The 113,392-nt window shown below is 67.7% G+C and carries 104 protein-coding genes, 3 tRNA genes and 2 pseudogenes (2 of these 109 only partly in view); 61 read left to right on the top strand and 48 right to left on the bottom strand.

Annotation, left to right across the window (positions count from 1 at the left end; translation table 11 throughout):
* The 6 genes from ACO0E1_RS01060 to ACO0E1_RS01035 form a co-directional block, all read left to right on the top strand.
* Positions 1-350, top strand: the 3' portion of a protein-coding gene (locus tag ACO0E1_RS01060) for a TOBE domain-containing protein (RefSeq protein ID WP_422872465.1). The gene continues 58 nt to the left of window position 1, outside the view; 350 of the gene's 408 nt are visible here — the last part of the coding sequence; its start codon lies off the left edge, out of view; it ends in the stop codon at positions 348-350.
* Positions 337-1,374, top strand: coding sequence for a ThiF family adenylyltransferase (locus tag ACO0E1_RS01055; protein WP_422872464.1), 1,038 nt, complete (start codon positions 337-339; stop codon positions 1,372-1,374). Before ACO0E1_RS01060 ends, ACO0E1_RS01055 begins: the two co-directional genes overlap by 14 nt.
* 63 nt (positions 1,375-1,437) lie before the next feature.
* Entirely contained in the window at positions 1,438-2,250 is an 813-nt protein-coding gene (gene modA / locus ACO0E1_RS01050; protein ID WP_422872463.1) for a molybdate ABC transporter substrate-binding protein, read from the top strand.
* Entirely contained in the window at positions 2,247-3,047 is an 801-nt protein-coding gene (locus ACO0E1_RS01045; protein WP_422872462.1) for an ABC transporter permease, read from the top strand. Before modA ends, ACO0E1_RS01045 begins: the two co-directional genes overlap by 4 nt.
* Positions 3,044-4,069 (top strand): ABC transporter ATP-binding protein, encoded by a 1,026-nt coding sequence (locus tag ACO0E1_RS01040; protein ID WP_422872461.1) that lies wholly within the window; start codon positions 3,044-3,046, stop codon positions 4,067-4,069. Before ACO0E1_RS01045 ends, ACO0E1_RS01040 begins: the two co-directional genes overlap by 4 nt.
* 12 nt (positions 4,070-4,081) lie before the next feature.
* Positions 4,082-5,179: a calcium:cation antiporter gene (locus ACO0E1_RS01035; protein ID WP_422872460.1), complete on the top strand. Its 1,098-nt coding sequence runs from the start codon at positions 4,082-4,084 to the stop codon at positions 5,177-5,179.
* Between the two features lie 149 nt (positions 5,180-5,328).
* Here the strand turns inward: ACO0E1_RS01035 and ACO0E1_RS01030 are convergent, their stop codons facing one another.
* From ACO0E1_RS01030 to ACO0E1_RS01020, 3 genes are read right to left on the bottom strand one after another with little or no spacing between them, the layout of a single operon-like run.
* On the bottom strand, positions 5,329-5,568 hold the full coding sequence (locus ACO0E1_RS01030) for a MoaD/ThiS family protein (RefSeq protein ID WP_422872459.1): 240 nt from the start codon (positions 5,566-5,568) through the stop codon (positions 5,329-5,331).
* 1 nt (position 5,569) lies between these two features.
* Complete coding sequence (gene moaA, locus ACO0E1_RS01025) at positions 5,570-6,649, bottom strand: GTP 3',8-cyclase MoaA (RefSeq protein ID WP_422872458.1); 1,080 nt, start codon at positions 6,647-6,649, stop codon at positions 5,570-5,572.
* The gene (locus ACO0E1_RS01020) at positions 6,646-8,091 is read right to left on the bottom strand and encodes a glycosyltransferase 87 family protein (protein WP_422872457.1); all 1,446 of its coding nucleotides are present in this window, start codon (positions 8,089-8,091) and stop codon (positions 6,646-6,648) included. Before ACO0E1_RS01020 ends, moaA begins: the two co-directional genes overlap by 4 nt.
* A 57-nt stretch (positions 8,092-8,148) precedes the next feature.
* Here ACO0E1_RS01020 and ACO0E1_RS01015 point away from each other — a divergent pair, with 57 nt between their 5' ends.
* The 4 genes from ACO0E1_RS01015 to pheA all read left to right on the top strand — a co-directional run bounded on the left by ACO0E1_RS01015 (position 8,149) and on the right by pheA (position 11,507).
* Positions 8,149-9,438: a molybdopterin-dependent oxidoreductase gene (locus tag ACO0E1_RS01015; protein WP_422872456.1), complete on the top strand. Its 1,290-nt coding sequence runs from the start codon at positions 8,149-8,151 to the stop codon at positions 9,436-9,438.
* On the top strand, positions 9,435-9,887 hold the full coding sequence (locus ACO0E1_RS01010; protein ID WP_422872455.1) for a hypothetical protein: 453 nt from the start codon (positions 9,435-9,437) through the stop codon (positions 9,885-9,887). The genes ACO0E1_RS01015 and ACO0E1_RS01010 overlap by 4 nt, the downstream gene beginning before the upstream one ends.
* Before the next feature lie 9 nt (positions 9,888-9,896).
* On the top strand, positions 9,897-10,442 hold the full coding sequence (locus ACO0E1_RS01005) for a MarR family winged helix-turn-helix transcriptional regulator (RefSeq protein ID WP_422872454.1): 546 nt from the start codon (positions 9,897-9,899) through the stop codon (positions 10,440-10,442).
* A 108-nt stretch (positions 10,443-10,550) separates the two neighbouring features.
* The gene (gene pheA / locus ACO0E1_RS01000; RefSeq protein WP_422872453.1) at positions 10,551-11,507 is read left to right on the top strand and encodes a prephenate dehydratase; all 957 of its coding nucleotides are present in this window, start codon (positions 10,551-10,553) and stop codon (positions 11,505-11,507) included.
* 33 nt (positions 11,508-11,540) lie between these two features.
* On the opposite strand, the gene ACO0E1_RS00995 is transcribed toward pheA, so the two are convergent.
* Positions 11,541-12,614 (bottom strand): diacylglycerol/lipid kinase family protein, encoded by a 1,074-nt coding sequence (locus ACO0E1_RS00995; RefSeq protein ID WP_422872452.1) that lies wholly within the window; start codon positions 12,612-12,614, stop codon positions 11,541-11,543.
* Between the two features lie 140 nt (positions 12,615-12,754).
* Between ACO0E1_RS00995 and serS the strand changes: the two genes are divergently transcribed.
* The 3 genes from serS to ACO0E1_RS00980 all read left to right on the top strand — a co-directional run bounded on the left by serS (position 12,755) and on the right by ACO0E1_RS00980 (position 15,034).
* Complete coding sequence (gene serS, locus ACO0E1_RS00990; protein ID WP_422872451.1) at positions 12,755-14,026, top strand: serine--tRNA ligase; 1,272 nt, start codon at positions 12,755-12,757, stop codon at positions 14,024-14,026.
* Positions 14,023-14,886 (top strand): HAD family hydrolase, encoded by an 864-nt coding sequence (locus ACO0E1_RS00985; protein WP_422872450.1) that lies wholly within the window; start codon positions 14,023-14,025, stop codon positions 14,884-14,886. The genes serS and ACO0E1_RS00985 overlap by 4 nt, the downstream gene beginning before the upstream one ends.
* Before the next feature lie 63 nt (positions 14,887-14,949).
* Positions 14,950-15,034, top strand: a tRNA-Ser gene (locus ACO0E1_RS00980).
* A gap of 75 nt (positions 15,035-15,109) precedes the next feature.
* Here the strand turns inward: ACO0E1_RS00980 and ACO0E1_RS00975 are convergent.
* Positions 15,110-15,433: pseudogene (locus ACO0E1_RS00975) on the bottom strand (tyrosine-type recombinase/integrase); the annotation flags it as partial.
* Positions 15,434-15,450: 17 nt separating this feature from the next.
* On the opposite strand from ACO0E1_RS00975, the gene ACO0E1_RS00970 reads away from it, so the two are divergent.
* From ACO0E1_RS00970 to ACO0E1_RS00955, 4 genes are all read left to right on the top strand, one after another.
* Complete coding sequence (locus ACO0E1_RS00970; RefSeq protein WP_422872448.1) at positions 15,451-15,672, top strand: hypothetical protein; 222 nt, start codon at positions 15,451-15,453, stop codon at positions 15,670-15,672.
* A 238-nt stretch (positions 15,673-15,910) separates the two neighbouring features.
* Positions 15,911-16,084: a hypothetical protein gene (locus tag ACO0E1_RS00965; RefSeq protein WP_422872447.1), complete on the top strand. Its 174-nt coding sequence runs from the start codon at positions 15,911-15,913 to the stop codon at positions 16,082-16,084.
* A gap of 195 nt (positions 16,085-16,279) precedes the next feature.
* Positions 16,280-16,564: a hypothetical protein gene (locus ACO0E1_RS00960; protein ID WP_422872446.1), complete on the top strand. Its 285-nt coding sequence runs from the start codon at positions 16,280-16,282 to the stop codon at positions 16,562-16,564.
* A gap of 1,028 nt (positions 16,565-17,592) precedes the next feature.
* Positions 17,593-18,315, top strand: coding sequence for a hypothetical protein (locus ACO0E1_RS00955; RefSeq protein ID WP_422872445.1), 723 nt, complete (start codon positions 17,593-17,595; stop codon positions 18,313-18,315).
* A 39-nt stretch (positions 18,316-18,354) separates the two neighbouring features.
* On the opposite strand, the gene ACO0E1_RS00950 is transcribed toward ACO0E1_RS00955, so the two are convergent.
* Positions 18,355-18,768, bottom strand: coding sequence for a hypothetical protein (locus tag ACO0E1_RS00950; protein WP_422872444.1), 414 nt, complete (start codon positions 18,766-18,768; stop codon positions 18,355-18,357).
* Positions 18,769-18,837: 69 nt separating this feature from the next.
* Between ACO0E1_RS00950 and ACO0E1_RS00945 the strand changes: the two genes are divergently transcribed.
* A complete protein-coding gene (locus ACO0E1_RS00945; protein ID WP_422872443.1) occupies positions 18,838-19,548 on the top strand; it encodes a DUF3800 domain-containing protein in 711 nt (236 codons plus the stop codon).
* Positions 19,549-19,947: 399 nt separating this feature from the next.
* On the opposite strand, the gene ACO0E1_RS00940 is transcribed toward ACO0E1_RS00945, so the two are convergent.
* The 3 genes from ACO0E1_RS00940 to ACO0E1_RS00930 form a co-directional block, all read right to left on the bottom strand.
* A complete protein-coding gene (locus ACO0E1_RS00940) occupies positions 19,948-20,229 on the bottom strand; it encodes a hypothetical protein (protein ID WP_422872442.1) in 282 nt (93 codons plus the stop codon).
* Entirely contained in the window at positions 20,216-20,446 is a 231-nt protein-coding gene (locus ACO0E1_RS00935; RefSeq protein WP_412148733.1) for a helix-turn-helix domain-containing protein, read from the bottom strand. Before ACO0E1_RS00935 ends, ACO0E1_RS00940 begins: the two co-directional genes overlap by 14 nt.
* Before the next feature lie 246 nt (positions 20,447-20,692).
* Entirely contained in the window at positions 20,693-20,932 is a 240-nt protein-coding gene (locus ACO0E1_RS00930; RefSeq protein ID WP_422872441.1) for a hypothetical protein, read from the bottom strand.
* 67 nt (positions 20,933-20,999) lie between these two features.
* Here ACO0E1_RS00930 and ACO0E1_RS00925 point away from each other — a divergent pair, with 67 nt between their 5' ends.
* The gene (locus ACO0E1_RS00925; protein ID WP_422872440.1) at positions 21,000-21,650 is read left to right on the top strand and encodes an SDR family oxidoreductase; all 651 of its coding nucleotides are present in this window, start codon (positions 21,000-21,002) and stop codon (positions 21,648-21,650) included.
* Between the two features lie 38 nt (positions 21,651-21,688).
* On the top strand, positions 21,689-22,309 hold the full coding sequence (locus ACO0E1_RS00920) for a TetR family transcriptional regulator (RefSeq protein WP_422872439.1): 621 nt from the start codon (positions 21,689-21,691) through the stop codon (positions 22,307-22,309).
* 38 nt (positions 22,310-22,347) lie between these two features.
* Here the strand turns inward: ACO0E1_RS00920 and ACO0E1_RS00915 are convergent, their stop codons facing one another.
* Both ACO0E1_RS00915 and ACO0E1_RS00910 read right to left on the bottom strand, forming a co-directional pair.
* Positions 22,348-22,776: a BLUF domain-containing protein gene (locus tag ACO0E1_RS00915; protein WP_422872438.1), complete on the bottom strand. Its 429-nt coding sequence runs from the start codon at positions 22,774-22,776 to the stop codon at positions 22,348-22,350.
* 17 nt (positions 22,777-22,793) lie between these two features.
* Entirely contained in the window at positions 22,794-23,225 is a 432-nt protein-coding gene (locus ACO0E1_RS00910; protein WP_422872437.1) for a bleomycin resistance protein, read from the bottom strand.
* A 23-nt stretch (positions 23,226-23,248) separates the two neighbouring features.
* Here ACO0E1_RS00910 and ACO0E1_RS00905 point away from each other — a divergent pair, with 23 nt between their 5' ends.
* From ACO0E1_RS00905 to ACO0E1_RS00895, 3 genes are read left to right on the top strand one after another with little or no spacing between them, the layout of a single operon-like run.
* Complete coding sequence (locus ACO0E1_RS00905) at positions 23,249-23,956, top strand: histidine phosphatase family protein (RefSeq protein ID WP_422872436.1); 708 nt, start codon at positions 23,249-23,251, stop codon at positions 23,954-23,956.
* A 33-nt stretch (positions 23,957-23,989) separates the two neighbouring features.
* Entirely contained in the window at positions 23,990-24,517 is a 528-nt protein-coding gene (locus ACO0E1_RS00900) for a DUF3090 domain-containing protein (protein ID WP_422872435.1), read from the top strand.
* Positions 24,514-25,281, top strand: coding sequence for an SCO1664 family protein (locus ACO0E1_RS00895; RefSeq protein ID WP_422872434.1), 768 nt, complete (start codon positions 24,514-24,516; stop codon positions 25,279-25,281). Before ACO0E1_RS00900 ends, ACO0E1_RS00895 begins: the two co-directional genes overlap by 4 nt.
* 70 nt (positions 25,282-25,351) lie before the next feature.
* On the opposite strand, the gene ACO0E1_RS00890 is transcribed toward ACO0E1_RS00895, so the two are convergent.
* Complete coding sequence (locus ACO0E1_RS00890; protein WP_422872433.1) at positions 25,352-27,385, bottom strand: vWA domain-containing protein; 2,034 nt, start codon at positions 27,383-27,385, stop codon at positions 25,352-25,354.
* Complete coding sequence (locus ACO0E1_RS00885; protein ID WP_422872432.1) at positions 27,378-28,763, bottom strand: sigma 54-interacting transcriptional regulator; 1,386 nt, start codon at positions 28,761-28,763, stop codon at positions 27,378-27,380. The genes ACO0E1_RS00890 and ACO0E1_RS00885 overlap by 8 nt, the downstream gene beginning before the upstream one ends.
* A 226-nt stretch (positions 28,764-28,989) precedes the next feature.
* Here ACO0E1_RS00885 and ACO0E1_RS00880 point away from each other — a divergent pair, with 226 nt between their 5' ends.
* The 7 genes from ACO0E1_RS00880 (at position 28,990) to ACO0E1_RS00850 (ending at position 36,280) form a co-directional block, all read left to right on the top strand.
* Positions 28,990-30,450: an MFS transporter gene (locus ACO0E1_RS00880; protein WP_422872431.1), complete on the top strand. Its 1,461-nt coding sequence runs from the start codon at positions 28,990-28,992 to the stop codon at positions 30,448-30,450.
* Between the two features lie 212 nt (positions 30,451-30,662).
* On the top strand, positions 30,663-31,352 hold the full coding sequence (locus ACO0E1_RS00875; protein WP_422872430.1) for a GntR family transcriptional regulator: 690 nt from the start codon (positions 30,663-30,665) through the stop codon (positions 31,350-31,352).
* A gap of 156 nt (positions 31,353-31,508) precedes the next feature.
* On the top strand, positions 31,509-32,873 hold the full coding sequence (locus ACO0E1_RS00870) for an LCP family protein (protein ID WP_422872429.1): 1,365 nt from the start codon (positions 31,509-31,511) through the stop codon (positions 32,871-32,873).
* Between the two features lie 187 nt (positions 32,874-33,060).
* Positions 33,061-34,380, top strand: coding sequence for an LCP family protein (locus tag ACO0E1_RS00865; protein WP_422872428.1), 1,320 nt, complete (start codon positions 33,061-33,063; stop codon positions 34,378-34,380).
* 427 nt (positions 34,381-34,807) lie between these two features.
* A tRNA-Ser gene (locus ACO0E1_RS00860) sits at positions 34,808-34,897 on the top strand.
* A gap of 192 nt (positions 34,898-35,089) precedes the next feature.
* Complete coding sequence (locus ACO0E1_RS00855; protein ID WP_422872427.1) at positions 35,090-35,914, top strand: hypothetical protein; 825 nt, start codon at positions 35,090-35,092, stop codon at positions 35,912-35,914.
* 45 nt (positions 35,915-35,959) lie between these two features.
* Positions 35,960-36,280, top strand: coding sequence for a hypothetical protein (locus tag ACO0E1_RS00850; protein WP_422872426.1), 321 nt, complete (start codon positions 35,960-35,962; stop codon positions 36,278-36,280).
* Here the strand turns inward: ACO0E1_RS00850 and ACO0E1_RS00845 are convergent, their stop codons facing one another.
* Together ACO0E1_RS00845 and ACO0E1_RS00840 are read right to left on the bottom strand one after the other, a co-directional pair.
* Positions 36,281-36,751, bottom strand: coding sequence for a hypothetical protein (locus ACO0E1_RS00845; protein ID WP_422872425.1), 471 nt, complete (start codon positions 36,749-36,751; stop codon positions 36,281-36,283). It abuts the gene before it with no gap.
* The gene (locus ACO0E1_RS00840) at positions 36,751-37,113 is read right to left on the bottom strand and encodes a hypothetical protein (RefSeq protein ID WP_422872424.1); all 363 of its coding nucleotides are present in this window, start codon (positions 37,111-37,113) and stop codon (positions 36,751-36,753) included. Before ACO0E1_RS00840 ends, ACO0E1_RS00845 begins: the two co-directional genes overlap by 1 nt.
* A 451-nt stretch (positions 37,114-37,564) precedes the next feature.
* Here ACO0E1_RS00840 and ACO0E1_RS00835 point away from each other — a divergent pair, with 451 nt between their 5' ends.
* From ACO0E1_RS00835 to ACO0E1_RS00810, 6 genes are all read left to right on the top strand, one after another.
* Entirely contained in the window at positions 37,565-38,374 is an 810-nt protein-coding gene (locus ACO0E1_RS00835; RefSeq protein WP_422872423.1) for a hypothetical protein, read from the top strand.
* 360 nt (positions 38,375-38,734) lie between these two features.
* Positions 38,735-39,679, top strand: coding sequence for a hypothetical protein (locus tag ACO0E1_RS00830; RefSeq protein ID WP_422872422.1), 945 nt, complete (start codon positions 38,735-38,737; stop codon positions 39,677-39,679).
* A complete protein-coding gene (locus tag ACO0E1_RS00825; RefSeq protein ID WP_422872421.1) occupies positions 39,676-41,391 on the top strand; it encodes a hypothetical protein in 1,716 nt (571 codons plus the stop codon). The genes ACO0E1_RS00830 and ACO0E1_RS00825 overlap by 4 nt, the downstream gene beginning before the upstream one ends.
* Before the next feature lie 220 nt (positions 41,392-41,611).
* Positions 41,612-42,592, top strand: coding sequence for a hypothetical protein (locus ACO0E1_RS00820; protein ID WP_422872420.1), 981 nt, complete (start codon positions 41,612-41,614; stop codon positions 42,590-42,592).
* Between the two features lie 25 nt (positions 42,593-42,617).
* Positions 42,618-43,505 (top strand): metallophosphoesterase, encoded by an 888-nt coding sequence (locus ACO0E1_RS00815; RefSeq protein ID WP_422872419.1) that lies wholly within the window; start codon positions 42,618-42,620, stop codon positions 43,503-43,505.
* Positions 43,506-43,590: 85 nt separating this feature from the next.
* Positions 43,591-43,989, top strand: coding sequence for a hypothetical protein (locus ACO0E1_RS00810; protein ID WP_422872418.1), 399 nt, complete (start codon positions 43,591-43,593; stop codon positions 43,987-43,989).
* 309 nt (positions 43,990-44,298) lie between these two features.
* Here ACO0E1_RS00810 and ACO0E1_RS00805 read toward each other — a convergent pair whose 3' ends face one another.
* Positions 44,299-44,643 (bottom strand): histone-like nucleoid-structuring protein Lsr2, encoded by a 345-nt coding sequence (locus ACO0E1_RS00805; protein ID WP_422872417.1) that lies wholly within the window; start codon positions 44,641-44,643, stop codon positions 44,299-44,301.
* A gap of 1,163 nt (positions 44,644-45,806) precedes the next feature.
* Between ACO0E1_RS00805 and ACO0E1_RS00800 the strand changes: the two genes are divergently transcribed.
* Positions 45,807-47,384, top strand: coding sequence for a Rieske 2Fe-2S domain-containing protein (locus ACO0E1_RS00800; RefSeq protein ID WP_422872416.1), 1,578 nt, complete (start codon positions 45,807-45,809; stop codon positions 47,382-47,384).
* Position 47,385: 1 nt separating this feature from the next.
* Here the strand turns inward: ACO0E1_RS00800 and ACO0E1_RS00795 are convergent, their stop codons facing one another.
* Complete coding sequence (locus tag ACO0E1_RS00795; RefSeq protein WP_422872415.1) at positions 47,386-48,393, bottom strand: NAD-dependent epimerase/dehydratase family protein; 1,008 nt, start codon at positions 48,391-48,393, stop codon at positions 47,386-47,388.
* Between the two features lie 157 nt (positions 48,394-48,550).
* Here ACO0E1_RS00795 and glf point away from each other — a divergent pair, with 157 nt between their 5' ends.
* On the top strand, positions 48,551-49,693 hold the full coding sequence (gene glf, locus ACO0E1_RS00790) for a UDP-galactopyranose mutase (RefSeq protein WP_422872722.1): 1,143 nt from the start codon (positions 48,551-48,553) through the stop codon (positions 49,691-49,693).
* Here the strand turns inward: glf and ACO0E1_RS00785 are convergent.
* The 10 genes from ACO0E1_RS00785 to queD all read right to left on the bottom strand — a co-directional run bounded on the left by ACO0E1_RS00785 (position 49,675) and on the right by queD (position 60,559).
* On the bottom strand, positions 49,675-50,832 hold the full coding sequence (locus ACO0E1_RS00785) for a hypothetical protein (RefSeq protein ID WP_422872414.1): 1,158 nt from the start codon (positions 50,830-50,832) through the stop codon (positions 49,675-49,677). The genes glf and ACO0E1_RS00785 overlap by 19 nt on opposite strands.
* Positions 50,832-52,001, bottom strand: a complete 1,170-nt coding sequence (locus ACO0E1_RS00780; protein WP_422872413.1) for an MFS transporter — start codon at positions 51,999-52,001, stop codon at positions 50,832-50,834. The genes ACO0E1_RS00785 and ACO0E1_RS00780 overlap by 1 nt, the downstream gene beginning before the upstream one ends.
* Positions 52,002-52,039: 38 nt before the next feature.
* Positions 52,040-53,032, bottom strand: coding sequence for a nucleoside hydrolase (locus tag ACO0E1_RS00775; protein WP_422872412.1), 993 nt, complete (start codon positions 53,030-53,032; stop codon positions 52,040-52,042).
* Positions 53,025-53,609 (bottom strand): hypothetical protein, encoded by a 585-nt coding sequence (locus ACO0E1_RS00770; protein WP_422872411.1) that lies wholly within the window; start codon positions 53,607-53,609, stop codon positions 53,025-53,027. The genes ACO0E1_RS00775 and ACO0E1_RS00770 overlap by 8 nt, the downstream gene beginning before the upstream one ends.
* Before the next feature lie 13 nt (positions 53,610-53,622).
* Entirely contained in the window at positions 53,623-54,159 is a 537-nt protein-coding gene (locus tag ACO0E1_RS00765; RefSeq protein ID WP_422872410.1) for an NUDIX hydrolase, read from the bottom strand.
* A 1-nt stretch (position 54,160) separates the two neighbouring features.
* Positions 54,161-55,159: a glycosyltransferase family 2 protein gene (locus tag ACO0E1_RS00760; protein WP_422872409.1), complete on the bottom strand. Its 999-nt coding sequence runs from the start codon at positions 55,157-55,159 to the stop codon at positions 54,161-54,163.
* Positions 55,156-55,845, bottom strand: a complete 690-nt coding sequence (locus ACO0E1_RS00755) for an HAD family hydrolase (RefSeq protein ID WP_422872408.1) — start codon at positions 55,843-55,845, stop codon at positions 55,156-55,158. Before ACO0E1_RS00755 ends, ACO0E1_RS00760 begins: the two co-directional genes overlap by 4 nt.
* Before the next feature lie 1,084 nt (positions 55,846-56,929).
* Positions 56,930-58,903 carry a tetratricopeptide repeat protein gene (locus tag ACO0E1_RS00750; protein WP_422872407.1) on the bottom strand — a complete coding sequence of 658 codons (1,974 nt, stop codon included), beginning with the start codon at positions 58,901-58,903 and terminating at the stop codon, positions 56,930-56,932.
* A 604-nt stretch (positions 58,904-59,507) separates the two neighbouring features.
* Positions 59,508-60,215 (bottom strand): 7-carboxy-7-deazaguanine synthase QueE, encoded by a 708-nt coding sequence (locus ACO0E1_RS00745; RefSeq protein WP_422872406.1) that lies wholly within the window; start codon positions 60,213-60,215, stop codon positions 59,508-59,510.
* Positions 60,212-60,559 (bottom strand): 6-carboxytetrahydropterin synthase QueD, encoded by a 348-nt coding sequence (queD, locus tag ACO0E1_RS00740; RefSeq protein ID WP_422872405.1) that lies wholly within the window; start codon positions 60,557-60,559, stop codon positions 60,212-60,214. Before queD ends, ACO0E1_RS00745 begins: the two co-directional genes overlap by 4 nt.
* On the opposite strand from queD, the gene ACO0E1_RS00735 reads away from it, so the two are divergent.
* From ACO0E1_RS00735 to ACO0E1_RS00705, 7 genes are all read left to right on the top strand, one after another.
* Complete coding sequence (locus ACO0E1_RS00735) at positions 60,551-61,495, top strand: 8-oxoguanine DNA glycosylase (RefSeq protein ID WP_422872404.1); 945 nt, start codon at positions 60,551-60,553, stop codon at positions 61,493-61,495. The two genes, queD and ACO0E1_RS00735, sit on opposite strands and share 9 nt — an antisense overlap.
* A complete protein-coding gene (locus tag ACO0E1_RS00730; RefSeq protein WP_422872403.1) occupies positions 61,492-61,809 on the top strand; it encodes a hypothetical protein in 318 nt (105 codons plus the stop codon). Before ACO0E1_RS00735 ends, ACO0E1_RS00730 begins: the two co-directional genes overlap by 4 nt.
* A complete protein-coding gene (locus tag ACO0E1_RS00725) occupies positions 61,806-63,041 on the top strand; it encodes a PfkB family carbohydrate kinase (protein WP_422872402.1) in 1,236 nt (411 codons plus the stop codon). The genes ACO0E1_RS00730 and ACO0E1_RS00725 overlap by 4 nt, the downstream gene beginning before the upstream one ends.
* Positions 63,031-63,663, top strand: coding sequence for a 7-cyano-7-deazaguanine synthase (locus ACO0E1_RS00720; protein ID WP_422872401.1), 633 nt, complete (start codon positions 63,031-63,033; stop codon positions 63,661-63,663). The genes ACO0E1_RS00725 and ACO0E1_RS00720 overlap by 11 nt, the downstream gene beginning before the upstream one ends.
* Positions 63,664-63,851: 188 nt before the next feature.
* A complete protein-coding gene (locus ACO0E1_RS00715; RefSeq protein WP_422872400.1) occupies positions 63,852-65,021 on the top strand; it encodes a ComEC/Rec2 family competence protein in 1,170 nt (389 codons plus the stop codon).
* Between the two features lie 376 nt (positions 65,022-65,397).
* Entirely contained in the window at positions 65,398-65,532 is a 135-nt protein-coding gene (locus tag ACO0E1_RS00710) for a hypothetical protein (protein WP_422872399.1), read from the top strand.
* Between the two features lie 135 nt (positions 65,533-65,667).
* Positions 65,668-69,687: a helix-turn-helix domain-containing protein gene (locus tag ACO0E1_RS00705; RefSeq protein ID WP_422872398.1), complete on the top strand. Its 4,020-nt coding sequence runs from the start codon at positions 65,668-65,670 to the stop codon at positions 69,685-69,687.
* Between the two features lie 337 nt (positions 69,688-70,024).
* Here ACO0E1_RS00705 and ACO0E1_RS00700 read toward each other — a convergent pair whose 3' ends face one another.
* The 3 genes from ACO0E1_RS00700 to ACO0E1_RS00690 form a co-directional block, all read right to left on the bottom strand.
* A complete protein-coding gene (locus tag ACO0E1_RS00700; RefSeq protein ID WP_422872397.1) occupies positions 70,025-71,962 on the bottom strand; it encodes a UvrD-helicase domain-containing protein in 1,938 nt (645 codons plus the stop codon).
* The gene (locus ACO0E1_RS00695; protein ID WP_422872396.1) at positions 71,959-73,902 is read right to left on the bottom strand and encodes an ATP-dependent nuclease; all 1,944 of its coding nucleotides are present in this window, start codon (positions 73,900-73,902) and stop codon (positions 71,959-71,961) included. Before ACO0E1_RS00695 ends, ACO0E1_RS00700 begins: the two co-directional genes overlap by 4 nt.
* A 104-nt stretch (positions 73,903-74,006) precedes the next feature.
* Positions 74,007-74,552 carry a hypothetical protein gene (locus ACO0E1_RS00690; RefSeq protein WP_422872734.1) on the bottom strand — a complete coding sequence of 182 codons (546 nt, stop codon included), beginning with the start codon at positions 74,550-74,552 and terminating at the stop codon, positions 74,007-74,009.
* Here ACO0E1_RS00690 and ACO0E1_RS00685 point away from each other — a divergent pair.
* The gene (locus ACO0E1_RS00685; RefSeq protein WP_422872395.1) at positions 74,466-74,741 is read left to right on the top strand and encodes a DUF1016 N-terminal domain-containing protein; all 276 of its coding nucleotides are present in this window, start codon (positions 74,466-74,468) and stop codon (positions 74,739-74,741) included. The two genes, ACO0E1_RS00690 and ACO0E1_RS00685, sit on opposite strands and share 87 nt — an antisense overlap.
* 6 nt (positions 74,742-74,747) lie before the next feature.
* On the opposite strand, the pseudogene ACO0E1_RS00680 reads toward ACO0E1_RS00685, so the two are convergent.
* From ACO0E1_RS00680 to ACO0E1_RS00670, 3 genes and pseudogenes are all read right to left on the bottom strand, one after another.
* Positions 74,748-74,870: pseudogene (locus ACO0E1_RS00680) on the bottom strand (hypothetical protein); the annotation flags it as partial.
* Positions 74,871-75,570: 700 nt separating this feature from the next.
* The gene (locus tag ACO0E1_RS00675; protein ID WP_422872394.1) at positions 75,571-75,786 is read right to left on the bottom strand and encodes a hypothetical protein; all 216 of its coding nucleotides are present in this window, start codon (positions 75,784-75,786) and stop codon (positions 75,571-75,573) included.
* 235 nt (positions 75,787-76,021) lie between these two features.
* Entirely contained in the window at positions 76,022-77,212 is a 1,191-nt protein-coding gene (locus tag ACO0E1_RS00670; protein ID WP_422872393.1) for an MFS transporter, read from the bottom strand.
* A gap of 134 nt (positions 77,213-77,346) precedes the next feature.
* On the opposite strand from ACO0E1_RS00670, the gene ACO0E1_RS00665 reads away from it, so the two are divergent.
* Both ACO0E1_RS00665 and ACO0E1_RS00660 read left to right on the top strand, forming a co-directional pair.
* The gene (locus ACO0E1_RS00665) at positions 77,347-77,796 is read left to right on the top strand and encodes a MarR family winged helix-turn-helix transcriptional regulator (RefSeq protein ID WP_422872392.1); all 450 of its coding nucleotides are present in this window, start codon (positions 77,347-77,349) and stop codon (positions 77,794-77,796) included.
* Between the two features lie 17 nt (positions 77,797-77,813).
* Positions 77,814-78,794 (top strand): glycosyl hydrolase family 18 protein, encoded by a 981-nt coding sequence (locus tag ACO0E1_RS00660; protein ID WP_422872391.1) that lies wholly within the window; start codon positions 77,814-77,816, stop codon positions 78,792-78,794.
* 139 nt (positions 78,795-78,933) lie between these two features.
* Here ACO0E1_RS00660 and ACO0E1_RS00655 read toward each other — a convergent pair whose 3' ends face one another.
* Positions 78,934-79,935 (bottom strand): LacI family DNA-binding transcriptional regulator, encoded by a 1,002-nt coding sequence (locus ACO0E1_RS00655; protein WP_422872390.1) that lies wholly within the window; start codon positions 79,933-79,935, stop codon positions 78,934-78,936.
* 95 nt (positions 79,936-80,030) lie between these two features.
* On the opposite strand from ACO0E1_RS00655, the gene ACO0E1_RS00650 reads away from it, so the two are divergent.
* The 5 genes from ACO0E1_RS00650 (at position 80,031) to ACO0E1_RS00630 (ending at position 87,061) form a co-directional block, all read left to right on the top strand.
* Positions 80,031-81,236, top strand: coding sequence for a Gfo/Idh/MocA family protein (locus ACO0E1_RS00650; protein WP_422872389.1), 1,206 nt, complete (start codon positions 80,031-80,033; stop codon positions 81,234-81,236).
* Positions 81,233-82,240 (top strand): sugar phosphate isomerase/epimerase family protein, encoded by a 1,008-nt coding sequence (locus ACO0E1_RS00645; protein ID WP_422872388.1) that lies wholly within the window; start codon positions 81,233-81,235, stop codon positions 82,238-82,240. The genes ACO0E1_RS00650 and ACO0E1_RS00645 overlap by 4 nt, the downstream gene beginning before the upstream one ends.
* 125 nt (positions 82,241-82,365) lie before the next feature.
* Positions 82,366-83,397, top strand: coding sequence for an AAA family ATPase (locus tag ACO0E1_RS00640; protein ID WP_422872387.1), 1,032 nt, complete (start codon positions 82,366-82,368; stop codon positions 83,395-83,397).
* Positions 83,397-84,719, top strand: coding sequence for a DUF58 domain-containing protein (locus ACO0E1_RS00635; RefSeq protein WP_422872386.1), 1,323 nt, complete (start codon positions 83,397-83,399; stop codon positions 84,717-84,719). Before ACO0E1_RS00640 ends, ACO0E1_RS00635 begins: the two co-directional genes overlap by 1 nt.
* Entirely contained in the window at positions 84,716-87,061 is a 2,346-nt protein-coding gene (locus ACO0E1_RS00630) for a transglutaminase TgpA family protein (protein ID WP_422872385.1), read from the top strand. Before ACO0E1_RS00635 ends, ACO0E1_RS00630 begins: the two co-directional genes overlap by 4 nt.
* Positions 87,062-87,360: 299 nt before the next feature.
* On the opposite strand, the gene ACO0E1_RS00625 is transcribed toward ACO0E1_RS00630, so the two are convergent.
* Complete coding sequence (locus tag ACO0E1_RS00625) at positions 87,361-87,978, bottom strand: TetR/AcrR family transcriptional regulator (protein WP_422872384.1); 618 nt, start codon at positions 87,976-87,978, stop codon at positions 87,361-87,363.
* Between the two features lie 265 nt (positions 87,979-88,243).
* Positions 88,244-89,011, bottom strand: coding sequence for a trimeric intracellular cation channel family protein (locus ACO0E1_RS00620; protein ID WP_422872383.1), 768 nt, complete (start codon positions 89,009-89,011; stop codon positions 88,244-88,246).
* A 69-nt stretch (positions 89,012-89,080) separates the two neighbouring features.
* Here ACO0E1_RS00620 and efeU point away from each other — a divergent pair, with 69 nt between their 5' ends.
* The 3 genes from efeU to ACO0E1_RS00605 are packed head-to-tail and all read left to right on the top strand — an operon-like array spanning position 89,081 to position 93,286.
* Entirely contained in the window at positions 89,081-90,685 is a 1,605-nt protein-coding gene (gene efeU, locus ACO0E1_RS00615; RefSeq protein WP_422872382.1) for an iron uptake transporter permease EfeU, read from the top strand.
* Positions 90,672-91,898: an iron uptake system protein EfeO gene (gene efeO, locus ACO0E1_RS00610; protein WP_422872381.1), complete on the top strand. Its 1,227-nt coding sequence runs from the start codon at positions 90,672-90,674 to the stop codon at positions 91,896-91,898. Before efeU ends, efeO begins: the two co-directional genes overlap by 14 nt.
* Positions 91,895-93,286 carry a Dyp-type peroxidase gene (locus ACO0E1_RS00605; protein WP_422872380.1) on the top strand — a complete coding sequence of 464 codons (1,392 nt, stop codon included), beginning with the start codon at positions 91,895-91,897 and terminating at the stop codon, positions 93,284-93,286. The genes efeO and ACO0E1_RS00605 overlap by 4 nt, the downstream gene beginning before the upstream one ends.
* Positions 93,287-93,535: 249 nt before the next feature.
* On the opposite strand, the gene ACO0E1_RS00600 is transcribed toward ACO0E1_RS00605, so the two are convergent.
* The 3 genes from ACO0E1_RS00600 to ACO0E1_RS00590 form a co-directional block, all read right to left on the bottom strand.
* Complete coding sequence (locus ACO0E1_RS00600; protein ID WP_422872379.1) at positions 93,536-95,875, bottom strand: bifunctional metallophosphatase/5'-nucleotidase; 2,340 nt, start codon at positions 95,873-95,875, stop codon at positions 93,536-93,538.
* Between the two features lie 92 nt (positions 95,876-95,967).
* A complete protein-coding gene (locus ACO0E1_RS00595) occupies positions 95,968-96,894 on the bottom strand; it encodes a sugar phosphate isomerase/epimerase family protein (RefSeq protein ID WP_422872378.1) in 927 nt (308 codons plus the stop codon).
* On the bottom strand, positions 96,891-98,048 hold the full coding sequence (locus ACO0E1_RS00590; RefSeq protein WP_422872377.1) for a Gfo/Idh/MocA family protein: 1,158 nt from the start codon (positions 98,046-98,048) through the stop codon (positions 96,891-96,893). The genes ACO0E1_RS00595 and ACO0E1_RS00590 overlap by 4 nt, the downstream gene beginning before the upstream one ends.
* 79 nt (positions 98,049-98,127) lie before the next feature.
* On the opposite strand from ACO0E1_RS00590, the gene ACO0E1_RS00585 reads away from it, so the two are divergent.
* The 3 genes from ACO0E1_RS00585 (at position 98,128) to ACO0E1_RS00575 (ending at position 100,510) form a co-directional block, all read left to right on the top strand.
* On the top strand, positions 98,128-99,546 hold the full coding sequence (locus ACO0E1_RS00585; RefSeq protein WP_422872376.1) for a glucose-6-phosphate dehydrogenase: 1,419 nt from the start codon (positions 98,128-98,130) through the stop codon (positions 99,544-99,546).
* 11 nt (positions 99,547-99,557) lie between these two features.
* Entirely contained in the window at positions 99,558-100,343 is a 786-nt protein-coding gene (locus ACO0E1_RS00580) for a dienelactone hydrolase family protein (protein WP_422872375.1), read from the top strand.
* 94 nt (positions 100,344-100,437) lie between these two features.
* Positions 100,438-100,510 (top strand) — tRNA-Arg (locus ACO0E1_RS00575).
* Positions 100,511-100,622: 112 nt separating this feature from the next.
* On the opposite strand, the gene ACO0E1_RS00570 is transcribed toward ACO0E1_RS00575, so the two are convergent.
* The 4 genes from ACO0E1_RS00570 to ACO0E1_RS00555 are packed head-to-tail and all read right to left on the bottom strand — an operon-like array spanning position 100,623 to position 106,652.
* Positions 100,623-102,020, bottom strand: a complete 1,398-nt coding sequence (locus tag ACO0E1_RS00570; protein ID WP_422872374.1) for an amidohydrolase family protein — start codon at positions 102,018-102,020, stop codon at positions 100,623-100,625.
* A gap of 23 nt (positions 102,021-102,043) precedes the next feature.
* Complete coding sequence (locus ACO0E1_RS00565; RefSeq protein WP_422872373.1) at positions 102,044-103,054, bottom strand: XdhC family protein; 1,011 nt, start codon at positions 103,052-103,054, stop codon at positions 102,044-102,046.
* Positions 103,054-105,840 carry a molybdopterin-dependent oxidoreductase gene (locus ACO0E1_RS00560; protein WP_422872372.1) on the bottom strand — a complete coding sequence of 929 codons (2,787 nt, stop codon included), beginning with the start codon at positions 105,838-105,840 and terminating at the stop codon, positions 103,054-103,056. The genes ACO0E1_RS00565 and ACO0E1_RS00560 overlap by 1 nt, the downstream gene beginning before the upstream one ends.
* Positions 105,837-106,652: an FAD binding domain-containing protein gene (locus tag ACO0E1_RS00555; RefSeq protein ID WP_422872371.1), complete on the bottom strand. Its 816-nt coding sequence runs from the start codon at positions 106,650-106,652 to the stop codon at positions 105,837-105,839. The genes ACO0E1_RS00560 and ACO0E1_RS00555 overlap by 4 nt, the downstream gene beginning before the upstream one ends.
* A gap of 242 nt (positions 106,653-106,894) precedes the next feature.
* On the opposite strand from ACO0E1_RS00555, the gene ACO0E1_RS00550 reads away from it, so the two are divergent.
* On the top strand, positions 106,895-107,470 hold the full coding sequence (locus tag ACO0E1_RS00550; RefSeq protein ID WP_422872370.1) for a nucleotidyltransferase family protein: 576 nt from the start codon (positions 106,895-106,897) through the stop codon (positions 107,468-107,470).
* A 60-nt stretch (positions 107,471-107,530) separates the two neighbouring features.
* Here ACO0E1_RS00550 and ACO0E1_RS00545 read toward each other — a convergent pair whose 3' ends face one another.
* The 5 genes from ACO0E1_RS00545 to ACO0E1_RS00525 form a co-directional block, all read right to left on the bottom strand.
* A complete protein-coding gene (locus ACO0E1_RS00545; RefSeq protein WP_422872369.1) occupies positions 107,531-108,628 on the bottom strand; it encodes an alkene reductase in 1,098 nt (365 codons plus the stop codon).
* Positions 108,629-108,725: 97 nt separating this feature from the next.
* Entirely contained in the window at positions 108,726-108,938 is a 213-nt protein-coding gene (locus ACO0E1_RS00540) for a hypothetical protein (RefSeq protein WP_402730100.1), read from the bottom strand.
* A 50-nt stretch (positions 108,939-108,988) separates the two neighbouring features.
* Complete coding sequence (locus ACO0E1_RS00535) at positions 108,989-109,432, bottom strand: MarR family winged helix-turn-helix transcriptional regulator (RefSeq protein ID WP_422872368.1); 444 nt, start codon at positions 109,430-109,432, stop codon at positions 108,989-108,991.
* 129 nt (positions 109,433-109,561) lie between these two features.
* Positions 109,562-112,198 (bottom strand): MMPL family transporter, encoded by a 2,637-nt coding sequence (locus ACO0E1_RS00530; RefSeq protein ID WP_422872367.1) that lies wholly within the window; start codon positions 112,196-112,198, stop codon positions 109,562-109,564.
* Between the two features lie 74 nt (positions 112,199-112,272).
* Positions 112,273-112,911: a TetR/AcrR family transcriptional regulator gene (locus ACO0E1_RS00525; protein WP_422872366.1), complete on the bottom strand. Its 639-nt coding sequence runs from the start codon at positions 112,909-112,911 to the stop codon at positions 112,273-112,275.
* A 145-nt stretch (positions 112,912-113,056) separates the two neighbouring features.
* Here ACO0E1_RS00525 and ACO0E1_RS00520 point away from each other — a divergent pair, with 145 nt between their 5' ends.
* Positions 113,057-113,392: the start of a mannitol dehydrogenase family protein gene (locus ACO0E1_RS00520; RefSeq protein ID WP_422872365.1), read on the top strand. It continues 1,146 nt past the right edge of the window; 336 of the gene's 1,482 nt are visible here — the first part of the coding sequence; the start codon lies at positions 113,057-113,059; its stop codon lies off the right edge, out of view.

The following is a 113,392-nucleotide window of genomic DNA, read 5'->3' as shown; positions in this document are numbered from 1 at the left end:
TCCGGCGGCTCGTCGACAACGGGACCTTCTCACGACTCGTCGACGACGCCGGTCGCGCGGTGGTCGACGGGCGCGAGCTCGCCACGCACGCCAAGGCGCACGGGGCGACGCTGCCCGATCCAGCGGCACCGGTGCGGAGCTCGGCGCGCAACCGCTTCGTCGGCATCGTGACGGACCTCGTCGTCGACACCGTCATGGCCCAGGTCGAACTGCAGTGCGGTCCGCACCGGGTCGTCTCGCTGATGAGCGCAGAGGCGGTCCGCGACCTCGGGCTCGAGGTCGGGTCGGTCGCCGTCGCATCCGTGAAGGCGACGATGGTCACCGTGGAGACGCCGGATGCCGACGACTGACCGGCGCGGAGAACTGACCCCTGCACGCCGTCGCCTCGGGTCCCGCACCGCAGCGCTCGACGCCGGTGGTGATCCCGTCCTCGAACGGCTGGCCGCCGCACGTGTGCTCGTCGTCGGCGCCGGTGGCCTCGGTGCACCGGTCGTGGCGTACCTGGCCGGGAGCGGCATCGCCCGGCTGACGATCGTCGATCCCGACGTCGTCGACGCGTCGAACCTCGCCCGGCAGACGCTCTTCGGCACCGCGGACATCGGGGTGCCGAAGGCGGAGGTCGCCGCTGCTCGTGTCCGTGCGGTCGACCCCGAGTGCCGGGTCGACGCCGTCGTCGGCTCCTTCCACGCGGACCTCGTCGCCGGACACGACGTCGTGGTCGACGCCGCGGACTCGGTCGTCGTCACGCGAGCGGTCTCGGACGCGTGCGCACAGCACGGCGTCCCGTTCGTGTGGGGGACGGTGCTCGGCTACGACGGACAGGTCTCCGTGTTCGACGACCGCGTGGTGGACTTCCACGACCTGCACCCGGAGGTGCGACCGGACGAGGGCTCGTGCGCGCTCGACGGGGTCCTGCCGGCGCTCTGCGGTGCGGTGGGCTCGGTGATGGCCGCACAGGTGACCGCACTCGTCGCCGGACTCGGGGAGCCGCTGCTCGGTCGGGTGCTCAGCGTGGATGCCCGTCGGTGGCGGTGGACCGAGAGCCCGCTCCGACGAGGTCCGGGGTCGCGACGGCCGGACGCTCCCGATGTCGCACCCGGGGATCGCATCTCGCCGGCGGCCCTCGCGGCACGCATCGCGGACGGCACCGATCCCGTGGTGGTCGTCGACGTCCGGACCCCGGCCGAGCGCGCCGGTGGCGTCATCACCGGGGCGGTCCCACCGGAGGAACTCCCGGACGACGACAGCCCGGTGGTCGTCGTGTGCGCCCGGGGTCCGCGCGCCGTCGCCTGGGCGGCGACCGCCGATCGTCCGACGGCGATCCTCGACGGTGGGATGCAGGCGTGGGTCCGCGAGGGACTCCCCACTGTGTGAACGCATATGCGGATAGGCTGGCTCAGTCGATCCGCGGATGCGGTCAATGAGGTGGGAGACCGAATGCGTACGAAGACCATCGCCGCTGCCGTCACGGCCGCTGCCGTCGCCGTCGTCCTGGCCGGGTGCAGCACGGGTGGCGCCGGCACCGGCACCGGCACCGCGACGGACAGCAGCAGTGCGAGCGCCAGCGCGGGCCCGACCGGGACGATCACGGTGTTCGCGGCCGCGTCGCTCCAGAAGACGTTCACCGAGCTGGGATCGGACTACGAGCACGCGCACCCCGGGACGACCGTGACGTTCTCGTTCGCCGGCTCGAGCGACCTCGTCACGCAGATCCAGAACGGTGCGCCGGCCGACGTGTTCGCGAGCGCCGACGAGGCGAACATGACGAAGCTCACCAAGGCCGACCTGATCAGCGGCAGCACTCCGGCGTTCGCCACCAACGTGCTGCAGATCGCCGTCGCCCCGGGGAACCCGAAGAAGATCACGAGCCTCGACGACCTCACCGCATCCGGTCTGCAGGTCGTCACGTGCGCGGCCCCGGTGCCGTGCGGTGCCGCGACCGAGAAGGTCGAGCAGGCGGCCGGCGTCACCCTGCACCCGGTCAGCGAGGAACAGTCCGTCACGGACGTCCTCGGCAAGGTCGAGTCGGGACAGGCCGACGCCGGGCTCGTCTACGTCACGGACGTCAAGGGCGCGGGTGACAAGGTGGACGGAGTGTCCTTCGACGCCTCGAAGAGCGCGGTGAACACGTACCCGATCGGCGTCGTGCGGGGCTCGTCGAACGCCGCGCTCGCGAAGTCGTTCAGCGCGTACGTCCGCTCGGCCGAGGGTGAGAAGGTGCTCACGACGGCGGGCTTCGGCGCACCGTGACGAGCCGGTCGGGCACGGCGGCACCGTGGTGGTTGCCGGTCCCGGCCGTGCTCGGGGGACTGTTCGTCGTCGTCCCGGTGCTCGCGATGGTCGGCCGGGTGGACTGGACGTCCTTCGTCGCGCTCGTCACCGCACCCTCGTCCCTCACCGCCCTGGGGTTGAGCCTCGGCACCGCCGCGGCCGCGACCGGCATCGCGTTCGTCCTCGGACTCCCGCTCGCCGTCGTCTTCTCCCGTGTCCGCTCCCGCTGGGTCGGTGTCGCGCGCGCCGTCGTGCTCCTGCCCCTCGTCCTGCCACCCGTCGTCGGCGGCCTCGCGCTCCTCGCGGCGTTCGGCCGGATCGGGCCCGTCGGGGGCTTCCTCGCCGACCACGGCGTCCGCATCGCGTTCACCACGGCAGCGGTCGTGATGGCGCAGACGTTCGTCGCGATGCCGTTCCTCGTGTCGGCGATCGAGGGTTCGCTCCGGATCGGGGGCGACCGGCTGGAGCGCATCGCGTCCACGCTCGGTGCCAGGCCGACACGGGTGCTGTTCACCGTGACGATCCCGCGCGCCCTGCCCGGCATCGCGTCCGGCCTGGTGCTCTGCTTCGCGAGGGCGCTCGGCGAGTTCGGTGCGACGCTGACCTTCGCCGGCAGTCTGGAGGGCGTCACCCGCACCCTGCCGCTGGAGATCTACCTGCAGCGGGAGGTCGACCCGGACACGGCCGTCGCGCTGGCGCTCGTGCTCGTCGTGGTCGCCGTCGTCGTGATCGGACTGACCTCGATCCGCACCGGAGCCCGGGCGGCCTGGTCGTGAGCGGGCTCCGCGCGCACGTGGTCCTGCGGGACCGCGACGTCGACGTCACGCTCGAGGTGGGACCGGAGGAGTGCGTCGCGGTCATCGGGCCGAACGGCGCCGGCAAGTCGTCGATCGTCGAGGCCGTCGCCGGCCTGCTCGCACTCGACGCCGGATCGATCGACATCGCCGGCAGCACGGTCGACGGCGGCCGTCGCCCCGTGCCGCCGCACCGACGGCGGGTCGGTCTGGTCGCGCAGCGCTCCGACCTGTTCCCGAACCTGTCGGTGGCCGGCAACGTCGGCTACGGTCCGCGGTCCACCGGTCGGCGCGGACGGGAGGCACGGGTCGCCGCCGACAGGGCCCTGGCACTCGTCGACGCGGTCGCGTTGGCCGACCGCGATCCCGCGACCCTGTCCGGCGGGCAGGCGCAGCGCGTCGCGATCGCCCGGGCACTCGCCGCCGATCCCGCCGTGCTGCTGCTCGACGAGCCCACCTCCGCGCTCGACGTCGAGGCCCGGGGCAGCGTGCGCGCGGCCCTGGCGACCGCGATCGCCGGGCGTCCCAGCCTGCTCGTCACGCACGACCCGATCGAGGTCGTCACGCTCGCGACCCGGGTGCTCGTCGTCGACCGTGGCCGGGTCGTCGAGTCCGGCACGACCGCCGATGTCCTCGGGCGTCCGACGAGTGACTTCGGCGCCGCGTTCTCCGGACTGGTGCTGCTCGCCGGGACCGCCACCGCTGGTGGGATCGCGCTGGACGGCGGCGGTGAGCTGCCGGGGCGGACGCGGGTCGAGCCTCCCGGCCGTCGGTGTCTGGCGGCCTACCACCCGACGGCCGCGGTCGTCGGCCGGGACGGCGCCGGGCTGCTGCGGACCGTCACGGCGCTGGAGCCGCGGGACGGACTCGTGCGCATCCGTGCGCAGGAGCTCGTCGCGGACGTGACCGTGGCGGCCGCCAGCCGGCTCGGGCTCGCGGTCGGTGAGGACGTGCGAATCGCGGTGCCGGTCGGCGAAGTGGACGTGTACGAACCGCGACGGTGACAGGATTGCCCGGTGACGAGGATCCTCCGGGCGTGGCCCATCGCAGTGCCCGTGATCGCCGCGATCGTGCTCGTGGTCTCGTTCGGGCGGCACGACCTCGGGACGGCGGTCGTCGTCCTCGTCGCGGTCGTCCTCGCCGGCACGGTGCTCGCGGCCGTGCACCACGCGGAGGTCGTGGCGCACCGCGTCGGCGAACCGTTCGGGTCGCTCGTGCTCGCCGTCGCCGTGACGATCATCGAGGTCGCCCTGATCATCGCGCTCTCCAGCTCCGGTGGTGCCAAGGCCGAGACGCTGGCGCGGGACACGGTCTTCTCCGCGGTGATGATCACGATGAACGGGCTCGTCGGGCTCGCGATCCTGATCGGCACCCTGCGGCACAACACCGTGCGGTTCAACCAGGAGGGCGCCTCCGCCGCGACCATGACCGTCGCAGCGCTGGCGGTGCTGACGCTGGTGCTGCCGACGTTCACCACCGGCACCTCCGACTCGTCGTTCACCGCGGTCCAACTGGTGTTCGTGGCGGTGGCGTCCCTCGCGCTCTACGGGTTGTTCGTCGTCACCCAGACCGTGGCGCACCGCGACTTCTTCCTGCCCGTGAACCGGTCCGGCGGGGTGCTCGAGGAGTCCGAGGACGCCCACGCCGACCGTCCCGCCGGACGCGCGACGCTGATCTCGCTCGGGCTGCTGCTCCTGGCGCTCGTGACCGTGGTCGGCCTGGCGAAGGTGGAGTCGCCCGCGATCGAGGCCGGTGTCGCCGCAGTCGGGTTCCCGCCGTCGTTCGTCGGGGTCGTGATCGCGCTGCTCATCCTGCTTCCGGAGGGCATCGCGGCGTCGAAGGCCGCTGCACGCAACCGGATCCAGACGAGCCTGAACCTGGCGATGGGATCGGCGATGGCGTCGATCGGGCTGACGATCCCGGCCATCGCGATCGCCTCGTTCTTCACCGACGGGGTGCTGCTGCTCGGTCTCGGGTCGGCGCAGATCGTGCTGCTCGCGCTGACCATCATCGCCGCGGTGCTCACGGTGCTGCCCGGACGAGCGACGCGGTTGCAGGGCGGGGTCCACCTGGTGATCTTCGCCGCGTTCATCGTCCTGTCGGTCAGTCCCTAGGGGGTCGAATCGCGCGTAGGGGAACGAATCGCGCGTAGGGGGTCGAATCGCGCGTAGGGAGCCGAATCGCGCGTAGGCGGTCCGATCTTCTGACCTCCTACGCGCGATTCGACCTACCACTGCGGGCGTGATGGGTCGGAACGTGCGGGTCAGCCGCCGGCGAAGGGCGGCATCACGTCGACGAGTGCGACACCGGTGAGCGGGGTCGATCGGTCGCGGGTGCTCACGCCGTCGACCAGGTACGAGCACCGCTCCTGCAGGGCCGTCCAGCGCTCGGGGTCGTCGGACTGCACGGAGCGCAGGGCGTCGTCGAGCGTGCCGGCGTCCGTCGTCGTCTCGTCGAGGCCGACGGCAGCGCGTGCCGCGGCGAAGAACCGGATCGTCGTCACCTCAGCCGCCGATCGCGCTCATGCCACGGGACGGGTGCACCATGCCGTCGGCGTCGTCCCCGTGGTCCCGCGGCTTCGCCCACATCGCCCGCCGCCACAGGTCGAGCACGTCGGCGTCGGACGCACCCGCCCGCATCGGGCCGAGCAGGTCGGACTCGTCGTCGGAGAACAGGCAGCTGCGGACGTGGCCCTCGGCGGTCAGGCGGGTGCGGGTGCAGTCGGCGCAGAACGACTCGGTGACGCTCGCGATGACGCCGACGGTGCCGAGTTCGTCGCCCGTGGACCGAGCGGCGACCCGGAAGCGTTCGGCGGGAGCGCCGTCCCGCGGGGCGTCGTGCGGCGTCAGCACGAAGCGGTCGCCGAGCAGCGCACGGGTCTCGGCAGCGGTGACCATGTCGTCGCCGTCCCAGGCGTGTCCGGGGTCGAGCGGCATCTGTTCGATGAAGCGGAGCTCGTGGCCGCGCTCCAGGCACCAGGCGAGCAGGTCGGGTGCGAGGTGGTCGTTCACGCCGCGGAGCAGGACGGCGTTGATCTTCACGCCGAGTCCGGCGTCGTCCGCGGCGGCGATCCCGTCGAGGACACGGTCGAGGAACGGCCGCCGGGTGACCTCGGCGAACACGTCCGGGTCGACGGTGTCGAGCGAGACGTTGATCCGGTCGAGGCCGGCGGCGCGCAGATCGGCGGCGCGTGCGGCGAGCCCGATCGCGTTCGTCGTCAGCGAGACCTCCACCCCGAGCGCGGCGGTCCGTGCGATGACGTCCGAGAGGTCCCGGCGGAGGAGCGGTTCGCCGCCCGTGAAGCGGACCTTGCGGATGCCGAGGTGCGCTGCACCCAGACGGACCAGCCGTTCGATCTCCTCGGCGGTCATCAGCGACTCGTTCGGGATGACCGGCAGCCCCTGCTCCGGCATGCAGTACGTGCACCGGAGGTTGCACCGCTCGGTGAGCGACACGCGCAGGTCGACCGCCCGTCGGCCGAACCGGTCGAGCAGGCCGTCGTCCTCCGGTCGGCCCGGGAGTGGCGCCGAGGGCTGCCGGACCCGACGGAGCAATCCCGTCGACGGGAGCATGCGAGCCGTCATGGCAGCGATGATACGGCGGGTCGCCGGTCGCGCACCGGGAGCAGTCGCCGGTCGCGCCCCGGGAGCAGTCGGTCGCGCCAGCGGATCCAGTCCGAGCGGTCCGTCCGGATGACCGTCACCACCACGATGATCAGGATCGCCGCGCCGAGCCACCAGCGGTAGGCGTCCACCGACGGCCAGACGCCACGCAGGGCGATCGCGAGCGCGATCGCCGACCACTCCCAGCGGCCGGACAACACCACGAACGGGATGAGCAGCAGCGCGTACCAGGGGTAGCGCGGGGTGACCGCGAGGAAGGTCACGCCGATCATGAGCACCTCGCCGGACCAGGGCCGGGAGGGGTCGGACAGGCGCCACGCGAGCACGGCGCCGACGAGCACGACCAGCCCGACGACCACGGTCCCTGCGTCACCCGGGACCACGAGCGACACGAGGGCGAACCGGGAGCCGTCCTCGTACCCCTCCTCGGTCAGGTACCCGGGTAGGTAGCCGAGCACCTTCGCGCCGGTGGTGATGACGTACGGCACGTAGAGGAGCCCGAACACGGCGATGCCGACCGGGATCGCCCACCAGTTCCGCCACCGACCGAGCAGCGGCGGGTAGACGATCGCCGGGATGAGCTTCGCTGCGGTCGCGGCTCCGAGGGCGATGCCGCCGAAGACCGGACGGCCGAACGCGATGAGCACCGCGCCGGCCGTGGCGAGTGCCGCCCCCAGCACGTCGACGTGCGAGTTCGTCACCGCCTCGGAAGCGACCAGGGGCGACCACGCCCAGAGCGCCGCCCACCAGGCCGGACGGCCCAGGCGCCGCAGGACCACCAGGAGCCCCGCGGTGACCCCGAGCGACACGAGCAGCCCGGCGACCTGGAACGGCATGTACTGCGCGGTCGCCGGTACGACCGACCGCACGAGCGCGAACCACATCTCGGCGAGCGGCGGGTAGATCGTGGGCACGTCGACGCGGTTGATCGCGACGCAGTGGCCGTTCGCCCCGTCGCCGAGCCCGTGCAGCCGCGGCTTCAGGTTCTCGCACGTGCCGTTCACCTTGTCCGGGAACAGCCAGTCGGGTCGGAGGTGCGCGAGCGCCTCGGACTGCGGGGTGTGCAGGTACGGCGAGATGCCGGCGTGCTGCACGATGCCGTCCCAGGCGTAGCGCGCGGAGTCGGTGCTGGTGTTCGGCGGACCGGCCAGTGCGGCGAGTCCCACGACGACGGCGCCCGCGAGGACGATGATGGTCACCAGACGCGCCGGGACGAATCGGAGCGCGAGGACCGCGATGACGAAGACCGCCCAAGCGATCAGGGTCCACGCAACGAATGACGTTCGATGACCGGACCGGAGGAACCCAAGATGCGTGACCCCGAAGGCGATGACGCCCGCGAGGGCCAGCACGCCGACGACGGCGAGCACGGTCGGGAGCAGGGAGCCGGGACGCAGACGCATGGTGGGTCGAGGCTACCGACGTTCGTCCGGAAGGGCCTCCACGATGCCCGGTCGGCGATGGCCTCGCCGAACCGGAACGCGCGATCGGCGGTCGTCATCGGACGGTTGCTCGGCATCGCGTTCCTGATCTGCTTCGGGACCGGCGTCTACAGCCACCTGCTGCAGGACCCGCTGCCCGGTATGCGCTTCCCGACCCGGCCCGTGCAGCTCTACCAGTTCACGCAGGGGCTCCACATCACGGCGGGGATCGCGATCATCCCGCTGCTCCTCGCGAAGCTCAACACCGTGATGCCCGCGTTGGCCCAGGACCCGCCGGTGCGGAACGTCCTGCACTTCCTCGAGCGGGCGTCGATCGCGGTGTTCGTCTCGGCGTCGATCGTGCAGGTCGCGACCGGGCTCGTGAACACGTTCCAGTGGTACCCGTGGCCGTTCCCGTTCCGGCAGGTGCACTACGCGCTGGCGTACGTCATCATCGGCTCGCTCGCGATCCACATCGGCGCGAAGCTCCGGGTGATCAGCCGCTACTGGCGGAAGCGGGACTCCTACGACGCGGACGGCCGCTTCGTCCACGACGACACCGTCGGCAGCGAACTGCCGGCGTACGACGCAACCGCGGCGTACCCGCGGGGGATCACCGGCCGCGTGATGCGGTGGGCCGACGGGGCGGGATCGAGCCGAGCCTCCCGTCCGGAGCAGCCGGAACCGTCGGAACGGACGGAACAGCCGGAACGGACCGCCGGTCGACGCGAGCGGATCGCCCGTCGTGGCTTCTTCACGGGCATCGCCGCCGCGACCGCCGGCGTCGTGGTGCTCACCGCCGGCCAGTCCTCGAAGCTCGCCGAACCGTTCAACGTCTTCGCGCCCCGCAAGCGCCACATCGGTCCGAACGGTCTCCCGGTGAACCGGACCGCGCGGGCAGCCGGGGTCCTGGCGACCGCGACGGCAGCGGACTGGACGCTCACGGTGGCCGGTCGCGCGGTGACGAGGACGTTCTCCCGCGCCGAGCTCGTCGCGCTGGGGACCACCGAGGCGGCGCTGCCGATCTCGTGCGTCGAGGGATGGAGTCAGATGGCGACCTGGAAGGGGGTCCGGATGCGCGACCTGCTCCGAGCGGTGCAGGCCGATCCGTCCTCACACGTGCGGGTGACCAGCCTGGAGCGCCACGGCGGCTACCGGATCATGGACATGGGACCGGAGTACGCGTCCGACCCGACGACCCTCGTGGCGCTCGAGCTGAACGGCGCGACGCTCGACCTGGACCACGGCTTCCCCGCGCGGATCATCGCGCCCGGGCGGCCAGGGGTGCTCCAGACGAAGTGGATCGCGAAGATCGAGGTGCTCTCGTGAGGGCCGCGCGGATCGTGCTCGTCGTCGTCGGGGTCCTCGTGATCGCGTTCGGCGCGTACGTCATGGTGACCACCGTCCGTCCGAACCGCATCGGAGGGCTGGCGACCTGGCTCCTCGGCGCGGTGATCCTGCACGACGCGATCCTGTCGCCGTTCGTGGTCCTCGTCGGCCTCGGACTCCGCCGGGCCGGTCGTGCGCTCCGCCTCTGGGTGCTCGTCGTGGTGCAGGCGGCCGTCGTGCTCGGGAGCGTGCTGGCGCTCGTCGTCCTGCCGGAGATCGCCGCGAAGCACCACGGTGCGAAGAACCCCACGGTGGTGCCGTTCGACTACACCACGCGGTTGCTCGTCGTCGAGGGGGCGCTGCTGCTCGTGGTCGTCGTGGTCCTCGTCGTGGGGTGGCTGACGGCTCGGCGGAACTCCAGGGTGGTTGAAACGACAACCATTTCGTAGGATGGGAGCATGACCGACGAGACACCCTGGCTGACGCGCGAGCAACTGCGTGCCTGGATGAAGCTCGTCGCCGTGATGGAACTCCTGCCTGCGGCGCTCGACCAGCAGCTCCAGCGGGATGCCGACCTGACCCACTTCGACTACATGGTCATCGCGATGCTGTCCGAGACCGAGGGGCGCACCTTGCGGATGTCGGCGCTGGCATCGGCGACGAACGCGTCCCTGCCGCGGCTGTCGCACGTGGTGTCCCGGCTCGAGAAGCGCGGGCTCGTGGCGCGCTGCCCGTCCACCGACGACCGCCGCGCGACCGACGTGCGGCTGACGGACGCCGGGTACGCCACGATCGTCGAGGCAGCGCCCGACCACGTCCGCACCGCCCGTCGCTTCGTGATCGACGCGCTGACCGACGAGCAGGTCGCCCAGCTCGACGGCATCGCGAAGTCGCTGCTCACCACGCTCGACCCCGACGGGCGCTTCGCGGCGCTGACCTACCCCCGGGACGACGACGACACGGCGATCTGCGAGGCGCGCCTGACCGGTACCGCGGCCGACTGACGCGGCTGGGCGGGGCGCGTGTGCCCGGCGGCGAGTGCGCGGCAGTGGTGGCGGGACGCCGCGTCACGGGGCCGTGGCGCTGCGGACGGGTGCAATAGGCTCGGCGGCATGAGCCAGCCCGACGCAGCGTCCGACACGTACAGCTACCTCGGACCCGCCGGCACCTTCACCGAGGCGGCCCTCAAGCTCGTCGACGCCGCTGCCGGCAAGCCCTGGCGGAGCGTCAACAACGTCGGGGAAGCACTCGACGACGTGATGTCCGGCCGCTCCGTCGGTGCCGTCATCGCGATCGAGAACAGCGTCGACGGCGGGGTCAGCGCCACGCAGGACGCCCTCGCCCGGATCCCCGGCGTGCGGATCGTGGGGGAGTACCTCGTCCCCGTCGACTTCGTGCTCGTCGCCCGGCACGGCACCGCGCTCGCCGACGTCCGCACCGTGAACGCGCACCCCGTCGCCTACGCCCAGACCCACCGCTGGCTCGAGACGAACGTCCCCGGGCACGGCCACATCCCGGCATCGTCGAACGTCGCCGCCGCCGTCGCCCTGCTCGACGAGCACCCCACGGCCGACGCCGCCGTCGCTCCGCCGGGGATCACCGACCACCACGACCTCGCCGTGCTCGCGAGCTCGATCGGCGACAACGCCAGCGCCGTCACCCGCTTCGTGCTCGTCTCGAAGACGCTGAGCATCCCGGAGCGCACGGGTTCGGACAAGACCAGCGTCATCGTCGAACTGCCCGCAGACCACCCGGGTGCGCTCGTCGACATGCTCGAGCAGTTCGCCACGAGGGGCATCAACATGGGGTTGCTGTCCTCGCGGCCGATCGGGGACGAGCTCGGCCGCTACCGGTTCGTCATCGACCTCGACGGGCACGTCGAGGACGAGCGGGTCGCCGACGCCCTGCTCGGCCTGCGTCGGTTCAGCCCGCGCGTGACGTTCCTCGGGTCCTACCCGCGTGCGGATCGGCTGGAGTCCGAGGTGCCGCTGCGCTACTCGGACGAGGCGTTCGTCGAGGCGCGGGACTGGCTCCGAGCGATCGTCTCCGGCGAACCAGAAACCCACTGACGCAAGCGCGGAGGCGACCACGCCCGGAGGCGGTCACCCCCGCTTGCGTCCGGCCCGTCCCGTGGTCTCCGCGGGCTCCGGCACGCGCACGCGCAGCGCCCCAGGGTCGATCCGCGCCCGGAACGCCGAGATCTCGCCGACGGGGTCGCCGTCGATCTCGAACTCGTCCGGCTTCTCGAGCCGCAGCACGAACTCCTCACCACGCAGGTAGCGCAGCGGTCGTTCCTGCTTGGCGCGGGTGATGATCCGGCGCCCGACGAAGGTGTTGCCGAGCGTCGAACGGCGGAACCACCGGAGGATCGCGTTCTCCCAGAAGATCCGCGCGCCGATCCGCACCCAGCCGAAGAACCCCCGGGGACGCATCACCACGATGTCGAAGACCCCGTCGTCGATCTCCGCCTCTGGCAAGAGCATCGCGTTCGCCTGGAGCATCCCGCAGTTGCCGACGATGACCGAGTGTCCGCGGACGGACTTCGTCGTGGACTCGTCGAGCCGGTACCGGAAGTCGAACCCGTCGATGTCGCGCACGGACCGGAACAGCGAGTCGACGTAGGCGAGCCACCCGACGCGCTTCTTGAGCCCGGGGCGGGTGTTCGCGAGCATCCGGGCGTCGAGCCCGAGCCCCGCCATCACCAGGAAGCCGAACTGCTCGCGGCTGCCGTCCGGGCGCTCGAGTCCGAGCATCCCGAAGTCGATCGGCCGGTCGGTCCCGTGGAAGATCGCGTGGGTGCTGGCGTCCAGGTCGTCGAGCGGGAGCTTCATGTTGCGGGCGAGCAGGTTGCCCGTACCGCTCGGCAGCAGCGCGAGTGAGGCGTCGGAGCCGTGCACGACCTCGCCCACGGCACGAACGGTCCCGTCCCCGCCGGCGGCGGCGATCACGTCGGCGCCGGCTTCGAGGGCCTCGCGGGCCATCCCGCCGCCAGGGTCCTCCTCCGTGGTCTCGAACCACAGCGTCGCGTTCCAGCCGGCTTCCTGCTCGTACTTGGCCACCGTCCGCTTCAGTGTGGGGAGGTGCACCTTGACCGGGTTGTAGACCACGGCCGCGGTGCGGTGCTCGGTGGCGAGGGCGTCCGACTGCGCGGGCGCGGTCTCCGAGGGCGATGACATGACTCAACGGTACCGGCGGGGCCTGCGTGTCGCGCTGGGCGCTCTGGTCGCGACCAAGGGACGGTCTGGAGGCTCGTGGCGGGCCCGCCACGAGCCTCCAGTCCACCGTGTGGTCACCTGGGTCTGGCTAGGATGCATGGGTGATTGACCCCCAGCTGCTGCGCGACGATCCCGATGTCATCAAGGCCTCACAGGCTGCGCGCGGCGCCTCCGTCGACGTCGTCGACGAGGCGGTCGCCGCGGACGCCGCCAGGCGGAGCGCGATCTCGTCGTTCGAGGCACTGCGTGCCGAGCAGAACGCCTTCGGCAAGACCGTCGCGAAGGCGCCGAAGGACGAGAAGGCCGCGCTCGTGCAGCAGGCCCAGGCGCTCGCCGCCGGTGTGAAGGAAGCACAGGCCGCCGTCACGGCTGCCGAGGAGACCTTCAACCGCGTCGTCCGCTCGATCCCGAACGTCGTGCTGCCCGGCGTGCCCGCCGGTGGTGAGGACGACTTCGTCACGATCAAGACCGTCGGCACCAAGCCGGAGTTCGACTTCGAGCCGAAGGACCACGCGGACCTCGGTGAGCTCCTCGACATCATCGACATCCCCCGCGGTGTGAAGGTGTCCGGCTCGCGCTTCTACTTCCTCAAGGGCCTCGGCGCCCGGCTCGAGATCGCGCTCATGTCGCTCGGGCTCGACCGTGCGATCCAGCACGGCTTCACGCCGCTGATCACCCCGACGCTCGTCCGCCCCGAGACGATGGCCGGCACCGGCTTCCTCGGCGAGCACGCCGCAGAGGTGTACCGGCTCGAGGCCGACGACCTCTACCTGACCGGCACCAGCGAGGTCGCCCTCGCCGGGTACCACGCGGACGAGATCCTGGCGTTCCCGTCCGACGACGACGCCGCGCTGCGGTACGCCGGATGGTCGACCTGCTACCGGCGCGAGGCCGGCTCGGCGGGCAAGGACAACCGCGGCATCCTCCGCGTGCACCAGTTCAACAAGCTCGAGATGTTCTCGTACGTCCACCCGGACCAGGCGGACGCCGAGCACGCGAAGCTGATGGCGTACCAGGAGTCGATGCTGCAGGACCTCGGGCTGCACTACCGCGTCATCGAGACCGCAGCCGGCGACCTCGGCACGTCGGCCGCGCGGAAGTACGACCTCGAAGCGTGGGTCCCGACGCAGGGGACCTTCCGCGAGCTCACCTCGACGTCGAACTGCACGACGTTCCAGGCCCGTCGCCTCGACATCCGGTACCGCACGGAGAGCGGCAAGACCGCGCCGGTCGCCACGCTCAACGGCACGCTCGCGACCACCCGCTGGCTCGTCGCGATCCTCGAGACGCACCAGCAGCCCGACGGATCGGTCGTCGTCCCGGAGGTGCTCCGCCCGTACCTCGGTGGTGTCGAGGTGATCGAACCCCGATGAGCGGTCGTTCCGAGGGTGCGCCGACGCACGGTTCCGCCGCGTCCACCCGCGTGAAGCGCTGGCTCGTCGCCCTCGACATCGACGGCACCGTGATGCGCGAGGACGGTGTCGTCACGGAGACCACCGTCGAGGCGATCAAGGCCGCCGCTGCTGCCGGGCACGAGGTCATGCTCTCCACCGGACGCAGCGAGAACATGACGGTGCCGGTGCTGCAAAAGCTCGGCATCGAGCCCGAGTACCTCGTGTGCGCCAACGGCGCCGTGACCCTGCGGCGCTCGACGTCCCCGCAGGCGAACAACGGCTACGTGCGGGTCCACGTCGAGACCTTCGACCCGACCGACGTGCTGCAGACGATCCGCGGGGCGCTGTCGAACGCGGCGTACGGGGTGGAGTCGCCCGACGGGCACTTCCTGCTCTCGGGGGAGTTCCCCGACGACGCGATGACCGCGTCGGGCGACCACGTGGCGTTCGAGTCGCTGTTGGGCGTCCCCGCCACGCGTGTCGTGGTGATCTCCCCGGAGCACGGGCTCGAGGAGTTCCTGGCGATCGTCGACCGGATGGGGCTGCACAAGGTCTCGTACAACGTCGGGTGGACCGCCTGGCTCGACATCGCACCAGAGGGTGTGACGAAGGCGACGGCGATGGAGCGCGTGCGGGAGTGGTTCGACATCCCGCGCTCCCGCGTGTTCGCCGCGGGGGACGGGCGCAACGACATCGACATGCTGCGGTGGGCCTCCACGTCCGGGCGCGGGGTCGCGATGGGACAGGCGCCGTCCGACGTCATCGATGCCGCCGGCGAGACCACGGGCGGCGTGACCGACGACGGGCTGGCCGCGGCGCTGGACACCCTGCCGCGCTAGGCGTCCTCACCGCCCGGTACACTGCTCGGGACGCGGTCACGTCTCGCCACGTGGCCGTGTCATGGAGGGTTGTCCGAGTGGCCGATGGAGCCTGTCTTGAAAACAGGTGGGCAGAGATGTCTCGTGGGTTCGAATCCCACACCCTCCGCAACAACCGAGGTCCGTTGACCCGCAGCAGCACGCGGATCTAATGGGCCTCGTCGTCGTTCCGGGTGGCGTCTGCTCATATCTTGCCCACAACCGTCTGCGCGAGCCCGTCATCGAGGCTGCCCGCAACGATGTCCAGGTCGTCTTCGAACAGGTCGGCGTACACGTCGAGTGTCATCGCTGCGAAGGCGTGGCCGAGCATTCGCTGCACGGCCTCCACGTTCGCGCCGGCGCTGACGGCGAGGCTCGCGGCAGTGTGCCGGAGACCGTGAGGTGTCGTCGACGGGATTCCCGCCTTCCTCACCGCCGCCGGGAACCATCCGTGGTCGTTGTGCCAACGACGCTCCTGCGTGCCGTTCTTCGTCGCAAACACGAGCTCCTCGTCGCTCTTCCCGGCGCAGCGAGTACACGGCAACGATGTTCCTCTTCGAGAACTACGAGCAGTCCATCGCCACGTACGGCGTCGAGCCGCTGCGAACGATGCGTCAGATCATGACCTGCGAGCCGACGCTGCTCACGCTCGACCAGGTCGACGAGCTCGGCTCGAACAAGGTCTCGCGTGACACGTACAGCAGGCAGCACTCGAGCGAGCAGATCCACGACGACAACGAAGCACGCAAGGCTCTCGTCGACGGGTAACAGGCAGGTGCGCACCTCTGCGCACCTCTGCGCACCTGCCGCTCCACGACGCCGCCCAGCCGTGCCGGACCGCTCACGGTCGGCCGTCTCTCTCATCGCGCGGGAGGCGGCCGCCTGGCATCGCTCCGACGCACCCCGCCCGCCCCCCCCCCCGGGGTGCTGAACCACCGTAGAGGTGCTGTGGTTCCGGCTCTGTGCATTGCACATCATCCGAATTGTGGACGCCGAGGAGGCACACATGGCCCGCAAGAAAGTCGAAGAGCCGGCAGGCGAGGTGCTGCGCCGGCAGTACGACGCAGCACTCGGCGAAGAGAACGAGTGGGACGAGAAGGATTTCGTCATCCTCGAGCTCGCTCAACGCCAAGCGAACGACATCCAGGCGCTTGAGCAGGTACTCGCCGATGGGGCATAACCGTCCGCGGTTCCGCCGGACAAACCCGGTTGCACCCCGCCGTTGCTGAGCTTCGGCTTCAACGGCGGTCCCTCGCTCAGATGCTCGCGCTCATTCCGCTTCCCGACGAGTTCGGGCAGCCCAAGAAGAACCCCGTCAAGCAGCGTGCGTCTCGACGCGCTGGAACCGCGTGCAAGCGCGGAGAGAGGGCAACTGATGCCAAGGAAGAAGACCATTACCGATCAGTCGCGGCTCGGCGTCAGGGCGGCGCTCCGGGCGAAGTGGCAGGTACGCGCCGACCGCTGGGTGCACGTCCCTGGGTCGCCGTACCCGCGGCTGCTCGGCAACCTCGACGTCGGCGGCACCGTCCTCGCCACCTACGTCGATCTCGTCGGCACCGGCGCAGTCGCCGTGAAGGGCCGGCGCTACCTGCTGCACCTCGACGGCACTCTCACCGAAGACCACTACATCGACCAACCGGCCACCGCGCCGACGCGCTGAGAAGCAATACATGATCATCACTACGAACACCGGCGAATCGACACGATCGACCGTCCGAACGGCCGCGAGGTCAATCCCGACGTCTGGGCGATGCCGGAGGGTGAGCTTCGGCGCGTCGAGCGGTTCACCGTTGGTTGGCGCATGGACGTCGTGTACTACGACGACAGTGGCATTCGAGCGGCTGGGAACTACCGGCCGGACTTCATCCTCGGATCCCCGTTCCCGAAGGGCTGGCAGACGTGCGCTCCTGAGGCTCAGTGCGACGTCGGTTCACCCGGTGAGGCCCGGGCGGTCCGATATCTGAGGTCACCGCACGGGACGCCGCATCCGTACTGCTCCTGCGGGCTGCGACTGATGGAACGTGTCGGTCAGGTCTCTGAGCTCGTTGGGCGGCGCGGCGAACAGTTCCTGTCCGAGTGGTCGACGCCCGAAGAAGGCGTATAGGTGGCTCTCTGCATCTCATCGGTCGTCGGGAGCGGGCTCACGTGCAACGGTGAGTCCCTCGACCCCGATGGGACTCCGCACGCAGTGGCTCGCGCTCGACGACACCCTGCTGATGGGCGAGAACGATGCGCACGTCGCCGAGCTGTTCAACGGGACGGGCATGGACGTCCGCGTCGTCCCGGACCAGGGCGTTACTCCGCGACGGGTGATTCCTCTGGACCCGGGCACAGGAAGCCCGGGTCCACTCTCCCGGTGTAGCTCAGCGGACAGAGCTGCAGGTCTTCTACCCTGCGAGCCGGAGTTCGAATCCACCTACCGGGCCACAACAGAACGCGCCACTAGCGCGGTGTTGGGGACGCAGTAAGGTGACGGCACAATTGGTAGGGGGAGACGTGTTTGAGTCGGGTGCCGTAGACGATGGCCTTGGGTCGGAGTCCGAAGCGCTAGGCAAGCTGCTTCGAGGGCAGACTCGCCAAGAGGAGGAGCGTTCGACAATCGCGCTCAAGCGTTGGCTCGACGAGATCCCTGTCCTCGTCGAGCGTGCTGAGAAGCTTGCGCAAGTCCGATCCACGCGGCGAAGTGTCATGTCGGTTGACGACGACTGTTCGAATCCGATTCAGCTGAGCCACATGGTTGACTTCTGTTTGCTCCTGGCGACCGACGATCTGCAGGCGATCCGACAACTCATGTTCCCGGATGGCGCTGACGTGATCACGGTGCCGATCTTCGCAATGTATCCGCTCCTTCGAGGCATCATCGAAGCGTCCGCACAAGCAGTCTGGCTGCTCGAAGCCTCGGACAGGAAGGAGCGCCTGACGCGCTTGGTACGAGCGCGTTCGACCGAGCTCGCCTACGAGCAGGATCTGGCGCGTGAGATCGCTAAGTCGCTGGCCGCCGGCCCCGAGCGCCAGGCCATGGAGAAGCAGACAAAGGCGAACCGACGCCGAAGCCGGGGATACATCAACGGCGTGATCGAACGCAACGGGCTGGACCGCCAAGAGTGCGACAAAACTATGCCTGGCTACGGGCCCCTCGTAGAGAATGCCGGGGCGATTGCCGACCTTGACGGGAGCATCCTCCGATCCGCATGGCAGTTCGTGAGCGGCCTGACTCACCCGTCTACCGCGAGAGCAATCAGTGCCGCAACTTTGATCGAAGTCGCCCCGCCTCGGGGCAACATTCGAAGCGCGCGCATGGAGGCGAACATCGGGCAGCTGTCCGTCATCATGCCGCTTGCTTTCCGTCTTTACCGCAAAGCTGACGATCTCCGACGCTCACGCATGGTGCAGGTGCCGGGCGACAACTAGCAAGCCCGTGGATGGCGGCGGGAGTCCCGCGTTGTGCCGTCAGGTGCCGGGAGAGGTCGGGTCGTCGAAGAACGCCTGAGCGCGCTGCTGCCAAGGCCGCACAACAGCCTCCGTCTGCTCCGACGTGCGGTACGTGCTGATGTGCTCGAGCAGCTCGTCACGCCACTCGTTGAACCGGTGGATCGCCGAGTCCCTAGCCGCCTGCGCAGCGGGGTTGTCGGTGCCGAACCACTTCCGATAGTTCGTCTTCGCAGCCGCAGCAAGCATCGCGGCCTTCACGTGCTCACGATCCAGCCATGCCCGCAGCCACGGCTCCGATTTCGGGAGCTCGCCGAGCGTGACCTTGATCGCTCGCAATCGGTCGACAATCTCGTCCGAGCCTCGCAGGTGATCCTCTGTGAGCTCGAGGCTCCGCACGAGCGTTCCGATCTTGTCTAGCGCCTGATCCGTCATGCGGTCAGCCTATGAGGGGGACACCCGCGTGCAGCGAGTTAGCCTCAGATCTGCGCCAAGATGGTTCTTGTGCTTCACGCCTACGTCGATGAGTCCGAACGAGATGACACCTACTACTTCCTCGGCGCTCTCATCGTCAACGAGTCTCAGGCCGACTACCTCACCCGGGAGCTTGACTCCCTCGTGAGCAAGCACGCCGAGACATTCCCCGCTCTCGCCGGCGTCGAACTTCACGGCAGCACCATGATGCGGGCTAAGGAGAAGCCGTGGCGAGGGATTCCGCTGCGACTCCGGTTCCGCATCCTCGAAGAGGTTCTCGAGCACGTCGACGTCTGCGGTGCCCGCATCTACATTGAGGGCATCAACATTCGACGACAGCACGCTCGCTACACGCATCCCACCGCGGCGCGAGAACTTGCTTTCAGTCATCTGTTCGAGCGGATCAACGAGTGCTGCACCGTCCACGAACCCAAGATCCGCGTGATCGCCGATGAGCACCACACGTCCGACATCAGCCGAAGCAACTTCAACACTTACCGGTCGATCGGAACCTACGGGTACCGCTCAAGCAACCTGCCACACATTGACCCGCAGATCGACTTCATCCCGTCCGACACAAGTCGAGTTCTGCAAGCTGCAGACATCATCACCTACCTCTATAACCGCCTGATGACGGTCCCAGAACGCGACGCCCGCGCACACCAGCAGAAGCACCGTATGTGGCAGATCGTTCAGAGCGGAAGCAGCTACCCGAACGGCCGCACCAGAATCTGGCCGTGACGCACGAAACCCCCGCTCTCTACTCCAAGGCGGGGGTCCGGCAAGGCGGGAAGTTTCCTTCCTGCAAGAAGAACGTTACTACGGAGTCGGCCTCTCCTCTAGGCCAAGATGGCCCCCAGTCGGGGGTCTCACAGCATCGCGCCACACGCATGCGCACTCAGCGGCCTGCGAGACCCCCACTCGACGAGCACGGCCCGCTGCGTGTACGCGATGACGCGCGCCTCTACCTCGAGAGAGCGATCGGGGAACGCCACCCAGGCCAGCGCTGGGTCCGGCTCTGCGAGGTCGTAGACGGGGCAACCGTAGGCCGCCTCGGGCAGACTCAGCGCCGGGCCGAGTGTCCACCTGTCACGACGTCGCCTGGCCACCCGGTGACGGTAGAGGGAGACCTCCGACAACTCACGGCCGTCCTGCCCGAAGCCACGCGGCATACCTGACCGCGATCTCCCGGCCGACGAGGTACTTGGTTCCGCTCGGCTGCGACGCCGCCAACTCTCCGCTCCGGATGTCGTTGCGAACGTACTGGGTGGACATGCCCGTCACGGCCGCGACGTCGGCGACGCTGTACAGCAGCCTTCGATCGTCGACCCGCGGGCCGGACGGCGACTCTGCGGCTGCACGATCGATCTCTTCGCGCACGATCCGCCAGATGCTGCGCTCGATGCCGTCAGGGGCGCTCATCGAGGTTCCTGACAAACGAGCTCGGGTGCCGGCCGAGCACCGCCGAGAGCATGCAGAGCTCGGTGAACGTGATGTGCCGCTCACCGCGCAGCTTGCGGTACAGGCTCGACTTCCCCATCCCCGCGCGTGGTGCGACCTCCTCGACCGACAAGCTGGCGTCGTGCAGCGCGGCACGGAGCCGCTTGGCGATCAGTCGCGTGGTGTCGTCTACGTCCATGCGGTGCAGCCTGAACCAGGGCTGTTGTCCGTATGGTTCGGACTGTCGGGAGGACTCCCAGGGGGAGAAAGTGTCCCTGCCCACATTTTGCCCACACCACTACGTGATTCACGCGCACCGTCGTGATCGAGGAGTGTCCTACGTTGCCGTTTTTCCAGCGATCTGAGAGCTACGCCGCACAACCGCCGGGCGGTGGGGCGGATTCGAATCCCACACCCTCCCCCATCCACTAGCGCATCGCGGCGCTCAGTCCTTTTGGTCCGAGTGCTCGCGTTCCCAGGCATCCTTCCGCGCTACTGCCACGTCGAGGCTGCGCCGGCGAGCGGCCTCGGTCGCCATGAGCCCACCGACGACGGGGGAAAGCGCTAGCACGGCGGAGACCACTCCGAGCGCGATCCACCCGGAGTCCCCGTCCGCGGTCGAGATGGACCAGACCGCGAGTCCGGCGAAGACCACTGCAGGGATCCGGAGGGCGATTGCGAGCATGTGCGCGCTCGCCACCGTAGTCACGATCGGAAGCATGTGCCGAGGCGCGACGCGTACCGTCGACGGTATGAGCGACATCATCATCTTCGGCGGCCACGGCAAGGTCGCCCTCCTCGCGACGCGCATCCTCAGCGACCGCGGCCACCACGTCACGTCCGTCATCCGGAACCCCGACCAGGCCGACGAGATCCGTGCCCACGGCGGCGACCCGAAGGTGGCCGACATCCAGACGCAGACGCTCGCCGACCTCGAGGAACTCGTCCGCGGGCAGGACGCGATCGTGTGGTCCGCCGGCGCCGGCGGGGGTTCGGTGGACCGGACCTGGGCGATCGACCGGGACGCTGCCGTGCTCACCGTCCAGGCAGCGAAGCGCGCCGGCGTCGAGCGGTACGTGATGGTCTCGTGGTCCGGCTCGGTCCTCGACCACGGGGTCCCGCAGGACAACGACTTCTTCGCGTACGCGCAGTCGAAGATGATCGCCGACGCCGTGGTCCGCGACTCCGGGCTCGAGTGGACGATCGTCGCGCCGAGCACCCTCACGGACGACGAGCCGACCGGTCGTGTCGACTGGGATGGCGAGTCGTCGAGCGTCGCGCGTGCGGACGTCGCCCAGGTGGTCGCGGACGTCCTCGAAAACGGCGGCACGGCCGGCAGCACCTACCGCTTCAACAGCGGCGCGACCGCCATCACCGAGTTCCTGCACGCCGACCAGGCCTGACCGACGGGAGCGCTCCCGCCGGTCGGTACGGTGGACCGGTGGGAGACGCGGTGGGGCAGGGGCGACGTGCGCTGATCGTCGAGGCCGCCGCGCGGGAGTTCGACCGCGACGGGTACGCCACGGCGAGCATCGCCGGGATCGCCCGCGCGGCAGGCATCGGCCAGGGCGCCCTCCACCACCACTTCCCGACGAAGCTGTCGATCGCGCACGCGGTCATCGACGAGCAGAACGCCCGGACCTTCGCGGCGATGGACTTCACCGACGCGTCGCCGGTCGGATCGCTCGTCCGGGCCTCCCGAGCCATCGCGGACCTGCTCATGCACGACCCGGTCGTCCGCGCGGGGATCCGGCTGTCGCTGGAGCACGGCGTGCTGGCCGGTGCGACCTCGAGCTTCTACGAGCAGTGGATCGCGGGCGTCGTCGACGTCTTCCGCCTCGGGGTCGCGGCAGGTGAGATCGGGCAGGAGCTCTCGCCGGAACAGCTCGGCGCGACCGTGGTGCCGTACTTCACCGGCGTGCAGCTCTTCGCGAACGTCCGCTCCGGTCGGCGGGACCTGCTGCCCGCGGTGGCGACGATGTGGCGGGTCCTGGTGCTCGCATCAGTGGAGCGGGCGCACCGGGGGCGGCTGCTGGCCCTCGTCGACGAGTCGTTCGCCTGACGGACAACACCGGCCGACGGACCACACCGTCCGACCGCTCAGACGTCGTGGAGCTCGCGATCCCGGAACCACTTCAGGAGCCACGCCGCACTCGTCCGGTCGAACGACCGCGGGAAGTCCGTCGTCCCGTTGAGGAAGGGGCTGAACCCCGTTTCGGCAGCCAGGTCGTCGTCATCGAGCCCGCGGTAGGCCATCGACCACCCGTCGAACCGACGACTCTCGATGTCCTCGCGGATCAGCGATGTCACCTCGTGGTGCCGCGGGTCCTTCGAGATGACCGAGAACCGGTCGTCGACGCTCCAGGCCGGCCCCTCGAGCAGCTGCATGAAGCGACCACCCTTCGCCACGAGCAGCCCGGAGACGCCCAGGGCCTCGTTGTGGAGCCGAGCCTCGCGGAGCAGCGCGGTCATCGCCGCGTCGTCGAACTCCTCGACGGCGCGACTCATGTAGACGATCGAGACGAGCACCCGACCATCATCCTGGGTCAGGTGGGGCGTCGTCCGACGGACGACTGAAACCGGATGAGGTAGCCGTCCGGATCGGTGACCAGGAACTGCCGGACGCCGGCCTCCTCGGCCCCGTCGACCCGGTACCACTTGGTCTCCGGCTCCATGAAGAGGGCGACGCCGGCCGCCCGCAACGCCGACACGATCGCGTCGCTGTCGGGGACGCCGATCTGGAAGTTGATCCCGCGACCGAACGGCGGCTCGAGCGGCCCGGTCACCCAGTTCCGTCCGACGCCGGCCTGCTCGAGCATCAGGTGCGCAGAACCGAGGACGATGTACGCGAACCGCTCCTCCGGTCGTTCGTACGACACGGTGAAGCCGCAGCGGTCGGCCCAGAACGCCAGGCTCGCGTCGAGGTCGGAGACGAGCAGTTCGGGAACCAGTGCGGGCGCGAGGTCGGGAACGGACACGGGCCCAGCCTAGGATCGACCCCATGGCGACCGTCCTCCTCGTCCGGCACGGACGCACCACCGCGAACGCGACGGGCCTCCTCGCCGGCCGCACCGCCGGCATCGCACTCGACAGCGTCGGCAAGCGCCAGGCAGCGACGACCGCCGAACGCATCGCCGCCGTCCCGCTCGCGGCGGTGGTGTCCAGCCCGCTGGAGCGGTGCCGACAGACGGCGCGGGCGATCACGGCGTTCCAGGACGGCGACCCCGAGCAGCGCATCGAACGCGGCATCACGGAGTGCGACTACGGCGAGTGGCAGAACCGGAAGCTCGCCGACCTCGCGAAGGAGCCGCTCTGGCGCACGGTGCAGGCGAACCCGAGCGCCGTGGTGTTCCCCGGCGGGGAGTCGATGCAGACCATGCAGTCCCGGGCGGTGTCCGCGATCCGCCGCCTCGACGCCGAGATCGAGGCGGCGCACGGCCCGAACGCGGTCTGGGTCGCGGTGAGCCACGGCGACATCATCAAGTCGATCCTGGCCGATGCGCTGGGCATGCACCTCGACCTCTTCCAGCGGATCACGGTCGGCCCGGCGTCGGTGTCGGTGGTGCGGTACGGCGAGCACCGGCCGGAGGTCGCGGCGACGAACACCGAGTCGGGCGACTTGTCCTGGCTCGCGAAGGCGCAGGCGCCGACGGGCGACGCCCCCGTGGGTGGAGGAGCCGGCAACGAGACGAGTACTGACAGACCCTGAACGGACGCAGCCGGTCACTCCTACAATGCGGGTATGCCCCCCATCGTCCACGGATTCGACTGGCCGGACCGTCTCGTCGTCGGCACCATCGGGCGCCCCGGTGAACGGACCTTCTACCTGCAGGCCCGCGACGGCCGCCGGGTGGTGAGCGTCGCGCTCGAGAAGGAGCAGTCCGCGGTCCTCGCGGAGAAGCTCGACGAACTCCTCGACGAGGTCGCCACGGTGGAGGAGAACCGCTTCAGCGTCCCGCCCACGGTCCCTCGTGAGCTGTACGACGTCGACCCGCTCGACCAGCCGGTGGAGCCCGAGTTCCGTGCGGGTGCCCTGAGCCTGGGCTTCGACCCGGCGACGGCCCAGGTGGTCATCGAGGCGTACCCGATCGAGGACGAGCTGGAGATCCTGTCCGAGGAGTCCGACGAGGACGGTGAGATCGAGGCCGTCGTGGAGATGCCCGAGCCGACCGAGCTGCTCCAGGTGAAGATCCCCGTCGGCACCGCGCGCGCGTTCGTGGAGCGTACGCGGGAGGTCGTGGCCGCCGGACGGCCGCCCGGCGCCGCATGAGCGAAGCCGAAGCGAGCGGGTTGCAGCTCACCGCACGCATCCGCGAGGCGTCGAACGCGACCTTCCTGGCGGACCTCGACGGCGAGCAGGTCGTGTACAAGCCCATCGCGGGCGAGAAGCCGCTGTGGGACTTCCCCGACGGCACCCTCGCCGGCCGCGAGTACTCGGCGTTCCTGGTGTCCGAGGCGTTCGGGTGGCGCGTCGTCCCGCCGACCTGGCTCGGCGAGGGCCCGCTCGGCCGTGGCATGATCCAGCGCTGGCAGGAGATCGACCCGGAGCAGGACGCGGTGGACGTCATCCCCGCGGACGAGGCCGCGCAGCCCGACCAGCCGATGCTGACCGTGCTCGAGGCGATCGACGAGCACGACGCCCCGGTGACGCTCGTGCACGAGGACTCTGCGGCGCTCCGCCGGATGGCCGTCTTCGACGTCGTGGTGAACAACGCGGACCGCAAGGGCGGTCACGTGCTCGCGATGCCGGACGGGCACCGGCACGGCGTCGACCACGGCCTGACCTTCCACGTCGAGCACAAGCTCCGGACGGTGCTGTGGGGCTGGATCGACGAGCCGCTCACCGACGACGAGCTCACGGGGATCGACCGCGTGGTCACGGCGCTGCACGGCGACCTGGGCGCGCAGCTCGAGGAACACCTGGCGGTCGACGAGATCGACAACCTCGAGGCGCGGTGCGCCGCCCTGGCGGCCGTCGGCCGCTTCCCGCCACCGGCCGGGTACGGTCCGGCGGTTCCCTGGCCGTTGTTCTAGACGCACCACGAGACGGACGGGAGGCTCGGTGCCAGCTGGCACCGAGCCTCCCGTCCGTGCTGTGGTCCGGTCAGCCGAACCGGCCGAACCCACCCCAGTCGTCGTCACGGAAGAGCGCGCCCCCGCGCCGCGAACCGAGGTACGAGCCGACCACGGCGACCCCGAGGTCCTCGTTCTCCGGCGCGGTGACGGTGCCGTCCACGCGCCGTGCCATGCCGTCGATGAAGCGGGCGAGCCCCGGGTCGTCGCCGAGTCGGAAGAACGTCGTCTGCGCACCGAGCCGGTGTGCGTTCTCGAGCTCGCGGACGCTCAGCGCGATCGTCATCGGGTCCGGCGGGTAGCTGAAGTACACCTGCCCGTTCGGTTCCAGGTGCGACGTCGGCTCGCCGTCGGTGACGATGAGGAGCACCGGCTGAGCGGTCGGGTGCTTCCGGAAGTGCCGGTTCGCGAGCAGCAGGGCGTGGTGCAGGTTCGTGCCCTTGTCCCACATCGCGTCGAGGCCGACGAGCTGCTCGACGTCCATCACCTCGGCCTCGCGACCGAACGCGATGAGCTGCAGGTCGTCCCCGCGGAAGCGGGTCGAGATGAGCGTGTGCAGCGCCAGGGCGGTGCGTTTCATCGGGACCCAGCGGTCCTCCATCGCCATCGAGAACGAGGTGTCGACGAGGAGCGCGACGCAGGCCTGCGTCCTGGCCTCGGTCTCCTGCACCTCCACGTCGTCGATGGTCAGGCGGACGCCGGCGCCGGTCCGACCGGTGGCTGCCGTCCGGGTGACGGCGTTCGTGATGGTGCGGGGGATGTCCCACGGTTCGGTGTCGCCGAAGGCCCACTGACGGCTCGCGCCGGACGGTTCGCCCGATGCACCCGATCGCCGCAGGTCCCGTGCGCCCTGCCGGCCGGACATCCTCTGTGCGACGTCCTTCAGCAGGCTCTTGCCGAGCTGCCGCATGGCCTTCGGGGTGAGCTTCAGCTGCCCGTCGGCCCCGCGGCGCATCGACCCGGAGTTCCGGAGCGCCTTCTCGAGCCGCTGCAGTGTCCGGGCGTCGACGGCGGCATCGGCACCGAGTTGCTTCGCGAGCGCGTCGAGGTCGAGGTCGTCGAGGTCGGACCCGGGGCTCGACTGTGCGAGTTGCTCGGCGAGGGCGTCGAGGTCGGCGATGTCCTGGAACACGCCGGTGCCGTCGCCGAGCCCGAGACCCTGCTCGCCCTCCATCCGCTCGGAGCCGCCCCAGTCCTCGCCGGGGCGGAGCGCGCGGAGGTTCCCGTCGAGTTGGGACAACGCACCCATCAGGTCGGGGGAGCCGAACGCCTGCTGCGCCAGGGCATCGAGTTCGTCCCGCTGCTCCTGCGTCATCGAGTTCCGCATCCGCTGGGCCGCGGCGGAGCGGGCGGCGAGGTCGTCGAGCAGTTCGTCGACGTTCTGCGGGTTCGACGGGAAGTACTCCCCGTGTTCCGCCATGAACGCGTCGAACTGCTCCTGCGTGTCCGTGCCCGCGCGGTGGTCCGCGAGCAGCTGGTTGAGGTCCTGCATCATCGCCTGGACGTCGGCGCGGTCCTCGTCGCTGGCGTTCTCGAGCGCCTGCTTCATCCCCGCGAAGCGCTGGTCGAGCATCTCGCGCCCGAGGAGGTCCTTGATCTCCTCGTACTTCTGCCGGGCGGTCGGGCTCTTCCAGTCGTAACTGCCGAGCTCGCTGACGGCGGCAGCGGGCGACGGGGGCAGGCTGTCGAGCTGCATCTCGGCGAGGGCCCGGTCGCCGTCGTCCATGTCGGTGTCCCGCGCGAGCTGGCCGCGTTCGGCGAGGACGGCCTCGTCGAGCAGCTGCTTTATCTGCTGCAGCGTGCCGTCGAGGTTATTCTTCGCCGTGAGTTCACGGCGCTTCTCGGCCACGCGGCGCGCCAGGTCGTCGAGCCCCCGCTGGTCCCGCCCGCCACGGCGCAGGAACTCCCGCATCGCCCGCTCGGGGGAGTACCCCGCCATCACGTCCTGGCCGATGGCGTCGAGTGCCTCGGACAGGTCCGCCGGCGGCGCGAGCGGATCGGGGCCGCCCTCGTACCGGCCGTAGCGGGCGTCGCGGGTCAGCCGGCGGTTCTGCCGACTAGCCATAGACGGCCTCGCCCCCGCCCGACTCCTTGCTGATCTTCCGTGCGAGGAACAGGCCCTCCAGCGCGAGCTCGATCGCGCCGGCACGTTCACCGTCGTTCGTCGCGCCGAGTCGTTCGCAGATCTGGTCGTACAGGTCCGATTCGCCGAGGGACGGCAGTCCCTCGAGGAAGGTCCGCGCAGAGACCTGCTCGCCGGTGGTCACCATCGTGCCGCCGTCGAGCGCCTCGACGAGCTGCCCGAGGTCGAGCCCACGGAGCCGGGAGCGCACGGTTTCGGCGGTGGCGGTCCGGAGCAGGTGCTCGAGGACCTCGTCCGCACGGTCCTCTTCCCCCGACTCGAACTCGATCTTGCCGCCGAGGACGTCCACGGCGGTCTCGAGGTCGATCGGACGGGCGACGGGCTCGGTCTCGCCCTGGCGCGCGGCGCGGTGCACGGCGGCAGCGGAGACGGTCTCGGCACCGGCGATGGAGAACCGGGCGCTGACACCGCTCCGCTGGTCGACGGCGCTCGACTCGCGGAGGGCACGGGTGAACCGGGCGAGGATCTCGATCAGGGCGTCGGGGACGTCGGCCGTGAGCTCGGCCTCCTGCCGGATGACGGCGATCTCGTCCTCGAGCTCGATCGGGTAGTGCGTGCGGATCTCCGCGCCGAATCGGTCCTTCAGCGGGGTGATGATCCGGCCGCGGTTCGTGTAGTCCTCCGGGTTCGCGCTCGCCATCACGAGGACGTCGAGCGGCAGCCGCAGCACGTAGCCGCGGATCTGCACGTCGCGTTCCTCCATCACGTTGAGCATCGCGACCTGGATGCGTTCGGCGAGGTCGGGGAGCTCGTTGATCGCGACGATGCCGCGGTGCGCGCGGGGGATGAGGCCGAAGTGGATCGTCTCGGGATCCCCGAGGCTGCGTCCCTCGGCGACCTTCATCGGGTCGACGTCGCCGATGAGGTCCGCGACGGAGGTGTCCGGCGTCGCGAGCTTCTCGACGTAGCGGCCGTCGCGGTGCCACCAGTCGATGGGCATCGCGTCACCGAGGTCGTCGGCGCGCCGCTTGCTGGCGGCCGTGATCGGTTCGAAGGGGTGCTCGCCGAGTTCGGACCCGGCGATCACCGGGGTCCACTCGTCGAGCAGGCCCTGCATGGTGCGGAGGAGCCGGGTCTTGCCCTGGCCGCGCTCACCGAGCAGGACCACGTCGTGGCCGGCGATGAGCGCTCGTTCGAGCTGGGGGATGACGGTGGTCTCGAAGCCGTGCAGGCCGGGCCACGGGTCGCGGCCCTCGCGGAGGGCACTGAGCAGGTTGTCGCGGATCTCGGCGCGGACCGTCTTCTGGACGTGACCAGAGGTGCGGAGCTCGCCGACCGTTCGGATGTCGGGTCGGGTCACCTCGTCGAGGGTACGCCTGCTGCTGGCGCACCGGACTGGAGGCTCGGTGCCAGCCCGCCACGAGCCTCCCGTCCGGCGGTCCGCTTGTGAGTATTCATAGCGATTGCAATGATTGTCCTTTCGGCGTCGGAGCCGGATTCGGATAGGGGGATCCGGCTCCGCGCCGAGATCGCCGTTCGTTCCGGGTCCGAACAACCGGCGCGTTCTCGGCGTACGGTTCCCCTTCGTGAGCAGCGCGAACCCCTCCGGAACGATCACGAGCCTGGTACCGGCCAGGATGGACAGGCTCCCGTGGACCCGGTTCCACTGGAGCGTCGTGGTGGGCCTGGGCGTCTCCTGGGTCCTCGACGGCCTCGAGATCCAGATCGTCTCGAACGCCGGGTTCCAGGCTGACCTGAACCTCTCCACGCAGCAGGTGACCTCACTCGGCACGATCTACCTGGTCGGCCAGGTGGTCGGCGCACTGGTGTTCGGGCGGATGTCCGACCGGCTCGGGCGGCGGAAGCTCTTCATCCTGACGCTCGCGATCTACCTCATCGGCTCCGGCATCGCCGGCTTCGCGCAGGACTTCTGGTTCCTCGCGGCGTTCCGGTTCGTGGCGGGACTCGGGATCGGCGGCGAGTACGCCGCGATCAACTCGGCGATCGACGAGCTCATCCCGTCGAAGTACCGCGGCCACGTCGACATCGCCATCAACGGCACCTACTGGGGCGGCGCGGCCCTCGGCGCCTTCGCGAACATCTACCTGCTCGACCCGTCGCTCTTCGCCGAGAACATCGGCTGGCGCATCGGGTTCTTCCTCGGCCCGGTGCTCGGTATCGCGATCATCTTCCTGCGACGGCACATCCCGGAGAGTCCGCGGTGGTTGATGACCCACGGGCGAGAAGAGGAAGCGGACGCCACGCTGACCCGGATCGAGGAGTCGGTCGAGCGCAGCACGGGGCAGAAGCTCCCGGAGGTCGACCGGTCCAAGGCCATGTCGGTCACGCCGATGGACCGCGTCCGGTTCACGACGATCGTGAAGGTGCTCTTCTGGCAGTACCCGACGCGCACGCTCGTCGGTGCGACGATGATGATCACGCAGGCGTTCCTCTACAACGCGATCTTCTTCACCTACGCGCTGGTGCTCACGAACTTCTTCGGCCTGAAGACCTCGCAGACGGCGGTCTACTTCTTCCCCTTCGCGATCGGCAACCTGCTCGGACCGCTGATCCTCGGGCGGTTGTTCGACACGTGGGGTCGTCGGCAGATGATCTTCAGCACCTATCTGGTCTCCGGACTCGTGCTCGCGGTGTCGGCGTTCCTCTTCCGGGCCGACGCGATCTCGGCGACCGTGCAGGTGATCTTCTGGTGCATCTCGTTCTTCTTCGCCTCGGCCGGGGCGTCGAGTGCATACCTCACCGTGAGCGAGATCTTCCCGCTCGAGCTGCGGTCGCAGGCGATCTCGTACTTCTTCGCGCTCGCGCAGATCTTCGGTGCCATCGCGCCGGCGATCTACGGCGCCTTCATCGGGGACGGCTCGTCGCGTGAGCCGCTGTTCTGGGGGTACCTGCTCGGCGCTGGAGTGATGATCGCCGGTGGGGTGGTCGCGCTGATCTTCGGCGTGGACGCCGCGCGGAAGGGCCTCGAGGACGTGACGCAGCCGCTGTCGGTGATCGCTGCGGAGGAGGAGCAGTCCCGGAAGTGATACACGGAATCCGGAATGTTTAGCGCCTGACCCGCGGCCCTGCCATCGTCATCCCACCGACCCCCGCCGGGGGTCTCGGAGACATGGGAGTGCTGTGATGCAAGACGAGGTGACCGGGCGCCGTGCCCTCCACAGCCCGGTGGCCGGTGGGTCGCTCCACCGATCGGGCCGGCTGATCGCTGGTGGTGTCGTCCGTGCGTGAAGGTCGTCGCATGGGCTACGACGAACATCCGGTGGCGCGAGTGCAGAGCGGTCAGCTCGACCCGCTCGGCGTCCCGCGCAGCCTGCTCCGCGACGCCGTGTTCCTGCGGCTGATGGACCGGATCCTGCGTGGTGAGTACCGGCGTGGGCAGCGCCTGCGGCTCGACAACCTGGCCGACGACATGCACGTCTCCCGGACGCCGGTGCGCGAAGCACTGGTCCCGCTCGAAGCGCTGCGGCTCGTGTCCGTCCAGCGGTACGTGGGTGTCGTCATCGCGCAGTGGTCGCTCGACCAGATGAAGGAACGCATCCGCGTCACGTGCACGATGCTGGCCGAGCCACCGTCGGGGGCCGATGCCACCACCGAGCGGTTCGACCCCTTCTGGATCCGCGACTGCATGACCGAGGCAGGGTCGTTCGTCGAGCTCGCCGCGTGGTTGCTCCGCCGTGCCGGGTCGTCGGTGAGTGCGGACTGGGTGGCGGCGCAACGCCCGGTGCTCGACATGTTCTACACGGACGACGTCGCCTTGGCGAACGGCATCGACGCCGTGGTTGACCGACGCCATCGGCAGGGGCTCGTCGATGCCGCTCGGGCAGCCGCGGGGCGGGAGGACCTCGACGAGTGCACCCGGCTCGTCTGCGAGCTCGGGGGGTGTCTCATCACGCTGCCGGACCGGTTCCGCGCAGCGGTTCCCGCGTGATCGGGCTCGGTGTGGTCGCGCTGCGGGGGTCCGGCGCTCCGTGGCCCCCGAACGAGGCACGCCGAGCCGATCCGCCTCCCCGGTGGCTGGGTCCGGCTCGGGTATCGTCCCCCGGCGAGCGGCCTGGACCCGAGGCTGCTCGGAGGGAGTCCGCCCGTGACCGATCCCGATGGTCCCGACGCCGCTCGAACGCAGCCCGACGCCGCCCGCACGCGGTTCGACGCTGGCCGCACGCAGCCCGACGCTGGTCGGGCGCGGTTCGACGACGTGCTCGACGCGCGCCGGCGCCCCAAGGTCCTGTCCGGCCCCGGGTACCGCGTGAGTGGTGCCCGACACGGCCGCCGTCCACGTGACCTCGGCGTCGCACGGCTCCTCTCCGGTGTCGGCATCGCGGTGGCCGTCGCCCTGGTGAGCGCGACCTCGCTCTCGGCGTACGCCGCGTACGACGTCGGCCACGGGTTCCTGCAGCGCGCGGTCGACGTCGGCAGTGGTGGCGGGTCGACCGACGGTGCGTTCAACGTGCTGGCCATCGGCGCCGACAACGACCCGGCGCAGGGGACGGCGTACGGCGAGCGGGGTGCGACGCTCAACGACTCGAACGTCCTGCTCCACGTCTCGGCCGACCACACCCAGGCGGTCGCCGTGAGCTTCCCCCGTGACCTCGTCGTCGACCAGCCCGCGTGCGGTGGGTCTCCGGCGGTCACGGACACCCCGATCAACCAGGCGTACGGGCGAGGCGGGATGCAGTGTGTCGTGCAGACGGTCGAGCACATCACCGGCATGGAGATCCCGTACGCGGCCCAGGTGAGCTTCGCCGGCGTGATCCGGATGTCCGACGCCGTCGGCGGGGTGCCGGTGTGCGTGACGGACGCGGTCGACGATCCCTACACCGGGCTGCGGCTCTCGGCGGGGGAGCACACGGTGTCGGGCACGACGGCACTCGCATTCCTGCGCGACCGGCACGGGGTCGGTGACGGCAGCGACCTCTCGCGGATCTCGAGCCTGCAGCAGTTCCTGTCGTCCTTGATGCGCAAGGTGAAGAGCGAGGGCACGCTCGGGGACCCGTCGAAGCTCTACGGCCTCGCGAAGACCGCGTCCAAGAACATCACCCTCTCCACCTCGCTCGCGAAGCCCTCGACGATGGTCGACATGGCCGGGGCGTTCGAGGGCATCGGCCTCGACCGGATCACGTTCGTGCAGTACCCCGGCAGCGTCGACGATCCGTCGTTCCCCGGCAAGGTCGTGCCAGAGCAGGCCACGGCCGACCGACTGATGCGAGCCGTCCGCGCTGACCGTCCGTTCAGGCTGGACGCCGGGTCCACGGGGCGCGGTGCGACAGACCGCGATGCAGCAGCCGCGGCAGCCGCCCCCGCTGCCCCCGCTGCTTCCGCCGCCGAGCCAACGAAGGCGTCGTCGGCGAAGGAGTCGTCTGCGGGGCGATCGTCGGCGCCGCAGGACATGCCGGGAGTCACCGGGCAGACGGCCGAGCAGAAGACCTGCGCGGTCGCGGCCGGCGGCTGACCCACGAAGACGGGCTTCACCGCGGATTCGCCCTGGTTGCACACTGAAACGTCAGGTGGCCCTGTGGCAGCCTTGACCGGTTGCCGTCCCCGCGGCCCCGACCGCACGCGGTCTGGCGCTGCGCGGGGCCACCGCGGCGTCGATCAGGACGGCGCCGCCATCGTGTCCGCCGACGACAGGAGTGCCCGTGAACGACGTTCGTGATCGATCCCACCGACTCAACCGAGCCAGCGGGATCGCCCGTCACGGACGTCTGCGTCGCCGTTCCCCGTTCGGCACCGTCGCCAAGGTCCTCTCCGGAGTCGTCGCGGTCGCCCTCGTGAGTTCGGTGTCGGTCGCGGCGATCGCGGCGAAGCAGGTCACCGACGACTTCGGCGAGGGCGTGCAGATCCAGGGGCAGCCCGTTGCCGAGGCGAACAGCGGCGGCGACGCGCTGAGCGCCTACAAGGGCGGCTTCAACATGCTGGTGGTCGGCACCGACAACGACCCGGCGCAGGGCACCCAGTACGGCGAGCGGGACGCGACCCTCAATGACGTCAACATCTTGCTGCACGTCTCGGCTGACCACACGAACGCCACGGCGGTGAGCATCCCGCGCGACCTCATCACGCCGATCCCGGCGTGCCAGAAGCCCGACGGGTCCGGTTCGACGTCGGCGATGTCCGCGCAGCCGATCAACAGCGCGTGGGGTGCGGGCGGCCTGAACTGTGTCGTGCAGACGGTGCAGGGCCTGACCGGGCTCGACGTGCAGTACTCCGCGGCGGTGTCGTTCAACGGCGTCATCGAGATGTCGAACGCCATCGGCGGTGTGCCGGTGTGTGTGGCGTCGCCGATCCACGACCGCTACACCGGGCTCGACCTGCCGGCCGGGACCACCACCCTGCAGGGCTCCCAGGCGCTCGAGTTCCTCCGCACGCGGCACGGTGTCGGCGACGGCTCGGACCTCGGTCGCATCAGCTCGCAGCAGGTCTTCCTGTCGTCGCTGCTGCGCACGGTGAAGTCGAACCAGACCCTGACCTCGCCGGCGACGCTGTACAAGCTGGCGCGGGCGGCGGCGTCCAACATGCAGCTCTCGCAGAGCCTCAACGATGCCGGGACGATGGTGCAGATGGGTCGGGCGCTGCAGGACCTGCCCCTCGACCAGGTGAACTTCGTGCAGTACCCGGGGACGACCGGCGGCACGGGCGTCTACGCGGGGAAGGTGCAGCCGACGAAGTACCTCGCCGACCAGCTGTTCGATAAGATCAAGGCCGACCAGTCGTTCTCGCTCGGAGCCGGCAGCACGGGCATCGGCTCCGAGGCGGACCCGAGTGCCTCCGCGACTCCCTCGACTCCCGCCGCGGACCCGTCGGCTCCCGCTGCCGATCCCACGACGCCCGCGACCGACCCTGGTTCGGACTCCGCTTCGCCCTCGACCCCGTCCGCCCCCGCGACGTCCGAAACGATCGACGGGTTGCAGGGCCAGTCCGCCGACCAGCAGACCTGCTCGAAGGCCTTCGGCTCGTAGTCGGCGGGTCAGCCTCGCGGCCTCGCCTGCGAGTTTTCGCGCTAGGCGACAGTTCTCGCGCCGCAGAGCCCGAGAAATGTCGCCTAGCGCGAAAGTCCATGCGCGCAGCGCCCCCGCACGAAAAAGCGGGGACGTGACCGTGGTCACGCCCCCGCGGAGTCGCTCCTCGGCGGACGCCGATCATCGGGCGAGCCGGGCCCAGGCCAGGGAGCGACGCTGGGTGCTGTGTCGCGACAACGGGGACGAGCCCCGGAACGTGATCGCCGCGTCCCGATGAGACTAGTGACCGGGGTACACGGAGACAACCCCCGGGCGTCCCCACTTCGGGGGACCATGGGTGGACACCCCGACGCGCCCGCCGGGGAAGACCGGGTCGAGACCGTCCTCGTCCTCCTGTATGGTGGTGCGTGCGTCCGCAAGGGCGCATGGAGACGTCGCATAGTCCGGCCGAGTGCACCACCCTGCTAAGGTGGAGTCCCCTTTGAGGGGACCGAGGGTTCAAATCCCTCCGTCTCCGCACACGGGAGTGTTAACGAGTGCGGCTCGATCTAGTTATCGAGTCGCACTCGTTCACTCCCTGAATCATGCGGATGACAGGGGCGAGATTTGCGGGGGCGCGTCGGCGATCTTGTCTCCGCTGCTTCTCCATCTGTAGGGAGATCCGGCCGAATGACGGCCCACGTGGCTGTGCCAGCGAAGCGGTCGTCTGATGGCTGATCTCGTCGTTGGCGCTCGATGCACTTCCGGGGACGTCCAAGGGTCGATTGCTCGGTCCGGCGTTGCGGGGTTGTCTCGAGTCGATCTGGGACGCACCAACTGGTTCACGCCGTTTGGGCTCGTGAGTGTTCTCGCGTTCATCGATCGACAGCGCCGTGAGGGCAATGAGGTGGAGTTCGTTGCGCCGGTCAATCGTGACCGCGGGTCCTACCTGTATCGGATGGGTATGGGCGACCGGCTTGACGAGTTGGGCGTGGTGCACCGACTGCCATTCGTGCCCGCGCGACGGAACTCTGGGCTGGTAGAGCTTCACTCATTCGACTCCGTGTCGAGCATGTCGGGGCTTGCGGAGCACATCCATGATGCGGTCGCGCCCTTGGATGCCGTCGCCGCTGGCGCCCTGCATCGCTCCCTGAGCGAAGCGGGTGAGAACGTGGAGGAGCACTCGGGTTTGTCGAACGGCTTCCTTGCCGCGCAGTGGACGAAGGACTGGGGAACCACGCCGACGTTGCGGTTCGCTGTTGCGGATGCAGGGCGTGGCTTCTTGGGGAACTTGGCCGCGTTCGGTGCGACAACTGACGCTCACGCGTTGACTATGGCACTGGGCGGTACAAGTAGCGCCCCAGGGCGTGGACGACGCGGTGGTTTGAAGCTGCTGTCTAGCCATCTCGTTGGCCTCGGCGGTACCATCGTGGTGTCGTCGGGTGCGTCTAAGGTGTCCCAGGACGCGTCGTCGACAGCTGTCCGAGACTTCGTTGAGCCGTTCCTTGGCTCAGTTTTCGAGGGCACCCTGCCGCTGGGTACAGGCCCCAAGTGACAGAATGAGTACTATTAGTACTGTAACGAGCGAGGTGAACTGAGCATGAATGGATCCGTCGTTGAGCACGTGGTTCCGGTTCAAGTTCCACGTCTAGCGGGAACGCGCGCTGCTGCTGATCTCCTCGTAGACCCGATCGCATCCGAGTTGCAAGATGCAGTGGTGCGCGTGTTTGGTCAGAATCTGATCGATGCGTCACCATCGTTTTCGGATCAACTGCTTCAGCGTCTGATCTCTGCTGGAGCGCAGTCAATTGTCGTGTTCTCGTCCCCGGATGACTTCGTTGGGCAGCTGGAGGCATCGGCAGAGGCTTCAAAGTTCCGTCAGCTGCGCCGTGCGACCGAGGACGAAGAGTATTCAGTCTGACTAGCGGTTCTTCCGCATGAAGTCAGCGATCACCGTTAGAGCGTCTTCGTACGACTTCTCAACCGCGAACGCAGCGAAGGCCGGCCCTGGCCGGTGAACAGCCCAGTTGCGACCCTTGAAGGTGTAGTCCCCGACAGCCTTCCGAATCCCGGAATCGCCAGTCTTTGCTGCGCCGATAAGGACTGCTGAGCCGAGTTTCACAAGGTTGATGGATTCCTCGTCGGTCGCCGTGGTCTTTGCGTTCTGGCGGTAGATCGCTTCGTGGAACACCTGGAGCGCGTCAAGCGTCTCGTTCCCTCCCTCTCGGAGGGCCTTGACGCGTTCGGACCGCGAGGGCAGGAAACGTTCGGCCAGGACGCTGCCAGCGCTCGAACCGATGAGGACGATGATGAGCAGTAGTGGTGCCTGCCACCAGAGGTTGGGCCCGAACTGGAGTTCCGCGACGGTGGACGCGGAGTCTGCGAGGGGCATCAGTCAACGTCCCAAGATCCCGGCCGTGCAATCTGTCCGTCTACTTGTCGAATACCCGCCATCAGTCCACCATTGGGCTTGCCGTCTTTGCGGTAGAGAAAGCTTCGCTCGACACCGCACGCCTCGGAGAACTCGAGAAGGCTGAGGTTGGGGTCGGCATGCAGGAGAACCTGTGCCGTGACCCAAACCACGTTGATGCGGACCGCCGCAGCTTCAGCGGCGTCGAGCTGCTCCACGTCGGCGGCGCGACGAGAGTCGTTGGATCGGTCGTGGCCAGCGCGATCGAGACGATATGGGGCGTCAGACCAGTCGTGGTTGCGTATCTCCGCGGCGAACTCGGCGGCGATTCGGCTGAGCGTCATGAACAGTCCCTCCGACAGGGTCCCATCTGCTGCGGTCCTCCCGACGAGGTCCCTTGGGAACGTTACGCCCGAGAGTGGGATCGCGCCACTGGCGACAACCCCGTCCGGGGGAGGATGGGCCAGGTGGCGGTCGACGGCTGGCCTTCTGGAGGCCGGCAGGGCGGAAGAGCCGAAGCTCTCGGAAGGTGCAACACCTCGAACGCAGGAGCCCTTGGCTCGATGGCCTACCTGTGGCCTCGCTCGGAATGCGGTCTCGGAGCCCACCGATGTGACAGTCGTTGTTTCGACAGGCTACCTCACGTTTGTGATGATGTGAGGGGTACGGCAGGATCGTCTTGTGTCCCTTCCGCCATCAACGCCGGCCGTCCACGCACGTCGTCGTTACGACAGCGGCTGGCCGGTCAACATCGGCAGAAAACCTGCAATCCTGGCGGGTGAACTAGACTTCGTCTTGACCGTCGTCATCGCCAGCCACCTCAACGACGAGCTGCAATCGCGCTCCCGACGGATACAGCGGCGGACGGGCAACTGGCCCGCAAACTCTCACATCATTGAGGAAATGGCGGAGCGCTTCGGCTCAACGCCATACCGCATCGATCAGCTGGTCAAGGGGCGCCGTTGGCCTGATTTGGCGGAGGCGGCCCGCTTCATCGAAGACCCCTCGCTCGGCCGAGAGATCCGAAGCAGGCTCGCGCAGCGGCAGGTACTGTACGACGCTCCGGCGGATCGTGAGGAACTCGTTTCCACTGTGAACCGCCTGCGGCTGCAGATCATGGACGCACAGAAAGGTGAGGCCGTGATGAGCATCGAAGATCAAGAGCACCAGCTCCAGCAGGTCAGCAACGCAATCGTGCAGCTGACCGGCCTCGCCTCAGCGATGCAGAACGGAATTGCTCGCGAGCGAGCGCAGGACGATTGCTACTCCTCCGAACGCTGGATCGGCCGAGTCGACTGGTCAGACGTCAACGAGAAGATCCGAGACGGCATAGCGCTGACCCCGGCGCCAGCCGGCGGTCGCTATGACACCGTGCCGTTCGCAGTACACCTGCGGCGTGCGATGCCGCACTCACCGGTGACGACGAAGGAACTCCGGCGTCTTGTCGGCGAGGAAGTCCTCGAGTCCTACTCGACCAACATCCTGCACTCAACGCTCGAAGTGATGGTCAAACGCGGCGAACTGCGCCGCGTCGACGACGCGACGTATGCGCGAACCGCGCACTTCGGTAGGCGTCGCCCACGAACTTCGGCTGCCAGCAAGTAGCTGCCAACCGACTGACCCAAACCGGGTCACCGAACCGGACTCGCCGGCTCGAAACGAAGGGAAGCAACGAGGAACTATGAACGACCGCCGCGACAGCGGCGAAACCAAGAAGGCCACCGTGCTGCAACACGATGGCCTTCGGGGAACCTCTAGCAAAGAGTGTCCTCAGACTAGCGCGCCTCCGCACACCGCGCAAGCGCCGGTTTCGCCTGCCCACCCCACCTCTCACGATCGGATGGAGGGCCCGCCCTCCGGGCATCGCCTCGAAACACCGTGCCTGCCAACGAGGCACGGTCCCCACCGTCGCCATCGATCACTCGGACGAGACCGTCCGCCGCGACGAGTCACGGAGCCCCGCCGATGAGCCGCGTGTTTGTAAGCGGTGTGTGGGTGCACACCGCTGACGAGGCGATAGATCGGTACCGTCCCCGCTTCGCCGCCGAACCGTGGTTCACTGACGCGCACCCCACCCTGATCTCCTGGGTACGGCAGGCGCAACCGCAGAATCCGACGGCGGCGTACCGGTACATCCTCAGCACCTGCTACTTCGCACGATTCGGAGCACGCAACGACCTCCCAATCGACGCTGAGACGCTGTTCACGCCGGAGAACGTCGACTGGTACACCTCGACCGCCCTCGCGGATCACGGGGAGCACTCGCGGTCCACGCAGCGGGCAGCGCTGCGGGAAGTGGGGAGAGCGATCACGCGTCGGGCGGGGTGGAAGTCACCTGAGCCGCAGTTCCAGAAGCCGGCGACAGCGGAACCGTACTCGTCAGCTCAACGAGCCGATCTGATGGGCCTGGTGGATCTACAACCGTCCCCGGGGCTGACCAGGCTCATGAGCGGCATGCTCGCGTGCGGATTTGGCGCGGGCCTGCGCGGGCCAGAGATGGAACGCGTCACCGCCGCCGACGTTGAACGGCGTGGCCCCCTCGTGGCTCTCCACATCATGGGACCACGCGCACGAACGGTCCCGGTGCGTCGGCAGGACGCTGAGACGATCCTCCGGCTCGCTTTCGACCACCCCGACGAGCCGCTCCTCGGACCCTTCAAACCGCACCAGCGGGACCCGGTCTCTCGTGCAAAGCGGCGCCTCGATCTCCCTCCCTGGGCACCCCCGCTCGAAACTCGTCGACTCCGTGCCACATGGATGGTGGACGTCCTGAACGAGGACATCCAACTGTCCACCTTCGCCGCCGCCGCAGGAATCACCGACCTGCGTTTCGCCGGCCTTCTCCCACACCTCAAGACTCGAAAGGACCCCGAGGTCGTCGCCGCGACGCTCGCCGGGTACAGCTCATGACCAACACGCACCCCCGCACCTCACCGATCCCCGGCCACGTCCCGGAGGGTCTCATCATTTCCACTGCCGAAGCTCTGCGAGAAGCCGCTGACGTGTACGCCGCGTCCGGGCTCGCACCGATCGTCCACAAGATGCAGGCCATGACGCCTGGACCGCGGCGCAAGCTCAGCTTCCGAACGCTGATCCTGCTGTCGATCGCGTACAAGTCCCAGGTCCCCAAGCGCGACTACCTCCTGATGGACCTCGCCCGATGGGCGAACACCCTCAACGCCGCTCAGCGAGACCGCGTCGGCCTACCGCCCACGTGGAAGTACCACCAGCTCCAGACAGCCTTCAAGGCGCTATGCGCGCTCCTCGAACCGGAGAACAGTGACCGCCGCGTCGGCCCCGATGGTGTCGTGTTCAACCCTCGCCGCCCCGACCTGATCGGACTTGACCACTTCGCCAACGCCCTCGTAGGCGCAGCAGCGCGGCTCCCCGGCTGGCGCGGAGCCCTCCCCCCTACTGCCGTCCAAGCCATCGACTCCACCGACATCGAAAGCCACGCCCGTGTTCATGCGTGGCGCAAAACACCCGACAGCCTCGACGAGTACCGCCCCGACGACGCGAAAGCCGGCGAGGAGTGGTCCGACGACGCCAAGCACTGGCCAAAGACCGGCATGGACGGCCGCCTCATCGTCAGCGCTGACTCGCAGGCGCGCACCGGCTGGCGCACACGAACACAAACCCGCGACGTCAACGCGTTCAACGGGTACGACGCACACCTCATCGTCGACGCAGGAAACCCCGGGCTCCGCTTTTGGGTACCACTCATCCGCGGAATGCTCGTCCGCCCAGCGGGCAGCTACAAGGCTGCCGCCGGACTGGACCTCCTCGACTCACTCCACGGAGGAATCCGGTTCACACACCTCACCGCCGACCGCGGCTACAGCTACGCCAAGCCCGACGCTTGGGCAAACCCGCTCGCGGCACGCGGGCTGATCTACGTGCACGACCTGCACACCGCACAACGCCGACCACACCCCTCCATGTCCATGGCGGGCGTCTTCTGGCTCGACGGGTCACTGTTCCCCGACGCCCTCCCCAACCGCCTCCGGAAGCTGCCCAGCTTCAAAGCGCGCATGTCCATCGATGAACAGGACAAGCTGCACGCCCTCTACGACGAGCGGGCGCAGTGGGCGTTCGTCGCCAACCGCCGCTACGACAACGGGGACGTCCAGTACAAGGGCCCCGCACGCGCCGGCCACATCCGCTGCGCGAACTACGGCCCGTCCCAACGCCTCGCCGCACACGTTCCACGCTCCCGGTGCACGCCAGGAACGGCGTGCGCCTGCGCTGCGACGAAGGTCATCCCCAGCACAGAATCCGCCTGGGAACGGCAGCGATACCCGTACGGCAGCACCAAATGGGCGACGTACTACGGGCTCCGCAACCTCGTCGAGAGTCAGAACGCGCAGCTGAAGTACTGGCGCGGCAGCATGCGACGCCACAGCACCATGCTCTTCGGAACAACCGCGAACACGCTCGTCCTCGCCTTCAACTGCATCGCTGTGAACCTCAGCATGCTCCGCGACGCGTACGGAGAGACCGACCCGACCGCGCTCGACTACACCACGGACCTCGTGCCTCGGCGCCGACGTGCACCGAAGACGACGCCACGGCACCTCCGAGGTACAGGAGCCGCTCGCCACCGAGCGGGACAGCCCACCTGAAGCAGCGGCAGGGGCAGGGCCAATCCGCCCCGCCCCTGCCGTCGGCCCTCCTCGCCGAAAAAGATTCGACCATTGCGGCCGGAACACTCAGCCTCGGACATCCCGTGCTCGGCAGCTCCACCGTCCCCCAAAGATTCTTCGCACCCCGAACGTGCAGCCACGCTCAGCGGAGCGGTGACACACGAGCAACGCCGGCAAAAGCCCCAATAGACGGAGACGCATGAACATGATGACGCGGACGGCTTCCGACTGGATCGAGCAGTACCGACCGCCCGAAGCCGCCGATACCTGGGATCGCGCAGAGGGACCCTTCGTCCGAGAAGTGGTTCGCAAGACCAAGCCCGTGAGCGCCGCGGACGCCTACAAACTGATGGCCGCTCTCGCCGCATTCGTCCTATGGGCCACACGTCAGGACATCGCGTTGCAAGCAGAGACGCTCCTCACCCCAGGCAACATGGAGGAGTACCTCGCGACCGGACCTCCGCAGAACTGGGCCTACAGCACCGTAGTCGGTGCCCGATGGGCAATCCGCCGCGTCGGCAGCGCAGCGACACGGAGAGCACCGTGGCAGCCCGCATCGCCGAAACCACGGAACAAGACCCTCACCATCCCGTACACCGGCGCGCAGATCAACAGATACCGTGACGCCGCCGAGAAACAGAGCACCCATCGGCGGCGGCACTACATGCGCGCGGCGCTCGCATTCCACCACGGAGCGGGCTTGCACCCGAGCGAGCTGCGGCATCTGCGAGGCACTGACGTCGAAGCCGCAGACGGGTATTACCTGGTTCACCTCACCGACCGCCACACATCAGAAAGCCGCGCACCAGAGCGCGTCACCGTCGTCCACAACAGCTACACCGAAACCGTGCGAGCCCTGCTCGCCGAAGCTCCCAGTGGGCACCTCGCCGTCCACTCGGGCACACCGACGATTCCCGTGCTCCACGGACTCCAATACTCCCTCGAGTACTCCGAGCAGCTCCCTCCCATGACTGCCCGACGGCTGCGCCTCACATGGCTCAGCAACGCCCTCAACACCCCAGTGCCTCTCAAAGCCGTTCTCACGGCGGCTGGGTTGAACGCGTTGGATTTCGCGGCACTTACCCCTTCCCTGGTCGACAACGACCCCGCAACGCACCTCCGCCACATCGCGGAGTCTCCCCCTTGTCCACTCGCCGCCAGCGGCTCAGTCGCAGCCTGAGCCGAACATCCTTTGAAGGAGCCCCATGTCCGACCAACGCCGCACACCCACACGCGCCAAACTCTCCGCGAGTGCACGGCGGGTATGGCCCACTGAGACCGGCGCACCGACCCACAACTTCACGCTTCCTGGAGAGCACACAATCGCCATCGCTGGCGACTGGGAATCGCACCGCGATCACATCGAGACGTCCCTTGACGTCATCCAGCAGACAGCCCCAGACACGCGCACGATCCTGCACCTCGGAGACCTCCGCTTCACCGAACCGCTGGCCGGGAGCAGCGCACAACTGAAGTTCGGTTCGCGCTTCCTCCCGTGGCTCGACAAACAACTTCACGAGCGCAGCATCGAGCGCCTGCTCCTCACACCCGGCAACCATGAGTGGTGGGAGCAGCTCCACCAGGAGTTCAGCAGACATCCCAACCGGCCCTATCGGGTGTGCCGGAAGATCTGGATCCTCCCCAGAGGTTTCGAATTCACGATCGCAGACACCACCTTCTTGTCGTTCGGCGGCGCTGCTTCCCTGGACCAGGGACCAGGTTCGTCGCGTTGGAGCGCCCATGAGGTCGCATCGGCAGAAGAAGCGGCCGCAGTCCGGCCGATCCAGCACATCAACGTGCTTCTGCTCCATGAGGCGGTCAACGCGGGCATCGCACAGATCGACGCCATCATCAACGGGGGAACGCGGTGGCCTTCCGAACGCCTCCGCGCCAGCGAGGAGTCTCGAGAACTCGTCACTGCGCTTCGCGCACGACTCCGGCCCGACCTCACTTTCCACGGACACATGCACGTCGCAGGTAGCCACACCTCCGCAGCGGATGGCGATGTTCACGCTCTCGCTCGTGCGCCCCTTGCTGGCAGCATCGCCCTCCTCGATACACGCAACCGTCGGGTCCACATTGTGCGCGGCTGACCCGGCCCATCTGCGATCCGACCGCTCTACGGCCGGTCCTCAGTCAGGCAATGAGTTCAGGCTCGAAGAAAAGGAAGCAGGAGCGATGACTCTCGTCGGCATCAACAGCGACACGCTATCGACGTTCCCCGTTGCGGCTGCGACGAACGATCCGCTCGTCAAGGTCGAACGTCTGGTCCTTGAACGTGGCAAACGAGGGTCGGCCACGGACGTTGTCGTGCACCTCCGATACAACCTCGGAAAAGATGATCCTCCGGCGTTCATCTCCTTGCTCGTGCTCGTCAGCGCGACCATAAGGGATCCGCCGACTCAGATTGAGCTGGAGCCGCGCGTCTACGACGAAACTGGTCCTGCTTCTTGGGCGGCGCGCCCGGAAGAAGTTCGGATTCAAGCACCGCTGTCCGCACATTACTGGGCCACTCCGGCCGCTCTCACGGTGGACCTTTGGGTCACCTCATGGCTCGGTCCTTCGCCCACAAGCTGAACTCCACCAGACGATTGCGCGAAACCCGGCGTCTACTTCCCGAGCACACCGCTGAACGCGAAAACAGCGCAGAAGGGCATCTCGTCGTGCGAAACATGTCCACGGATCGTGGGAGCGTGCTTCTCGGAGGGGAGGTTGTTCGCGATGCGGCCTCGTCCGGACCTGCGACGAGGGATGATCGGCGCTCGATGCGGGTGTTGCTCGCCCTCGAGGTCGTGGTGCCCGATGCGAAAAAGGCAGCATGGTTGCTACCAATGACAACGCGGCCGGGCGTCATGTCGGACACCAACCGCGTTGCGATCGCGACTGTCAGTGCGCGGCGTCGTACGCGTCCCGAACGACCTGGCTGATGCGGCCGCGGGACGAGACGTCGTGGCCGTTTGCATTCGCCCACTCACGGATCTTCGCAAGCTCTACCGAATTGCCCCGCCTCGGAGCACTTCCCGAGGTGCTGCGACCAGATCGACCCCCCACCTTCCGAGCAGCCGCAACGTAGTCAGCGAACGCCTCACGAAGCTGCTCCGCATGATCATCGGTGAGGTCGATCTCGTAGTTGCTTCCGTCGAAGCCGAAGGCAACAGTGCTGCCCTCTCCGTCTTCGATGGTGTCGCCAGTGAGGTCGTCAACGAGATGCGTGGTGACTCTCTGTGCCACAGGATGCTCCTATCAGTCAGGATTCGCTGCTCCCATTGTTGCAGACTTCCGCGGTCCTGGTGGGAAGCACAAGAGATCGCCGTCCATTGAAGCGGAATGTGCGACCTGTCTCGTACATCGAGTCGAGAACGATCGCCGTTCGTCGCCTCGCAGCGCGGAAACACAGCGGCGCCATGCCGGCCAAAGCCGTGCAGCTCGTACCGGAGTGCAACCCGGTCGTTACAAACCTCTAGAGCGGCGCGACTGGTTCTCCTGACCGCTGTCTTTCGCACCGCAGTTCGGCTGCTCCTGATAGCGCAGCCGCCGTCGCGCTCGGAATGTTGCTAACTGCAACCCGTGACTCAGGGTGTGCCTGCGCGTCGGATTATAGGAATTATAGATCCGGCGGTAACAGGATCCTCGCCGATGCGCCGATGCGCCGATGCGCCGATGCGCCGATGCGCCGATGCGCCGATGCGCCGCGAGTCCGCTGTGCTGTCGCGGACCGAAGCGCAGGCAAGAGCACCCCGTTCCTTTTTTCGGGGGGGGGGGGGTATCAGGCTGGCGAAACACGTCGCTAGGTTTCGATCGACCCTCATCTGGGCCGACGTCACCGTCGACGCGCGGTGCGGGCGTCTCACGCCTTTAAAACGGGAGCATCACCCCGCCCTCCTGCCATTTTTCGGCTAACTACCGGCAAGCGCGATGAGCTTCGCCCGCAGCGAGCATGATCGCCGCCACTGCGCGGGCGACCTGCACGCCGCAAGAGCAGCACTTGTTCGGGTCGCGCCTCGCGGAGCCGATGGTAGCCACAAACGGCGAACCGCGGCCAAGACGCGACGCGCGCCGCGGGTATCTTCATCAGGACGGCGACAAGCGGTTGCCCGCTGGTGCGGGAGCTGGAACGGGACGCGGGCGAGCCGGCCAATTCCATTCGGGTTCGGCGGCGAATCGACGGTGTCCGCCTTTGAGCCGCCCAAACGGACGAGGAACGCCAAGAGAACGTGGAGCGGGCTGAGAGCAGGCCCCGCGACCGAGCCCGAGGACCGAAACTCTCGCCACCAGTAGGCGGGACGCCCAGCGATACGGACACGGCGAGATCTTCGACCACACGACCCTGGTAGAAATCGGTGCAGAGCCGTTGCAAAGCGCGTCGATGCCGAGCAGACTGTCCCGTGTAGTCGATGACGACACAACGGGGGTATGTCATGCGCATCACGGGGCTGGGGCACGCTGGACTGTGGATCGAGACCGATAACGCGACCGTACTGTGCGATCCGTGGCTTAATCCTGCGTTCTTCGGGAGCTGGTTTCCCCATCCGGACAACCGAGGCCTTGACTGGTCACGCTTCTCGCGACCTGACTACATGTACATATCACACCGGCATGCGGACCATTTGGACGCACGCTTACTTCGCGACCTGGTCGACAAGCGAACGACGATCCTCGTGCCCGACTATCCCACTGCCGACTTGGAACGCTCCCTGACCGACATAGGTTTCACAAACCTGCGCCGCATGCCAGCGAATACCACGGTACAGCTCGACGGACTATCGGCAATGATCAGTCCGATGCGATCTCCGAGCGATGGGCCGATTGGCGATTCATCGCTGAGCCTGAGCGACGGTCGCAATACGATCTTGAACCAAAATGACGCCCACCTGCTGAATCTTGATGTGATTCGCGAATTCGGACCGTACGGAATCCACTTCATGCAGCATTCGGGAGCGATCTGGTGGCCGATGTGTTACGACATGTCCCCGAGGGCGATGCGTTCGTTTGCTGCCCTGAAACGACAGTCGCAGCGAAAGCGCGCTATTTTCTATGCAAAAGCCATCGACGCGACTTCAGTGGTGCCGTTTGCTGGGCCCCCCGCTTTCCTCGATGAGCCGTTGCAGCGGTTGAATGGCACAGGACCTGACGGTGAGTCGATCTTCGAGTCGCAGGAGGTATTTCTGGAGCAACTTAGCGAATCAGGCGTCGATCAGCAAGGGATACGATTTGTTGCCGGAACTGAAATCACACTCGAAAACAATTCCGTCGCAGCGGTGCGACAGACGCTCTTCGATGAAGAGCAGATCGATTGGATCTATCGCAATCCACAAGAGTATATCGAAGTTCAGGCAACGGATCGACGGGAGGAAATTGAGGAAGCACGCGTACCGCCTCCAGGAGACGTTGATGGAGAATTTTACCTCCAGACTTTGAAGAATTGGTTCGAGCCTCTTATGGCATCCGCCCCTATCATATCCTCGGCTTTGGCTGGGGGCGTCGCATTGGACCTCGGGATCGTCGATGTGATGCTTGATTTTCGCCGATCGGAAGTGCGCCATCGGGAACCTGCGGACAAACCCCGGTATTGGTTCCAGATCGAGCCAGCGCTCGTCTACTCCAATATACAAGCAGCAGAACCAGACTGGTGCAACACGATTTTCCTGTCTTTCCGGTTCAAGACCGGCCGTGTCGGAAAGTTCAACCAACAGCTTTACGCCTTTTTCACGTCCCTATCGCAGGAGCGTATGGACTACATAGAGCGATGGTATGCAGAGAAAGCTAGCGCTCGAGAGATGATCGATATCGGCGACTGGACGGTGCAGCGTAACTGCCCTCACCTCGGAGCCGACTTCTCAACCTCCGGAATCATTGAGGGTGAACAGCTAGTTTGCCAGGTTCACGGCTGGAGGTTTGACCTAGCCACTGGAGCATGCCTAACGACCGCCGGTGAAAGGATCACCACGTCGAGGAGAGAGCCACGAGCTTGACTTACTGCTCAGGTGTCCGCGCAGGCACTGGCGTCGCGCCGTCCGACGCGTAGACCAGCTGGGCCTCCAACGTTGCGCGGATCATGTCGTCGAGTCCATAGCGCGGTTGCCACCCTTCGCATAGTTGAGTCTCTTCCCTGCTCGAGACCATCTGCTCGATGTCACCCGCGCGATTTGCACTAGAGATAATTGGTGGCTTAGAAGGTGCCAGTGCTTGTACTCGTTGAGCGAGTTCGAGAACAGACACGCTCAAGCCACGGCCGACATTACTGTAGCGAATACCGGGCGGCCAAGCCCGGTCCTCAGCCAAACGCCGGTGAAGGTCAGCGATATCACGAACGTCGATGTAGTCGCGCACTGCCGAGCCGTCTGCCGTCCCGTAGTCCGTTCCACGAACCACTAGCGGGCCTTCGTTGGCGGCAGCGCGGCAAAACTGCGACATAACACTCACTCCCTCAAGGTCGGCCAGAGAGGGTGACTCACACCCGGCGACATTGAAAAAGCGCAGGACAACTGCGTCTACTATTCCTCGCCCGGTATAAGTGCTGATCAACCCTTCAGCCTCAAGCTTGCTCACCCCGTAGGGATTGACTGGACCGATAGGTGAGGCTATTGTCACTCGCCCCGTCGCTATCGGCGCATAAACAGCCGCAGAGGAGGCAAATACTAACTTGCGGACTGCGGCGTTCGACATCGCATTCAGAACCGCCGCTGTGCCCGCGACGTTCACTTCGATGTAGCGCCTCGGGTCACGCACCGATTCCTCAACACTCTTCAGAGCTGCCAGGTGGAAGACGACCCGAACGCGCTCAGTGCGCATAAGTGCCGCGAGTTGATGGCTCGCTCCTGGAGCTGTTATATCGACCGTCGCTGCTCGCACCGTATTGCCCAGGCGTCTGACGCCGGACGCCCAATTGTCCGCGACCAATGTATCTTGGCCGCATCGACGAAGTTCGCTTGCGATGTGCGAGCCGATGTAGCCGCCCCCACCGATGATCAGCACAGTCATAGATCCCCCTCGATCAATTCATGCTGAGACTACGCCTCTCAAATGACCGTGTCTATACCGTTCCGCGCCTAGCATGCGTACCATCGACGAGAGAGCGGGACTCGTTCGGACGTCACCAGCGGTGAGCGTCACAAATCGACTATGAGGGGTGACGATGCTGTCATGTGATGTCTTGGTGGTTGGAGCTGGTCTCTACGGTTTAACCGCCGCCGTAGCGCTGGCGCGAACGGGGCGCAACGTCGCGGTTATCGACAAGCGCGACCATGTTGGCGGTAACGCGTACAGTTACCGCGATGATGAAAGCGGGATCGAGATTCACAAGTATGGATCGCACATCTTCCACACGTCTAACGAACGCGTATGGGAGTTCGTCTCCCGATACGCGCGGATGGACCGTTACGAGCACCGAGTCTTCACGAGGCACGCAGGAAGGGTGTATCCGATGCCGATCTCGTTGGCTACGATCAATCAACTCTACGAAGCCAGCTTTTCACCCCACGAGGCGAGGGTGCAGATCAAGAAGGATACCGAACCGTACCAATTGGCTCTTGCCGATTCGCTTGAGGCCAAGGCACTCGCGGCCATCGGTCCAAGATTATATGATGCGCTCATCAAGCCGTACACACAGAAGCAATGGCAAACGAAACCCTCCGAACTTCCAGCAGACGTAATCACCCGGCTGCCTGTTAGGTATAACTACGACACGCGCTACTTCAGCGACAAATACCAGGGGCTGCCGAGAGATGGTTACGGGGCGATGGCGGAACGAATGGCGAGCGAGGAAGGTGTCGAGGTTCACCTTTCAGAAGATTTTTTTGATGTGAGGTCGAGCTTCAGTAAGGGAAAGACCGTTGGCCGGATTCCCGTCATCTACACTGGCGCCCTCGATCGATACTTTGACTACTCGGCAGGCTCGTTGTCCTGGCGGACTTTGGATTTCGAGTGGCACCGATTCGATGTTTCTGATTATCAAGGCACGGCAGTGATGAACTATGCCGACCTTCATGTGCCGTTCACTCGCTCACACGAGTTCAAACACTACTCGCCAGAACGGCATGACCAAGTTGAGCAGACCGTCGTGGCGCACGAGTTGTCGCGCTTTGCATCGTCAGACGATGAGCCGTACTACCCAGTGAATTCGATACTAGACCGCGAACGACTTGGAATTTACCGGACCCTGGCATCTAAGGAACGCGGCGTCGTGTTCGGTGGGAGACTTGGGTCGTATAAATACCTAGACATGCATATGGCAATCGCAGCAGCTTTGCATGACGTCGAGTCTCACTTCGGAGCGGACTGACTCAGATCGAGTACTTGAGCGGCAACGTCGTGCGCTCCCCGGTCGCCTAGCAAGCTGTTCATAGGCGAGAGAGTCGACCGAGTCTGAAGCACGTTCGTCAAAACAACTTCGACCGATCTTGCCATCTCTCGTTGGAACTTCGGGAGGTCAGCAGCCGCCGCCGCCTGCGCGATGGAGTGATATAAGTGCCGTACCGCGGCGTCTTCGCCTTGCGTATCTAGTAAGTAATCGAGGGCCGGCGGGTGTGCAACATCCGCGGGCCAGCCTACGACAGACGGCTCGACGCATACGCGATCGAGTTCCATGGCGAAGCGTAGCTGGGTGTAATTCTGAGCAGGCAAAACGAATGCCGGAACGCCCAGCCGTCCTAGTTCCAATATGGTTGTCAAGCCTGGCGAGGTGGCGACGAAAGGAGATCGAGCAACGCGCCTTAAAAAGTCATCGTGACCGTACCGACTCACGCTGACACGAGGCCGAAGCGCGGACGGGAGTTCCTCCAGCAGCGTGTCCTTCCTCACATTGCCCACCACCTCCACCTCGTCAGTACCGTTTGCGAGTATAGAAGTAAGAGCAGGAACAACTGCTGTTGAGAGATACGCTCGCACACTCGAGTCTGTGCTTGCTGGGGATTGCAGACCGCCCAGCGCGACAACCGGGGATTCGGATGGGACGTCCGCTAGAGGTGTCGGGAGCCGCCCCACAATTCCACCAACCCACTGCAAATTATGAGCAGACTCAAGTGGGGATGCATGGCGGAGCGATGCCGACCCGAACCGTTGAGCGCAGTATATGGCTACGTCAACTGGTAAGAAGTCATTAGCGCCCCAGATGAAGGGCATGGTGTCGACGTAAACGACGCGGATACCCCTGTCCACAAGCCGACTCGCCAGCCGTGCGTTCAAGGCAATCAAGGCTGTGTGAGGTTGCAGCGAATCCAAGGCGACGTCGAAGTCCGCCTCGTCGGACTCAGAGCTGATCCAGGTATGGACGCCCTCCTTCTCGAGAACAGAGCGTCCAGAGTTTGTGTCAATTCCGACGAGATCAAGACGGGGGTCGAGAACGCGGAGCTCGCTCAGGATGGCCGCCAGTATCCCAACACTTCCCCATCCGAACTCGTCACCACCGATTAGCAACTTCACTATTCGACTCCCGTTCTTTCCCGCAGGGCACGCATAGCGGCAGGTCTGCTCACGATCGCCAGAATCGCGAGAAGCAGAGCTCCAGCGATGACCACGTAAAAGCCGCCCGACCGGCCGTGCGCGTCCAGCAACGCCCCAGCGATCGATGCGGCTACCGCGGCACCAGCCGCGCTGGCCGAATTCGCCCAAGTAAACGCTTGTGTTAGAGCATTCGGGTCGGCCACCCTCTCCATCAACACACTAAGGTTCACCAGCAACGGTGGCACCAGCAACTCGGTGACCAGTACAATCGGGAGGAGTGTGGGGATATTGGTCGCCAGGAGCAGTAGAGCAGTGAGTGCCGCAAATATCGAAGCGAGAACGACTGTTCGATTCGCAGGCCCGCCTTTGAACGTAATCCTGCCGTACACGAAGGCGCCAAACAGCCCGGCGCAGCTCCCTACGAGAAACACCACCGCTGCGAGGCCCTCTTGTCCAGCCGTGACAGCAAATCCCGTCACGGAGACCTGGATCGAGCCGAAGTAAGCACCAATTGCGAGATTCATCAAGATTAGTGCCACAACAGCCTGTCCAAAGGCGCGTGCCCGTCTAGCCCTGGTGTGTCGGCCTGCCGCCGTCGGAGGAGCCGTGCCTACAAGCAGCGCTAAGCTCACGCCGCCAACAAAGATCAAACCTCCCGCAGCCAACTGCGATACTACGGCCAGCCCGGAAGCGCCCAAGATACTGACCACTACTGGTCCGATAAGGAAGACGGTCCCGTTCGCAATCGACTCGAGAGAGAACGCGCGCTGTAGCGTCGATGGGGTGTCGCGTAGCAGGAAGGACCACCTCGCTGCTGACAGTGCGCCAAATTGCGGGATCGTGGCACCAACGCCGCCGGCGAGAATCACGAGAACCGGAACGTCCGCGGCCCAACGCGCAGCGAGCACTAGCGTCACTACGAGGCAAAGGTGCACGGTCACCTGAGCAGGAAGGACCTTTGATTGTCCGTACCGGTCGACAAGTCGAGCAAGTAGAGGGCCGACGATCGCCTCACACAGAGCGAACGCGCCTGTCACGATCCCCGCCTGAAGGAAAGAACCGGTTGCTTCGTGCACCAGCCACACGAGTGACAAGCTGGTCATCGCGATCCCAAGCCGGCCCAGCCCGGCCGAGACGAAGAACGACAACGCTCCGGTATCCCTCAGGACTGATCCGTATCCAGCGTTCATCGTGCAACCGGCTCGAGGTGCATCAAAGCATCAACAAAGTCTGGTCGGAAGTCATCCTTCAGCTGCAGCACGACTTGGCAATTCTCATCACCATTCAGGGGGTAGCCGAGATATTTGCGTCTCCCGTCAGCTATCGTCATGCCGTACGTCAAACCTTCGCGTTCGTCAACGACGACGTGCATGTGCGGCGCGAGGGATAGCTCGACCTGACGGAGCGCGACTGCCATTGCCACCGGGTCGTGGAGCGCCCCCTCGCGCTCAGCGAAGTGACGCCCCTCGTGGAAAGTCAAGTACGTCTGGGAAGCCCTGGCGAGAAGGCGTACTGCTTCGTTTCTAGAACTCGCGAGACGCGCGGCATCCCATGTGGTGAATCGGTGTTGCATGGTGACGTCAAGAGGAACCATCGTGATGTTCCAACCAGCGTTCAAAACGACATTGGCTGCCTGCGGGTCGTTGCGAATGTTGGCCTCCGCAGTGGGGCTTCCATTCCCGGGATGCTCGACGGCGCCCCCCATCACCACGACTTGATCGATGAAGTCGGGCAGCTGACGGTCTCGCTGCAGGGCGAGAGCGAGGTTCGTGAGTGGACCGAGAGCGACGATCGTCACAGGACCGTGGGACCGCGCATAGGTGACGAGGAACTCAGCTGCGGCTGACTGCGCGGCTTCCGCCTGGTCAGGCAAGCCCAAAGCTTCCGCCTGCCCTCCCAAGCCATCATCGCCGTGAACGAGTTCAGCCGTGTCCGGCCTGCGCCCGTGAAGCATTCGCTCCGCTCCCGCAACGACTTGAATCGTTTCCGGTAGCCCCAGCAGCCGCAGGAGGAGACGTACGTTCCGGGCGCTTACAGCAGCTCGATTGTTTCCTGCGACGGTCGTGACCGCAGCGATGCGTGCGGGCGCCACGGATGCGCAGTATGCGAGAGCCAAGCCGTCGTCTACGCCGGCATCGCAGTCTATGATCACCGATCGGCGGTGTTGTGAACTAGTCATTCCAGACCCCCTCTTCCGCCGCCTCCACAAGAATCCGCCAGTAACGCTCGTCGTAACTCGAACTTTGCAGGCCGACTTTCGCACTCGATCGGAGGAAATCGAGTGAGTCCTTGCCTGCCAGCTGACCCCGCCTGGTATGAACATCAAGCGCGTAGTCCGGAATGGTGGGCTTCCGTCGGCCAGTTGTGAGCATCAGAATCGCCCAAGCCGCAATGTCGTCTGTGGACCGGTCTTTCGGCAGCTCAGCCAGTCGACGCACCGCCTGCACAGCCATCAGCCAACGGTCACGTGAACGGGGAGGGAGGCTAGTTCGCAAGTAATTTAGCGTCTGCACCTCCAGCATCACCAGTGGCTCAGACCCTCCAAGGTCTTCCACCGAAATAACGCGAAGCCGCTCCCAAAGCTTGTCTTCAACATCCTCGCCCGTTTCCCATAGTTCGCGGGCGACCAAGATTGCTTCCTCCATCTCGCAACGTCTGATGAGCTTCTGAAGGGCTGAGATCAATTCGTCGAGGGCGTAGCCGCGGACGGACCGTCTCCCCGCCCAAGGGTCATCTTCATGCGAAAGCACTGCCATGGCAGGTCCCCTATCATTGTTGTCGCAAATGCGCTACAGCCTCATCAACGAGGGCTGGATACCAATAGTCGCGCTCGGCTAGAAGCTTTTTCGCATTCTCGATCGGCTCGTTGCGGACCTCCACGATCTGCTCTGCACCGGGCGGATTGGAAGGGTTTCCCGTATGCGTTACTCTCACAACACCCCAAGCCCAAGCCTTCAATGGGTGCGGGAGATGGTCCCTGTACGGCCGGTCTTTATACCCGATGCCGACGTGCGCCCCCACCCAATGAAACTGGCCGACGGCTGTCACGCCTGCTTCCTCCACGAGTTCGCGCCGTGCGCAGTCTTCGAGTGACTCGGCCGGTTCTCGTGTGCCACCTGGCAGGGTGAACGGACCTGCGGCTTCGCGCACGATCACGATTGATTCTGCAGCATCGTCTACAATGCAGACGAGATGGACGCTTTGAACATACTCCGGGTCCGGCATCGTCTTCCAAAAGCGGACACGAACTTGGGCCCACGGCCAATGAACAGGTTTGAAGAGATCCTGGTCGAAATTCTTGTCCATCTCACCCACGTCTATCTCTCCGAGGGTACGAAGCATTCGATACGATGCTGCCCTCTTGAGCCTTCTGCGTGCGAATCGTCCACATCTGCTCCAGCCGACCGATGCTGAACGCCAGCCTTCGAACGAAGATGTACGCCGCTGCGTCCGGTGCGTGATCTCTGTAGAGCACTCGCCAAGCGGTGCGGAGAGTCTTAGCAGCACGCGATCGGGCGGGTTCAGCTGGAAAGAGTCCGAGTGCTCGGCCCACAGCTTCACTTCGTCCATATGACCGAAGACTCCGAAGATCCGCTGTGATCCTCAAGGGTGCGTGGTGTATCACGCCCGCCATGGCGAACGCGATGGCGATTCCCGCTGAGCGCCGCCGGAGCTCGAACTCCCGGTCTTCTCTCCATGCTAGCCGATCATCAAAATGGTACCCACCCATTAGCGCAACGACGTCTTTGCGGTATAGCAGAGGTGGGCTATACGCCGTTATCCGGCGCGAATGCAGTGCGTCCTCCGTGAACCTGCGGGCCCTGGCAGGGATAGACGTCTCAATAGATTTCTCATCGAACACAACTCGCCCACGCACGAAGTCCGCGAGATCCATGCCTGCCGCCAGCGCTTCCACCGCGCCTGGCTCAAACGTGCAATCCGCGTCCATCAGGAGAATCCAGGGTTTGTCCGTCCGTGCTATCCCGAGATTATAGGCAGGCCCAATTCCGGCCGTGCGTGAAGTTATAATCGTAACATTTGGCCGTTCAATCTGCCGTAGCTCTTCGTTGAACTCGTTGGTACTCCCATTGGACACGATCACCACCGAAACAAGATCGCTTCGAATGGAATCGAGGCATTGATGTACCCGTCGGTCGTTCAGGACGGGTATGACGATGGCGATCCGCTGCAACCGAGCGTTTAGGTCTTCCGTGAGTTCTGGTGCAGGGCTTAGCGCTGCGCGAGTTCGTCGCTCGGTGGTGCCGTCAGAAGTGAGGAAATGGATAGGCTGGCTCTTACCGCTCACATCGACCCCTCTTCGGTGTGCGCTGCTGCCGTCATGAAATTAGGGAAGCACGCAGTCGCGTACCTGATGCAGCGACTTCGGCCGCAACCCTGCAGGATATGCACGCAGCGCACCCCCGCTGAGGTCGCGGCGGCGAGGCCAGTAACGGAGTCTTCAAAAGCCAAAGCGACGGCGGGCGGCACATCGAGAAGTCGCACCGCCTCCTCGTAGAGATCAGGAGCCGGCTTGGGACGTGCTCGGTGATGGGAGTGAACGACAACGTCGAAGAGGGTGGCTAGGTCCAGTCCAGTCGTCAATTTCACTCCTGCGAAAACTTCTTGGACGCGCCAGGCTGGGGCGTTTGTGACGAGTGCAGTTCGAACCGAGCTACGGCGAGCGCGAAGTACGAAGTCCTCCACGCCTGGCAAAAGCTCGAGCGTCGTCCTCGCCTTCTGGCGATAGTCGTGCGCGAACCCCGCGATCGCGACAAGAAGACTTTCCTCGTGGATTCCAAACAAAGCTTCGGCCGTCGATAAGCCGTCGAGCTGTTTCGCCGCCACCTTGTCGACGTCAAGGGCGCTTGCTTGCAGCCCGTATTCATATCCCGCTTGTAACCAGGAATCACGAAAGGCGGTTTCCGTGTCGACGATTGTCCCGTCGAGATCGAAAAGTAAGGCCCTCGCGCGCCCCAGATCGCAACGCAACATCGGTTTCATTCTGACCGACGCCCATCGGTCCCAACAAGCTCGGTCATGCGAACTTGCCCTGGAATTCTTACAATACCGGACGTCGAACTTTCAATTCTCATCTTTGAGATCCCCCGCCTGATGGATATCGCCCTATCATCCCGGGAGTGGAACCTCGGGGCGAAGTGCGAAGACTTTTGGCTTCCTTGATACAACTCCTCGCGGGCGAGTCTGTCAAGGCACACGCATCTCGAGACTTACGTTCGCGAGGTGTCCGGGATGGCGCTAGCGGAGTGTGGGTCGGCTGAGGCCGCGACCCACGCGGCGCACGAGCACGGAGCACGGAGCGTACGCCCCCCTCATCCCGGTGGACAGCACTGTCGATGCTGGCATCCGCCTTGAGCCGGGCAGAGCGGAGCGGCCTAGAAGGTACCGACCGTGGCCAAGTGCCGCGCCCCGGCCAGTCCGGTCCTTTGAGCGTCTCTCGACGGTGGTTGACCGGTCGTCGTGGCGGCACCTGACTGACCTCGTCGTCGTCTTCCCCGCCGACATGAAGGCCGGCACTTCGGCGTCGAGGCGCTCGCGGCTCGGCGGCTGAGCGCGTGACGTGCTGAGGTGCTCGTTCGTCGGTAATCAATCAGATTGCGTCCGATCGCACCGGTTCGGAAGCGGCCGCTACTGCGGCGCAGACCCCTGAGCGAGCCGCAGCGCCGGCTGTTGGCTCTCAGCGCGGTGCCGCTGGCTTCAGTCCGGCATCGACGTGCGGACCGACAGGCCAGCTGTCACCGACTCGATTGGCTTCCCGCGCACACTAACCACGTCCCCGCCCTGCTCGCCGTCTGCCTTTTCCTCCTCTCCGTCTGCGTTCTCCTCCTCACTGTCGCGTGACTTAGCATCTGCGCTCTTGTGAGCGCACCGGACGAGGCAGCGCGCCGTTAGGCCGGCCGCAGGCTCCGGCCCTCTTTATTCGTGCCCTCTGCCGCATCTTGGGCTAGCACCCTGACCAGATATTGCGCGCCGCAATGTGCCAGTGCCGTGGTTGGCGGGATGGGCTGGGTGCGCTGTCTTCACGGTGCTTGTTCAAGATAGGCGAGCGGCGGCTCGGTCACATGAGGATGGGAAGCGCCAGGAACTGCGTGAGGTCCTCCCCATCCTCAAACGCCAGAAGCATCGAAGCGGCCCGCTGACCGCCCCCATCTAAACCGATGCGGTACGAGCGACGCGCGATGCGACGCAACTCATGGGCGCTCGGGCTTGATGCGAACGCGATCCGGATGAGCTGCGCGGCCACCAGCGCGGTCGCGATAGGCCGCAACGGGGAACGAGCCATCCGGGTAACGGCGAGGAGGTGCTGAGTTGCGGAGCTGTGTCGCCCTTCGGCCGCGTCTAAGGAGCCCGCGATCAGCCGGAAGTAGGCGTGGGACTCTGGATCGCGGGGATTGATCCGCGCCGCCTCCGCGAGATGTCCGCGCGCGGCGGTACGGTCGACGGTTCGCTCGGCGTCCGTACGGGTGCTGAGCATCCAGAAACGGATGGAAGCCTCCGCCGCCCGCCGGACATCTGGCAGCGCTCTGTCGAGCGTCTGTAGCGCCTCCGCGGGCCGGCCGGCGAGGAGCTGCAGTTCCGCGAGTTTCCACATCGCCCATGCCGACTGCGATGGGTTGCTGTACGGGATCCGGTCGGATGCTTCGCTGATGCGCCTGATCGCTTCCTCGAAGCGGCCCTGCAGCTTCAGCGCGTCTGCGGACCATGTGATTGCGTCGATCTGGTTGCCGAGCCCCAGGGGCCCGAGCGCGTTACTCAGCTGCCAGACTCGTTCCGCGTCGAACGCCGTGTCGCGAATTCGCCCGCGCACGTTCAGCAGCTGTACTCGCCGTGCCAGCGGCAACACCTGCTCCGCTCGTTGGCCGCGACGTACGGCGCGCGCCACGAGCGCCGTGTCGAAGAGGGTGCTGACGCGCTGCAGCCCAAACGCTGGTAGTAGAGCCGATATCTCGTTCGGGTGCAGTCGTGGCCGAGGTCCGCTTTCCCGTCCGCGAGGGGAGAGGAAAGCCATCAGTGCAGCCCGGTGCTGGCTAAGTTTCCGTAGGGATCGGCCGCGGTTCGTCTCGATCTCGTCGTTGCTTGCACCGCGCTGTCGAGCCAGGGTGGCCATCCGGATCACCGCACCGTGCTCACCGGATGCGAAGAGCACACGGATGGCGGCAGCTACTCGCGCTGATTCGGAGAGGGTGCCGAGCGCCTGCGCGGCCCGTTCGGGCACGGGCCAGTCGCGGCGGCGTGGAGCATCGGCCGGGTGCAGCCGTTCCTGCTCGCGGCCCATTGCGGTGCGAAGCAGTTCCGTGGCGTCCGCCTGCTGCCACGTCACCTCGGGCGCTGCCCCATGCCGGGTCTGAGCTGCAACGCGTTGCAGGAAGATCCGCGCAGGGTCACTCAACTGTGGATCTTGCGTCTCGGCACTTCCGTGCTGGATCAGATGTACCGCTGCGGGAGGGTGGCGGAGGAACAGTTCGACGATGTCGAGATCGCGGGCGCCCCAGCCGACGACAAGGACGCGACGACCCGCGATGGCGTCAACAAAGGGCTCCGCAAGTGCGTCCGGAACCCCGATGAGGTACTGCTCGATCGTGGTCGAGATCTGGTCCTCGTGGTCGACGTCACCGTGGAGATGCATCACGTTCACGCCGCCAGGGCTTGCTGCCTCGTGCAGAAGGTCCATGTTGACCGTCGCTACCTGGGCAGGAAGCTCAGCGATCAGCGCGTGCAGTCCGTTGGGCTGCCCACCCTTCACGAGGTCGTAGATTTCGACCAGCGGACGATCTGCGCGCACCCGATCAATGAGATTCATGAGGTGTTCGAGGCGCAGGCTGCCATCATCGGACGCGGTCGGGGTCGAAATCACCTCCGCCGCATCGCTGAGCACGGCCTGGTAATCAGGTAGCGATTCGCGGACCGCTTGCCAGGCCACAGCCGTCAGATCCGCTCCGGACGGCAATGCGGTCGGCGGTCCCATGGAGACTCCGGCGCCGGTGAACACGACGTCAGCCCACGCCGTGCCCGGGAACTCTGCTTCTCTCATGCGCGGTCCAGTCGATTCGGGTTGCGATTGGAAGGGGCGAACAAGGCGCATCCGCTGCTGTCATCCTTGGGTGCGGGGGCTGCGGTGGCAATCGCTCGGCGCGCTCCCGTCTCGCCGCACGGCGTCCGGGCGCCCGCCAGGGAACGTCGGGGACGCAGCGGGTCGAGCGACACCCGGTCGCCAGCGAGGGCGACCGGGTGGCAGCAGACGTCAGGTCGGGTGGTCATGGCCGGTCTTAGACGAGCGCGGCCAGCAGGCCGCGTTACATTCTGGGAGTCGCGAAGAAATTTGCCCTGAGATTGCGCCATCGAGTACGGGGTCACGGTCTTTTCAGAGTTCGCAGCCTGGTAGGTGGCGTTGGTCTTCTATGGCACCGCGTGCGCGTCGCGTCTAGAGACCGCGCAACGCTCACACCGCGAGCGCTAGCTCGCCGAAAGCAACTGCAGGATGTTCGGCCCAAAGTCTCTGTCAAGAGCGACCCGTCGAACTACGCTGAGGCCGCACTCACTGCGGTCGGCGTCCAGCAGACTGCGATCGTCGACTGCGGTCCGACGAATCGACGAATTGACGACTGCACCGCGCCCCGTATGTGGCCGGTTCTGGGTCAGGTACCGCGCTCGTCACCCCAAAGGATGACCTGCAGGCGCGGCGTGAAGTTGAAGCCCTCCTTGATTGCCGCGTCGGCGAGGAGGCGCATCGATCGCTGCTGCTGACGTTCAGTCGCTCCTTCTGGCATCAACCACACTCGATTTCGCGAGAAACCGACCTCTCGGCTGAGAGCCACGACCTCAGAGACATCCTCGACATTCGACACCACGAACTTGAAAGCGTTTGCGTCGGCCGTGGCGAACGTCCGAAGGGTCTCCGGCCGTATCCGGCGCTCGAGAGGCACGTTGCTGTTACTCAATTTTGGTGACACGACGAATCGGTTTGCTTGCGCAGCGAGCATGGGGGATGGGCGAATGGTGCCATTAGTCTCAAATTCCACCCGCAAATCGGGCGCTGCCTCGTTCAGCGTCACGAGAAGTCGCGTTAGCGCGGGTTGCTGCAGAAGCGGCTCTCCACCCGAGACAACGAGAAGAGACGGTCGCGGGTTGATGGCCAGCACGTGCGCGACTACGTCGCTGATCGGCATCAAGGTGATCTCCTCCGCTTCGTTGAACCGTGTCCAGTCCCACGAGTAGGCGGTGTCACACCAGCTGCAGCTGAGGTTGCATCGCCCGAGTCGAAGAAATACGGCGTACTCGCCCAGGCTCGGCCCCTCGCCCTGCAGGGAGGTGAAAATTTCCGAAATGTGTAACCGGTCTCTCATCGGTGCACGGCCACACTCGAGTCGGCGGTCTCCCACATCCGGACCGAGGTGATCCCGTGCAAATGAGGCTCGAGCGTCTCGAAAACCCAGCTTGCGACAAGCTCTACGGTCGGATTATCGAAGCGGTCGTTCAAGTAAGTGTGGTCGAGAACCTGTACGACGTGTGCATCCACGATCTGCCGGATATCACCGAAGTCCGTAACAATGCCGTTCACATCCAGTGGACCTGTGATGGTGACTTCCAGGCGGTAGCTGTGCCCGTGAAGTCTCGAGCACTTGCCCCGGTGCCACGGCAACACGTGTGCAGCCTCGAATCGGAAACTGCGGGTCAGGCTATGTTTCATGGTCCCCCTCTTGGCTCAGATTTTGATGCGTTCGAGCGATTGCGAACGTCGGCGGTGGATCGTGTCGCGGCACGGGGCGCGCGCAGTTGCTTTGTTGTGAGCTACCGTCGAGTCGTGTCACGTTGTACTGGATCGTATGCGAGCGGCGGCGGCAGCCCGACCGAAGACGTTCGTCAACTCCGGCTCATCGACGGTTCCGTGCGACCAGTCCGGTGGGGATTACCGTGGCACTTCCAGTCGCCCGCCTACTGGATCGCACGTACCGAGGAGTGGCTCCTCCGCGCTTCCACTGCGCGCACCCCGCACCGCCTGGGCGTGACCTTCGCCGAAGAGGTGATCGCCTGTTTACTCGGAGGCCATGGGATCACGTACGAGGCGAACGTCGCAGCGTTCCGCGCGCTTCGTGCGGACGGTCTGCTCGCGGAAGGCTCCTCCGCGTCCGCCGAAGTGCTGTACTCAAGACTGGTCGAGCCAATCGTCTATGCGGGGCGCAGCTTCCGCTACCGATTTCCTCGCCAGAAGGCTGCTCGTATCGCCGCCGCGCTCGACCGACTTCGGTTCGAACAAGCTCCGCCGGAGCCACTCGCTGCAAGGGAATGGCTCCTGACGTTCCCGGGCGTCGGACTCAAGACTGCGAGCTGGGTCGTCCGGAATCACTTCGGATCTGCCGACGTAGCGATCATCGATATCCACCTCATGCGTGCTGGCGTCCGGGCCGGCGTGTTCGACGGCAGGTGGACGCCGGCAAAGGACTACCGGCTCATGGAGTCAGCGTTCATTTCGTGGGCAGATGTGGGCGGCGTGCCCGCGCAAGATCTCGACGCCGTCGTGTGGATGGACCAGGCAGCTGCGGCACGTCGCAGACCCGCTCCGAACCGATCCCAACTGCTGGACCCGAAACCCGCTACAGTACTCAGAAACGAGGGGACGTCATGAGTGGTAGCGAGGGGCCGGACCTTGATTTCGGTGGCGGTGGACGTGAAGACGACTGCGGCAGCGTGTCGACTCTTAAGGCGCTCGAGCAGCCCGACCCGCACCTCGACGATCAGCTACGTAATGGCACCATTCTGACCCTGCAACTCGTCGAAGGGGATTTCCCTACGATCGTGGCGGTGCTTGCTGATGGCCAAGTTACCGGCGCCGTCATGCCGGACCAACGCCTCATCAATTGCCTCCGCGCTGGGTTCCGATACTTCGCGGAGGTCAGTCGTACTTCCGGCGCGATCACGCTTCGAGTGAGCGCTGCGTGAAGATTCTAGGGGGCACCTACCAGGAGCGCGTCACGGCTCCGGAGCATCATGAGGACCTCGGTGGCAGCGGATTCCGCGCCGCGGCGGCGCTCAGCAGAATGCCCGACGTGTCGTTCACGAGCAGCATGGAAGCCGCCGGGGATGCACTCTTCCGCTCGGGACTCTCGGCGCTTGGCATCGCGGGGGAGTCCGTGCCGCGCGACCACGCGATCTCGTTCAACTACCTCGCGCCATTCGCTGAGCCATCCATCAGCGGCCGCCCTGCGCGACTTGAGCAGCCATGTCACGTCGCGGACGACACCGTGCTGGCGTTTGGCATGATCGAGGACGGCGATATCTCGGTCACTTCGGAACGCCTGATTTATGACCCGCAAAGCGTCACCGACGCACGAACCGATCAGCTGTTGCGCTCCACCGCCGGTCCTACCGCCCTCATCGCAAATGCGCGCGAAGTTCGATCGATCGGTCGCCGCGAAGACGTCGAAGCCGCTGCGCGAGCAGCTATCGCCGACCTGAACCTCGACGTGGTCGTCGTCAAGGCGGGCGCACGAGGCGCCCTCGTCGTCGATGCAACTGCCGAAGACGCTCAGTGGGTCGGTGCGATCCCTACCGACGAGGTCTGGAAGATCGGAAGCGGGGACGCCTTCTCAGCGGGCTTCGCTTACGCGTGGGGAAACGGAGCGTTCCCTACGGACGCAACGCGCGTTGCGAGCCGGGCAGCCGCATGGTGTTGTTCGACGCGCACTATGGCGCTGCCACCTCAACTACTGACCGGACTTGACGTTGACGGGCTTACGGGAACGCACCTCGACAACGACGGCCGACAGCCGACGGTCTACCTGGCCGGCCCGTTCTTCACCGTCGCCGAGCGATGGCTGGTCGACACATGCCGTGTGTTCCTTCTCGAAGCCGGCGCGAACGTCTTCAGCCCCATCCACGACGTCGGGCCTGGCGCTGAGGAAGTGGCACAAGCCGACCTCGACGGGCTCGCTGACAGCGATGTAGTTCTGGCGCTACTCGACGGATGGGACGCGGGGACCCTGTTCGAAACTGGATGGGCAACAGCCCGCAACATCCCAATCGTCGGGGTCGCCGCGGATCTGGGGGGCATCCAGACAACGATGCTCGCAGGTACGAACGCCGAACTGCACCCGGACGTCACGACGGCGCTCTACCGAGCCATTTGGATCGGCCTCGGCACGCCGCGTCGGAGACGTGCCCGTGTCGATTGACTCGCAACCCAACACGCTTCTGCTTCTCTCGGGTGGCCTTGACAGCTCCGCCCTCGCTGCGCTTCTCCGTCCGCAGCACGCGCTGTATCTCGACTATGGACAACGCCCAGCGGATACGGAGCAACGTGCCGCCGAGCGAATCGCCACGGAATACGGCATTAGGCTGCACGTCGCCACGCTCGGCATCCGTGACTTCGGATCGGGAATCCTGCACGACGACGCAGACGCAGTGAAGGATGCTCCGAGTCCCGAATGGTGGCCGTATCGCAACCAGTTCCTCGCAACAGCCGCTTCGGCGCTGGCTTTGAAAATTGGGTCGGAGGGCATCGCGCTCGGGACTGTCCGCGGCGACGGGGATCGGCACCTCGACGGTACCGAAGAGTTCTACCGGCTGCTGGATGCACTGGTTGCTTACCAGGAAGGCGGCATCCGTATTTCAGCCCCAGCCATCAATTACACCACCGAAGAACTGCTAGTCGCCGCAGGCCTCGGCGCAAACATCATCGCCGAGACAGCATCGTGCCACCGGTCAAACTTTCCCTGCGGTGCTTGCCCCGGCTGCTGGAAACGCCAGCGTGTGCTCGCCAGCATGAACCTTCCCGGCTACAGCTGGAACAGTTAGCGACGCCGCGGATATGCAGCACGCTGGCCTGGAACACTCGTTCGTGACGGCCGATTTGGACGTCTAGCGCATGCCGTCGGCAACACATGTGTGTTTGGTAGAGGTCGTCTTCAGTCATCGTGCCTGCGGCGGGCAGGCGCAGCTGATCTCGGCGGCAACTGCCGCTAAAAGTGCCCATACGAGAGGAATTGGAACAACTCGTGACTAGTGTCGAGGTTGTCCACGTCGGCGACGGCGCCTGTAGCGTGATCGATAGTGTTCGCACTTCTTCGATGATGGTCATCGACTGCGGGAGCCTTCATGACGTCTCCGGCGCTCCGTCAGCTCACCAGCTCGCGACGCTGATCCTCCCGCGTATCTCGCGACTCCGCTGCCTTGCGGTGTCGCACTTCGACGCCGACCACTGGAAAGGACTCGCGGCGCTGCCGGCGCTGCTGCCACAATCGGCGGCCATGCGCGGGTCTCTCGAATTCGTTTACCCGCAACTGCCCGCGACGGCCCGCTGGGTTCCCGCGCTGCTTCATGCTCTAGCGACTCATATGCCTGCGTACCCGGCGGGCAGCATGGCGGAGGTGGTTGACGCTTGGGCGGCACGAGGGGTCAAGTTACACCCGCACCCTAAGCAAGCCGGCCAGTCCTTCCACATGGCAGGAGAAGACTGGGATGTGCTATGGCCGCCCGCCGTATTGCCCGTCGGCTGGGGGAAACGGGCAACAACCCTCATCCGACGTGCCCGCGAACTAGCGAACCATCCGGAGAACGAATGGCTCGACGAGGCCTTCAGGAAAGCCTACGGGAGGTCCTGGGGAGCCGATATCGAGGTTGACGTCAGCGAACGTGAAACCTTCGACCCGTGGGAGCAAGCTCAGAACGATCTTGCCGGCCCGTTCGATGAGTCGGAAGATGCGCTATATAACGATAGCGACCATGGCGACAGGGGCGACCTCGGTGGCACTCGCGAGCTAGGGGACGGCCTTGCCACCAGTGCAAGCGTCGGTACGACAAGAGGCGTCTCTGAGTCTCAACCGATACGAGAGCTGTTTGGCCGCCTTCAAGGTTTGAACAACGAGCTGAGTCTCGTACTTTCCAGCGCGAGTGGACGGCTTCTTGCAATGGGGGATGTGAAGGGGTTTGGTCTTCGACGAACGCTTCAGCACCCGAAACTGCGGGCGCGGTACATGACGATCCTCGCTCCGCATCACGGAACTATTGCGCCCACTGCCCGCCAACAGTCCCTCATGCCTCGCGCTCGATGGTTCATAGCACAAAACGGTCCAATTCACCACCCGCGGCTCAAGTGGGCGTACGTCGTCCGCAATGTTCGATGCACGCATGACGAAGGCAATATCCGTGCCTGAAGAGGGCATGCACCTGTCTGCCGCCTTCTAAGAGAACTCCACTGGTAAGAAATGACCCTGAGGCGACAACAGAGCCGATGAGCATCACGCCTGGGCTCTAAAGGCAGGCGCAGCGCGGGCCGCCAGCCCACTCCGATGGCCGGCACAAGTCGACGGCGGACTCGGAGCGACCGACGCCACGCCTCCCAACCAGTGTCGACCACGATCGATGCTGCCCTGCTTGCGCAGACGCACAAGCGAACCGAAACGCCTGCTCGTTCACACCGAAACGGCACACCCAGATTGAGAGGTGCGCCACTTCTAGGTACGCGGCCCGCGCTCACACCCCAGGCCGGGTTATAGAGAATATAGATCGCGCCGCTCTAGAGGTTAGTGAATGATCAAGAGGATAACCCGGCCCTCGCTGGCAAACTCCGACGGCCGCCAGAGTGCCGAGCCGTTCAAAGTGCGCCAGGATGCCGGCGGCGCGTGGGACAAGTGCGCGGACGAGACCCTGCAGCTCTACCAGTGAGGGCGCGACGCTGGTGCGGAGCGTGTCGATCAGGGCCTGCGGCTGTGTTCCGCTTGCACTTTCGGTTTTGAAGGAGACCGTCGAACCGCGTGCGTCAGAGTGTCGCACGCGTCACCGCGTGTGTACCTTCGGGACATGGCCACCCTCGGTGAGTTGATCCGCGAAACCCGCGAGCGACTGGGACTAGAGCAAACGGACCTGGCGCAAAGGGTTGAGGTGGGTCAACAAGCGGTAAGCACTTGGGAGCGAGATGCTGGCCGGCCCCGCAGGTCCAAGATCGAACGGCTCGCAGATGTCCTCGGTCTCGCAGCCGAAGATCTGCTCGTGGCCGGAGGTTACGAGCAGCCATCTGGTCCGCCGGTGACGCCGCTCTTGCCCGTGCTTCCATTCGACCAGCTGTCTGACGCAACCTTCGAGAGGTTCTGCCGGGACCTGTGGACGTATCGCTACCCTCAGGCCAGCGTGTCGCGGAACGGGGACTCAGGCTACGCCCAGGGTGGGGTCGACGTGATTGTACGTTTGCCCGAACTCACCATAGGAGTCCAGTGCAAGCGGCACCGAGACTTCGGAGCCGCCGCCGTTCAGGCCGCCATTGAGGACGCTGCATCGAACGAGCAGATCGATCGGGGTGTCATCGCACTGAGCCGTCCCCTAGCCACGCCGGCAGCGCGAGCAAGGGCAGCCGCCTACAGCGAGTGGGTTCTGGAGGATGGCGAAGACCTTTCCAAGGCCGTCAGGGGTCTCCGCGACGATCAAAAATTGCAACTCGTGGACAGCTATTTCCCGGGCTACCGGGCCCCTTTTCTCGGAATCCAAGCGCCGTCACCGTGGTTGTCCGAATCTGCCAACGAGCCCTTCCTCGCGGGTCGAGCAGGGTATGAACGCGACTTTGACCTGGTCGGTCGAGATGACGAGCTGCAAGCGCTCACGACCTTTGCCGACGAGGGACGGCAGATCATTGTCCTCACGGGCGGACCGGGCAGCGGCAAGACCCGCCTCCTCACTGAGCTGGCGCGACGCTCGGCCTCTCGCAACGTGGTTTTTGCCGCACGGGGGCCCATCTCGTCTCAGGACATGGAAGCACTACCCAGTTCACCGACCGTGATCGTGGACGACGCAGGTGACCGAGACAGCGACCTCCGGGCGCTCCTCGACGGAATCGTCCGCGCACGCCCTGACGCCCAGATCATTCTGGGTTTCCGCCCGCACCACGAGGAGCGCGTGCGCGGAGCTGTCGGCAGGGGTTTCCTCTGGCGAGATCTGCCACGAATTGATCTGCCACCTCTGTCGATCGACGCTGCTCGTGCACTCGCGACGGCGGCGCTCGGACCCGAAAGCAGTTCTCGAACCGTGCGCGCTCTTGCCCTGAACGGTCGCGACTGCCCCCTCTTGATCGTCATCGGCTCGCATCTCATCCGAGAAGGGCGGTTGAACCCCGAGAGCATGGGAACGAGCCAGGAACTCCGAGTCCAGGTCCTCGACCTCTACGCAACTTCCTTGATCGGAGATGGCGGTTCCATAGCTTCGCAGCCCCTTCTCGAAGCCATCGCGGCCATCCAGCCTATTCGAACCGACGATTCGCATTTCATTGAGACATTAGCGAGCCTGCTCAACTCGCCACAACATGAAATCGCGCGCGCCATCGACGGGCTCGAGTTCGCCGGACTACTTCTTCGTCGGGGTGAGTCGGTCCGGGTCGTCCCAGACATGCTGGGTGACGCCCTCCTCGAACAGAGCCTTGTCACCGCTTCTGGTCGCTCCACCGGCTACTCGAAATCGCTAGCCGCTGCGGCGACCAATGCTCCACTACGCAATGCCCTGCGCAACGTTGCGATCGCCGAGTGGGTAGCTCGTCAGGACAGAGCCGATCTAGACCTAGCCGAAGACCTCTGGACGGCGATTACAAGTGTCGCTCTTGCGGCGAGTAGCAATGAACGCATCGCGTTGGCCCACGACCTGGAGTACGTTGCGGGGACCCGGCCTGCACTGGCACTCGAACTTGCCGAGCAGATCCTCGCTAATCCTGCGCCCGTCGAGCAGTCGCCCTATGCCGACTTCTTCGACCACGATACGTCGACTGGGCCGGCACAGGTGGAGCGGGCCCTCACTCGCTTGATTAGGAACTCTGCTGACTTCGAGCGTCTTCCTCGTGCGATGCGCTTGCTGTGGCAAATCGGCAAACAGGATGGCCGTCCCGAGAATCAGAATCCTGAGCACGGGCTTCGGCTGCTGCGTGAGCTTGGCGCCTTCGACCTCGAAAAGCGCTACGCCCTCACTGAACTGTATGTGAAAACTATCGCAAGCTGGCTGGATGAAGAAGGCACCAGTCCAGCCGAGCGCGCGACGTTGATCGGGCTGCTGATGCCGGCATTGGACCGCGAGGGAATGTCAGAGGGATTTGAGGGGTCCCTGACGATGACCTTCACACGCTTCCGCGTCCCCATTGAAGACGTCCTCTCGATCCGTTCCGCTGTCATCAGCATCGTGAGGGGTCAACTGCGTGAGCATCCGGCTGTCGCGGCGGCGGCTATCAAGGTGCTCGAGCATGCTTTGCAGGGTGCTGGGGCAGAGATTGATGACGAATTCGCGCTGGTTTCACATGTTCTTGCGAGGACGATGAATGATTCTGCGGTAAGCGCAGGGACACGACTCGCGGCCTTCCGGGCCTTGTCTTGGCACGCGACCTATGGGGAGGGCGCAACCCGCTCCCGTGCCAGAGACCTCCGCTCAACCTTTAAGGTTGACCTCGACATTCAAGTAATCCGTCTTCTCCGATCGGGCTGGGCGGTCGATGAGGACGATGAAGAAGAGGGTCGCTACACCATCGCCGCAAGCGAGAAGAAGATCGCGGCGACAGCGCATGCACTGCTAGCGAAGCAGGGGAGTGACGAGGAAGTAGTCCAAGCGATCCTGGAAGCGATACGGGCCGAGATAGCCGAGCAGGGGCACTTTGTCCTGCCCGGTTACTTCATCACCCTGCTCTGTGACGAGCGCGGGACTCTCGCAAGCGTCATCCTCGGGGGTGCCATCGAGCACGATCCGGATGACCTTGCGTGGCGCTCACTCGTCCTCCCTGCGCTCGGCCACCTCTTCAAGTCTCAGCCTGACCGGGGGCTTGCTGCGGCGGACGCCCTCCTCGCAAAGGACGTCCGGTGGAGTTCCATCGTGGCGGGCTCGGTCTGTGGTGATCATGGCGGACAAGCGTCTGAACTGGAACTCGATCTCGTCCACCGGCTCCTCGCGTTGTCGGATGAAGACACTGAGCTTGCTCTCGTCTCAGGCATTCGTTGGTACGGCTCGGATTCAGAGACACTTGCGTTCGAGATCGTCGCTAATGCAAAAATTGACGTTTTCAAATCGGTTGCTCACGTCGTTGCTCAGCTGCTTGCGTACGGCGCGGAAAACATACATTGGGACCGGCTACCCGCGCCAACCCAGGCCATGCTAATCAATAAGCTTGGCGCTACCCCGGACATCAGCGACTACTCGGTGCAAAAGCTCCTTACGCTCGCAGTCACCGGACGCGAGGAGGAAGTTCTCCGCATGCTGCGCAGCCGTGTCGAGAAAGCTATCGACCGCGAGAAGGGGTACCAGGCCCTCCCGTACCACTGGGACGAAGGTCCTAACTTCCGCGCGGCTCCGAACTACCCGGTGCTCGTTCGGGACCTTGCGACCTGGATGAGCAAGGTGCCGCGCGGGATCAGTTCATGGTGGGCACCGAAGCTGTTCGCGCTCGTTGCGGGTCCTTACGACGATGAGATTCAGCAGCTTGTGCTCTCGCTTGTCCGCGACGGAACGGATGCAGCAATCCGAGCTGCAGCAGCAGCGCTGGACGAAGCGCCACAGGAATATGGGATGCAACAGCCTGCGTTCGTGGCTGAGCTTCTTGACGCAGCGCGAGCGGTGAGTCGGGACGCCGAGGGGAGGATCGCCGGCGCCCTTTACGCTGCCACCATGTTCGGCATGCGTTCCCGCAGTATTGGCGACTTCGGCGTTGACCTCGGTCGTGCCTCTCGAGCTCAAGAACTGGCTACCTCATTTGCAGACGGATCGCCATCTCGTCAGTTTTACCTACGCATCGCGGCCGCGAGCGAACGTAACGCAGAGCAGGACCGACAGCAGGATGAAGATCTCGAGGACCCTCGCAGATGGTGAAGGTGGCATCCAGGGCTGCTCAAGGCCGGTACGCGGCGGGCTTCGTGACCGTGAACGAAGAACGAGTTCCCCTGCGCGTCGTAGTGGACGGTGAGTTCGATCGCAATCGACGGGTCGGCCTCGCGACGAAACCATCTATAATTTCTATAATTCGGGACGTCGCCTCGCAGACTATCGACGCAGTACGGTCGGGCCAAAACTGCCGCCGAGCCAGCCCGGCGTCGCCCTCTGACGGCCAAGTCTGCGAGTCCAGACTCGGAGGCCACGGGACCGCCCGTAGCCCCGCCTCGGTTCGCCCTTCTCGTCCGTTGCGCGTTATGGCAGAGCGCGCCCCTGATCAAGCCTCATCATCGATCGAGTCGAAGCGTCGGTAGGTCGCGCCAGCAGTGTTGAGCAACTCGTAGAGCCCTCGTATCTTCCTGGTCGCAGGGTGCTCATCGGTCCTGGTGAAGATGACTCGGCCAGCTGCCCGAGAGAGCGCCACGAAGAACGTCGACGTGGCCTCGCCGGGATCCTTTGCATACGCCCACCACTGGTCATCGTCTAGACCAAGCAGCACGACAGTGTGGAACTCAAGCCCCTTACTGCGGTGAATGGTCATCAGGGGTACGGCGTCCTCGTCGGCGATTCGAGCAACTAGCTCTGACCAAGATTCACAGCCCGACCGAATCGCCTGGACACGGGCGGTCAGCGCCTCCAGGATGACCTCGACCTCGTCTCCGGCGTTCTGTCCGAAGACGAACGCAGCGGCTCGATCGTCGTCCACTACGTTTCGAGCGGCCCGAACCACGGCATCCGCTGACGTCGTTGCTATGCCGTTAGATTCGAGCCATGCGTGCAGCCACCGCACGAAGCGTCCCAACTCGTCGGCGGTGCGTCGGTCTGCAGTGCGTCCGCGGTCGGCTCCAGCAACGCGGCCTACGAGTTCATAGGCGGTGAGCCACTCATCGGGAAGCGGGGGTGGCGTGCACGCGAGGCTGAGCACGCTAATCAGGAGGCGATTCAGATCGTGCTTCAGCAAGTCCTGAAGGCGCATCTTCCCGTAGATAGTGTCGTCGTTGCGGATCCGGAGTCCTTCCGCGGAGAAGGCCGCAGCTAGAGCGGGCTCGAACGCAGCGGCCTTCTGTCGGACAAGCAGCACAGTATCGGAAGGTCGACGACCGTTCTCGCGTATGTCTTTGGCGACCGCGTGCGCCAGGTGTGCGGCTTCGACGCTTGCCGATGGGTACGTCCATATTGACAACGGCTCGACTTCCGAACTGGTCAAAATCTTCGATTCTGCGCGCTCGAGCTGGGCGTCGATGACAGTGCCGACGACGTGCTGCGCCGCAACGAGGGGTTCGGACGATCGGAAATTCCAAGAGAGGTCGAAACGCCGCGCTTCGAAGTCCGATTCGTATTTCGCGAGGGCGTCCTTGATTGCGCCGGCGAACTGCATGATGCGCTGCTTGCCGTCGCCCACCGCTGTCGTGGTCACGCCGGGTCCTCCGAAAAGGGTGTCCAAGAAGGTGATCTGAGCGGCGGTCGTGTCTTGGAACTCGTCGACAAACACGAAGGGGTAGGTGGCACGGATCGCATTACGGACCTGAGGATTGCTTCGAACAAGCAACTCGGCAAGGCGATTCAGCATCACGAAATCGACCCGCTTGGTCGAGCCGGTCAAATACTGGTCGTGCCACCAGCGCATGTCCGCGTAGAGCCGCAGATCGGTGAGCGTCCCGGTTGGATCGTTGGGCAACTGGTAGGTGCCCACGATGTCGTGCAGGAATCGCCTTCGGTCGACGATGGATCGCATTTGATACTGGAGAGAAGCCGTTTCGTTCGAAAAGGCGTCTGCGGCCCAGTCCCCGACCTCGCTCGCGGTCCACAGGGAGATCTCGTAGCCTTTTTGCCCAATGCGCCACGGCTTGGGCAACGCGGCTCCGAAACGGTCGACTAGTCCTTTAGCGAACGCGTCGAAAGTTAGCGACACGAACCTATTGGAGTACTCAGGTAATCGCGACGACACTCTCCGCGCGAGGTTCGTGGCGGAGTCCCGCTTGTATGAAATTGCGAGAACGCGCTGTGGTGCTCGACAAAGACCTGTCTGGAACAGAAACGCGGCACGTTGCGCCAGGAATTCTGTTTTCCCGGCGCCTGGCCCGGCGACGACCGCCGAGTTGCCTTCGTGTCTCAAAGCATCGCGAGCGGCCGGTTCGAGCGACTCGACGCCGAGTGGTTGCCAGGCTTCCGGCGCTATAAAGCGACCAGCGGACGAGGGAGGCCGATCGTTCACGAGGCGCCGAGCCTTGCCTGCACGAAGTCGATGAGGGCTAGAATTTCTCGCGGCGCTGCTTTGAGAGCGTCGTCGTCGAGAAGATTCATCGCGCTCAAGTGCGTCGCGGGCTTCGAGCGGGTTCCGAATAAGTGTCGGTACCAGCGGAGGTCATTCGCCTTGCTGGTCTTGGCGGGTTCCGAAGCGGGCTTCCAGAACTCGACGGCCTGTGGATGGCCGCCGCTGTGCAGCACGGCCGCATATGCGTCTCTGGGGTCGGGTCCTCGGCTGCCAGCTCCCTGCTCGTACTGCTGTCTGAACGCCAGCATCATCGCCATATCCAGGTCCAGAGGTGTCGAGAAGAACACACCGTACTGCTCTAGTGCACCCATCGCGACGCCAAGGTCTTCCAAACTCATGTCGTTGCTGATGGAGTCTAAGGTCGTGGCGTTGGGCACTGCAGCGAGTGCGGGGACGCCGACTGCCTCAAGATTGCTAACCGCGGTCCGGATTCGACCACCCCCACCCCCGCTGCGCCCCCAGTCGAGGTCGAGCAGTGTCGCGAAAGGAATCCCAAGGTCCGTGAGAAGCCGCCAGAAGTGGTGAGTGTGTCGACCTCCTAGGGGGACCATCGCTACAAACGAGGGATCAAGATCGACGCCTTGGGAAGCGGCGACGCGGGGAAGTACGACCTCCTCTGAGTCTCCCTCCCCAAGGATCACGAAGCGGGCAAAGTACAGCTCGGGGTGCGCTCGCACCGCTTCGCGGACGTAGGTGGCAGTCGCCGTGCCATCGGCAGGCAGGGTGAGTGGGCGAACCGTTGTCGCTTGGCTGACCGGGCTCATGCGGAAGTGGCGGACGAAGGACGGTTCGACTCGTTGCATCGCGCTTGCGGAGTGACTCGAAAGTAAGGCTTGTACCCTGTTGGTGCCGCCAAGTTCAATGATTTGCTTGATTATTCGTGAAAGATAGAACGGAGACAGGTTGTTCTCCGGTTCCTCCACAGCGAGCAACGTCAACGCAGGTAGGAGCGCAGCTTCCGGATCGAAACCGGAGGCGTCGCCTTCGTCAATGATTTGCTGCTCAATGTCGAGCGACGCGGTCGTCAGCGCGAGGTGGAGAAGGGAACGCTGTCCATCGCTGAGCGCGCTGGCGGCCTGCGACTGCTTCGTGTGATCTGGTTCTAACGTCAGCTCTGCCTCGCGCAGCAGTTCGGCGACCTCGGGTGACAGCGGCTGGAAGCGAGGGATGGCATGCATCCCGGACCCGTGCAACTCCTGCCACCGTTCCTTGAACGCTCCCTCGACGACTTGTGTGGCACGTTCCTTGTGGAACAGATCCCCGATCTGTTCGGCGTTTTCCTCTACGAGCGTGCCGAGTTTCTCTGACCAGCGAGCAGCGCGCCATAGACGCCCTCGCAAGAAGGCGGTGACGTGCCGGGCGCCGTCGCGGGAGGCTGGCACATAGACAAACTGGATGCGCGCACGCTCGGCCGCAGGGAACGGCTTGATTTGGTCAGGTTCGGGGTCCTGAGCCATCGTGGTGATCGCGCTGACGGTGGTCTCGACCGAGCCATCGATGGTGCCGTCTGCTGCCCAGGTGGCCTGCAGACGTACCCGCAGCCGAAGCTCGCCGTCTTCCCTCGCGGCGAGATGAGCGTAGAAATCAGGGACTGACGCTGACGCGTCCGGCCCGTCGTTGAGTTCCGGCATAGCGACAACAGCCTCGATGGACAAGCTCCGAGTCGAAGGATCCGGGTCGTCGTCAGGAGCGACGTGGAAGTCCTCGGCGCGGATCGTGCGTTCATCGTTCGATACCCCGAAGAGCCTTCGGAACGCTTCGCAGACAGCGGTCTTGCCCGATCCGTTCGCCCCGATGAAGGCGGTGAGCGATGGCTCTAGACGAATTGTCTCCGCCACCGGGCCAAAGCTCCGGAAGTTGCGCAACTCGATCGACTCCACAAACATGCGGCCCCCTCAATATTTACCGGAGGTTAGCCTACGGCCAAGTCTGGCCCCCACTCGCGTACGCGGGCGGTTGCGTCCGACTGGACAGCCGCCTGTGGTTAGCGGATCAGGTCGCTGTCCCAGAGGCGCGGATTCGCGAAGTCACTGGACCCCGTGAGATACCGCGGGAGGATGGCCATCACCGGCCAGTGGGAGTGTCCCCGCGCGACCCACTCCGCTGGCGTCAACGCGGCTTCGGCCCGGGACGCTAGCGACGGATCCTCGGTGGTCATCAGACGTCTCACGAGGCCCGGGCTTGCGCTCGGCGGGATGGCGGCGACGACAGCACTTAGCGAGCTGCCCAGCAGTCGAACCGGCTCGGAGGATGAGTCCCGAACGAGTTGCCACGTGGGGATGCGATTGCCAGCCCCAGCGTCATAGCCCCACAGGCGGCCGAACTCGAGAAGGGCCACGATCTCTGACCTTGAAAGCTCGAGGAGCGCGCCAGTGTCATCGATGTCGAGAGAAGCCACCACGTCGACCGCTGTCATCCGGCATATGACACTGAGAAGATCCCTGTGCCGCAGCTTGCGGCGGTCGAAGCTCGACGTGTCTCGGCGGACGCGATCGTCCAACAGGCTGTTGGACAACTGCCGTGGGGTCACATCACCGTCCTCTTAGACCGGCTTGATTACCACGACCTCCGCGACTGGTACGCCGGCCAAACGGCCGGGCACGGCTGGTCGCGGAACGTCCTCGAGTACACCCGCCGCCGGAAGGTCCGGCGAGCCGGTGGCGGAGACAGCGGACGACCAGGCACCGCTGGCGTGCCGTTGCAGAGTGAGCGACCGTGACCAGTCGAAGGACTCGACCTGGACCCTGAGTTCCCGCGTCAGCCAGCGGTCGCTCGCGTCGAGGTTCCAGGCCAAGACGTAGTCAGCTGCTGTCGCGGTTCCGATTGGCCGCATTCCATCGGCCTTCATCTGCGGGATGGCATGGTCGACGCGATTGCCTTCCGCCGACTGCCATGAGTAGTGCGGCTTGGTCATCACTCAGGACTGGCACCCCCTCCCCAAGATCCAACCTCGAAGCGCTTCACGCTATTCGCGCGGAGCAATGGCTGAAGCGTCTGTCCGCTGCGGGCTCGCGTCCGATGAGTCATCGGCTGCTGAGACGGCTTCGATAACGGATGTGCCGTGCTCAGGACGAGGCGTACCGGGGCGGGGGGGGGGGGGCAGCGCGACGGTTGAGTGCGCGGTCCTGGCTGTAGATCTGACTCAAGCTCCGATCTAACTCACACATTCACGCGCTCGCGCTGACCACAAAAGCTCCGCAGCAAGACGATGGACTACGGCCCCTCCTCGCTGCTGTCCCTTGCAGGCACTCTCATCGTCGAATGGCCCTTCCCCGAGATCGATCGACGCGCCGGCGTGTCGCCTCACCCCCGGTATCAAGCTCGCGCGAGTGGGCACATCAACGTGGCGCTGGCGGCGCTGCGATCACTCCGCTCTCGGCGGGCACGCCCTGAGAACTGTGCCAAAGTGCGCCCATGCGCTGTGCCAACAGCTCCTCTTCATGATGCCGATGAGTCACTCTGAACAGGGATTTCCGCGGAGTCATCAACTATCCCACACGGACAGAAGCCCCGCCGATCGGCGGGGCTTCTTCGTTGTCCGGGTGCGTTCAGGCCGCGTCGGTCGAGTCGAGCCAGCGCATCCAGCCCTCGAGCTGTGCCTTCGCGCTGTCGAGCGTGCTGTGCTGCCCGCGGACCTCGCCGCCGGAGGACCGGACCGCGTACCCGTCGTGCCAGGAGACGACACCCATGAGCGTCGGCCCGGAGCATCCCTCCCAGTGGCCCGCTTCCGTCTCCGTCCAGAGGATGCCTTCTCGCGCGCTCATCGACTCGGCCCGTCCCCGCGCGTCGGCGTGGACGAGCTGTCGAGGAACGCGGTTCTGATGGGCGGTGGCTGCATGATGCTTCCGGTCGGCGTGGATCGATCCGGCGGCCGAGGACCTGGGTCACCTGCCGGTGACGGTAGTCGCGTCGGCTGGGCGCTCGTCCGGTGACCGGCGGACGGACTGGAGGCTCGGTGCGGGCGTGCACCGAGCCTCCAGTCCGTCACCTGGTCGCGGTTCAGGCGGCGGTGCGGATGCTCCCGGTCCGCACGGGGCGTGCGGCGCGGCCGCGGCGCGCTGCGCCGGCGGCGACGGCCACGAGCGCGAGTCCGGCCAGGGTGATGGCGGCGCCGGCCCAGATCGGCGAGGTGTAGCCCAGGCCGGCGGCGATCGTCAGTCCCCCGATCCAGGCGCCGAACGCGTTGCCGAGGTTGAAGGCGGCGATGTTCGCGCCGCTCGCCAGGGTCGGAGCGTGGTCCGCGTAGTGCATCACGCGGGTCTGCAGTGCGGGTACGGTGGCGAAGCCGAACGCCCCCATGAGCACGAGGGCCACGACGGTGAGCACGGGGTTCGTGGCGACGACGGCGAAGAGGCCGAGGACGACCGTCAGGCTCGCGAGCACGACGAGGAGTGTCCGGTCGATCGACTTCGCGGCGAGGCGGCCGCCGGCCCAGTTGCCGACGAACAGGCCGATCCCGAAGACGACGAGCAGCCACGGGACCGCGGCCGACGCGAAGCCGGACACGGCGGTGAGCGTGTACGCGATGTAGGTGAAGGCACCGAACATGCCGCCGTACCCGAGCACGGTGATGCCGAGCGACAACCACACCTGGCCGGAGCGGAACGCGCCGAGCTCCCGGACGAGCGACGGCGCCGCGTCCTGCTTCGTCACGGGGACGAGCAGGGCGACTCCGACGAGGGCGACGACGCCGATCGCGGCGATCGCCCAGAACGTGGCGCGCCAGCCCATCGCCTGGCCGAGGAACGTGCCGAACGGGACGCCGAGCACGTTCGACGCGGTGAGCCCGGTGAACATGAGCGCGACGGCGGAGGCCCGCTTCTCTCGGGCGACCATGTTCGACGCGACGACGGAGCCGATGCCGAAGAACGCGCCGTGGCAGAGCGCGGCGACGACGCGGCCGGTCATCATCACGCCGTAGGTCGGTGCGAGCGCCGACAGGGTGTTGCCGATGACGAACAGCACGAGGAGTCCGATGAGCACCGGCTTCCGCGGGAGTCTGGTGGTGGCCGCGGTCAGACCGAGCGCGCCGACGATGACGGCGAGCGCGTAGCCCGTGACGAGCCAGCCTGCCGTCGTCTCGGTGACGCCGAAGTCCGCCGCGACCTCCGGCAGCAGTCCGGTGATGACGAACTCGGTCAGTCCGATGCCGAAACCGCCGAGGGCGAGTGCGATGAGTCCCGCAGGCATGCGTGGTCCTCTCCTGTTGTCCACCGCGGGCATGCCGCGTACGCTGGTAGTTGCAAGCGCGGGGTAAATAGTTGCACACGCTAGGTGTGTGCGCAAGCAACTACCTGCGCGTGCAACTACTTCGGGAGGTCCACATGAGCATCGACGACACGGCGATCGCGGTCCGCGCGCACGGCTGGCGCACCCTCGGCGCGCTGCACAGCCTCATCGAGTCGCACCTCGAGCAGGCACTGCGCGAGGTCGACCTGTCCGTCGTGGAGTTCACGGTGCTCGATGCACTCCGGCGCCAGGACGGTTTCCACATGCGGATGCAGCAGCTCGCGCGTGCCGCGGCGCTCAGTCCGAGTGCGACGACGCGGCTGGTGAACCGGCTCGAGGAACGTGCGCTCCTGACCCGGGTGCTCTGTGCGGACGACCGTCGGGGGCTCTACACCGAGCTGACACACGCCGGCTCCGCGCTCTTCGATCGTGCGGCACCGATCCACGCCGCCGCGCTCGAAGCGGCGTTGGCCGAGGCGCACGACGTGCCGGAACTCGACGAGCTCGCGACCTCCGTCGAGCGCCTGGAGTACGAGCGTGTCTGACCCGCTACCGTGACCGGGTGGTTCGTCGTGTGGGTGTCGTGGTGGCCGTCCTCGTGTCGGGGCTGGTGCTCACCGGCTGCGCGTCCGGTTCGGGGCTGGAGGTCGAGGCGTACGTCGAACCCGGCGGGACCGCGGTGGACAGTGTCACCGCCGCCGTGCCACTCGCGACGACGATCGGGATCGACGGCGTCACCGTGGCGGATGACGGTTCCCGTCTGAACGAGGCTCCCGGAGGGCTGGCCGGACTCGCGTCGGCTGCGGGTGGTTCGGCCGAGCTCCTCGTGAGCAACTACTCGTCGACGATCGGTGACTTCTCACCCGAGGCCGGGACGGCGCTGTTGGCCTCCGCGGAGAACCGGGATCGTGTCGCACGCCAGGTCGCCCGCGCCGCCGACGACGCCGGGATGCGGGGCGTGCAGATCGACCTCGAGTCGCTGCGGGCCCGGGACCGAGCGGGGCTCGTCGCGTTCGCCGCCGCGGTCCGGGACGCCGTGCACGATCGGCTCGGCGACAGCGGCCTGGTCTCGATGGCGGTGATGGCGTCGACGTCGGCCGCCGGGTTCCGCGCGACCGGGTACGACCTCCGCGGGCTCGCGGAGCACGTCGACCGGTTCGTGCTGATGACCTACGACCAGCACGGTCCGTGGAGCGGACCCGGGTCCGTGGGGGCGCTGCCCTGGGCGACCCGGGTGGTGCACGCTGCCGAGGCGCAGGGGCTCCGTGCGGACCGGATCGACCTGGGGATCGCGTCGTACGGGTACGCGTGGGGTCCCGGTGCGGGTGACGCGCCGCTGGCGCCGGGAGCTGCTCGGCGTCTCGCGGGGGATGCGGCCGTGTGGTCGGACCGCGACGGGGAGTGGTCGGCGGTGCTCGACGACGGGCGGGAGCTGCACTGGTCGGACGCCCGGTCGTACCGCGCGCGGACGGCGCTCGCGCGGGAGCTCGGGTTGCACGGTGTCGCGATGTGGTCCCTGAACTCGATGCCCCTGCCGCGCTGACGGGGCGACGGGCCGGTCAGCGCCGGTGGCTCGTGTCAAGGGCGGCGGCGGTGGTGGGTGATGGTGTGATCGAGTGCGCGGAAACGGGGATGTCCGACGGGCGGCGGGCACCGTTTCTGCGCACTCGACCGCCGCGGGACTACGCCCGCGGGGGAGCGGTGGTGCTGCGGACGACCAGGGTGGGCGTCACGAGGTCGCGAGTCGGTGTCGGGCGCGACGAGTCCCCGATGAGCGTGATCAGCCGGGCGGCCGCGAGCCGTCCGACCTCGTCGTTGTGCGGGTCGACCGTCGTGAGCTGGAGCAGGGGGGACGCCGCGAGCGGGGTCTCGTCGTGGCCGATGACCGACAGGTCCTCCGGGACGCGGAGCCCCGCCTGTCGCGCCGCGGCGATCGCTCCCATCGCCATCACGTCGTTCGCCGCGAACAGCGCGGTCAGCGACGGGTTCGCGGCAAGTGCTGCCCGCGCGGCGTCGAAGCCGGCCTGCTCGGACGTCGGTCCGTCCCCGAGGACCAGGGGCTCGACGCCCGACGACGTCATCCGGGCGACGGACGACACACGTCGTGCCGCTGCCGAACCCCCGGCGCCGGTCAGGTGCGCGATGTGCCGGTGTCCGAGTCCGACGAGGTGGTCGACGGCCATGCGTGCGCCGGCCGCCTCGTCCGACGCCACCACGTCGAGCCCGGGTGGGACGGACGCGCGCTCGCCGGCGACGACCACCGGGGTGTCGTCGGGCACGTGCAGGTCGACCGAGCTCTCGGCGCCGAGGATGACGCCGTCGACCCGGAGTGACACGAGGTCGTCGAACGGGGAGCTGCCGAGGTGCGCGTTCGCCACGGCGTCGGCGAGCGTCAGGCGCAGCCCGTGCGGGGCGAGTGTCGACCGGATGCCGTCGAGCATCGGCACGTACCAGGGGTTCCGGAAGTCGTCGACGACCACGCCGATCGTGCGGGTCCTGGTACCGGCGAGGATCGCGGCGGCACGGTTCGGCCGGTACCCGAGCGATGCGGCGGCGTCGAGGACGGCCGCGCGACGGCTGTCGGAGACGCCGGGGTCGTCGCGCATCACCATCGAGACCAGCGACTTCGAGACCCCCGCGAGTGCGGCGACGTCGATGATCGTCGGCGGACGGCGGTTCGACACGGTGTGCTCCTTGACAGGACATGGGGAGGTGGGGCTACAGTCTACCGATCCTTCTGGAACGTTCCAGAACCGAAGACCAGCTCGAAGGAGAGCACATGCGCGAGAGCATCGGCGTCGCCGTCATCGGCGCGGGCATGGCGGGCAAGGCCCACATGGCCGCGTGGCGGAACGCCCCGTCCCTGTTCGCCCCGACTCTGCCGCCCGTGCGGCTCGTCTCGATCGGGGACGTGTACGAGCCCCTCGCCGCCGAGGCCGCGCAGCGCTTCGGGTTCGAGCGGCACGACACCGACTGGCGGGCGATCGCGGCCGCCGACGACATCGACGTGGTGAGCGTCGTCGTCGCGAACCGCCTCCACCGCGAGATCGTCGAGGGCCTCCTCGCCGCCGGCAAGCACGTGCTCTGCGAGAAGCCGCTGGCCGACTCGCTCGAGGACGCCCGCGCGATGGCCGACGCCGCCCGTGCCGCCGAGGCGCAGGGCACGATCGCCCGCGTCGGCTTCACCTACCGACGCGCACCGGGTGTCGCGGCGATCCGCGAGCTGATCGAGGACGGCACCCTCGGGAAGGTCCTGCACCTCTCCGGCCGCTACTGGACCGACTACGGTTCCTCGCCGGACGTCCCGTTCTCGTGGCGCTATGCAGGCGCTCCCGGGTCCGGCGCGCTCGCCGACGTCGGCTCGCACCTGACCTACATCGCGGAGTTCCTCGCCGGCGACGTCCGGAGCGTCACCGGTGGGCTCTTCACCACGACGATCACCGAGCGACCCGTCGCCGCCGGGCACGCACTCCGTGGAGCCGCAGCCGAACTGACCGGCGAGACGCAGACCGTCGAGAACGACGACTACGCCACCTTCAGCGCCCGCTTCGGTGACGGTGCCGTGGTCGGCTCGCTCGAGGTCTCCCGCGTCGCGACGGCCCACCCGAACGGCCTGGTGATCGAGGTCTTCTGCGAGAACGGCGCCGCGCGCTGGGACCAGGAGCGACCGTCCGAGATCGGCCTCGCCCTGCAGTCCGACGGCTCCCGGCTCGGTGGGTACCGCCAGGTCGTCCTCGGGCCGGACCACCCCTACGTGGCCGGTGGCATGGCGATGGACGCGCCCGGCGTCGGCTGGGGCCAGAACCAGATGTTCGAGTACCAGGCGCGCGCGTTCCTCGACGAGGTCGCCGGCGTCGCCGATCCGCTCCCGCGCAACGCCACGTTCGACGACGGCGTGCACAACATGGAGGTCCTCGACGCGGTGGCCCGGTCCGCGCAGGCCGACGGAGCGGCAGTGACGACGAAGCAGGAGCAGCACGCATGAAGCTCGGTCTGTACAACGCGATCTTCCACGACCGCCCGCTCGCGGACGCCCTGCGCGCCATCGCGGAGAACGGTCTCACCGGCATCGAACTGAACACCGGCGGGTTCCTGCCCCCGGTGCACGTGCCGGACATCGACGCCATCCTGGACGACGACCGGGCACGGGACGACTTCCTCGCCCGGTTCGACGGCACCGGGGTGTCCATCGCCGGCCTCAACTGCAACGGGAACCCGCTGCACCCGGACCGCGCGATCGGGGACGCCCACGCCGAGGACATCCGGCGCAGCATCCGGCTCGCCGCCCGGCTCGGCCAGGACCGCGTCGTCACGATGTCCGGCCTGCCGGCGGGGGAGCCCGGTTCCGTCCGCCCGAACTGGATCGTGAACGCCTGGAACTCCGCTGCGCTCGACGTCATCGAGTACCAGTGGAGCGTCGCCGTCCCGTTCTGGCAGGAGATCGACGCCCTCGCCCGCGAGCACGGCGTGAAGGTCGCGCTCGAGTTGCACCCGCAGAACGTCGTGTTCAACCCGGCGACGATCCGCGAGCTCGTCGAGCGCGGCGGGTTGACGAACGTCGGCGTCGAGCTCGATGCGTCGCACCTGTTCTGGCAGCAGATGGACCCGGTGGCGGTCGTCCGCGACCTCGGCCCGCTCGTCTTCCACGCCGCGGCGAAGGACGTCAGGATCAACCCGCACGCCGCCATCAACGGCGTCCTCGACAACTCGTTCCGCCGGCTGTCCCCGGACGAGCCCCGGACGAATCTCGGTGGCGACGAGTGGGCGAACGAGTGGCCGAAGCCCTCCGCGTGGGACTTCGTCGCGCTCGGCAAGGGCCACGACGAGGCGTACTGGTCCGCGTTCCTCGAGGCGCTCCACGAGGTGGACCCCGAGATGTGGGTGAACATCGAGCACGAGGACACCGAGCTCGGGCGCGAAGAGGGCGTCGCCGTGGCGGCGCGCGTCCTGCGCGCGGCGGACGAAGCGCTGGCGGCGCGCGTCGGCTGAGCGGGGCACCGGACTGGAGGCCCGACCCACGTCCGCCGATCGGCGGACGCTGGTCGAACCTCCAGTGTGTCCCCGGATGCGGTCGGTGACACATCCTCCGGTCGCTGTCACCGGGCCGATGTAGCATGCGCGGACCACTGTCCCCACCCCCTGAGGAGACCTGCGTGCCGGACGCCCCCGACCTCGCCATCCCCGTCGACCAGGTCCGTGACGCGGGTGCGGCGATCATGTCCGCCGTCGCCACGGTGGTCGACGGCAAGACCGACGCGATCCGCACGGCGCTGACGGTCATGCTGGCCGAGGGGCACCTGCTCGTGGAGGACGTTCCCGGGGTCGGCAAGACCGTGCTCGCGAAGGCGCTCGGCGCATCGGTGGGCGGGTCGGTGAACCGCATCCAGTTCACCTCGGACATGCTGCCGTCGGACGTCACCGGGGTGAACATCTTCGACCAGTCCTCCGGCACCTTCCGGTTCTCGCCCGGCCCGGTGTTCGCGAACGTCGTCATCGGCGACGAGATCAACCGCACCAGCCCGAAGACGCAGTCCGCCCTGCTCGAGGCGATGGCCGAGTCCCAGGTCACGGTCGACGGCGTCACCCGCGTGCTCGAGTCGCCGTTCATGATCGTCGCGACGCAGAACCCCGTGGACATGGAGGGGACGTACCCGCTGCCCGAGGCCCAGCGCGACCGGTTCATGGCGCGCATCGCGATGGGGTACCCCAGCGTCGAGGCCGAGCGCCGGATGCTCACCAACCGCGGCGGCCGCGACCCGCTGACGTCGCTCCGGCCGATCGTGGACGTCGCCACCCTGCGCGCGATGGTCGCGTCGGTGCGCCAGGTGCACGTCGCTCCCGACGTCGAGGCCTACGTCATCGCCATCGTCCGTGCGACCCGGACCCACCCCGACCTGGTCCTCGGCGCCAGCCCGCGCGCCACCCTGCACCTCGCGCAGGCCGCACGCGCCCACGCCGCCCTGCAAGGCCGCTCGTTCGTCACCCCGGACGACGTCGCGGAGCTCGCACCGATCGTCCTCGCACACCGGCTCGTCCCGGTGGCCCGCGGGCTCGGTGGCACGGCGGAGGACACCGCGCGCGAGATCGTCGTCCGCGTCGTCTCGGAGACGGCCGTGCCGTTCACCGCAGCGCCAGTCCGGTCCTGATGTCCCGGCCGCCCGCCACCTCGACGCTGCTCCGCCGTGCGGGGGCCGCGCGGTCGGTCCTGGACCGGTGGGCGAAGCGTGCGGCGGCGATGACCCGTCGGACCCCGTTCCCCCGGCCGACCGCCCGTGGCTGGTCGGTCATCGCGGTCGGGATCGGCCTGATCGGCGGCGGACTCGTCGCGACCACGAGTGTCGCCGTGTCCGCCGGGCTCCTGCTCCTGGTGCTCGTCGTGCTCGGGATCGCGATGGCCTTCGTCGTCGCGGCGCCGCTCCGGGGAACCCGCGCGGCCCCACGGGCGATGGTGCAGGTCGGCGAGGTGTACCGCGAGCGGATCACGCTGCGCGGGACGACGATGCCGATCGGGCCGCGCTCCACCCTGCTCGTGCGCGAACAGCTCGAGGACGCCTTCGCGAGCGTGACCGACGCCGAGGCCCTCGTCGAGATCGGTCCGTCGATGCCGCCTGCGGTGTTCGACGTCGAGGCGCTCGCGATGCACCGTGGCCGCACGGTCGTCGGGCCGGTGACCATCCGTGTCGAGGACCCGTTCGGCCTGCTGCGCATCGACCGTCCCGTGGTCGCCCCGGAGGAAGTGGTGGTGGTCCCGGCGTCGACGGCCCTCTCCGCGATGGACACCGGAGCGCTCGCGGGGGCGGTGTCCGCCGACGAAGGACGTGTCGGCCAGGGTGGTTCCGCGGACGACAGCGAACTCCGCCCGTACCGGCCAGGTGATCCGATCCGCCGCGTGCACTGGGCGCAGAGTGCCCGTCGTGGTGAACTCCACGTCCGCCAGACCACCCAGGCACAGCCACCGGAGGCCGTCATCGCCCTGGACGTCCGCCGCGAGTCGTACCAGCAGCTCGGGCGGGACGACCTGGCGGAGCTCTCCGACCTCGGTGGCGATGCCGCGTTCGAGCACGCGGTCGTCGTCGCGGCGAGCGTGGCACGAGCCCTCGCCGCACGGACCTCGCGCGTGGTGCTCGTCACCGACGACCTCGGCGGTGACACCCGGCACACCGGAGACGCCGGCGGGCTGACCGACGTGCTCGTGGGGTTGGCGGACGTCCGTGTCCGGAGCGACGCCCGCCGCGTGACGGACGTGCTGCCCGACGTCCGTGGCCGCGACGTGCACGGCATGACCGCCGTCGTCACCGGACACTGCACCGCCGAGCAGGCCGCCGAACTCGTGTCGTCGACGAGTGGTTCCAGCCGCGGGATCCTGGCCACGATCGTGCCGCCGGACCCGGTGGTGCGGGGGATCCTCGACCGCGGCGGTTGGCGGACCCTCGTCGTGCCGGTCGCCGGTGCAGGAGCACTGCGGTGACCGCGCAGGACACCCGCCCCGCCAGCAGAGGCCGGGTAGACGTCCGCGAGATCCTCGACCGCGAGGACGACCGCGCCGCACCGTCGCCGTGGGTGATCGCGCTCGCGCCCGTCCCCGTCCTGCTCGCCGCGCTGGCCTTCCGCCCGCTCGTGCAGGGCATCGCGTGGTGGACGTCCGCCCTCGCCGTCGTCGTGGTCCTCGTCGGCGTCGTCCTCGTGGTTCGACGTCGATCGCCCGGCGTCCGCTTCATCGCCCTGGTCGCGACGCTCATCGCGTGTTCGTGCGCCGCAGCCCTGGTCAACGACATCCAACCGCTCGGGTGGATCGACGGGAACGGGGCCCTCGGGCAGACGATCGCGGCGATCCGGCTCAACCCGGCACCCCTCCCGCAGACCGACCCGATCCGGCTCGTCGTCACGGTGGCGATTGCCTGGGTCGCGGCAGCGTCGCTGTTCCTCGCGACGGTCGCACCAGCGGCAGCACTCGCCGCGGCGCCGGCGCTCGTGATCCTCATCGTCCCGGGCGTCGTCACCGGGACCCCCGCGAGCACCGGGCTCGTCGTCGTCACCGGACTGGCGTTCCTCGCGCTCCTGTGGCTGTCGGTCCGTCCGGTGCAGCGGGCGTTCCCGGCGATGCTGATCGGTGCCGTCGCGCTCGTCGTCGCGGTGGGGTTGCCGACGGTCATCCCGCTCAACGCCAGCTGGTTGTCCGGGGTCACCGGGGCGATCCAGGCGCCGATCCAACCGGGCCGACCGGGCACGCTGCTCAACCTCGGGCAGGACCTCCGGCGGCCGAGCGAGCTCGAGGTGTTCCGGTACCGCTCGTCCGACGGGCAGCCGGAGTACCTCAAGCTCGCCGACCTCGACGAGTTCGGGACGGGGGACTGGGTCCCGACCGTCACCGACGTGAGTGACGCCCAGACCGCCGACCAGCAGCAGTGGGCCGTCGGGATCAACCCCCGGTTGGCGAGCCGCGGCGACGTCACCGTCCGCATCACCGGGCTGTCGAGCAACTACCTGCCCGTGCCGTCCGGGGCGGTCTCCATCCAGTCGCAGTCCACGAACCTCGAGCTCGACCAGTGGCGGTGGATGGGCGACTCGAACACCGTGCGCTCCACCGGCCCGGCGACCCGACGCGGGGCGACGTACGAGGTCTACGGCGCCTCGACCTTCGCGAACGCCTACCTCGACGCCATCGACGCCGCCGGACGGCTCGACCGGTTCGACGGGCGTGGCTACCCGACGCCGTCCAAGGCGCAGCTGCGCACCGACCTCGCCCTGCCGAAGGACCTGCCCAAGAGCATCTCGACCACGGCCACCCGCGTCGCCGGCAGTGCCGAGACGGACTACGAGAAGGCCAGGAGCCTCGAGGAGTGGTTCCGGAGCGACCTCTTCACCTACTCCGAGACCGCCCCCGTCGAGCAGGGCTACGACGGCGACAGCATGGACGTCGTCGCGAAGTTCCTGCAGGTGCGGGAGGGGTACTGCGTGCACTTCTCCTCGGCGATGGCCGTGATGGCCCGCACGCTCGGCATCCCGTCGCGGATCGCGGTCGGGTACCGGGCGGGCGGGACGCAGGAGGACGGCGAGTACACGGTCTCGAACCGGCAGCTCCACTCGTGGCCGGAGCTGTACATCAAGGGCGCCGGCTGGGTCGCGTTCGAGCCGACGCCGGACTCGGACTCGGCGGCGACCTCGTCCACGGAGCCGACGACGACGCCGAGCGCGGCCGACCCCGCCACGCCGCTGCCGGAGCCGAACGCGTCGAACGAGCCGTCCACGTCCGCGAGCCCGACGCCGAGCGCATCGGCTGCACCCGGTGCCGCGGGGTCGACCGGTGGCTCGGGCAACGGGCCGTGGGGGCTCGCGGTCGGCATCCTGATCGCGTTGGCGGTGCTGGTCGCACCGGCGACCGTGCGGGCGGTCCGCCGTCGATCCCGGCTCGCCGCGGTGGCCGACGGCCGGTCGCCGGCGGTCTCGGCCTGGCGTGAGCTCCTCGACGACGTCGCCGACCACGGGTACGCACCGGGCCTCGCGCCGCCTGGAGACTCCGCGGCGGTCGCACGGACCGCGCGCGCGGTGCTCGGTCGGCTCCGGTCGACGGCGCCGGAGACGGTGCTGCCGTTCCTGGAGTCGGTGGTCGACGCGGTCGACCTGGAGCGCTACGCGCCGGCGGGTTCGGTCGACGGGAAAGCGCTCGTCACGACCGTCCGGGAGGCACGGGTCGCCCTGGACGCGTCCGTCCGGCTCCCGCAGCGGGTCCGGTCGCGCCTGCTGCCGCCGAGCCTGACGCCGTCGTCCGCCTGGTCGCACGACGGCCCGCGCCGCCGGCGTCCCGCGTAGCGCCGCGGCGGCCGGTCGTGCCGTCGTTCGGAGAGCGGGGCGGGCTGGGGCGAGCGGGGCGGGCGGGCCCCGGGGATCGAGTGCGCGGAAGTGGCGAGTCCTTGGGGCGTGTGGCCGCCACGAGTGCGCACTCGATCGGGGTGGCGGGCGGGGACGGGCTGGGGCGAGCGGGGCGGGCGGGCCCCGGGGATCGAGTGCGCGGAAGTGGCGAGCCGTTGGGGCGTGTGGGCGCCACGAGTGCGCACTCGATCGGGGTGGCCGGCGTCCCGCGTAGCGTCCGCGGCGGGCGGTGGTGCCGGTCAGCGGGGACGGATGACGGCCTCGACGAGGGTGGCGACGACCTCGCCGGGGTTCACGCCGTCGAGCGCGGGGGAGTCGAACACGATGCCGACGTTCGCGCCGATGAGCGCGGTCGAGAAGACGTCGAGCGGCATCCCCGGGTCGATCTCCGGGTGCGCGCCGAACCACAACAGTACGAGTCGGTGCACGCCGTCCTGGAGCACCCGGCGCTGCCGCACGAACTCGGGCATGAACTCCGGGCGGCGGATCGCGTAGCCGCGGAACTCGGACAGCAGGGCGAACTGCGCGCTCTGGTCGTGGCGGCCGAACGCCGCCCGGACGATGTCACCGATGTCGGCGGCGGCGATGTCCTCGCGCACGAGCTCCTCGAGCGAGCCGAGCACCAGGTTCGTCGCGCGCTGCATGACCTGCGCGACGAGGTCCTCCTTCGAGGAGAAGTTCGAGTAGACCGCGCCCTTGCTGAACCCGGCACGGGCGGCGACGTCGTCGAGCCGCGCTTCGTGCACGCCCTGTTCGGCGAAGACCTCGGCACCGGCGGTGAGCAGGCGCGCGCGCACCTCGGCTCTCGGGGTCCTGGCCGAGGTCTGGCGGTCGTCGGGAGAAGCAGCGTCGCTCATCTGTTCCTGGTTCAGACGGAGCCCGGTGGCACCGGGCGGACGTGGAGGTCGTACCCGTCCATTCTGCTGATCGCGCGTGGGCCGGGGGACCTGCCGCGCCGTGCATCCGATCACGGGCGGCCACGGGTGGTTCCGGCGCGTTCGGGTCGCGTCGGTCCCCATCCGTGCGCTGCACGTGCCTGGCCTGCTGGCCGGAGTGCGGTGTGCCGGATCCGATACCCGGCGGGATCGATGCTACGCCCGAGGGCCCGGACACGGAACCCACTCAGTCCGTGTCGTCGTCCTCGGTGTGCACGCTGCCCGGGCCGCGACGACGCCCCGGTCGACGGAGCAGACGGATCGCGTCCGGACGGATCCCCTTGCCCCGACGCAGCAGGGACGCCAGCGTCGACTGCGGCTGCCAGTCGCGACCGTTCGGCAGGCCCCACCCCCACCGCACGGCGCCCCATCGGAGCACGAGCGAGAGCACCACGGCGGCGACGATCCCGATCGTGGGGGAGCCGAGTGCCGAGGCGATGACCATCACCGCCGAGGCGGCGACGGCCACGGAGGCGTAGAGCGCGTTCCCGCCGAACACCGCGGGGACGCGCCGGAGCAGCAGGTCCCGGCCGACACCGCCGCCGACCGCGGTGATCGTGCCCATGATGATCGCCGCCGGCCACTCGAGTCCGGCGTCGAAGGTTCGCTGCACGCCGACCACGGCCCAGAACCCGATCACAGCGGCGTCGAGGAACGTGAACAGCCGGTCCCATCCACGCTCGGAGAACGACACGAAGAAGGCGACGAGCGCACCGGCGACCGCGATCGGCACGTACAGCGGGTCGGTGAGCGCGACCGGTGGCCCGTTCTGCAGCAGCACGTCGCGCAGCATGCCGCCACCGAGCCCCGAGACGAACCCGACGACCAGGAACCCGAACAGGTCGAGTCCCATCGTCCGGGCGACCGCCCCGCCGAGGAGCGCGGACGCGAAGACCCCGGCGAGGTCGAGCACGTTCGTCACGGCGGCGAGGCCGTCGGCGGAGAGCAGGTTCATGAGAACCATCAAACCCCACGCCGAACCGGTAGCCGGAGGGGGTGAGGTAAGGCTAACCTTGCCTTCGCCATGCTCGCCACCCTCGTCATCGGTCTCCGTGAAGGCCTCGAAGCCACGCTCATCGTCGGCATCATCGCTGCCTTCCTGCGCCGCAACCGTGTCCCGCTCGCGCCGATGTGGCTCGGGGTCGGGGTCGCCGTGCTGCTCAGCGTGGCCGTCGGCTTCGGTCTGCAGCTCGTCGAGCAGGCGCTCCCGCAGGCCCAGCAGGAGGGCATGGAAGCGGTCATCGGCGTCGTCGCGGTCGTCTTCGTCACCGGGATGATCGTCTGGATGCGCACCCACGCGCGGAACCTGACGACGGAACTCGAGGCGAGCGCGACGCAGGCCATGGGCCGGGGGACCGCGTGGGCACTCGCCGGCATGGCCTTCCTCGCCGTCCTCAAGGAGGGCTTCGAGACGGCGGTGTTCCTCCTCGCGACCTTCCAGGCGTCATCGGACACCGGGCTCGCCGCACTCGGCGCCGTGATCGGCATCGCGGCCGCGGTCCTCATCGGCTACGGCATCTACACCGGCGGTGTCCGGCTGAACCTGTCGAAGTTCTTCACCGGTACCGGCGTCTTCCTGGTGTTCGTCGCCGGCGGGCTCGTCCTCACCGTGCTCCGCCGCGCGCACGAGGCCGGCTGGGTCGTCATCGGCCAGCAGCGCACCGTCGACCTGAGCTGGCTCGCCCCGAACGGCTCCGTGCAGGGCGCCCTCGTCACCGGCGTCCTCGGGATCCCGCCGGACCCCCGCGTGATCGAGGTCCTCGGGTGGATCCTCTACGTGGTCCCGGTCCTCGCGATCTCGCTCTGGCCACGTGCCTGGCGGCCGGCCGCCGCACGGGTCCCACTGGTCCGCACCGGCATCGCCACCACCCTGGCCGTCGCCGCGGTCGCACTCGCGGTCGCCGTGCCGTCCGGCGGCGTGCACGTCCCGTCGACCGTCGCGACGACCGGCGACCAGACCGCGGTGTCCGCCGAGGTCCACGGTTCATCGGCGGTGCTGCGGACCAGGGGCAACGGAAGCCAGTCCCGCGTGGACTTCCCTGCGTCCACGCACCGCACCGTCACCCGAGCCGGCGTGACGGCCGACCGGTGGCGATCGACCACCACGACGAGTGGCACGGGCCCGACGAGCAAGGACGAACCCTCGACCCTGACGCTCGACGACCTCGTCGGTCTCTTCGGCAGGGTGCCCGTCGGCATCTCGCCGTCCACGAACCCCGGCCCCTTCCGGGCGGAGTGGGCCGTCTCCGAGACGACCACGCTCTGGACCGTCGCAGGCGGCGTCCTGGACGCGACCAGCTCGGAACGCTCCGTGCTCACCCTGAGCGGTGGGGGCCTCCCGTCCGCTCGCACCACGACGATCGACCGCAGCGTCTTCGCGGTCCCCGACTCCCGCGTCCAGCGGACCGCCACGACCGTGGCGGTCGCCCAGACGCGGGCCGCGGAGCTCGCGCTCTGGAAGGCCTGGCTGCCGATCGCCCTCGGCATCGCAGCTGCCGCGCAGTTCGCACTCGCACTCCGTGACCGCCGTCGTCAGACGGCGCTCGCCGACCACACCCCCGAAACCGTCCCCGCCCGCGGCCCGCCCGCCGGGGACCCTGCAAGGAGTCCCGACTATGCCGTTCGGTAAGCACACCGTCCGACCCCTCACCACCCTCGGCGCCCTCGGTGTCGTCACCGCGCTCGCCCTCACCGGGTGCGCGGCCACGTCGTCGTCCGCGACGGACGACTCCACCGATTCCGGGAAGGTCTCCCGCGTCTCCATCACGTTGACGAACGACGGCTCGGACAAGTGCGCCGTGTCGACCACGAAGGTCCCGGCCGGACCCGTGACGTTCTCCGTGAAGAACGAGTCGTCGACCGCGATCACCGAGGTCGAGCTGCTGCAGGACCAGCGGATCTTCGGCGAGAAGGAGAACCTCGCACCAGGGCTCGACGCCGTGCAGTTCACCGCGACGCTCGGCGGCGGGAAGTACCAGGTGTACTGCCCCGGTGCCGACCAGGAACTGACCGACTTCACGGTCACCGGGAAGGTCGCGTCCACCGCGAACAGCAGCGCGGCGACGCTCCTGAAGTCCGGCGCGACGGGGTACTCGAAGTACGTCGACGCCCAGGTGAGCGACATGGTCACGGCCGTGAAGCAGCTGCAGACCGACATCGACGCGGGGAACCTCGAGGCCGCGAAGAAGGACTACGCCGACGCCCGTCCGTACTACGAGCACGTGGAGAGCGACGTCGACGGCTTCGTGAAGAAGGGCTTCAAGGCCACCGACAACGCCGGCAACCTGGACTACCTCATCGACATGCGGGCGTCGAACCTCGACCCCGCCGTCGGCTGGAGCGGCTTCCACGCGGTCGAGCGCGACCTCTTCGAGACCGGTGCGATCAGCGACGGCACGAAGCAGCTCGCGGCCGACCTGACCACCAACGTGACGCTGCTCGCGAAGCTCGTCCCGACGCTCGACTACAAGCCCGAGGACCTGGCGAACGGTGCGGCCGGGCTCCTCGAGGAGGTCCAGTCGAACAAGATCACCGGCGAGGAGGAGGCGTACAGCCACATCGACCTCGTCGACCTCGCTGCGAACGTCGAGGGTGCCCGTCAGGCCTTCGCGTACCTGAAGCCGGGGCTGACGAAGCTCGACCCGACGCTGACGAAGCAGATCGCCGCGCAGTTCGACCAGACGAACAGCATGATGGACGGCTTCCGCAACGCCGACGACCTCGGCGGGTTCGACAGCTGGGACGACGCCGCCAAGTCCGCGCACGCCAACGAGATCTCGCAGCGCGTCCAGGCGCTGCAGGACCCGCTGTCGCGGCTGGCCGAGAAGGTCGCCACGGCGTGACGGACGGTCCTGCCCCTTCCGGCGCCGACGCCCGGGCCGACGTCGGGTCCGGTGCCGACGCGGCCGGCCCCGCGCTCTCCCGCCGCGGGCTGTTCGGCGCCGGCGTCGCCGCCGGTGCCGGACTGGCCGCTGCCGGAGCCGGCGTCGGCGCCGCAGCCGGGATCGCCGGCGCCACCATCGCCACCGGCGTCAACCCGTTCGCCGCCGCGACGAACGGCGACGAGTCCATCGACCTGTCCCTGAGCCACCCCTTCTACGCGACCGCCGCCCGGCAGCCGCAGGGCGGGATCCGCACCACACCCCAGCGCTACTGCGTGTTCATGACGTTCGACATGGCGTCCTCGGTCGCGACGGACCTGCAGGTGCTCCTCGCCCGCTGGTCCGCGTCGATCGCGCAGCTGCAGGCGGGCAAGACCGTCGGCTCCGTCGAACCCGCTCACGGCGACGGCGTCGGTGCGGACACGGGGGAGGCGCTCGACCTCGGCCCGGCGTCCCTGACGGTCACCGTCGGGCTCGGGCCGGGGATCTTCGACGAGCGCTTCGGGCTCGCGTCGAGGCGACCCGACGCGCTCCGGCAGATCCCGACCCTGCCGAGCGACCGGTTGCAGGAGGGCCTGAGCGGTGGGGACCTGTCGCTGCAGGCGTGCGCGGACGATCCCCAGGTGGCGTACCACGCGGTCCGCGACCTGGCCAGGATGGCCCGCGGCACGGCCACGGTGCGGTGGACCGTCCTCGGCTTCGGTCGGGCGTCCGCCGGGCCGTCGCAGACCACCCCGAGGAACCTGATGGGGTTCAAGGACGGCACCAGGAACGTCACCACCGACGAGGAGTACGACCGGTTCGTCTGGGTCGACCGCGCCGGGACCGGGTCGGCCTCCGGCGACGGTGGCGCCAGCGAGGCCGACGGCTGGATGGCCGGTGGCACCTACCAGGTCGTCCGGAAGATCCAGATGAACATCGAGATCTGGGACGCCGACGTCGTCAGTGACCAGCAGCGGGTGTTCGGCCGCACCAAGATCGAGGGCGCACCCCTGTCCGGCGGCACGGAGCACACGACGCCGGACTTCCACGCACGAACGGCATCGGGCGCCCGCAAGATCGACGAGACCTCGCACGTGGCGCTCGCGGCGCACGAGAACAACGACGGCGTGAAGATCCTCCGACGCCCGTACAACTACACGGACGGACTGAACGAGTACGGCCAGCTCGACGCCGGCCTGCTGTTCGCGGCGTACGTGAACGACCCGGAGCACTTCACCCGGATCCAGCGACGACTCGGCGCGGTCGACCGGCTGAACGAGTACATCGCCCACATCGGTTCCGCCGTGTTCGCGATCCCACCGGCCCCGAAGAAGGGCTCGTACATCGGCGAGCAGCTGTTCCGCTAGCGGCACCGTGTGGTGAGTGGGTGCCCTCCGTCGTTTCCCTGGAGACGGAGGACACCCGCGCCACGGGGTCTCGCCGGGCGGAACCACCGTCCGGGATGAGAGGCGACCCAGCGCGGCGCGTCGCTGTGCGACAAGGCAGAGAGTACCGCGCCGTTCTGCGGATGCACAGTGATCTGCTGATCGGGGACACGGGGAACGGGCCGTCTCACCTGGATGAGACGACCCGTTCGGCGGACTGGAGGCTCGGTGTCAGTCCGCCTGTACGCTCGCCTGCGCCTGTGCGCGCTTCCGCCGGGCGATCACCATCGCTGTGAGGCCCGCCAGGAGCAGCAGGCCGGCGATGACGGCCGGGGCCGCCAGCTCGGCACCCGTGTAGGCGAGGGCGCCGGAGCCGGAGGTCGCACCGGGCGTGCCGCCGGCGACGTCGGTGCCGGTTCCCGTGCCGCTGCCGGCACCGTCCCCCGCGCCGCCACCGGTACCCGGGGTGCCCGGGTCCGTCGGGTCGGTCGGGTCCGTCGGGTCGGTGACCGCGGCGACCGGGATGGTCGTTGCCGCGAGGGTGATCTGCTGGCCGTTCGGCAGCGTGATCACGAGGGGCTCCTCGGTCGTGGCGGCCGGGGTGACCGCCGCGGCGAGGGTGACCGTGCCGAGTGCACGAGCGGCAGCCGGGGAGGCCGTGGTCCCACCGGGGACCTGGAAGGTCAGTGTTGCCCGACCTTGCTCGTCCGTGGTGTCGACGATCGTCGTGTCGATGGCGGAGCTCGCGAGCTCCTGGCCGCCGGCGCTGACCGAGACGGTGCCGGACTGGTCGCCCGCGTTGCTGAAGGTCAGCGACGACAGCCCGACGGTGACCTCGTCACCAGGCTGGAAGCCGCCCTCCGGGGTGGGGGTGACCGTGACGCCGACGGCGCCCTGGTCGTCGTTCACGACGACGGCCGGCGTGGCGGTGAAGTAGTCCACCTGGGCCTGCAGGTCGACGGTGCCGCTGTCGGCCTTCGCCGATGCCTCGTTGAACGCACCGAAGTTGTCGCCACCCGAGGCGAGGAACGAGTTGACCGTCACCTTGTACGTCGTTCCGGCGTCGATCGGCGTGCCGTCGAGGCTCATCTCCGTGATCCGCGAACCGGACGCTGCGGTCGGGTCGTAGGTGTAGGTGAAGCCCTTCGAGGTGCCGAGCTTGAGGAACGGACGGCTCGAGCCGGCCGGTTGCCACTGCTGCTCGAGCGCGCGACGGATCTGGTCGCCGGTCAGGTCGAGGACGACCAGGGTGTTCGCGAACGGCTGGACGCCTGCGGCCTCCTGGTAGGTGACCTCGCCGTCCTGCTCGCCGTTCCCCGAGGCCTTGTACGTCATGTCGGTGCGGAGGCCGCCCGGGTTCATGAAGGCGATCTGGGAGCCGTTGCGCTTGGTCTGCTCGTGCTGGACCTCGGCGATGAAGTTGCCGAGCGTGGACTCGCCACCACGGTTCTCCGAGCCGTCGGTCTGCTTCGCGCGAAGCATGTCCTGGTCGATCGTGCCGAGGACCACCTTGCCCTTGACGTCGGCGACGGCCTTCGCGTCGCTCACGAGCTTCGTGATCTCCGGGTCCGCGGGGTAGGCGCCCGTGGTCAGGGAGATGTTGTCCGCGGTGGCGGCCGTGACCTTCTTGGTCGCGGGGTCGATCGTGAGCTTCGCGTGCCCGAGGTACCCGCCGTACGAGCCGGTCTGGAGCACCGGACGTGCGGTCGTGCCGTCGGTCGGGACGATCGCGTGGTTGTAGAGCTGGTGCGTGTGGCCGGAGAAGATCACGGACACCTTCGCGGTGACGTCCTTCGCGATGTGGCCGAAGTCGTTGTCACCGGTCGCGCTCGCGAGGGTCGCGTCGGCCGCGCCCTCGTGCACGAGCAGGACGAGGGCGTCGGCCTCGTCGTTCGACTCGTCGCCGTCGGTGAGCTGATCGGCGTACTTGTTCACCGAGTCCACGATGTCGGCCATTTCGAGGCCCTCGATGCCGGCGGGGGAGACGAGCTCGGGGATGAGCTCCGTGGTCGCCCCGATGAACCCGACGCGGACGCCGCCGATCTCCTCGATCTCGTACGGGTCGAACGCGGGCTTGCCGTCCGACTTGTTCACCAGGTTCGCCGAGACGTGGTCGTACTTCGCGTTCCGGGCGTCGTCGGGGCCGATGATCCGGTCGCGCAGGTCGTCCTGCCCCTTGTCCAGCTCGTGGTTGCCGATCGCGCTGACGCTCAGGCCGATCGCGTTGAGGGCGTCGATGGTGGGCTGGTCGTCCTGCACGAACGACGTGAAGGTCGATGCGCCGACGTTGTCACCGGCGCTGACGAAGGCCGACGCCGGGTTCGCGGTGCGCAGCTGCTCGACGGCGCCGGCGAGGACCGCGGCGCCGGCGATGCCGCTGCCGGACTCGATGCGACCGTGGAAGTCGTTGACGTCGTAGATGTCGATCGACGACGCGACCTCGTCAGCGGCGACCGCTGCGGACGGGACGGAGAGGGCGACGAGGACACCGGCGGTCGCGAGGGCAGCGCCGGTGACGACGCCCCGCCTCCGCCGGGTGCTCCGGGTTTCGGGAAGGTGGGAAGTGTTCATCGGCGATGAACCTATGAGGACGTACAGCGGGTGCGCCACCCCTCGGCGCAACTCGTCACATGAAGTTCACAAAGGCAACACCTGTGGTGTGGTCAGCGCTCCTCGGCGATCAGGGGCCGGAGCGTGCGGTGCGCGATCCGGAGGCCCTCCAGCACCCGGTCGTCGGTGCCGCCCCACAGCGGGTCCTCGTGCTCGACGCTCAGCGTGCCGTCGAACCCCGCCTCGTACAGTCGGTCGACCACGTGCGGCCAGTCGACCTGACCACGGCCGGGCACCCGGAAGCGCCACCAGCCCATGTCCCAGGGGTCGTCGCCCTTGTCGACCTTGCCGAAGAAGCCGTACTCGTTCCGCTTCGCGGGGAAGAGCTCGACGTCCTTCGCCTGCGCGTGCACGATGTGCTCGGCGAACGGCAGGATCGTCTCGACGGGGTCAATGCCGATCCAGGTCAGGTGCGAGGGGTCCCAGTTCAGGCCGAAGCCGAGACCCGTGACCCACTCCCAGAGCTCCGGCGAGTACGCCAGGTTGCCCGGGGAGCCGTCGGGGTGCCAGCCCTCCATGACGCAGTTCTCGATGATCAGGCGCACGCCGCGCTCACCGGCGTAGTCGACGAGTTCGGGGAGCACCCGGTCGCCGAGTCGCATGTTCTCGCGGACGGACAGCGTGTTGTCCCGCCCGATGAACGTCCCGACGTACGGCACCCCGAGCATCGCCGCTGCGTCGACGGCGTGGAACAGGTGCGAGCGGATCTCGGCGCGACGGCCCGGGTCCTGGTGGAGGTTGTTCTCGTAGTACGCGAACGCGCTGATCTCCAGCCCGGTGCGGTCGAGCAGCTGCCTGGTCGCCTGTGCGTCCGACTCGGTGAAGGTCGCGACCGGCAGGTGCGCCGCCTCGAAGTCCCGGCCGCCGGTACCCGGCCAGACGCCGACCTCCAGCCGTTCGTAGCCCTGCTCCGCGGCGAACTCCGCGATGCGGTCGAGCGACCAGCCGGGCAGACATGCGGTGAGCATCCCGAGCTTCATGCGATCTCCTTCCACGCGTCGTCGCCGGCGCTGGCGACGACCGCGTCGATGATGCGGGCGGACCGTGCCCCGTCGGCGAACGTCGGCAGGCCGTCGGGGGCTTCGCCGGTGCGCACCGCGGTGTACGTGTCCGCGACGAAGGCCGAGAAGGCGTCGAGGTAGCCCTGCGGGTGCCCGGACGGGACGATCGCCAGTCGTCGTTGGTCCGGCGACCCCTGCGCCGGGTCCCTGACCAGGATCTGCGCCCCGGTCTCGTTGCCGAACCACGCCGACTCCGGTTGCTCCTGGTCGAACGCCGCGCTGCCGCGGGTCCCGTCCACCTCGAACCACAGCCGGTTCTTCCGCCCGGCTGCGACCTGCGAGATCACAACGTTGCCGATGCGGCCGGAGCCCGTCCGGAAGGTCGCGACGGCGGTGTCCTCGGTGGTGACCTCGGCGCGCGTGGAGGCGTCGGCGAGGGGATCCGGGTCCGGGGAACCCGAGAAGGACGGACCCGACGCGGCCGGTCGGGTCGGGTAGACGATGTCGGTCACGGCGCTCACCGACTCGAAGCGCTCGCCGGTGACGAACTCGACCAGGTCGCACCAGTGCGAGCCGATGTCCGCGAACGCCCGCGACAGCCCGCCGGCGCCCGCGTCGACCCGCCACGACGAGGAGTCCTCGTCGAGCATCCAGTCCTGCAGGTAGTGGCCGTGGACGGCGAGCACGCGGCCGAGATCGCCGTCGGCGATCTTCGCCCTGATCTCGCGCACCATCGGGTGGAAGCGGTAGACGAACGGGACCGTCGCCACGACGCCGGCCTCGGCTGCTGCGCGCTCGAGTTCCGTCGCCTGCTCGCTCGACACCGCGAGCGGCTTCTCGCACACCACGTTGATGCCGGCGCGGATCACCGCGAGCGCTTGGGGGTGGTGCTGGTCGTTCGGGGTGCACACGTGGACGACGTCCGGGCGGTCCGCGATGACCTCGTCGAGGGAGCCGTACCCCTTCGGCAGGTCCAGCTGCGCGGCCACCTGCGCCGAGCGCTCCGCGTTCCTGCCCAGGACCCCGAGCACGTCCGCTCCGGCCGCCCTGGCGGCACGGACGTGCACCGCCGCGATCATCCCGGTGCCGACGACGACCACTCGCAGTCGTCGTCCGGTGTCCTCGTTCGTCATGGTGCTCCTTCGCGCCGTTCCCTCCACCGTATTGGAGCGAGCCGACCATGCGCCGGAACCGGTGGGTACGTTCTGAGGCATGGCGAGCCTCCAGACCACCCTGCTCATCCTCGGAGCGAGCGGCGACCTGTCCAAACGACTGCTGCTGCCGGGTCTCGCGACCCTGCTCGAGGTCAAGCACGACTGGGACGTCCAGCTGATCGGTGCCGGCGTGGAGGACATCTCGGACGCCGACTGGAAACAGCTCGTGCACGAGTCGTTCGAGAACGCGCAGGCGTCGAAGGACGAGGACGAGGGCGCCGAGGGCACGGCGAAGCTCCCCGAGCGGCTGCAGGCCGTCGTCGACGCGTCGAGTTACCGCAAGGCCGACGTCACGGACGCCGACGACCTGAAGGGGCTGCTCGCGGCGTGCCAGCACGACCCGGCCGTGTACTTCGCGCTGCCGCCCGCCGTCACCGAGAAGAGCTGCGAGGTGCTCAAGGGGCTCGACCTGCCGGAGGGGACCAGGCTCGCGCTGGAGAAGCCGTTCGGCACCGACGCCGCCAGCGCCGAGCACCTCAACGACGTCCTGCACTCGTTCCTGCCCGAGGAACGCATCCACCGCGTCGACCACTTCCTCGGCCGGTCGACGGTGCTCAACCTCCTCGGCCTGCGGTTCGCGAACCGCATCATCGAACCGCTGCTGTCGAGCGTGCACGTCGACCGGGTCGACATCGTCTACGACGAGACCCTCGGGCTCGAGGGCCGCGCGCGGTACTACGACAAGGCCGGGGCGCTGGTCGACATGATCCAGAGCCACCTGCTCCAGGTGATGGCCGTCGTGGCGATGGAAGCACCGGCGTCCATCGACGCGGACGACCTGCGCACCCAGAAGGAACTCGTGCTCCGCGCCGTCCGGCCGTGGGGCGGAGACCCGCTCACCGCCGGGAAGCGCGGGCGGTACACCGCGGGGACGATCGGGGATCGGTCCCTGCCCTCCTACGTCGACGAGGACGGGGTGGACCCGGAGATCGGCACCGAGACCCTCGCGCAGATCACCCTCGAGATCGCGAACTGGCGGTGGGCGGGCGTCCCGTTCACGCTCCGGTCGGGCAAGGCACTCGGAGCGCAGCGCCGGGAGATCGTCATCACGTTCAAGGGCTCCCCGCACGTGCCCGACGGGCTCACCGGCGTGCAGCGCCCCGACCGGCTCCGCATCTGGATCGCCCCCGACCAGATGCAGCTCGAGCTCAACGTCAACGGACCGGGCGACCCGTACACGATCGACCACACCGCGCTCGAGGTCAGCTTCAACCCCGGACGCCTGAGCGCCTACGGAGAGGTGCTCGCCGGTGTCCTCGAAGGCGATGCCACCCTGTCCGTCCGCGGCGACAGTGCCGTGCAGGGCTGGAAGGTCGTCGAGCCGTTCCTCACCGCGTGGAAGGCCGGCAAGGTCCCGCTCGACGACTACGCCGCAGGCTCCGAGGGACCCGAGGGCTGGGACAACATCCAGGCGTAGCGTCCGGAGACGTGACCACGATCGACGACGTCCTGCAGACCGTTCCCGAACCAGCCGGATCCGACATCACCGTCGAACCCGTCCACTACGAACACGAGGGCACGGCGCTCGCCGGGGTCCTGGCGAAGGACACGGCCGTGTCCGGACCCCGCCCCGCCGTCCTCGTCGTCCACGACTGGCACGGCGTCAACGAGCACGTCGAGGCACGCGTGACGATGCTCGCGCGGCTCGGCTACGTCGCCTTCGGCGCCGACGTCTACGGCGCGGACGTCCGACCGGGTGACGACACCGCCGGGCAGGTGGCGTCGTCGTACTACCAGGACCTGCCGCTCATGCGTGCCCGGGTGCAGGCCGGCCTCGACCGGCTCCGCGAGGACCCCGACGTCGACCACTCCCGCATCGTCGTGATGGGCTACTGCTTCGGCGGGTCCGCCGCGCTCGAGCTCGCCCGCACGGGTGCCGACCTCGCCGGCGCCGTGTCCTTCCACGGCAACCTGCTGACGCACGAGCCCTCCGACGCGGGGGCGATCCGCGCCCCGCTCCTGGTGCTGACCGGTGCGGCCGACCCGGTGGTCCCCGACGCCAAGGTCGCCGCATGGCAGGACGAGATGCGTGCGGCACCCGGTGTCGACTGGCAGGTCGTCACGTACGCGGGGGCGATGCACGCGTTCGCCGTGCCCGGCACCGACTCGCCCGACCACGGCGCGCAGTACCAGGCACTGGCCGATCGACGGTCGTGGCAGGCCCTCGAGGTCTTCCTCGCCGAGGTGTTCGGCGAGGAGCTCGGGGAGCTCTGATCGGCGACACGCCGAACACCGGCCCGTGGTCTGCTCGATTGGCGCTCCGGCCCGCACCTGTTGTAGAGTCTTCCACGGCCGCTTCGGCAGCCACGCGCTCGTAGCTCAATGGATAGAGCATCTGACTACGGATCAGAAGGTTGGGGGTTCGAGTCCCTTCGAGCGCACAGTGCCCCGGCAACGGGTACGACACCGAACAGCGACAGGCCCCGGCGGATCCCGCCGGGGCCTGCTGCGTTGTCGGGCGAGGCCGCGTTGTCGGGCGAGGCCGCCCGGCGACTACGGCCGCTCCGTGTCGTCCAGCGCCCCGCCGTTCAGCACCGACAGCCGCTCGAGTCCGGCTTCGGCGACGAGCTGCCGAGCGAGCGGACGGGCCCGTGCGACGGCCTCCTGCACGTCGACGCGGGTCACCTCGCCGTGCTCGAGGCTCAGGGTCCCGTCCACCCACACGTCTTCGATCTCCCGACTGCCCGCCACGAAGACCACGGCCTGGTAGGGGTCGTGGATGTTCGCGAGCGTCGGGCTCTCCCCGTCGAACACGACGACGTCCGCACGCTTCCCGGGTTCGAGCGACCCGATCGAGTCATCCATGCGGAGCGCAGCGGCACCACCGATGGTCGCCATCTCGAACGCCTCGCGCGCACTCATCGCGGTGGCCTGGAGGTCGCGGATGCGGGCGAGGAGCGCTGCCGTCTTCATCGCCTGCAGGAAGTCCTGTGAGTCGTTCGAGGCCGGGCCGTCGACCCCGATGCCGACGGGCACGCCGAGCGCGCGGAGTTCCGCGACGGGGGCGATGCCACTGGCGAGGATGCCGTTCGCGACGGGGTTGTGCGCGACGCCGACCCCGTTCGCGGCGTAGCGCTCCCGGTCGTCGCGGTCCATCCACACGCTGTGCGCGGCGATCACGGGCACCTGGAACATCCCGGTCGCCTCGGCGTGCCCGACGACGGTGCGGCCGGTGCGCTGACGGGCGGCGGTGACCTCCTCGCGGACCTCGTGGACGTGGACGTGGATGCCGTGGCCGCCCGCGACGGCGTACTCGATGTGCGACTCCCACGCTGCGTCGGTGTACCGCCCGATGGAGGACATGCCGACCCGGAAGGTGCTGTAGCGACTGGCGTCGGCGGTCTCGCGGAGCGCGTCGAACTCCTCCAGGATCGGGCCGGGCCCGAATCCGCGGTCGACGTCGCCCGACCCGAACGAGACGACGCCGCGGAGCCCGAGTTCCTCGAGCGCCCGGACGACACCGAGGGTGGCCGGCTCGCCGGGGATCGGGTCCGAGCAGAACATGTCGTTCGCGGTGGTGACCCCGCTGCGGAGCATCTGGATACCCTGCAGCATGGTGCCGGCGTACGCCTTGTCGCGGGTCATCACGGGGTTGACGTGCGAGATGAGCTCCTGCAACCACTCCCACAGCGTGTACTGCGAGCCGATCCCGGTGATGAGCCCCTCGCTGAAGTGCCCGTGCGTGTTCACGAAGCCGGGCGTCACGATGTCGTTCGAGCCCCCGCGCACCGTCGCCGACGGGTGGGCGGCGATCAGTTCCGCGAAGGTCCCGACCGCGGCGATGCGGTCGCCGTCGAGCAGGACCGCACCGTCGCGGATCGCGGCCGGGGTGTCGCTGTTGTCGGGGGCGGCGGTGAGGACCCATCCGCCGCGGATCAGGATCTGGGGCATGCTCCGACGGTATTGAGCGCGTGTCACGAGGATGTTTCCGCACGGTCACCAACAGCCGCGCGGGCAGACCCCCGGAACGCCGGGGCGTGGATCGGCCCGGCGCCGTCGACGAGTGGCCGACCGGATGCACCGGTGCGCACCGCGATCACCTCGGCCATGATCGAGATCGCCATCTCGGCAGGGGTCGTCGCGCCGATGTCGAGTCCGATGGGGGAGCGCAGTCGGTCGAGGTCCGGGGTCCCGAGCTCGTGGAGCACGGACAGCCGGCGAGCGTGCGTCGCGCGGGAGCCCATCGCACCGACGTACCCGGCTCCGCGACGCAGTGCCAGATCGATCACGGCCGCGTCGAAGCGGTCGTCGTGGGACAGCAGCACCACCGCGGTCCGCTCGTCGATCGGCAGGTCGGCCAGCACCCGGGGCGGCCAGCCGACAATGCGCTCCCGTGCGGCGGGGAACCGTTCGTCGGTGAGGAACACCGGTCGCGGGTCGACCACGGTGACGGCGTAGCCGAGCATCGCCGCCGTGTTGGTGACGGCGACCGCGAACTCGACCGCACCGACGACGATGCACCGGGCACGGACGTCGGTGTGCTCGGTGAAGACGCGCCCGTCGCAGCGGTCGGTCGTGGCGAGCGTGTCGGGTTCGAGTGACAGGTCCAGGGACACAGGGTCCCCGGCAGCGGCGGCGCGGAGTGCTCGGACGACGACGCGGTCCGACGGATCGATGCGGTGCACGAGCACCTCGACCCGTCCGCCGCACCGCAGCCCAGGGGCCCAGACCGCGTCGGCGGGGTCCTCGAACCCGAACCGTTCGAGCACCGGCTCCCCGGTCGACAGGACGTCCTCGGCGGTCAGAAACAGCGCCCCCTCGATGCACCCGCCCGAGATCGTCCCGACGACCTGTCCGTCGGGGAGCAGCGCCATCGAGGTGCCTGCCCCGCTGGGCGCACTGCCCGTGACGTCGACGGCGGTCGCGACGACGACGGGGTCGCCGCCGTCGAGCACGGCCAGGAGGCGCGGTGCCAGTTCGAACATCACGCACCTCCGTCGGTGGGCCGTCCGACCCCCGTGGCGAGCGCCCAGATCCGGTCGCGGGTCATGGGGAGCCGGTACGGGCGGACGCCGATGGCGTCCCGCACGGCGTTCGCGATCGCCGGTGCCACGGGGTTGTACGGCGCCTCGCTCATCGACTTCGCCCCGAGCGGTCCGAGCGGGTCGTGGGTCGCTGCGAAGCGCACCTCGGTCCGCGGCACGTCGGAGATCTTCGGGACGCGGTACGCGCGGAAGCTGTCGGTCGTCACCCGGCCGGTGTCGTCGAGGACCACCTCCTCGTAGAGCGAGGACCCGATCGCCTGCGCCGATCCGCCCTCGACCTGGCCGCGGAGCTGTTCGGGGTTGAGCACGGTGCCCGCGTCGACGGCCTGCACGCTGTGCAGCAACCGGACCTCGCCGGTTGGCCGGTGCACTGCGACCCGGGCACCGTGCACCGTGAAGGCCAGCGACCGCGGGGTCCCGTCGTGCGTGCCGTGCGCGACGAGCGGACCGCCGGCGAGCAGCTCGTCGACACCGACGAGCTCGTCACCCACGCGGACCCCGTCGGGCTCGAGCACCACGGCCGGACCGAGCACGCCGCTGGCGGTCCTGGGCGTCCGCGCGGCGACGAGCTCGAGCGCCCGCGCGGTCATGTCCTCCCGGAGCGCCTGCGCGGCCGCGTACAGGGCTCGGCCCGCGACGACGACGCCCGCCGACCCGAACGCCCCGGTGTCGTAGCGTGCTGCATCGGTGTCGGACTGGTGGACGTCGACCCGGTCCGGGGTGGTCCCGAGCGCGGTGGCGACGAGCTGCGTGTGCACGGTCGTCGTCCCGTTGCCGAACTCGGCCGTCCCGACACCGATCCGGTAGCGACCACCCGCCGTGAGCTCGACGGAGGTGTGGGCGTGGTGGCCCCGTGGCGGCATCGTGGCGATGGCGGCGAGCGCGATGCCCGTGCCGGTCGCCCAGTCCGGGGAGTCGTCGAGCGGCGGGCCGTCCATCGCGGGTGCCTCGGTCACGGGGCCGGCGGCGAGTGCGTCTTCGACGAGGTCCAGGCACTGGTCGAGTCCGTAGCTGCCCTCCCACCGCAGGTCGGACTCCTCGTGCGGGTCGGTCACGACGAGCGGGTCGCCCGGCACGATCACGTTGCGCCGGCGGAGCTCGATCGGGTCGATGCCGAGCTCGTGCGCCAGGTCGTCCATCGCCGACTCGATCGCGAACACGACCTGCCCGAGCCCGTACCCGCGGAACGCCCCCGACGGCAGGTTGTTCGTGTACACCGACTCGGCGTCGACACGCTTCACCGGGCAGCGGTAGACGGCGACCGACTCGCTCACGGAGTGGTACATCACGCCGACGCCGTGGTTGCCGTACGCGCCCGTGTCCATCGTCTGATCGACGTGCATGGCCGTCAGCGTGCCGTCCGCGGTCGCACCGAGCCGGACCCGGACGCGCATCGGGTGCCGGGTCGGGGCGATCGTGAACTCGTCACGCCGGCTGAACTCGTACTGCACGCTGCGACCGGTGCGGAGCACCGCGAGCGTCACGACGTCCTCGGTGAGCATCTCCTGCTTGCCGCCGAACCCGCCGCCGACGCGCTTCGCGACCACGCGGACCCGGTCCGGGTCCAGACCGAAGACCCGCGCCACTTCGTCCCTGACCAGGAACGGGACCTGCGTGGCGGTCCGCAGCACGAGCCTCCCGTCCGCATCGACCGAACCGCGCGTCGCGTGCGTCTCGAGCGCGGCGTGCGAGACGCGACCCGTCGTCCAGGTGCCGTCGACGGTTGCGGCGGAGCCCGCGAGTGCGCGCTCGACGTCCCCGGTCTCACCGTGCAGCGCGGCGACGACGTTGCGGCCTGGTTCGGCGATGCGGTGCTCGGCCGTCGTCTTGTCGGCGTGCAGGAGCGGCGCGCCAGGAGCACGTGCGGCGTCGGGGTCGTGCACGCTCGGCAGGACCTCGTACTCGACGCGGACGAGTGCGCACGCCTGCTCGGCGATCCGGACGCTGTCGGCGACGACGGCTGCGACGCGCTGGCCACGGAAGCGCAGCACCGTGTCGAACACCAGCGTGTCGTCGGGGTCGTCGAGGCGGGACTCGTGCCGGCCGGTGGAGAACAGCACGCCGGGATCGTCGTGGTGGGTGAGGACCGCGTGGACACCGTCGAGCGCCTCGGCCTCGGCGGTGTCGATCGACACGATGCGGGCGTGCGGGTGCGGGCTGCCGAGGACGGCGAGGTGGAGCAGCGCCTCGGTCTTCCTGACGTCGAGCGTGTACTCCTCGTTCCCGGTGACGATGCGCATCGCTGCCGGTGCGGCGACGGACTGTCCGACCGCTGCTCCGGCACCGGCGCACACCGTGTTGCGGACACCGTCCAGGGCGTCGGAGATCGCGCGGTACCCGGTGCACCGGCAGAGGTTCCCCTTGAGCTTCCGGTGGCGGTCGTCGAGGTCGTCGCCGTCGAGCGTCGACGCGGTCACGACGTAGCCGGCGGTGCAGAACCCGCACTGGAACGCCGCGGCGTCGGCGAACGCGCGCTGTACCGGGTGTGGCTGCTCCGGGGTGCCGAGTCCGGCGGCCGTGGTGACCGTGCGCCCCTCGAGGCGGTGCGCCGGGGTGATGCACGAGTGCACCGGGGTCCCGTCGACGAGCACCGAGCACGCTCCGCAGTCGCCGGAGTCGCAGCCCTTCTTCACCGAGGTGACACCGTGCTCGCGGAGGAGCGTCCGCAGCACCTGCCCCGGTTCGGGCGTGACGTCGAGCCGGGTGCCGTCCACCTCGAACCTCACGACGCACCTCCCGCACTCGCCGCGTCGTCCCGGAGCTCGTGTGCGAACCGGGTGCTGACCGCTCGCCGCCAGTCGGGGGAGCCGTGCGGGTCGTCGTACCAATCGTCGTGCGCGGCCATCGCGGCGTCCAGTTCGGCCGCGGACGGGACCGTCGCGAAGCGGAGCACGAGTGGGCGGGGTGTGGCGGCGGTGACGACGAGCACGAACCCGCTCGCGTCCCACCGGGCGGTCACGAGCGCCCCGGACCTGCCGTGCGGGCTGAGCGAGACCCGGCGGTACCCGGTCGTGGCACGGAGCGGAGCGGTCGGTACCTCGAACGCCCGGATCACCTCGCCGGGGCCGAGGTCGAGCGTCCTCACCCCTCGCACGAGCTCCGACACGGGCAGCCGGCGTGCGCCACCGGACGGCGTCCACACCACGGCGACCGCGTCGAGGGTGCAGAGGAGCGCGGTCATCGCCCCGGCGGGCAGCCCGACCGCGACGTTCCCGCCGATCGTCGCGGCGTTCCACACCTTGAACGAGGCGAGGAGGGCGTTCGCACACTGTTCGACGAGCGGCCAGGCGCGCCAGTCGTCGTCGGGTGCGAGCCGCAGGAGCGACGCGATCGTGCACGTCGCCGCGATCGTGAGTGTCCCGGAGGACCGCTCGACGTCCGGCCACCCGAGCGTCGTGAGGTCGACGAGGCCGGTCAGCCCCGGTTGCTCCTCGGAGAAGAGCCAGGTGCCGCCGGCGAGCGGTCGCTCACCGCGGTCGAGTGCGAGTTCGTCGCGGTGCGACGGCGTCCGCACGGTGCGGACGGTGACGAGGTCCATGGACGGGTCCGATCTGGGCGTGGAGGAACAGGGCGTCTGCGCGCGCCGGCTGTCGGCCGTGCGCGATCATGCCCCGGTTCCAGGCCATCGCTGATCTCCTCGATCGGTGGTGTCGTGGGCGCCACACTAGGAAACGAGTGTTTCGGCCCCGTTTCCGGCGCGGAACGTCTCGTGACGACGGGCACGCCCGGTGACGACGGGCAGGCGCAGGCACGCCTCCTGACGACTGGCATGCTCGGGGCATGCAGACCAGGACCGTCGGACTCGTCCTCGCCGCCGGCGCCGGCACGCGCATGGGCCGGCCGAAGGCCCTCGTCCGTGACGACACCGGCCAGCCGTGGCTGGAACTCGCCGTCGGGGCACTGCTCGACGGCGGCTGTGACGGCGTCCTGGTCGTCCTCGGTGCCGCCGCCGACGAGGCCCGCTCGCTCGTCCCCGCACGACCAGGGGTCAGCGTGACCGTCGCGGAGCGGTGGCGGGACGGGCTCGGTGCCTCCCTCGACGCCGGCCTCGTCGCGCTCGACGAGGACCCGGCGGTCGATGCCGCCCTGGTCACCCTGGTCGACCTGCCCGGGCTCCCTGCCGAGGCGGTCCGCCGGGTGCTGGGGCCGAGAGCCCGCGAGGACACGCTCCGCCAGGCCGTCCACGACGGTCGTCCTGGGCACCCCGTCCTCCTCGGTCGCGCGCACTGGCCCGCCGTCCGCGCCGAACTCGACGGGGACCGGGGCGCCGGCGCGTACCTGCGCCGGAACGGCGCCGACCGCGTCGAGTGCGCCGACCTGTGGGACGGCGCCGACCAGGACCGACCGGCGCCGTGACGGACGGGAGGCCCGTGGCGATCCCGCCACGGGCCTCCCGTCCGTCCTGCTGGCCGGTTGCTACGCGCTGGCCGTCGCGCGCGTCTCGGCGAGCGTGGGGTAGTCGGTGTAACCCTCGGCGCTCTGGCCGTAGAACAGCTCGGGGCGGGGCTCGTTGAGCTCGGTGTCGTGCTCCCAGCGGTGCGCGAGGTCCGGGTTCGCGATCGCGGGGCGTCCGGCTGCGACGGCGTCCGCGTGGTCGCCGTCGACCAGGGCGATCGCCTCGTCACGGGTGGTCAGCGCGCTGAAGCCCGAGTTCACGATGAACGGGGCGCCCACCGTGCGACGGATGTGCTGCACGAGCTCGCCGGTCGGCTCGGCGTGCAGGACGTCGACGAACGCCAGGCCGAGCGGTGCGAGGCCCTCGGCGAGGGCGGTGTAGGTCGCCAGCACGTCGGCCGGGTCGTTCTCGATGACGCCCTGGATGCCGTGCTCCGGCGACAGGCGGATGCCGGTGCGGTCCGCGCCGATCGCCTCGGCGATCGCGGTGGTGACCTCGATCGCGAAGCGGGCACGGTTCTCCGGGGAGCCGCCGTACTGGTCGGTGCGGGTGTTCGACGTGCTCGACATGAACTCGTGCACGAGGTACCCGTTCGCCCCGTGCACCTCGACGCCGTCGAGTCCGGCGGCGATCGCGTTGCGGGCGGCCTGCACGAAGCCCTGCACGGCGTCCTGCACCTCGGCGGTGGTCAGCTCGTGCGGGACCGGCATGTCGGCCTTCGTCCCGTCGGCGAGGTGGGTCTGTCCCGGTGCTGCGATGGCGGACGGCCCGACGATGCGGGGCGTGCCGGCGATCGACGGGTGCGAGACCCGCCCGCCGTGCATGAGCTGCATGACGATCGTGCCGCCGGCCGCGTGCACGGCGTCGGCGACGCGGCGCCAGCCGGCGATCTGCTCGTCGGTCTCGATGCCGGGCTGGCCGGGGTACGAGCGGCCTTCCTGGACGGGCCACGTGCCCTCGGTGACGATGAGGCCGAGGCTCGCGCGCTGCGCGTAGTGCTCGACGAGCAGGTCGTTCGGGACGCCGTGCAGGCCGGCGCGCGTCCGGGTCAGCGGGGCCATGACGATGCGGTTCGACAGGGGGAGTGCGCCGAAGGTGGCGGGTTCGAAGAGCTTCACGACGAGGGGAACGACGTGTTGCTCGGTGCAATTCCGGAACGGGGTCGATTCCCAGTTCCCGGGGGACGGCGTTTCGGCTGGCCGGGTCTTGGTGGGCTCAGTCGCGTGGGCAGACCAGCGTGGAGGACCGGACCTGGCCTTCTGGTCGGATCACCTGGTGCCGCGAGAGCGCCGCGCCGCACATCGGGCACGGGCGGTCGATGCTGCGGTCGTCGACGCCTTCCGGGTGCCCCGCACCGATCTGCGACGGACCCATCTTGCGGATGAGTGTGCTGTTCCAGCGTTCGTACCAGCTGCCGAAGCGTCCCACGATGGTCCTTTCGTTCGTGCACTCATCATCATTGCACGAACGAATGGGGATCACACGGTGTCGACGAGTTCGAGGAGTTCCGTCAGCTCGTTCTTGAGTCGTTCGAGTCGGTCGAGCGGCCACCCGAGCCGGTCCGCGACGGCGATCGGCACCGAGCGCGCGCGCTCGCGGAGTGCTCGTCCTGCGGTCGTCAGGGAGACCTCGAGCTGTCGTTCGTCGGTGCTGCTCCTGGTGCGCTTGACGTAGCCGGAGGCCTCGAGCCGCTTGAGCAGCGGGCTGAGCGTCGCGGACTCGAGGCGGAGTTCGCCGGCGATCTCGCGCACCGAACGGGGGTCGTGCTCCCATAGGGCGAGCATCACGAGGTACTGCGGGTGCGTGAGGCCCATCGGTTCGAGCAGGTCGCGGTACAGCCCGATGACGCTGCGGCTCGTGGCCGCGAGCGCGAAGCAGAGCTGCCGGTCGAGGGCGAGGGGGTCGATCTCGGTCTGCGCCATGCGCCCAGCGTACCGTTCGCGCACGAACGATCGCCTGCATCGCACGGACCGGGTCCGCGGTGGGCGCACGGACAGGAGGCCCGGTGCCGGTCCGACGGACCGGCACCGGGCCTCCAGGCTGGTGCGTCGCTACGCGCGGTGCGCCGGCGGGTGACCGGACTCGTGCGCGTTCGCGTCGGGCTCGACGGGGAGCGCGTGCGAACCGGTGTGCGTGTCCTCGTGCCCGGCGACCGGATGCGTGCGCTCGAGCTTCGCGCCCTCCACGTCGACGTCCGGCACGATGCGGTCGAGCCACTTCGGGAACCACCACGCGCTCTTGCCGAGCAGGTGCATCGCCGCCGGGATGAGCAGCATGCGGACGACGAACGCGTCGACCAGCACACCGAACGCCAGGCCGAAGCCGATCGGCTTGATCGTGGAGGAGTCCGAGAAGATGAACCCCGCGAACACCGAGATCATGATGATCGCCGCTGCCGTGACCACCGCGCGACCGGCGTGCAGCCCGCGCTGGACGGCCACCTTCGCGCTGGCGCCGTGGGCGTACGCCTCCCGCATGCCGGACACCAGGAACAGCTGGTAGTCCATCGCGAGCCCGAACAGGATGCCGATCTCGATGATGGGCAGGAAGCTCAGGATCGGTGCGGGGTCGTGCACCCCGAACACGCTGCCGAGCCAGCCGAACTGGTAGATCGCGGTCAGACCACCGAAGGACGCCAGGACCGACAGGATGAAGCCCGCCGTCGCCGTGATCGGGACCAGGAATGACCGGAACACGATGATCAGGATGATGAGCGACAGCCCGACGACCACCACGAGGTAGAGCGGCAGGACGTTCGCGAGCTTCTCGGACACGTCGATGTTGGCCGACGCGTTGCCGGCGACGCCGAGCGATGCCTTGCCGTCGTCGACGGTCACGTCCTGCGCGCGGAGGTCCTTGACGAGGTCCTCCGTGGAGACGCTGTCCGGGCCGCCGTTCGGCTTCACCTGGAAGGCGATGATCGAGCGGTCCTTCGACGCGCCGATCGGCAGGACGGCGTCCACGTCGTCGTTCTTCGCGATGGCCTCGCCGATGGTGACCTCGGTGGCCGTGACGTCGGCCTCGTCGATCGCCTTCGGCAGGGTCGCGACGACGAGGAGCGGACCGTTCTGACCGGCGCCGAACTCCTTGTCGAGCGTCTTGTACGCCTTGTACTGGCTGGAGTCGACCGCCTCGGACGAGCCGCTCGGCAGTCCGAGACGCATCTGTGCCGCAGGCAGGGCGATGGTGCCGAGCACGGCGACCCCGGCCACCAGGGTGATGATCGCGCGCCAGGTCGACATCGGCTTGTTCGGGACCCGCGTCGAGCCCGTGTTGCCGATGCGTGCGCGTTCCTTCTTGCGGAGGATGCGCATGCCGATGAGCGACAGCAGTGCCGGTGTGAACGACGTCGCGATGCAGATCGCGAAGAAGACCGCGACCGCGCCGACCGTTCCCATCAGGCCGAGGAACGGGATGCCGGTGATGTTCAGCGCGAGGAGGGCGACGATGACGGTCGCGCCCGCGAACACCACGGCGTTCCCGGAGGTGCCGTTCGCGAGCCCGATGGACTCGTGCACCTGCATGCCCTGCTTCAGCTGTGTCCGGTGTCTGTTGAGGATGAACAGCGAGTAGTCGATGCCGACCGCCAGGCCCAGCATCACCCCCAGCACCGGCGTCACCGAGATGAACTCGACGAGGCTCGAGAAGGACAGCGCGGCGAGCGACGCCACGCCGACGCCGAGCAGCGCGCTGACGAGCGGGACCGCGGCGCCGATGACCGTGCGGAGCATGAAGAACAGCACGAGCGCGGCGATGATGACACCGGCGATCTCGCCCGGCCCGAGGATGGACGGCACGCCCTGGGCGATGTCGTTCGACACGAAGACGTTCACGCCGCTGATGCCGGCGGAGTCGGCCTTGTCGGAGATGGCCGTCTTCGTGGTCTGCGGGACCTCGTACGTGGAGTTCGTGAACTGGACGGTGCCGATCGCGGCGCTGCCGTCCTTCGAGACGAAGCGGATGTCCTTCGACAGGTCGAGGAGCTTCGTGCCCTGCTGCAGTTCCTGCTCGCTGTCGTCGAGCTTCTGCGTGTTCGTGTCGATCGTCTTCTGCGCCTCGGCGAGCTGCTGCTCGCCGGCGGTGATCTGCTGCTGCTGGGCGTCGATCTGCGCCTGTGCCTGTGCGAGCTGCGCCTCGGCAGCTGCCGCAGCGGCGCCGCCGGCCGCTGCGGCCTGCTGCTTCTGTGCGTCGAGCTGCGCCTGGGCGGCGGCGATCTTCGTCTTGCCGTCCTCGAGCTGCTGCTTCTGCGCGTCGAGCTGCTGCTGCCCGTCGGTGATCTTCGTGCGACCGTCGTCGATCTGCTGCTGCCCGTCGACGAGCTTCTGGCGCTGGTCGTCGAGCTGCTGCTGGGTGTCGAAGCCGCTGGTCGCGCCCTTGACGCCGTTGAGGTCCTCGAGGCCCTTCATGAAGTCCGCGATGTCGGTCTTCTGCGCGTCGGTGAACGCGTCGCCGTTCTTCGTCTCGAAGACCAGCGTGCCGTTGCCGCCGTTCGCGCTCGGGAACTTGTCGGCGAGTTCGTCCTGCACCTGGGACGTCTTGGTGCCGGGGATGGTGATGGACGACGAGATCGACCCGGCGAACAGTGCGTACGTGCCGCCCGCGATCCCCATGATCACGATCCAGGAGACGATCACGAGCCAATGCCGCCGAGCGGAGAATCGTCCGAGGCGGTAGAGCAGACCGGCCATGCGGTGCCCCGTTCCTTTCGTTGTGGTGGTGCTGGTTGGGCGGGGCACGCCGGTGGACCCCTGGAGGTGCAGTCTCAGTGCGCGGGCATGTACCCGCTGCGGACGCTGTGCACGAGCCTGCCGAGCAGGGCGTCCCAGTCGTCGAGCGCTTCCTGGTCGAGGCGCGGGCCGGTCGTTCGCAGCCAGTGTTCGGCGATCACGACGATCCCGCTCATCAGGGACTCGACGAGCAGCCAGGCGTCGAGCTCGTCGGCGCTCGGGTACCGGCGGGCGACCTCGATCCTGAGGCGCTCGGTGACCCTGGTGAACGCCGTCTGGATGAGCACGGCGGCCTTCTGGTTCTCCTTCTCGGGGTCGCCGAGGAGCCGGTACATGCTCGCGATCGCCGGCGCGATGTCAGCACCTCGGGCGGCTGACTCGAGTTCGTCGAACATCGACGCCCGGCTGCCGTCGCCGACCGGGGTGTTGGCGACGTCGGACAAGAAGCGGTCGATGATCACCGAGAGTTCCTGTTCGCAGACCGCCAACAGGACCTCGTCGAGGGACCCGAAGTGGTTGAAGACCGTGCGGCGGGCGATGTCCGCACGGGTGGCGAGGTCGTCCACGCTGAACTCGCGATCGCCGCGTTCCTCGACGAGGTCGCGAGCGGCCTGCAGGATCGCCGCACGGTGCTTCGCCTTGAGGGCGGCACGACGGTCGATCGAGAGGGTCACATCGAAGACACTAAGTGCATCGATGCACTGAGTGCACCATTGTGGAGCGGATCTTCAGCGACGTACCCCGTCGGAACAGGTGTTCTGAACACGTGTGCTCGTGGTTGACTGGCGATTGCCCCGACCGCCGTACGAAGGAGTACCGATGTCCGTCCGCCTGTCCCCGGAGACCCTCGACGAGATCGCGGCGAGCGGGATCGCCGTCCCCACCTACGACCGCGCCGGGATCACCGCCGGCATCGTCCACTTCGGCGTCGGGGGCTTCCACCGCGCGCACCAGGCGATGGTGATCGACCGGCTGCTCCAGCAGGGCGAGGCCCGTGAGTACGGCATCTGCGGCGTCGGGGTGCTCGAGCAGGACCGTCGGATGGCCGACGCGATGAAGACGCAGGGCGGCCTGTACACACTGGTGCTCAAGCACCCGGACGGCTCGCTCGAGACCCGCGTGATCGGCAGCATCGTCGACTACATGCTCGCCGTC

The sequence above is a fragment of the Curtobacterium guangdongense genome (assembly GCF_049341845.1).
GTDB lineage: Bacteria > Actinomycetota > Actinomycetes > Actinomycetales > Microbacteriaceae > Curtobacterium > Curtobacterium guangdongense.
The sequence above is the reverse complement of the archived record's forward strand: the minus strand, read 5'-3'. Positions and strand labels throughout refer to the sequence as shown.

What these genes read in the sequence shown, in the direction of transcription:
- ACO0E1_RS01055 (WP_422872464.1), top strand. Translation starts at nt 337, where the DNA reads ATGCCGACGACTGACCGGCGCGGAGAACTGACCCCTGCACGCCGTCGC.
- modA (WP_422872463.1), top strand. Translation starts at nt 1,438, where the DNA reads ATGCGTACGAAGACCATCGCCGCTGCCGTCACGGCCGCTGCCGTCGCC.
- moaA (WP_422872458.1), bottom strand. Translation starts at nt 6,649, where the DNA reads ATGACGGCTCGCATGCTCCCGTCGACGGGATTGCTCCGTCGGGTCCGG.
- ACO0E1_RS01020 (WP_422872457.1), bottom strand. Translation starts at nt 8,091, where the DNA reads ATGCGTCTGCGTCCCGGCTCCCTGCTCCCGACCGTGCTCGCCGTCGTC.
- ACO0E1_RS01015 (WP_422872456.1), top strand. Translation starts at nt 8,149, where the DNA reads ATGGCCTCGCCGAACCGGAACGCGCGATCGGCGGTCGTCATCGGACGG.
- ACO0E1_RS01005 (WP_422872454.1), top strand. Translation starts at nt 9,897, where the DNA reads ATGACCGACGAGACACCCTGGCTGACGCGCGAGCAACTGCGTGCCTGG.
- pheA (WP_422872453.1), top strand. Translation starts at nt 10,551, where the DNA reads ATGAGCCAGCCCGACGCAGCGTCCGACACGTACAGCTACCTCGGACCC.
- ACO0E1_RS00995 (WP_422872452.1), bottom strand. Translation starts at nt 12,614, where the DNA reads ATGTCATCGCCCTCGGAGACCGCGCCCGCGCAGTCGGACGCCCTCGCC.
- ACO0E1_RS00985 (WP_422872450.1), top strand. Translation starts at nt 14,023, where the DNA reads ATGAGCGGTCGTTCCGAGGGTGCGCCGACGCACGGTTCCGCCGCGTCC.
- ACO0E1_RS00970 (WP_422872448.1), top strand. Translation starts at nt 15,451, where the DNA reads ATGTTCCTCTTCGAGAACTACGAGCAGTCCATCGCCACGTACGGCGTC.
- ACO0E1_RS00965 (WP_422872447.1), top strand. Translation starts at nt 15,911, where the DNA reads ATGGCCCGCAAGAAAGTCGAAGAGCCGGCAGGCGAGGTGCTGCGCCGG.
- ACO0E1_RS00960 (WP_422872446.1), top strand. Translation starts at nt 16,280, where the DNA reads ATGCCAAGGAAGAAGACCATTACCGATCAGTCGCGGCTCGGCGTCAGG.
- ACO0E1_RS00955 (WP_422872445.1), top strand. Translation starts at nt 17,593, where the DNA reads ATGTCGGTTGACGACGACTGTTCGAATCCGATTCAGCTGAGCCACATG.
- ACO0E1_RS00950 (WP_422872444.1), bottom strand. Translation starts at nt 18,768, where the DNA reads ATGACGGATCAGGCGCTAGACAAGATCGGAACGCTCGTGCGGAGCCTC.
- ACO0E1_RS00940 (WP_422872442.1), bottom strand. Translation starts at nt 20,229, where the DNA reads ATGAGCGCCCCTGACGGCATCGAGCGCAGCATCTGGCGGATCGTGCGC.
- ACO0E1_RS00935 (WP_412148733.1), bottom strand. Translation starts at nt 20,446, where the DNA reads ATGGACGTAGACGACACCACGCGACTGATCGCCAAGCGGCTCCGTGCC.
- ACO0E1_RS00930 (WP_422872441.1), bottom strand. Translation starts at nt 20,932, where the DNA reads ATGCTCGCAATCGCCCTCCGGATCCCTGCAGTGGTCTTCGCCGGACTC.
- ACO0E1_RS00925 (WP_422872440.1), top strand. Translation starts at nt 21,000, where the DNA reads ATGAGCGACATCATCATCTTCGGCGGCCACGGCAAGGTCGCCCTCCTC.
- ACO0E1_RS00905 (WP_422872436.1), top strand. Translation starts at nt 23,249, where the DNA reads ATGGCGACCGTCCTCCTCGTCCGGCACGGACGCACCACCGCGAACGCG.
- ACO0E1_RS00900 (WP_422872435.1), top strand. Translation starts at nt 23,990, where the DNA reads ATGCCCCCCATCGTCCACGGATTCGACTGGCCGGACCGTCTCGTCGTC.
- ACO0E1_RS00895 (WP_422872434.1), top strand. Translation starts at nt 24,514, where the DNA reads ATGAGCGAAGCCGAAGCGAGCGGGTTGCAGCTCACCGCACGCATCCGC.
- ACO0E1_RS00890 (WP_422872433.1), bottom strand. Translation starts at nt 27,385, where the DNA reads ATGGCTAGTCGGCAGAACCGCCGGCTGACCCGCGACGCCCGCTACGGC.
- ACO0E1_RS00875 (WP_422872430.1), top strand. Translation starts at nt 30,663, where the DNA reads ATGGGCTACGACGAACATCCGGTGGCGCGAGTGCAGAGCGGTCAGCTC.
- ACO0E1_RS00855 (WP_422872427.1), top strand. Translation starts at nt 35,090, where the DNA reads ATGGCTGATCTCGTCGTTGGCGCTCGATGCACTTCCGGGGACGTCCAA.
- ACO0E1_RS00850 (WP_422872426.1), top strand. Translation starts at nt 35,960, where the DNA reads ATGAATGGATCCGTCGTTGAGCACGTGGTTCCGGTTCAAGTTCCACGT.
- ACO0E1_RS00845 (WP_422872425.1), bottom strand. Translation starts at nt 36,751, where the DNA reads ATGCCCCTCGCAGACTCCGCGTCCACCGTCGCGGAACTCCAGTTCGGG.
- ACO0E1_RS00840 (WP_422872424.1), bottom strand. Translation starts at nt 37,113, where the DNA reads ATGACGCTCAGCCGAATCGCCGCCGAGTTCGCCGCGGAGATACGCAAC.
- ACO0E1_RS00830 (WP_422872422.1), top strand. Translation starts at nt 38,735, where the DNA reads ATGAGCCGCGTGTTTGTAAGCGGTGTGTGGGTGCACACCGCTGACGAG.
- ACO0E1_RS00825 (WP_422872421.1), top strand. Translation starts at nt 39,676, where the DNA reads ATGACCAACACGCACCCCCGCACCTCACCGATCCCCGGCCACGTCCCG.
- ACO0E1_RS00820 (WP_422872420.1), top strand. Translation starts at nt 41,612, where the DNA reads ATGAACATGATGACGCGGACGGCTTCCGACTGGATCGAGCAGTACCGA.
- ACO0E1_RS00815 (WP_422872419.1), top strand. Translation starts at nt 42,618, where the DNA reads ATGTCCGACCAACGCCGCACACCCACACGCGCCAAACTCTCCGCGAGT.
- ACO0E1_RS00810 (WP_422872418.1), top strand. Translation starts at nt 43,591, where the DNA reads ATGACTCTCGTCGGCATCAACAGCGACACGCTATCGACGTTCCCCGTT.
- ACO0E1_RS00800 (WP_422872416.1), top strand. Translation starts at nt 45,807, where the DNA reads ATGACGACACAACGGGGGTATGTCATGCGCATCACGGGGCTGGGGCAC.
- ACO0E1_RS00795 (WP_422872415.1), bottom strand. Translation starts at nt 48,393, where the DNA reads ATGACTGTGCTGATCATCGGTGGGGGCGGCTACATCGGCTCGCACATC.
- ACO0E1_RS00775 (WP_422872412.1), bottom strand. Translation starts at nt 53,032, where the DNA reads ATGACTAGTTCACAACACCGCCGATCGGTGATCATAGACTGCGATGCC.
- ACO0E1_RS00770 (WP_422872411.1), bottom strand. Translation starts at nt 53,609, where the DNA reads ATGGCAGTGCTTTCGCATGAAGATGACCCTTGGGCGGGGAGACGGTCC.
- ACO0E1_RS00765 (WP_422872410.1), bottom strand. Translation starts at nt 54,159, where the DNA reads ATGGACAAGAATTTCGACCAGGATCTCTTCAAACCTGTTCATTGGCCG.
- ACO0E1_RS00755 (WP_422872408.1), bottom strand. Translation starts at nt 55,845, where the DNA reads ATGTTGCGTTGCGATCTGGGGCGCGCGAGGGCCTTACTTTTCGATCTC.
- ACO0E1_RS00750 (WP_422872407.1), bottom strand. Translation starts at nt 58,903, where the DNA reads ATGAGAGAAGCAGAGTTCCCGGGCACGGCGTGGGCTGACGTCGTGTTC.
- ACO0E1_RS00745 (WP_422872406.1), bottom strand. Translation starts at nt 60,215, where the DNA reads ATGAGAGACCGGTTACACATTTCGGAAATTTTCACCTCCCTGCAGGGC.
- ACO0E1_RS00735 (WP_422872404.1), top strand. Translation starts at nt 60,551, where the DNA reads ATGTTTCATGGTCCCCCTCTTGGCTCAGATTTTGATGCGTTCGAGCGA.
- queD (WP_422872405.1), bottom strand. Translation starts at nt 60,559, where the DNA reads ATGAAACATAGCCTGACCCGCAGTTTCCGATTCGAGGCTGCACACGTG.
- ACO0E1_RS00730 (WP_422872403.1), top strand. Translation starts at nt 61,492, where the DNA reads ATGAGTGGTAGCGAGGGGCCGGACCTTGATTTCGGTGGCGGTGGACGT.
- ACO0E1_RS00710 (WP_422872399.1), top strand. Translation starts at nt 65,398, where the DNA reads ATGATCAAGAGGATAACCCGGCCCTCGCTGGCAAACTCCGACGGCCGC.
- ACO0E1_RS00705 (WP_422872398.1), top strand. Translation starts at nt 65,668, where the DNA reads ATGGCCACCCTCGGTGAGTTGATCCGCGAAACCCGCGAGCGACTGGGA.
- ACO0E1_RS00675 (WP_422872394.1), bottom strand. Translation starts at nt 75,786, where the DNA reads ATGAGCGCGCGAGAAGGCATCCTCTGGACGGAGACGGAAGCGGGCCAC.
- ACO0E1_RS00670 (WP_422872393.1), bottom strand. Translation starts at nt 77,212, where the DNA reads ATGCCTGCGGGACTCATCGCACTCGCCCTCGGCGGTTTCGGCATCGGA.
- ACO0E1_RS00665 (WP_422872392.1), top strand. Translation starts at nt 77,347, where the DNA reads ATGAGCATCGACGACACGGCGATCGCGGTCCGCGCGCACGGCTGGCGC.
- ACO0E1_RS00650 (WP_422872389.1), top strand. Translation starts at nt 80,031, where the DNA reads ATGCGCGAGAGCATCGGCGTCGCCGTCATCGGCGCGGGCATGGCGGGC.
- ACO0E1_RS00645 (WP_422872388.1), top strand. Translation starts at nt 81,233, where the DNA reads ATGAAGCTCGGTCTGTACAACGCGATCTTCCACGACCGCCCGCTCGCG.
- ACO0E1_RS00640 (WP_422872387.1), top strand. Translation starts at nt 82,366, where the DNA reads ATGCGCGGACCACTGTCCCCACCCCCTGAGGAGACCTGCGTGCCGGAC.
- ACO0E1_RS00635 (WP_422872386.1), top strand. Translation starts at nt 83,397, where the DNA reads ATGTCCCGGCCGCCCGCCACCTCGACGCTGCTCCGCCGTGCGGGGGCC.
- ACO0E1_RS00625 (WP_422872384.1), bottom strand. Translation starts at nt 87,978, where the DNA reads ATGAGCGACGCTGCTTCTCCCGACGACCGCCAGACCTCGGCCAGGACC.
- ACO0E1_RS00620 (WP_422872383.1), bottom strand. Translation starts at nt 89,011, where the DNA reads ATGAACCTGCTCTCCGCCGACGGCCTCGCCGCCGTGACGAACGTGCTC.
- efeU (WP_422872382.1), top strand. Translation starts at nt 89,081, where the DNA reads ATGCTCGCCACCCTCGTCATCGGTCTCCGTGAAGGCCTCGAAGCCACG.
- efeO (WP_422872381.1), top strand. Translation starts at nt 90,672, where the DNA reads ATGCCGTTCGGTAAGCACACCGTCCGACCCCTCACCACCCTCGGCGCC.
- ACO0E1_RS00600 (WP_422872379.1), bottom strand. Translation starts at nt 95,875, where the DNA reads ATGAACACTTCCCACCTTCCCGAAACCCGGAGCACCCGGCGGAGGCGG.
- ACO0E1_RS00595 (WP_422872378.1), bottom strand. Translation starts at nt 96,894, where the DNA reads ATGAAGCTCGGGATGCTCACCGCATGTCTGCCCGGCTGGTCGCTCGAC.
- ACO0E1_RS00590 (WP_422872377.1), bottom strand. Translation starts at nt 98,048, where the DNA reads ATGACGAACGAGGACACCGGACGACGACTGCGAGTGGTCGTCGTCGGC.
- ACO0E1_RS00585 (WP_422872376.1), top strand. Translation starts at nt 98,128, where the DNA reads ATGGCGAGCCTCCAGACCACCCTGCTCATCCTCGGAGCGAGCGGCGAC.
- ACO0E1_RS00570 (WP_422872374.1), bottom strand. Translation starts at nt 102,020, where the DNA reads ATGCCCCAGATCCTGATCCGCGGCGGATGGGTCCTCACCGCCGCCCCC.
- ACO0E1_RS00565 (WP_422872373.1), bottom strand. Translation starts at nt 103,054, where the DNA reads ATGTTCGAACTGGCACCGCGCCTCCTGGCCGTGCTCGACGGCGGCGAC.
- ACO0E1_RS00555 (WP_422872371.1), bottom strand. Translation starts at nt 106,652, where the DNA reads ATGGACCTCGTCACCGTCCGCACCGTGCGGACGCCGTCGCACCGCGAC.
- ACO0E1_RS00550 (WP_422872370.1), top strand. Translation starts at nt 106,895, where the DNA reads ATGCAGACCAGGACCGTCGGACTCGTCCTCGCCGCCGGCGCCGGCACG.
- ACO0E1_RS00535 (WP_422872368.1), bottom strand. Translation starts at nt 109,432, where the DNA reads ATGGCGCAGACCGAGATCGACCCCCTCGCCCTCGACCGGCAGCTCTGC.
- ACO0E1_RS00530 (WP_422872367.1), bottom strand. Translation starts at nt 112,198, where the DNA reads ATGGCCGGTCTGCTCTACCGCCTCGGACGATTCTCCGCTCGGCGGCAT.